This window comes from Pokkaliibacter sp. CJK22405, from assembly GCF_046614695.1.
In the GTDB taxonomy this organism is placed as follows: Bacteria; Pseudomonadota; Gammaproteobacteria; order Pseudomonadales; family Balneatricaceae; genus Pokkaliibacter.
Map to the genome: position 1 here is coordinate 113,291 of NZ_JBKKHQ010000013.1, position 115,343 is coordinate 228,633.

At 57.8% G+C, this 115,343-nt stretch carries 94 protein-coding genes (2 of these 94 running past the window's edge); 38 read left to right on the forward strand and 56 right to left on the reverse strand.

Annotated features, from left to right (window positions below):
• From ACKC9G_RS09430 to ACKC9G_RS09475, 10 genes are all read left to right on the forward strand, one after another.
• A protein-coding gene (locus tag ACKC9G_RS09430) for a hypothetical protein (RefSeq protein ID WP_411404698.1) crosses the window boundary here: on the forward strand, positions 1-1,797 show its 3' portion. The gene continues 1,197 nt to the left of window position 1, outside the view; the window shows 1,797 of its 2,994 coding nt (coding positions 1,198-2,994); its start codon lies beyond the left edge, outside the window; the stop codon is at positions 1,795-1,797.
• A gap of 164 nt (positions 1,798-1,961) precedes the next feature.
• Complete coding sequence (locus ACKC9G_RS09435; RefSeq protein ID WP_411404699.1) at positions 1,962-5,006, forward strand: hypothetical protein; 3,045 nt, start codon at positions 1,962-1,964, stop codon at positions 5,004-5,006.
• 12 nt (positions 5,007-5,018) lie between these two features.
• Positions 5,019-7,997, forward strand: coding sequence for a hypothetical protein (locus ACKC9G_RS09440; RefSeq protein WP_411404700.1), 2,979 nt, complete (start codon positions 5,019-5,021; stop codon positions 7,995-7,997).
• Positions 7,998-8,041: 44 nt separating this feature from the next.
• Positions 8,042-11,146, forward strand: a complete 3,105-nt coding sequence (locus tag ACKC9G_RS09445) for a hypothetical protein (RefSeq protein ID WP_411404701.1) — start codon at positions 8,042-8,044, stop codon at positions 11,144-11,146.
• 87 nt (positions 11,147-11,233) lie between these two features.
• Positions 11,234-14,362 (forward strand): hypothetical protein, encoded by a 3,129-nt coding sequence (locus tag ACKC9G_RS09450; RefSeq protein ID WP_411404702.1) that lies wholly within the window; start codon positions 11,234-11,236, stop codon positions 14,360-14,362.
• 163 nt (positions 14,363-14,525) lie between these two features.
• Positions 14,526-17,534 (forward strand): hypothetical protein, encoded by a 3,009-nt coding sequence (locus ACKC9G_RS09455; protein ID WP_411404703.1) that lies wholly within the window; start codon positions 14,526-14,528, stop codon positions 17,532-17,534.
• Between the two features lie 120 nt (positions 17,535-17,654).
• Positions 17,655-20,621, forward strand: a complete 2,967-nt coding sequence (locus ACKC9G_RS09460; protein WP_411404704.1) for a hypothetical protein — start codon at positions 17,655-17,657, stop codon at positions 20,619-20,621.
• A 31-nt stretch (positions 20,622-20,652) separates the two neighbouring features.
• Complete coding sequence (locus ACKC9G_RS09465) at positions 20,653-23,685, forward strand: hypothetical protein (protein ID WP_411404705.1); 3,033 nt, start codon at positions 20,653-20,655, stop codon at positions 23,683-23,685.
• 230 nt (positions 23,686-23,915) lie between these two features.
• Complete coding sequence (locus ACKC9G_RS09470) at positions 23,916-24,914, forward strand: acyltransferase (RefSeq protein WP_411404706.1); 999 nt, start codon at positions 23,916-23,918, stop codon at positions 24,912-24,914.
• Positions 24,915-25,004: 90 nt separating this feature from the next.
• Positions 25,005-25,148: a hypothetical protein gene (locus ACKC9G_RS09475; RefSeq protein WP_411404707.1), complete on the forward strand. Its 144-nt coding sequence runs from the start codon at positions 25,005-25,007 to the stop codon at positions 25,146-25,148.
• A 68-nt stretch (positions 25,149-25,216) separates the two neighbouring features.
• On the opposite strand, the gene ACKC9G_RS09480 is transcribed toward ACKC9G_RS09475, so the two are convergent.
• The 3 genes from ACKC9G_RS09480 to ACKC9G_RS09490 all read right to left on the reverse strand — a co-directional run bounded on the left by ACKC9G_RS09480 (position 25,217) and on the right by ACKC9G_RS09490 (position 27,111).
• On the reverse strand, positions 25,217-25,549 hold the full coding sequence (locus ACKC9G_RS09480) for a DMT family transporter (protein WP_411404708.1): 333 nt from the start codon (positions 25,547-25,549) through the stop codon (positions 25,217-25,219).
• A gap of 192 nt (positions 25,550-25,741) precedes the next feature.
• Positions 25,742-26,779 (reverse strand): hypothetical protein, encoded by a 1,038-nt coding sequence (locus ACKC9G_RS09485; RefSeq protein ID WP_411404709.1) that lies wholly within the window; start codon positions 26,777-26,779, stop codon positions 25,742-25,744.
• Between the two features lie 173 nt (positions 26,780-26,952).
• A complete protein-coding gene (locus tag ACKC9G_RS09490) occupies positions 26,953-27,111 on the reverse strand; it encodes a hypothetical protein (protein ID WP_411404710.1) in 159 nt (52 codons plus the stop codon).
• Positions 27,112-27,248: 137 nt separating this feature from the next.
• Between ACKC9G_RS09490 and ACKC9G_RS09495 the strand changes: the two genes are divergently transcribed.
• Together ACKC9G_RS09495 and ACKC9G_RS09500 are read left to right on the forward strand one after the other, a co-directional pair.
• Positions 27,249-27,686: a tlde1 domain-containing protein gene (locus ACKC9G_RS09495; protein ID WP_411404711.1), complete on the forward strand. Its 438-nt coding sequence runs from the start codon at positions 27,249-27,251 to the stop codon at positions 27,684-27,686.
• Positions 27,687-27,751: 65 nt separating this feature from the next.
• The gene (locus ACKC9G_RS09500) at positions 27,752-28,024 is read left to right on the forward strand and encodes a hypothetical protein (protein ID WP_411404712.1); all 273 of its coding nucleotides are present in this window, start codon (positions 27,752-27,754) and stop codon (positions 28,022-28,024) included.
• 115 nt (positions 28,025-28,139) lie between these two features.
• On the opposite strand, the gene ACKC9G_RS09505 is transcribed toward ACKC9G_RS09500, so the two are convergent.
• Positions 28,140-29,258, reverse strand: coding sequence for an NADH:flavin oxidoreductase/NADH oxidase (locus tag ACKC9G_RS09505; protein WP_411404713.1), 1,119 nt, complete (start codon positions 29,256-29,258; stop codon positions 28,140-28,142).
• A gap of 90 nt (positions 29,259-29,348) precedes the next feature.
• Positions 29,349-29,849: a lactoylglutathione lyase family protein gene (locus tag ACKC9G_RS09510; RefSeq protein ID WP_411404714.1), complete on the reverse strand. Its 501-nt coding sequence runs from the start codon at positions 29,847-29,849 to the stop codon at positions 29,349-29,351.
• 145 nt (positions 29,850-29,994) lie between these two features.
• On the opposite strand from ACKC9G_RS09510, the gene ACKC9G_RS09515 reads away from it, so the two are divergent.
• Positions 29,995-30,882, forward strand: coding sequence for a LysR family transcriptional regulator (locus tag ACKC9G_RS09515; protein WP_411404715.1), 888 nt, complete (start codon positions 29,995-29,997; stop codon positions 30,880-30,882).
• Here the strand turns inward: ACKC9G_RS09515 and ACKC9G_RS09520 are convergent.
• Entirely contained in the window at positions 30,870-31,562 is a 693-nt protein-coding gene (locus ACKC9G_RS09520) for a type 1 glutamine amidotransferase domain-containing protein (RefSeq protein ID WP_411404716.1), read from the reverse strand. The two genes, ACKC9G_RS09515 and ACKC9G_RS09520, sit on opposite strands and share 13 nt — an antisense overlap.
• 75 nt (positions 31,563-31,637) lie before the next feature.
• Positions 31,638-32,138: an SRPBCC domain-containing protein gene (locus ACKC9G_RS09525; RefSeq protein ID WP_411404717.1), complete on the reverse strand. Its 501-nt coding sequence runs from the start codon at positions 32,136-32,138 to the stop codon at positions 31,638-31,640.
• 220 nt (positions 32,139-32,358) lie between these two features.
• Between ACKC9G_RS09525 and ACKC9G_RS09530 the strand changes: the two genes are divergently transcribed.
• The 4 genes from ACKC9G_RS09530 to ACKC9G_RS09545 all read left to right on the forward strand — a co-directional run bounded on the left by ACKC9G_RS09530 (position 32,359) and on the right by ACKC9G_RS09545 (position 35,446).
• Positions 32,359-33,288: a hypothetical protein gene (locus tag ACKC9G_RS09530; RefSeq protein ID WP_411404718.1), complete on the forward strand. Its 930-nt coding sequence runs from the start codon at positions 32,359-32,361 to the stop codon at positions 33,286-33,288.
• 11 nt (positions 33,289-33,299) lie between these two features.
• Positions 33,300-34,178: a hypothetical protein gene (locus ACKC9G_RS09535; RefSeq protein ID WP_411404719.1), complete on the forward strand. Its 879-nt coding sequence runs from the start codon at positions 33,300-33,302 to the stop codon at positions 34,176-34,178.
• Between the two features lie 46 nt (positions 34,179-34,224).
• Entirely contained in the window at positions 34,225-35,124 is a 900-nt protein-coding gene (locus ACKC9G_RS09540) for a hypothetical protein (RefSeq protein WP_411404720.1), read from the forward strand.
• 130 nt (positions 35,125-35,254) lie between these two features.
• Positions 35,255-35,446, forward strand: coding sequence for a hypothetical protein (locus ACKC9G_RS09545; RefSeq protein ID WP_411404721.1), 192 nt, complete (start codon positions 35,255-35,257; stop codon positions 35,444-35,446).
• 183 nt (positions 35,447-35,629) lie between these two features.
• Here ACKC9G_RS09545 and ACKC9G_RS09550 read toward each other — a convergent pair whose 3' ends face one another.
• The 13 genes from ACKC9G_RS09550 to ACKC9G_RS09610 form a co-directional block, all read right to left on the reverse strand.
• Positions 35,630-37,072 carry an NADH-quinone oxidoreductase subunit N gene (locus ACKC9G_RS09550; RefSeq protein ID WP_411404722.1) on the reverse strand — a complete coding sequence of 481 codons (1,443 nt, stop codon included), beginning with the start codon at positions 37,070-37,072 and terminating at the stop codon, positions 35,630-35,632.
• Positions 37,059-38,543 (reverse strand): complex I subunit 4 family protein, encoded by a 1,485-nt coding sequence (locus tag ACKC9G_RS09555; protein WP_411404723.1) that lies wholly within the window; start codon positions 38,541-38,543, stop codon positions 37,059-37,061. The genes ACKC9G_RS09550 and ACKC9G_RS09555 overlap by 14 nt, the downstream gene beginning before the upstream one ends.
• A 14-nt stretch (positions 38,544-38,557) precedes the next feature.
• Positions 38,558-40,462: an NADH-quinone oxidoreductase subunit L gene (gene nuoL, locus ACKC9G_RS09560; protein ID WP_411404724.1), complete on the reverse strand. Its 1,905-nt coding sequence runs from the start codon at positions 40,460-40,462 to the stop codon at positions 38,558-38,560.
• Complete coding sequence (gene nuoK / locus ACKC9G_RS09565) at positions 40,459-40,785, reverse strand: NADH-quinone oxidoreductase subunit NuoK (RefSeq protein ID WP_411404725.1); 327 nt, start codon at positions 40,783-40,785, stop codon at positions 40,459-40,461. The genes nuoL and nuoK overlap by 4 nt, the downstream gene beginning before the upstream one ends.
• On the reverse strand, positions 40,782-41,348 hold the full coding sequence (locus tag ACKC9G_RS09570; protein ID WP_411404726.1) for an NADH-quinone oxidoreductase subunit J: 567 nt from the start codon (positions 41,346-41,348) through the stop codon (positions 40,782-40,784). The genes nuoK and ACKC9G_RS09570 overlap by 4 nt, the downstream gene beginning before the upstream one ends.
• A gap of 13 nt (positions 41,349-41,361) precedes the next feature.
• Entirely contained in the window at positions 41,362-41,892 is a 531-nt protein-coding gene (gene nuoI, locus ACKC9G_RS09575) for an NADH-quinone oxidoreductase subunit NuoI (RefSeq protein ID WP_411405033.1), read from the reverse strand.
• Positions 41,893-42,002: 110 nt separating this feature from the next.
• A complete protein-coding gene (nuoH, locus tag ACKC9G_RS09580; protein ID WP_411404727.1) occupies positions 42,003-42,980 on the reverse strand; it encodes an NADH-quinone oxidoreductase subunit NuoH in 978 nt (325 codons plus the stop codon).
• Positions 42,977-45,307: a molybdopterin-dependent oxidoreductase gene (locus tag ACKC9G_RS09585; protein ID WP_411404728.1), complete on the reverse strand. Its 2,331-nt coding sequence runs from the start codon at positions 45,305-45,307 to the stop codon at positions 42,977-42,979. The genes nuoH and ACKC9G_RS09585 overlap by 4 nt, the downstream gene beginning before the upstream one ends.
• Positions 45,307-46,638, reverse strand: coding sequence for an NADH-quinone oxidoreductase subunit NuoF (nuoF, locus tag ACKC9G_RS09590; protein ID WP_411404729.1), 1,332 nt, complete (start codon positions 46,636-46,638; stop codon positions 45,307-45,309). The genes ACKC9G_RS09585 and nuoF overlap by 1 nt, the downstream gene beginning before the upstream one ends.
• A gap of 10 nt (positions 46,639-46,648) precedes the next feature.
• On the reverse strand, positions 46,649-47,185 hold the full coding sequence (gene nuoE, locus ACKC9G_RS09595) for an NADH-quinone oxidoreductase subunit NuoE (protein WP_411404730.1): 537 nt from the start codon (positions 47,183-47,185) through the stop codon (positions 46,649-46,651).
• Positions 47,186-47,244: 59 nt separating this feature from the next.
• Positions 47,245-48,945 carry an NADH dehydrogenase (quinone) subunit D gene (gene nuoD, locus ACKC9G_RS09600; RefSeq protein ID WP_411404731.1) on the reverse strand — a complete coding sequence of 567 codons (1,701 nt, stop codon included), beginning with the start codon at positions 48,943-48,945 and terminating at the stop codon, positions 47,245-47,247.
• Positions 48,946-49,437 carry an NADH-quinone oxidoreductase subunit B gene (locus tag ACKC9G_RS09605; RefSeq protein ID WP_411405035.1) on the reverse strand — a complete coding sequence of 164 codons (492 nt, stop codon included), beginning with the start codon at positions 49,435-49,437 and terminating at the stop codon, positions 48,946-48,948.
• A 488-nt stretch (positions 49,438-49,925) separates the two neighbouring features.
• Positions 49,926-50,291, reverse strand: a complete 366-nt coding sequence (locus ACKC9G_RS09610) for an NADH-quinone oxidoreductase subunit A (protein ID WP_411404732.1) — start codon at positions 50,289-50,291, stop codon at positions 49,926-49,928.
• A 492-nt stretch (positions 50,292-50,783) separates the two neighbouring features.
• Here ACKC9G_RS09610 and ACKC9G_RS09615 point away from each other — a divergent pair, with 492 nt between their 5' ends.
• Complete coding sequence (locus tag ACKC9G_RS09615; RefSeq protein WP_411404733.1) at positions 50,784-51,731, forward strand: nucleoside hydrolase; 948 nt, start codon at positions 50,784-50,786, stop codon at positions 51,729-51,731.
• Positions 51,732-51,793: 62 nt separating this feature from the next.
• On the opposite strand, the gene ACKC9G_RS09620 is transcribed toward ACKC9G_RS09615, so the two are convergent.
• The gene (locus ACKC9G_RS09620; RefSeq protein ID WP_411404734.1) at positions 51,794-52,060 is read right to left on the reverse strand and encodes a hypothetical protein; all 267 of its coding nucleotides are present in this window, start codon (positions 52,058-52,060) and stop codon (positions 51,794-51,796) included.
• Positions 52,061-52,140: 80 nt separating this feature from the next.
• The gene (locus ACKC9G_RS09625) at positions 52,141-53,349 is read right to left on the reverse strand and encodes a CynX/NimT family MFS transporter (RefSeq protein WP_411404735.1); all 1,209 of its coding nucleotides are present in this window, start codon (positions 53,347-53,349) and stop codon (positions 52,141-52,143) included.
• A gap of 145 nt (positions 53,350-53,494) precedes the next feature.
• Here ACKC9G_RS09625 and ACKC9G_RS09630 point away from each other — a divergent pair, with 145 nt between their 5' ends.
• The 6 genes from ACKC9G_RS09630 to ACKC9G_RS09655 all read left to right on the forward strand — a co-directional run bounded on the left by ACKC9G_RS09630 (position 53,495) and on the right by ACKC9G_RS09655 (position 59,897).
• Positions 53,495-54,187: a FadR/GntR family transcriptional regulator gene (locus tag ACKC9G_RS09630; protein ID WP_411404736.1), complete on the forward strand. Its 693-nt coding sequence runs from the start codon at positions 53,495-53,497 to the stop codon at positions 54,185-54,187.
• A 129-nt stretch (positions 54,188-54,316) separates the two neighbouring features.
• Positions 54,317-55,393 carry an AbrB family transcriptional regulator gene (locus tag ACKC9G_RS09635; RefSeq protein ID WP_411404737.1) on the forward strand — a complete coding sequence of 359 codons (1,077 nt, stop codon included), beginning with the start codon at positions 54,317-54,319 and terminating at the stop codon, positions 55,391-55,393.
• A 517-nt stretch (positions 55,394-55,910) separates the two neighbouring features.
• Entirely contained in the window at positions 55,911-56,891 is a 981-nt protein-coding gene (locus tag ACKC9G_RS09640; RefSeq protein WP_411404738.1) for an ABC transporter substrate-binding protein, read from the forward strand.
• Positions 56,892-56,969: 78 nt separating this feature from the next.
• Positions 56,970-58,169 (forward strand): ABC transporter permease, encoded by a 1,200-nt coding sequence (locus ACKC9G_RS09645; protein WP_411404739.1) that lies wholly within the window; start codon positions 56,970-56,972, stop codon positions 58,167-58,169.
• Complete coding sequence (locus ACKC9G_RS09650) at positions 58,166-59,134, forward strand: ABC transporter ATP-binding protein (protein ID WP_411404740.1); 969 nt, start codon at positions 58,166-58,168, stop codon at positions 59,132-59,134. The genes ACKC9G_RS09645 and ACKC9G_RS09650 overlap by 4 nt, the downstream gene beginning before the upstream one ends.
• Positions 59,121-59,897 (forward strand): ABC transporter permease, encoded by a 777-nt coding sequence (locus ACKC9G_RS09655; RefSeq protein WP_411404741.1) that lies wholly within the window; start codon positions 59,121-59,123, stop codon positions 59,895-59,897. The genes ACKC9G_RS09650 and ACKC9G_RS09655 overlap by 14 nt, the downstream gene beginning before the upstream one ends.
• A gap of 28 nt (positions 59,898-59,925) precedes the next feature.
• On the opposite strand, the gene ACKC9G_RS09660 is transcribed toward ACKC9G_RS09655, so the two are convergent.
• From ACKC9G_RS09660 to ACKC9G_RS09790, 27 genes are all read right to left on the reverse strand, one after another.
• Positions 59,926-61,641 (reverse strand): pilus assembly protein TadG-related protein, encoded by a 1,716-nt coding sequence (locus ACKC9G_RS09660; RefSeq protein WP_411404742.1) that lies wholly within the window; start codon positions 61,639-61,641, stop codon positions 59,926-59,928.
• A gap of 6 nt (positions 61,642-61,647) precedes the next feature.
• Positions 61,648-62,034, reverse strand: coding sequence for a DUF3613 domain-containing protein (locus ACKC9G_RS09665; RefSeq protein WP_411404743.1), 387 nt, complete (start codon positions 62,032-62,034; stop codon positions 61,648-61,650).
• A gap of 46 nt (positions 62,035-62,080) precedes the next feature.
• On the reverse strand, positions 62,081-62,833 hold the full coding sequence (locus ACKC9G_RS09670; RefSeq protein ID WP_411404744.1) for a tetratricopeptide repeat protein: 753 nt from the start codon (positions 62,831-62,833) through the stop codon (positions 62,081-62,083).
• Between the two features lie 42 nt (positions 62,834-62,875).
• On the reverse strand, positions 62,876-63,781 hold the full coding sequence (locus ACKC9G_RS09675; RefSeq protein WP_411404745.1) for a type II secretion system F family protein: 906 nt from the start codon (positions 63,779-63,781) through the stop codon (positions 62,876-62,878).
• A gap of 34 nt (positions 63,782-63,815) precedes the next feature.
• Complete coding sequence (locus ACKC9G_RS09680; RefSeq protein WP_411404746.1) at positions 63,816-64,661, reverse strand: type II secretion system F family protein; 846 nt, start codon at positions 64,659-64,661, stop codon at positions 63,816-63,818.
• On the reverse strand, positions 64,658-65,965 hold the full coding sequence (locus tag ACKC9G_RS09685) for a CpaF family protein (RefSeq protein WP_411404747.1): 1,308 nt from the start codon (positions 65,963-65,965) through the stop codon (positions 64,658-64,660). The genes ACKC9G_RS09680 and ACKC9G_RS09685 overlap by 4 nt, the downstream gene beginning before the upstream one ends.
• The gene (locus ACKC9G_RS09690; protein WP_411404748.1) at positions 65,938-67,029 is read right to left on the reverse strand and encodes a CpaE family protein; all 1,092 of its coding nucleotides are present in this window, start codon (positions 67,027-67,029) and stop codon (positions 65,938-65,940) included. The genes ACKC9G_RS09685 and ACKC9G_RS09690 overlap by 28 nt, the downstream gene beginning before the upstream one ends.
• The gene (locus ACKC9G_RS09695; RefSeq protein WP_411404749.1) at positions 67,026-68,324 is read right to left on the reverse strand and encodes a type II and III secretion system protein family protein; all 1,299 of its coding nucleotides are present in this window, start codon (positions 68,322-68,324) and stop codon (positions 67,026-67,028) included. Before ACKC9G_RS09695 ends, ACKC9G_RS09690 begins: the two co-directional genes overlap by 4 nt.
• A 55-nt stretch (positions 68,325-68,379) precedes the next feature.
• On the reverse strand, positions 68,380-69,273 hold the full coding sequence (gene cpaB / locus ACKC9G_RS09700; protein WP_411404750.1) for a Flp pilus assembly protein CpaB: 894 nt from the start codon (positions 69,271-69,273) through the stop codon (positions 68,380-68,382).
• 8 nt (positions 69,274-69,281) lie between these two features.
• Positions 69,282-69,749, reverse strand: coding sequence for a TadE/TadG family type IV pilus assembly protein (locus ACKC9G_RS09705; RefSeq protein WP_411404751.1), 468 nt, complete (start codon positions 69,747-69,749; stop codon positions 69,282-69,284).
• A complete protein-coding gene (locus ACKC9G_RS09710) occupies positions 69,746-70,177 on the reverse strand; it encodes a prepilin peptidase (protein WP_411404752.1) in 432 nt (143 codons plus the stop codon). The genes ACKC9G_RS09705 and ACKC9G_RS09710 overlap by 4 nt, the downstream gene beginning before the upstream one ends.
• A gap of 38 nt (positions 70,178-70,215) precedes the next feature.
• Complete coding sequence (locus tag ACKC9G_RS09715; protein WP_411404753.1) at positions 70,216-70,425, reverse strand: Flp family type IVb pilin; 210 nt, start codon at positions 70,423-70,425, stop codon at positions 70,216-70,218.
• A 226-nt stretch (positions 70,426-70,651) separates the two neighbouring features.
• On the reverse strand, positions 70,652-71,755 hold the full coding sequence (locus ACKC9G_RS09720; RefSeq protein ID WP_411404754.1) for a diguanylate cyclase domain-containing protein: 1,104 nt from the start codon (positions 71,753-71,755) through the stop codon (positions 70,652-70,654).
• A gap of 355 nt (positions 71,756-72,110) precedes the next feature.
• Positions 72,111-73,736, reverse strand: coding sequence for a methyl-accepting chemotaxis protein (locus ACKC9G_RS09725; protein WP_411404755.1), 1,626 nt, complete (start codon positions 73,734-73,736; stop codon positions 72,111-72,113).
• Positions 73,737-73,983: 247 nt separating this feature from the next.
• Positions 73,984-76,029 carry a putative bifunctional diguanylate cyclase/phosphodiesterase gene (locus ACKC9G_RS09730; protein ID WP_411404756.1) on the reverse strand — a complete coding sequence of 682 codons (2,046 nt, stop codon included), beginning with the start codon at positions 76,027-76,029 and terminating at the stop codon, positions 73,984-73,986.
• Between the two features lie 165 nt (positions 76,030-76,194).
• Positions 76,195-77,448 carry an organoarsenical effux MFS transporter ArsJ gene (arsJ, locus tag ACKC9G_RS09735; protein ID WP_411404757.1) on the reverse strand — a complete coding sequence of 418 codons (1,254 nt, stop codon included), beginning with the start codon at positions 77,446-77,448 and terminating at the stop codon, positions 76,195-76,197.
• Entirely contained in the window at positions 77,445-78,467 is a 1,023-nt protein-coding gene (locus ACKC9G_RS09740) for an ArsJ-associated glyceraldehyde-3-phosphate dehydrogenase (RefSeq protein WP_411404758.1), read from the reverse strand. Before ACKC9G_RS09740 ends, arsJ begins: the two co-directional genes overlap by 4 nt.
• A gap of 77 nt (positions 78,468-78,544) precedes the next feature.
• Positions 78,545-78,886 carry a metalloregulator ArsR/SmtB family transcription factor gene (locus tag ACKC9G_RS09745; RefSeq protein ID WP_411404759.1) on the reverse strand — a complete coding sequence of 114 codons (342 nt, stop codon included), beginning with the start codon at positions 78,884-78,886 and terminating at the stop codon, positions 78,545-78,547.
• 332 nt (positions 78,887-79,218) lie between these two features.
• Entirely contained in the window at positions 79,219-79,968 is a 750-nt protein-coding gene (locus ACKC9G_RS09750; protein ID WP_411404760.1) for a fructosamine kinase family protein, read from the reverse strand.
• Positions 79,969-80,282: 314 nt separating this feature from the next.
• Positions 80,283-81,449, reverse strand: a complete 1,167-nt coding sequence (locus ACKC9G_RS09755; protein WP_411404761.1) for a glutathionylspermidine synthase family protein — start codon at positions 81,447-81,449, stop codon at positions 80,283-80,285.
• A gap of 5 nt (positions 81,450-81,454) precedes the next feature.
• Complete coding sequence (locus ACKC9G_RS09760) at positions 81,455-82,093, reverse strand: DUF1190 domain-containing protein (RefSeq protein ID WP_411404762.1); 639 nt, start codon at positions 82,091-82,093, stop codon at positions 81,455-81,457.
• A 13-nt stretch (positions 82,094-82,106) separates the two neighbouring features.
• Positions 82,107-82,523, reverse strand: coding sequence for a DUF350 domain-containing protein (locus ACKC9G_RS09765; protein WP_411404763.1), 417 nt, complete (start codon positions 82,521-82,523; stop codon positions 82,107-82,109).
• A 58-nt stretch (positions 82,524-82,581) separates the two neighbouring features.
• Entirely contained in the window at positions 82,582-82,818 is a 237-nt protein-coding gene (locus ACKC9G_RS09770; protein ID WP_411404764.1) for a hypothetical protein, read from the reverse strand.
• 94 nt (positions 82,819-82,912) lie between these two features.
• Positions 82,913-83,563, reverse strand: coding sequence for a YjfK family protein (locus ACKC9G_RS09775; protein ID WP_411404765.1), 651 nt, complete (start codon positions 83,561-83,563; stop codon positions 82,913-82,915).
• Positions 83,556-84,614 carry an ion channel gene (locus tag ACKC9G_RS09780; protein ID WP_411404766.1) on the reverse strand — a complete coding sequence of 353 codons (1,059 nt, stop codon included), beginning with the start codon at positions 84,612-84,614 and terminating at the stop codon, positions 83,556-83,558. The genes ACKC9G_RS09775 and ACKC9G_RS09780 overlap by 8 nt, the downstream gene beginning before the upstream one ends.
• 7 nt (positions 84,615-84,621) lie before the next feature.
• Positions 84,622-85,317 carry a PspA/IM30 family protein gene (locus tag ACKC9G_RS09785; protein ID WP_411404767.1) on the reverse strand — a complete coding sequence of 232 codons (696 nt, stop codon included), beginning with the start codon at positions 85,315-85,317 and terminating at the stop codon, positions 84,622-84,624.
• A gap of 32 nt (positions 85,318-85,349) precedes the next feature.
• The gene (locus ACKC9G_RS09790) at positions 85,350-85,745 is read right to left on the reverse strand and encodes a DUF2170 family protein (RefSeq protein ID WP_411404768.1); all 396 of its coding nucleotides are present in this window, start codon (positions 85,743-85,745) and stop codon (positions 85,350-85,352) included.
• A 434-nt stretch (positions 85,746-86,179) separates the two neighbouring features.
• Between ACKC9G_RS09790 and ACKC9G_RS09795 the strand changes: the two genes are divergently transcribed.
• The 5 genes from ACKC9G_RS09795 (at position 86,180) to ACKC9G_RS09815 (ending at position 95,822) form a co-directional block, all read left to right on the forward strand.
• Entirely contained in the window at positions 86,180-86,890 is a 711-nt protein-coding gene (locus ACKC9G_RS09795; RefSeq protein ID WP_411404769.1) for a DUF1266 domain-containing protein, read from the forward strand.
• Positions 86,887-89,637: a hypothetical protein gene (locus ACKC9G_RS09800; RefSeq protein WP_411404770.1), complete on the forward strand. Its 2,751-nt coding sequence runs from the start codon at positions 86,887-86,889 to the stop codon at positions 89,635-89,637. The genes ACKC9G_RS09795 and ACKC9G_RS09800 overlap by 4 nt, the downstream gene beginning before the upstream one ends.
• Positions 89,634-90,374, forward strand: coding sequence for a DUF1266 domain-containing protein (locus tag ACKC9G_RS09805; protein ID WP_411404771.1), 741 nt, complete (start codon positions 89,634-89,636; stop codon positions 90,372-90,374). Before ACKC9G_RS09800 ends, ACKC9G_RS09805 begins: the two co-directional genes overlap by 4 nt.
• The gene (locus ACKC9G_RS09810; RefSeq protein WP_411404772.1) at positions 90,371-93,079 is read left to right on the forward strand and encodes a DUF805 domain-containing protein; all 2,709 of its coding nucleotides are present in this window, start codon (positions 90,371-90,373) and stop codon (positions 93,077-93,079) included. The genes ACKC9G_RS09805 and ACKC9G_RS09810 overlap by 4 nt, the downstream gene beginning before the upstream one ends.
• A gap of 61 nt (positions 93,080-93,140) precedes the next feature.
• Positions 93,141-95,822, forward strand: coding sequence for a J domain-containing protein (locus ACKC9G_RS09815; RefSeq protein ID WP_411404773.1), 2,682 nt, complete (start codon positions 93,141-93,143; stop codon positions 95,820-95,822).
• Positions 95,823-95,904: 82 nt separating this feature from the next.
• Here ACKC9G_RS09815 and ACKC9G_RS09820 read toward each other — a convergent pair whose 3' ends face one another.
• The 3 genes from ACKC9G_RS09820 to ACKC9G_RS09830 form a co-directional block, all read right to left on the reverse strand.
• Positions 95,905-97,596 (reverse strand): Hsp70 family protein, encoded by a 1,692-nt coding sequence (locus ACKC9G_RS09820; RefSeq protein WP_411404774.1) that lies wholly within the window; start codon positions 97,594-97,596, stop codon positions 95,905-95,907.
• Between the two features lie 161 nt (positions 97,597-97,757).
• Positions 97,758-98,927, reverse strand: a complete 1,170-nt coding sequence (locus ACKC9G_RS09825; RefSeq protein WP_411404775.1) for a nickel/cobalt transporter — start codon at positions 98,925-98,927, stop codon at positions 97,758-97,760.
• The gene (locus tag ACKC9G_RS09830) at positions 98,927-99,529 is read right to left on the reverse strand and encodes a DUF1007 family protein (RefSeq protein WP_411404776.1); all 603 of its coding nucleotides are present in this window, start codon (positions 99,527-99,529) and stop codon (positions 98,927-98,929) included. The genes ACKC9G_RS09825 and ACKC9G_RS09830 overlap by 1 nt, the downstream gene beginning before the upstream one ends.
• Positions 99,530-100,030: 501 nt before the next feature.
• Between ACKC9G_RS09830 and ACKC9G_RS09835 the strand changes: the two genes are divergently transcribed.
• The 4 genes from ACKC9G_RS09835 (at position 100,031) to ACKC9G_RS09850 (ending at position 110,600) form a co-directional block, all read left to right on the forward strand.
• Positions 100,031-103,339: an ankyrin repeat domain-containing protein gene (locus tag ACKC9G_RS09835; protein ID WP_411404778.1), complete on the forward strand. Its 3,309-nt coding sequence runs from the start codon at positions 100,031-100,033 to the stop codon at positions 103,337-103,339.
• Positions 103,340-103,377: 38 nt separating this feature from the next.
• Positions 103,378-106,650 (forward strand): ankyrin repeat domain-containing protein, encoded by a 3,273-nt coding sequence (locus ACKC9G_RS09840; RefSeq protein WP_411404780.1) that lies wholly within the window; start codon positions 103,378-103,380, stop codon positions 106,648-106,650.
• Between the two features lie 99 nt (positions 106,651-106,749).
• Positions 106,750-110,040 carry a hypothetical protein gene (locus ACKC9G_RS09845; protein ID WP_411404782.1) on the forward strand — a complete coding sequence of 1,097 codons (3,291 nt, stop codon included), beginning with the start codon at positions 106,750-106,752 and terminating at the stop codon, positions 110,038-110,040.
• A 170-nt stretch (positions 110,041-110,210) separates the two neighbouring features.
• Positions 110,211-110,600 carry a tautomerase family protein gene (locus tag ACKC9G_RS09850; RefSeq protein ID WP_411404784.1) on the forward strand — a complete coding sequence of 130 codons (390 nt, stop codon included), beginning with the start codon at positions 110,211-110,213 and terminating at the stop codon, positions 110,598-110,600.
• Positions 110,601-110,659: 59 nt separating this feature from the next.
• On the opposite strand, the gene ACKC9G_RS09855 is transcribed toward ACKC9G_RS09850, so the two are convergent.
• The 4 genes from ACKC9G_RS09855 to ACKC9G_RS09870 all read right to left on the reverse strand — a co-directional run bounded on the left by ACKC9G_RS09855 (position 110,660) and on the right by ACKC9G_RS09870 (position 113,066).
• Positions 110,660-111,109: a VOC family protein gene (locus ACKC9G_RS09855; RefSeq protein WP_411404786.1), complete on the reverse strand. Its 450-nt coding sequence runs from the start codon at positions 111,107-111,109 to the stop codon at positions 110,660-110,662.
• A gap of 87 nt (positions 111,110-111,196) precedes the next feature.
• Positions 111,197-111,910, reverse strand: a complete 714-nt coding sequence (locus ACKC9G_RS09860; RefSeq protein ID WP_411404788.1) for a helix-turn-helix transcriptional regulator — start codon at positions 111,908-111,910, stop codon at positions 111,197-111,199.
• A gap of 42 nt (positions 111,911-111,952) precedes the next feature.
• Positions 111,953-112,636, reverse strand: a complete 684-nt coding sequence (locus tag ACKC9G_RS09865) for a 4'-phosphopantetheinyl transferase family protein (protein WP_411404790.1) — start codon at positions 112,634-112,636, stop codon at positions 111,953-111,955.
• On the reverse strand, positions 112,626-113,066 hold the full coding sequence (locus tag ACKC9G_RS09870) for an excinuclease ATPase subunit (RefSeq protein ID WP_411404792.1): 441 nt from the start codon (positions 113,064-113,066) through the stop codon (positions 112,626-112,628). The genes ACKC9G_RS09865 and ACKC9G_RS09870 overlap by 11 nt, the downstream gene beginning before the upstream one ends.
• Before the next feature lie 178 nt (positions 113,067-113,244).
• Between ACKC9G_RS09870 and ACKC9G_RS09875 the strand changes: the two genes are divergently transcribed.
• The 5 genes in view from ACKC9G_RS09875 to ACKC9G_RS09895 are tightly spaced (at most 6 nt apart) and all read left to right on the forward strand, a layout consistent with a single transcriptional unit that may run on beyond the window.
• Complete coding sequence (locus ACKC9G_RS09875) at positions 113,245-114,003, forward strand: beta-ketoacyl synthase chain length factor (RefSeq protein WP_411404794.1); 759 nt, start codon at positions 113,245-113,247, stop codon at positions 114,001-114,003.
• 1 nt (position 114,004) lies between these two features.
• Positions 114,005-114,772 (forward strand): lysophospholipid acyltransferase family protein, encoded by a 768-nt coding sequence (locus ACKC9G_RS09880; protein ID WP_411404796.1) that lies wholly within the window; start codon positions 114,005-114,007, stop codon positions 114,770-114,772.
• Positions 114,765-115,025 carry a phosphopantetheine-binding protein gene (locus ACKC9G_RS09885; RefSeq protein WP_411404798.1) on the forward strand — a complete coding sequence of 87 codons (261 nt, stop codon included), beginning with the start codon at positions 114,765-114,767 and terminating at the stop codon, positions 115,023-115,025. Before ACKC9G_RS09880 ends, ACKC9G_RS09885 begins: the two co-directional genes overlap by 8 nt.
• 6 nt (positions 115,026-115,031) lie before the next feature.
• Complete coding sequence (locus ACKC9G_RS09890) at positions 115,032-115,277, forward strand: acyl carrier protein (protein WP_411404800.1); 246 nt, start codon at positions 115,032-115,034, stop codon at positions 115,275-115,277.
• Positions 115,277-115,343: the start of a hypothetical protein gene (locus ACKC9G_RS09895; protein WP_411404802.1), read on the forward strand. It continues 473 nt past the right edge of the window; 67 of the gene's 540 nt are visible here — the first part of the coding sequence; the start codon lies at positions 115,277-115,279; its stop codon lies off the right edge, out of view. The genes ACKC9G_RS09890 and ACKC9G_RS09895 overlap by 1 nt, the downstream gene beginning before the upstream one ends.

Here is a 115,343-nt window from a genome sequence, read left to right on the forward strand (position 1 = left end):
GAGCTGTTGGATGTACTGACGGCCCAACCGATGATGAAGCCTGCCGTGTGTCCGATTCTTGGCACCACGCCCATGTATTACGAGCTGGAAAACCTGCAGCACGATACCGGCAATAACCCCGAAGACCTCGATGCCGGTGCCATCTTCGCCACCCTCAACCACAGCCTGCCGGGCGGTGCAGGCCTGCATCAGGCGGGCTGGGGCGTGGATGCCGTCATCAGCGCCACAGAAAACCATCTGTCGGAGCACCTGAGTAACCCCAACCAGAGCGATCCAATGGTGCTGATGCTGGATGCCACGGTGGAAAAACCGGGGGATATGGAACGTCTGCTCAGCCACTTCAGCCCGGCCATCGAGCGTGGCGAGCTGCGCATGGTGATCTGCAAGAGTTACCAGAAATACGCCAATCTCGGCGCCGCCAAGGTGATGGCAGGCGGGATTGCGCTGGTCAGCCGCGATGATGAAACCGCCCGCAATGGCCTGGGTCTGCTGGCCGATGCCGAGCAGAAACTGAACTGGGCCCAGAACGATGAAAGCCAGCTGCTGACCCACATGCTGCGCCATCGCTACGGCGAATTTAATCTGCTGGAACATGCCACCAGCAACGCCCGCCATGTCTCGGAGACCTACTTCAACGGCAAGCAGGGCCACGCCCATTTTGACGCCGAGGAGGAGCACACGCCCTTTACCCTCTATGTGGAAGGCAACAAGCACCGCTTTACCTTTGCCCTCGGGGAAATGGACCGGGCCATGAAGTTTCCCCGCTCAGCGCATTTGCCGACAGACATGATCGGCATGCGCGACAGCTTCGGTTTTAACACCACCTCCCTGACGGATATTCCCATCGGCGACAGCAGCGGTATTCGCATCTCCTTCGGCCATGAAAGCCATGCCGAGCTGGCCGAGCGCTTTTTTATGCCCAGCCTGCTGATGCATAAACAAGGCAGCAGCTGGAGCCCGCGCCAGGCCTGCAAACTCTTCAAGAACATGGTGGATCAGAGCCTGCAGCATTACGGCATTCGTGCTCAGGGCATGAGCATGAGCCAGAAGCTCACCGCCATCGCCCAGCGCGAGCAGGCCACCATCAACGCCAGCGACCGGCTGGAATCCAGCCCCGAACAGCTGCGCCAGCTGCTGCAGGAGGATGGCCAGCGCGGCACCACCCTGAACAAACTGGCTTCCATTCTGATTCACCAGTCACAACTGATCCGCAAGATGACCGACCCGGAAGAATGCGAAGGCGGCCCGGACCGGGAAGAGCTGGATGAGCTGCTGGAAGGCATGATTCAGGCCGGTCTGCCGGGTATTTCCAGTGCCGCCAGCCAGTCGATTCTGGCCCTGCACCGGCACTTCTGCCTCGCCGATATGCTCTCGCAGGATGCAGAGCTGGAACAGAGCGGCTTTAACCGCCTGAGCGAAGCCGCCCGTCGCCTGCCCGGACAAAGCGCCAATGCAGAATCCCTGCTGGCCGTGCCCGACGATGTCTTTGCCAGTGCCGAGGAAAAAGAGCAGCAGGTGCTGCTGGATGCCTGTTTCCGTCCGCTGGATGCGCAATCCAAGCTGCTGGTGATCGGCAAGCTGCTGGAAGAGGAAAACCTCGGCAAGGCCGAAGCCTGTATTGATCTTTATGAGTCCCAGCTGGATAACCCGGCGATGCTTTCCCCCAACACCCTTTACAGCAACTCCGGTCGCTCAAACCAGCCCCAGCAGATCAGTGCCCGTCAGCGCGAAAGCCTGCACGCCAGCCTGATGAAACACCGTCTGGCGCTGGATGAAGACCCGATGGAAACGGACTAGCGCCGTGGCGGATGCCTTCGCTGCAACGTGAAGGCGTCAGTTGCTGCAACGAAGACGACGACAACCCGCCACAAACGGCCAACGTTCAGTTGTACGCCTGCGTGGCGGGAACCCTGCCAAAGCCAATGCCCACCCAGCTGTGTCACCACTAAGCGGAAGTTCCCATGAAAGTCCCTGCCTCGCAGTCGATGATCGCCTCACTGCACCTGATGGAATCCAAAGCCGGTCAGGCGCACAACAGCGCCCCTCAGGCCGCCAGTGTCGGCATGAGCGATCAGGAACGTCTGGCCCGCGCCGCACTGCTGTCCAGTCAGCTGGACTCCCTCGCCCATGCTCCGGACACCCAGTGGCAGCACAATCTGCAGCGGGTATTGCAGCAACAGTGGCGGGTCCGACACACGCGCCAGCCCCTGGGTTTTCAGGAACGCCCCTTTGCCGCCGCGCGTGCCAAGGCGTTAGGCCAACTGCCCGGCGGCAAACTGGCCAGCCGCGAGTACGGCATCAGCTTTGCCAACGAGCAGGGCAACAAGGCCGATATTCAGAAGAACCTGCAATTCATGAATCCGCTGGAAGGCGACTATCACCGCGATAATCCGGGCAACCGCTTCCTCGATGCCTGCCGCAAGCTCTACCAGCAGCAAAACCGTGGCCGTGGCAGCACCCGCCCGCTGTTGTTTGTGCACAGTGAACACGCCGCCACCCAACTGCTGGAGCTGGTGCCGGAACACATGCTGATCGGCGGCAGTATTCGCGCCCATCTTGATGAAGGGCTGGATGGTCTGGGCCTTGGGGTCTATGCCCTGGAGCTTAAGGACAGCAATGTCTTCAACATTCTCAAACCGATCAGCGATCACATGGGCACCCTGCCCTCGCTGTATCGGCTCTGTGAAGCGCTGGAGTCTCCCGAGGCGCAGGCAACCCAGCGCCGCCGTCCGGGGATGCAGCGCGGTGGCGCCATTGCCACGACACAGACACCTGCCGCTATCGTCAATAACACCGCCAGACTCGATGAACTGCGCCATAGCGGCGTCAGTGACCGGTTGCGCCAGTTGCCGCCCGGCCATGCCCACGCGGCCCAGTGCCGCATCGCCGCCAATCTGGTGGACGACCTTATTACCCAGCTCGACAAAAAAGGCCTGACCGACGCCCAGAAAAAAGACCCGGTGCTGGCCAATGGCCTTGAAGTACTGCACAAAATCGCCGACAGCCTGCCTTCTCTCACCCACGACACCCCGACCTTTGCCAAGGGCTGCCGTGCGCTGGCAGAAGAACTGCACCTGTGCCTTGCCGCCACCAAACCCTATACCCCGGCGGATTTTCGCAAGCGTGCCGAAGGCCTGCTGGCACCGGAGCATCAGCCCGATAACCTGATTCCCCCCCGCGTGTTTATGGCCAGCTCCGGCATGGGCGCGATCGGGATGGGTATGGCCGCCGTGGGCGAGCTGACCGGCAACTACATGATTGAACCCTTAAGCAGCGACAGCCACGGCACCTCGCCGCTCTATTACGAAGCTGCGCATCTGCAGGAGCTGACCCTCTCGGCACGGCAGGAAGGCACCCCCGTGCGCACGGTGATGGCCAGCCTCAACCACAGCATGCCCGCCGCTCAGGGCGAGGCTTCCTGGAATGTCGACAAGCTGATTGGGGCGCTGGATGAACGCCTGGGTAAAACCGAGGCGGCGGACAAACCGCTGGTGTTGCTGCTGGATGCCACCCTTGAGCATCGTGATGACATGGCCAGACTGACCAGCCACTTTAGCGATGCGCTGCAACAGGGTGAGCTGAAAATGGTGGTGTGCAAGAGCTACCAGAAGTTTGCCAACCTCGGCACCTCCAAGGTCATGGCCGGCGCCATCGGCCTGATCAGCAAGGCCGATGAGCAAACCAGCAGCGCCCTGCAGGTGATTGACGAGGCGGCAGGTTCCTCCCAGTGGGTGAACAACCGCGAAACCCAGCTGATGACCCATTTGCTCGGCCAGCGAGACGGCGAGTTTGCACTGCTGGAGCACGCCGTCTCCAATGCCAACTTTGTGAATGATCTCTTTAAGGACGCCGGCGGCAAGCCGGATCATTTCGAGCCGCATTTGCCCTTTGTCGCCGTGACCGATCAGGAGGACCGCCGGGTGCCGTTGCGCCTTCATCTCGGTGAAAACGAAGAGCTGCTGCGTATCCAGCGCAGTGACCAGATGCCCGATGACATCATGCACACCCGCGACAGCTTTGCCTTTACCGAAAGCACGTCCGCCAGCATCCCCATTGATGCGGTGAACGATATTCACGCCACCCGCTTCTCCTTCGGTCAGGAAAGTAAATCCGAGCTGATGGAGCGCTTTTATCTCGCCAGCCACCTGCTGAGCCAGCCCTCGCCCCAATGGAGCGTGGGTCAGGCCGATCAGCATATTCAGGCACTTATTCAGCAGGCGCTGCCCCGCGGCGAAGGCGGCTCGATGGCGCAGAAACTTCAGGCCATTGCCCGTCACGAGCAGTTCAGCCCGGATGACAACCAGCGTCTCACCAGCAGCGTGCAGTCCCTGCGCCATGCAGGACAAAGCGACGGTGCCCGTGGCATGACCCTGAACAAGATCGCCTCGGTGATGATTCACTTGGCCAACGTGCTGCCGGTTTATGCTGAAATCTCCGGCGACAGCCACGGCCCTGACCGTCAGGTGCTGGATGATCTGCTCAAGGGCATGATCGACTCCGGCATGCCAGGGCTTTCTGATGCCGCACGAAGCTCCATTCTCAGCCTTGATTACCAGCTCACCGGCGCCGACCTGCTGGGGGATGACCCACAACGCCAGCAACAGGCGCTGGCCCGTCAGGTGGAAAGCGCCCGCCGCTATCCGGGCCTTGCCGTGAACGGCGATGCGATGCTCAACAGCGTGACCGATAAAACCTTCAGTGAGGCCAGTGAGCCGCTGAAGCAGGACTGGGTCAGCGCCATGTTCCTGCCGCTGGATCACGGCTCGCGCGTCACGGTCATTCAGGAAATGATCGACACCAACGAATTTGCCAAGGCTGAAGCCTGCCTTGAGGCCTATCAGCAGCACTTTGGCCGACTGCCCGCCAGCGAAACCCTGACGTCAGGTGCCTCGGGTAACAGCGCCACGCCACGCCGCCCCACCGCCGATGAATACCGACAGCTCAGCGCCCAGCTGATTCGTCAGCGTCTGGCCCTGTCGTCGTCCGATGACGGCTCCGATCTGTAAGAGACCTTTGCCATGTTTAGAAATACGCCACTGACGCAACGCTCCCACAGCCTGGCACCCCACGACCGGGTGCCGATGGCAGAGGACTCGAAAAAGAAACATAAGGACGATCTGGCGCTGATCAAAAAACAGGGCCAGCTCACCGCGCGTCTGGAAACCCTGGGCTCCCAGGTACAGCAGCCGGAAAGTCTGAATCTTGAGCAGAGCCTGCATCAGTCACTGGAGCGGCAATGGCGTCATGATCGCGGTGTGCAGCAGGACTGGCTGATGACCTCCTCTTTCGCCAAGAAACGCCGCAACGACTTGCTGAGTATCAGTGGCGGCCACCGCGCAGCAGGCCAGTACGGTCTTTCCATCGCTTCCGCCCAGGCGCTGAAGCGGGAAATTAACCGCAATATGAAGATTTCCAACTCGGCGGACTCCGACTACCAGCGCGATGCGCCTTCGCAGGGGTTTCTGCAGCGCTGCAAGGACATTTACCTCGCCAAAGGCGGCAAGCCAGACACGCCGGTGCTGTTCGTGAACTCAGGCTACGGCGCGGCACGCATTCTGACGCAGATGTCCTCCCGCTATCTCGACAAGGGCAGTCTTGAGAGCCACCTGAGCAAGCATCTGCAGGAGCTGCAACCCGGCCTCTTTGCCCTGACCTTTGATTCCGAGCGCGCCCTGAAAGAGGCGACCAGCCTGTCCTACACCAACGGCTCGACGCCCTCGTCCTACACCGCCATGTCGCGTCTTTACCCGGCGCGCGGCAAGATTATCGACAACCCGAAGGTGGATAATCTCAAGCTGATCAGTGCCATTCGCGGCACCCCCGGTGACAGCGTCATCGAGCGCCTGCGGGACATGCCGCCGGATCATGCCCTCGCCGCCATGAGCAACACCGCCGCGTCCCTGATCGAAAGCCTGCTGGATGTGCTGGCGAAAAAAGGCGTGGATGTGGAAGAGAAGCACAACCCCTTGCTGCGCGAAGGTCTGGAAGGCTTGCATAACATCGCCGATATTTTGCCCAGCCTGACCCATGACAGCACCAAGTTCACCAACGGCTATCAGGCCCTGATGGAAGAGCTACAGATCTGTATTGCCGCCGCTGACCCCTACGATCTGGGGGATTTTCGCAAGGCTGCAAGCAAGATGCTGGCCGCCGACAAGCTGCCGCCCTCGATTCCCCGGCCAAAGATGCACCTGATGACCTCAGGCATGGGTTCGCTGTCCATGGCCCACGATCTGGCCGCCATCATGACCGGCAACCCCAATGTCGAGAAAGCCTATACCCGCCGCCACGGCGAGACGCCGGTGTATTTCGAGGTCAATCACATCCGCGAAGCCAACAATATCCGCTCCAAGGATGCCGATACCCTGTTCGCCACCCTGAACCACTCTCTGCCCGGCGGCACCGGTCAGCATCAGCAGGGCTGGAACGTGGACTCGGTGATTGCCGCCACCGACAAGCGCCTCGACCAGATGGACCGCAGTGATCCGCCGCTGGTGCTGATTCTGGATGCCACCGTCGAGAAGCGTGGCGATATGGAAAAACTCATGAGCCACTTCGCCCGGGATATCGAAAAGGGCGACCTGCGCATGGTCATCTGCAAGAGCTATCAGAAGTACGCCAACCTCTGTTCCGCCAAGGTGATGGCCGGTGGCATTGCCATTGTTTCCAAGGAAGGCAAAACCCTCGACAAGGCCCAGGACCACCTGCGCAACATCGAGAAGCAGATCGGCTGGATCAATAACGATGAGGTGCCGCTGCTGGTACACATGCTCAACAACCGTGAGCAGGAATTCCAGCTGCTGGACCATGCGGTCGCCAATACCAACTTTGTCGCCGATACCTTTTTCAACGGCCAGAACGGCCACGCGACCCTCGACAGTTTCGAGCGCCACGTGCCCTTCAGCCTGCACCGTGAAGGCAAGGAGCGTAACCACCGCTTTGATTTCCATCTCGGTGAGAAAGACGATCACGTGAATTACCAGCGCACGGGCCATCTGCCCAAGGACACCATTCGCGGCCGCGACAGCTTTGCCTTCGCCAATACCACCACCGTCAATATTCCCATGGGCAATCATGAGAAAGGCACGCGCCTGTCTTACGGCCACGAAAGCCAGGCCGAGCTGACCGAACGCTTCTATATGCCAAGCCTGCTGATGCACGAGCAGGGCAGCCGCTGGAGCCCACGCCAGGGCGCGCAGCTGGTACAGCAACTGGTCGATAACGCCCTGCGCGGTGTGAAAGTCCCGCCCACGGCAACACTGGCGCAGAAGCTTCAGGCCATTTACCAGCGTGAAATTCCGCCCATGCCGGATGAGGTGCGTCTGAACGGCAGCGCCGAGCAGCAGCGCCACTGGCGCGAGCGCGATGGCAACTTCAGCAAGACCCTGTGTGAAGTGGCCTCGGTGCTGATTCACCAGTCCGAGCAGATTCGCCGCTCCACCGACTTTAAGGACTGTAGCGGCGGCCCGGACCGGGATGTGCTCGATAACCTGCTGGAGCAGGTGATTCAGTCCGGCATGCCCGGCATTTCCTTCGCCGGCCGCGCCAATATCCTGGCGTTGCAAACCCACTTCTGTCTGGCGGACATGCAAAACCCGGATTCGCCGGAAGCGGCCCGCGCCACGCAGCGACTGGTCTCTGCCGCCCAGCGTTTTCCCAACATGCCGATGAATGCCAGCTACCTGCGGGATATTCCCGACAAGATTTTCGAGAACGCCACCGACCGTGAAAAAGCCCAGATGCTGCGGACCTTCTTCACGCCACTGGACTCCAAATCACGCCTCGGCATGATCGATTACCTGATCGACTACAAGCAGCTGAAAAAGGCCGAGGCCTGTATCGAGTATTACGAGCACAACCTCAGCGATGCGCCACTGGAGGCCGCCAACTATCTGCCCGGCTACGGTAAACCCGGCACCGGCCCACGGCCCATGACCGATGCGCAGGTGGAACGTTTGCGCGGTGACCTGATGCGCCAGCGTCTGGACCTGCGTTAAGCGCAGGCTTAGGGCACGCAAGAGAATACGAAAGAGACAAAGACATGATTGATCACCTGCGCCGCAGCGCTTCCTTTTCCCAGCTCAACCTGCACGCCACCGCAACGCAGGAGAAAGCAACGGACACCCCGCCCCGCCGTCCCCAGGATGACGAGTCACTGGTGCGTGAGCGCCAGCAACTGGAAGCGCGTTTTGCTCAGGTGGCACTGCCCGGACAGGCCCAGCCCCTGACCGCACGACTGCGCCAGCTGATGGAGCAGCACCGCCGTCATGATCGGGCCTGGCAGCAGGACTGGGTGGGCAGCCAGTCCCACTCCAATGCGCGTCGTGAACATCTGCAGAGTCTGCCGGGCGGCCACCGTCTGGCGGCGCAATACGGTTTTACCTTTGCGCTGGCCGATACCAATGACAGCTGGCGCACCCAGCACTCGCTGGAGATCAAGCACCCGACGGATTCCCACTATCTGCGGGATATGCCCTCGCGGGACTTTACCGAGAAGTGCAAGCAGCTCTACAAAAAGCAGGTGCCCTACAGCATCAACTCACCGATGTTTGTGAACAGCCGCGCCACGGCGCTGCAGATTCTGGAACAGATGCCCATGACGCAACTGATGGGCAAGAGCACCGATGAGCACATGGCGAATCACTGTAGAGAGCTGGCACCCGGCGTCTTCGCGCTGGAGTTTGACTATGACTCCATCGCCGCCAAGGCCGAGAAGCAGTCGATCCATATGGGCGGCACCCCCTCGGCCTATCAGGTACTCGCGGCGCTGCAGCCAGAAGGCAAGCCCTGGGCTGCCGACCCCGGTATTGATAACACCTCGACCCTGAATCGCCTGCGGGGTCTGACTGCGACCGCCCCCGGCGCAGCAGCCACCGTAAACAGCACTGCGGCCATCAGCCATAGCCTTAGGCAGATTCCGGCCAATCATGGACTGGCCGCCATGGGCCATACCGCCGCTGCGCTGATGGATACCCTGCTCAGTCAGTTGGCTAACACACCGCTGAGCGAGCACCAGCAACATGACCCGCTGCTGGCCGAAGGCCTGAAAGGGCTGGAAGCCATCGCCGGCACCCTGCCGACCCTGACCCATGACTCCCAGCGCTTCAGCACCGGCTATCGTGCCCTGATGGAAGAGCTGCACCTGTGTCTGGCCGCCAGCAAGCCTTATAGCCTGGAGGATTTTCGTGCAGCCTCCCGCGCCCTGCTGGCCCCTCAGGCCTTACCCGCCAGTGTGCCCCAGCCGCAGATGCATCTGATGACCTCCGGCATGGGTGCCCTCAATGCCGGGCTTGAGCTGGCCTGCCAGCTGACCGGCAGCAGCGAGATCAAGGATCTGGAGAGCGAGGCCACCGGCTTGACCCCGACCTACTATGAAATGAAATACCTGCGGGAAAATGCCGAGATCAGTAACAAGGGCCAGAATGCCTTCTTTGCCTCTCTCAATCACAGCTTGCCGGGTGGCCTTGGCGGCACGCCGCAGGGCTGGAATGTGAACTCCGTCATCAGCGCGCTGGATCATCAGCTCAAGGCGCGAACGGATACCGGCAAGCCTGCCGTGCTGGTTTTGGATGCCACCGTTGAGAAGCGCGATGACATGCAAAAGCTGATGTCTCACTTCGCCCCGAAGATCGCCAGTGGCGAGCTGCGCATGGTGGTGTGCAAGAGCTATCAGAAGTACGCCAACCTCAGCGCTGCCAAAGTGATGGCCGGTGGTATCGGGCTGGTCAGTGTCGAGGATGAGGCCGGTAAGCGCGGCCAGCAGTCCCTGAACGAGCTGGAAGCCGATATCAACTGGATGCAGAACGACGAATCCCAGCTGATGGTGCACATGCTCAGGCACCGCGACCGGGAAATGGCGATGCTGGATCAGGCGGTCGCTAACTCCGAGCGCATCAACCAGCGCTTTTTCCACGGCGAGGAAGGTCACGCCACGCTGGAAGCCAAGGATGCCCACCTGCCCTTTATCGGCTTTGATGCCAGAAGCGGCAGCCGCCACACCTTTACCCATTCCCTTGGCCGCTCGCCGGAAAACTACAGCCGCTCGCGCACCAGCCAGCTGCCGATGGATCAGATTGTCAGCCGCGACAGCTTTGGGTTCTCCAACACCACCTTAGCCTTTATTCCCATGACCGGCGGCGGCAAAAGCTGCCGTATTTCCGTGGGGCACGACACGCCAGCGGAAATGACCGAACGTTTCTGGATGGCCAGCCGCCTGATGCACAGCGACGGCAGCCAGTGGGATATCGGCAAGGCCGATGCCCTGATCCGCGATATGGTGAAGGAAGCCCTGCCGGTGAATGCGCCGCCCAATCAGAGTCTGGCGCAGAAGCTGGCGCTGATTGCCAAGAGCGAACAACCGAAAATCAGTGATGCCGATCGCCTGACGACCGACCCCCTGATCCTGCGCCAGCAGCAGGAGGCCCAACAGCCGACCGACCTGACCATCAGCAAGATCGCCTCGGTAATGCTGCACCTCTCCAACCAGATTCTGGAGCACGCCAGCATGACCCGTCTGCGTGGCGGCGTTGACCGTCCGGTGATGGATGCCCTGCTGGATGCCATGATCGATTCGGGCATGCCGGGGGTCTCCCAGGCAACGCGATCCTCCATCCTGCAGCTCAAGGCACGGCTGTGTGAATCGGACATGTGGGGCAAGCTCGATAACCCCCGCACCTTCGAGGCGCTGCAGGATCTGACCGATGCCGTTAGGCGTATGCCGGGCGTACCCATCAGCAGTGATTATCTGGAACGCATCCCGGATGAACTTTTCGCCAAGGCCAGCCACTCACAGCAGCAGGACATACTTGATGAGCTCTTTAATCCGCTGGACAGCGAGAGCCGCTCGGCGATGATTCATCGCATTCTTGATTCCTATGACCTGCACAAGTCAGCGGCCTGCATCAAGCGTCTGGAGCAGCAACTCGACCGTTTCCCCGGCAAGGACAGCCAACTGCTGGAACCCGCCAATCTGTCGCGCCCCACGGGCGGACCGGATCGCGGCCCGCAGACCTTACAGGCGGCCACCGAACAGGCCCTGAAAGAGCGGCTGCTCAAGCAGCGCACCGAGTGGAAAAAAGAGAAAGGCGACCTCGACAGTCGCAGCCCCTCGAGGGCGGGCGACAGTGATGCCATGTCGATTGACTGATCGGCAGGCAACACCTGCATCGCCCGATGCCGCACTCGCTAGTGACCCAACAGTGAACAGCACCACCCATTAATCACCGGAAGCCCCATGATCAGATCGCTGACCCATTTCCACTCCAGCCCCAATCTGGCGCTGGATGCAGAACGCGCCCGCGAACATCAGGCCGCCACGCCGGCTACCGCCCGTGACGACAGCGCTATCGGCGAGCAGCGTTTGCACCTGCAGGACCGTCTGCATGTGCTGACCCAGCAGGCGCAGCGCCATGGCGGGGCACAACCGCTGCGTCAGCAACTGCATCAGGAACTGGACCGCCTCTGGCGCTTCGAGCGTACCGGCCGTCAGGACTGGGCCTCGGAAACCCCCTATGCCCAGAAACGCCGCTCCGAACTGAGCAGCATCCCCGGTGCCGAGCATATCGCCGCCCAGTATGGTCTGAGCTTTGCCAAACCCCAGCAGCATGAGCCGGAGCTGCAGCGCCATCCGCGCATGGATAACCCCGGCGACTCCTTCTATCAGCGTGATAACACCGCGGAAAGCGTGACGCAGCGCATGGAGTTTCTCTATCGCCAGAAGCACGGCAAAACCCACTACCCGCTGCTGTTTGTGAATTCGCCCTATGTGGCCGAGAAGATTCTTGGCCATCTGGAAGGCTCCCGTCATATTCAGGGCGGCGATGTGGAGCAGCACCTGCAACAGCATCTCAAGCCCCTGCAACCCGGCGTTTATGCCCTGGAAATGCTGTCCGACACCGCCAAAGAACATGCCGAACCGCTGGCCCATATTTACGGCGCGACCCCCAGCTCCTATGCGGTGATGAACGGCATGCAGGGGCCGCTCAAGGCCATCAGCTACGATGCCCGCATTAATAACGGCACGCTCCTCAGCGCCCTGCGCGGCAATAACGATGGCAGCAGTATCGTCGCGCGGCTGCGGGCAATTCCGGAGGATCACGGCGCCAAGGCCATGGCCGATACCGCCGCCAGCCTGATCGAGACTTTCCTGCAGACGGTCGCCAGCACCGGCCTCACCGAGCAGGATCGCCATAACCCGATTCTCGCCAATGGCTTGAAAGCCCTGCACGCGGTGGCCGACAGCCTGCCAAGCCTGAGCCATGACTCAAACCGCTTTAGCAGCGGCTATCAGGCCATGTTTGAAGAACTGCAGGTCTGCCTGAGTGCGCTGCAGCCTTATGATCTCGATGATTTTCGCGCCGCGGCCAGCCAGATGATGGCCCCGGCACAGCTGCCCGCGCATGTGCGCCAGCCCAGTGTGCACCTGATGAGTTCGGGCATGGCCTCGCTGGCGCTGGCCCATGATATTGCCGACACCCTGACCGGCAGCAACCGCGTTGAACTCCTGACCCACCCCAAGCATGGCCAGACCCCGCTTTACTTTGAGGTTAAGGATGTCCGTCATTTCAATCAGGTCGAGGAGTATCAGGCCCCCACCCTGTTCGCCACCCTCAACCACAGTCAGCCCGGCGGGCTGGATTCCCACAAGAAAGGCTGGAATGTCGACTCCATCATTGAAGCCATGCAGGAGCGGCTGGCCCAACATCCGCAAGGCCCTCATGCCGACAAGCCGCTGGTACTGATGCTGGATGCGACCCTGGAGCAGCGCGAGGACATGCCCAGGCTCATGCACGCTCTGGGCGGTGCCATTGGTGAAGGCAAACTGCGGGTACTGGTGGCCAAGAGCTATCAGAAGTACGCCAACCTCGGTTCAGCCAAGGTGATGGCCGGTTCACTGGCGATGGTATCCGTGCCGGATCAGGCCGCCCGCGAAGCCCATGAGGAAATGTCGGAAGCGGCCGGGAGTTACAACGGCCATCAGGGCAATGACTTCCAGCTACTGACCCACATGCTGAAAAACCGCGAGCAGGAATTCGACCTGCTGGAGCAGGCCTGCGCCAACGCCAATTTTGTCGCCGATAACTTCTTCACCGGGCTTGATGGCCATGCCACCATCGACCGCCATGAACCGCAACTGCCGTTTCTGGCCTTTAACGAGAACGAGCACGAGACCTTCAAGTTCAGTATTGGTCTGGGCCTGAGTAACTATTCGGCCCAGCTCAAGCGCAGCGATCACATGCCGCAGGAGCTGATTCGCGGTCGCGACAGCTTTGGTTTTAATGAGTCGACGGTGTCCTATATTCCCCTGTCGCCCGACACCAACGAGCAGTCTGCGCGCATTTCCTTCGGCCAGGAAAGTCAGGCCGAACTGACCGAACGCTTCTTTATGCCCAGCCGCCTGATGCAGGCCAAGGGCAGCCAGTGGAGCGTGGCCATGGCCAGGAATTACTTCAATGAACTGCTGAACAGCCAGCTGCGCTCCACCCCGCTACCACCGCAGGCGACCCTGACCCAGAAGATTGCCGCCGTGGCCGAGCAGAACGATCCCAAGCCACCGATGACCGTCAGCCTCTCTGCGCGCCCGGCACAACAACGCCAGATGCACCAGACCGCCGGCGAGTTCAGGCTTGGCATCAACCAGCTGGCCTCGGTGCTGATTCATCTGGGGTCACTGGTGATGAGTGCGACCGACTCGGAAGACGCTGATACCGGCGCGGATAAAGACACTCTTAATCAGCTGGTCGATGCCATGATTCACTCCGGCATGAAGGGTGTTTCCAGCACCGGCCGGGCGCACATCATGGCGCTGCGCTTCCACCTCTCCAACGGTGAGATGAGCTCGACCCGCATGCCGCTGCAGCAAAAGGGGCTGGAGAGTCTGGTCAGCGCCATGATGCGCCAGCCAGGAACGCCTTCCCATGCCGCGATGCTGCTGGAAATTCCCGACGATGTTTTCACGGCGGCCTCGACCCAGATGCAGGATCAGATCACCGAAGGGCTGTTTTTGGCCCTGGACAACCTGACGCGTCTGGCCCTGATCAAACAGATGATGAGCAACGGCCAGCTGGACAAGGTCGATCATTGCCTGAAAGCCATGGAACGCAGCCTCGACCGCCAGCCACCGCTGTCGGCCCAGACCCTGCAACCCAATCTGCAGCGTAAAGGCGTGCTGGCCACCAGCGGCCCGCTGGAAATGGCCCATCTGCAAAGCCAGCTGGCACGCCACAAGGTCGAACTCAGCGAGTCTTACGACATGATGGCGCAGATGGATGGGCTGGAGCTGGACATCAGCGATGAAGATTTCAGTGATGAGGATTTAAGCGAAGAGATGGAAGTCGACTCTGACGACATGGACCTGACCTGATTCGCCCCGTCACCCCTGACGACCCAAAGCGGTACGCCCGCCATGCGCACCGCTGACAGGAATGAACCCGCCGCTGCCCGCCCCTGAGCCACCCTCTCAGACGCGCGCCGCGGTATGACCGATTACGCTGTTCGGCTGCTTGCAGCCACCAAGGAAAACCGCCATGCCTTCACTGATTTCCGGACTGGATCTTGCCCGTCTTCGCCACCTTGATCATGCCCATGAGGCACAACCTGCCGATCAGGCCGACGGTGCCCGGCGCTCACATCCGGCCCCTGCGGGAACCCTTGAAGCCCTGGAGCAGCGGCTGGAGACATTACGTCAGAGCACCTCGGATGCAGGTTTACTGCAACATGCCCTGAACGGTTATGTGCAGCATCATCAGCGTTTTAACCGCCAGCTGGTGCAGGACTGGACGTCCGCGCCCTACATTCAGCGCCGTCGCAAGGAATACGCCGGCATTCCCGGTGGCCAGACGATCAGCAGCCAGTTTGGCCTGAGCCAGTCGATGAACTTTCAAAGCCGCCAGACCTCTGAGTGGCGCCAGCTGCGGATGGATCATCCGGCCAACACCCTCTACAACCGTGCATCGGTACGCGGCGGTCTGCGTGACCAGTGCCTTGAGCGCTACAAGGAACGCGGCGGCAATCCTGCGGACCCGGTGGTGTTCGTCAACAGCGCCTACATGGCCGATCGGATCGTGCAAAGCGCCCGCGCCGCGACACGCCTGCCCCTGACCGATGCCCGGGCTCAGCAGCTCAATCCGGGGCTGATTGCCCTGCATCTGCCGGACCCACGGGCGATTCAGGCGGCGGAAAAGTTTATCCCGCTGTTTGGCGCGACGCCGTCAGCCTATGCGGTGATGCAACCGACGCAGCCCACCAGTGCCCGGCAGATGCATGGCCGCGCTGATGCCGTGGAGATGCTAAGTCAGCTCAAGGGCATAACGAAGGATAATGTCTTCGAGCTCCCGGAGGATAATGTCTGCCAGCGCCTGCGTAATCTGCCGATGGACCACAGCCATGCGGCCCTGAGCAATACCGCCGCCGAACTGATTGAGCAGCTGATCAGCGATTTTGAAGACAGCGCCAAGGCCGAAGAGCATAAGCATGATCCGCTGCTGCACATGGGCCTGCAGGGACTGCGACTGGCGGCTGAAGCCATGTCCACTGAGCACAACGACAGCCACAGTTTTGCCAACGCCTATCAGCTGCTGACCGAAGAGCTGCAGGTGTGCCTGAGTGCCACCCGCCCCTATTCCATTGAGGACTTCCATGACCGCGCCAATGATGCGATCCGGCATGCGCCCCTGCCTGCCAGTATCCGCGAGCCGCAGAGCTTTCTGACCAGCTCCGGTATGGCCGCCATCACCCAGAGCGTGCGTAGCGCCGGTGAAGCCATTGGCAGTCCGGGCGTTAACTACCTGCGTACCGCCGCCGGTGAACAAACGCCGATCTACTATGAACTCGCGCCGCTGCGCCATAACCCCAATGGCCGCGTGCTGTTTGCCACCCTGAACCAGAGCCTGCCCGGTCGCGAGGGGGTTCACAAACCCGGCTGGAATGTTCGCGATGTCGTCGATGCGGTGCAACACCAGCTGGTCTCAACCGGCGCCAGTCCGGCTCAGCCGCAGGTGTTGATCCTCGATTCCACCATTGAGCATCAGGATGACCTGCCGCAGCTGTTCAAAGCCCTGGCCCCGGCGCTGGAGAATGGCTCCCTGCGTCTGATCCTCAACAAGAGCTATCAGAAATACGCCAACCTCTGCAGCGCCAAGGTCATGGCCGGCGGCATCACCCTGATCAGCCCGGAGGATGAGGTCGGCCAGAAAATGGCGGCCAGTCTTAACCAGCATGAACAGGCGCTGGACTGGATGTCCGGTCCGGATGCGCAACTGATGACCCATTTCCTCGGCTGCCATGAGCAGGAATACGCCCTGCTGGAGCAGGCGGTGGATAACGCCAACTTTGTCCGCGAGGAGTGCTTCCACGGCAAGGATGGCCACGCCAGCTTCCTCGCCCATGATGATCACCTGCCCTTTGCCACCTTTTACTCCGAGAGCATGGGCACCGAGAGCAAGCACTTTATTGATGTCGAGATTGGCTACGGCGAAGGTTATGGCACTGCCGATGACACCACCAAAGAAGGTCGTACGGTGCTCGACCAGCTACCGGATGCCCGCACGTCCCTGCGTGGCAGCTTCGGTTTTGCCAACACCACCTACGGCAACCTCACCGGCGCGGATGAATCCCGTCAGGAAATCCGCCTGAGTTTTGGTCAGGAGACCAAGCCCGAGCTGATGGAAGCCTTCTTTATGCCTAGCCGCCTGATGCATGAAGGCGGCAGCCAGTGGAGCGTCAATGAGGCTGAAAAGCTCATCCACTCGCTGGTCAATGAGGCCCTGAAAGAGCACCCCATGCCCGGCCAGCCGCGCGCCTCACTGGCCGACAAGCTGCGTCATATTGCCCGGACCGAACAGCCCAGCCTCAATACCCGCGCCTCGGCCCAGGCGCCGCTGGAACAGCTAAGCCAGACCCACACCACCGATGGCTCCCGGCAGAAGTACACCATCAACAAGGTGGCCTCGGTGCTCTGCCATCTGTCGGAGTTCATTACCGCCAACGCCGACCTGATCGACCGTCCGGCCGTCGGCCGTGACCGCGAGGCGCTGGAAGGCTTGCTGCGCGGCATGATTGACTCAGGCATGCCGGGCGTTACCGGCCCCGGTCGCCAGAGCATTCTGAACCTGCACAGCGAGCTGCAAATCAGCGACCTGCACCACGGCAGTGGCGAGCAGACCGGCGAGATCTTCCGCAACTGGATGGATGAGCTGGAACGTTTCCCCAACACCCCGGTGAAATATCAGGCCCTGACCCGCCTGCCGCTGTTCCTGATGGATGAACTGGAACCCCGCGATCAGGAGCGTTTCCGTCACTTTGTCCTCAACAATCTGGACCACGACACCCGCCTGCAAATGATCGAAGGACTGATCGGCAATGAGTATTACAGCCTCGCCAGCACCCTGCTGAAAGGAGAGGAGGAATACATTGCCACCGCCAACAGGGACAAGAGCAGTCTGGCGTCCATGCAGCAGCACCAGCTGGAGCGACAGTCCCTGCGCGCGGTGATGCTGCGCCAGCAAATCAATGACAACCAGATGAACGACGAATAACGCCGCACAGATCTGCGCCGCTATCAGGCGTATAATGCGGCGCGCCCGTTATGGGCATGTCATTGAATATTCATGTTTTTTGGGCAACCAGGACGGTTGCCTTGCAGGCGGGAGAATCTGATGCCCTCATCCATTGGCGCACATCCGGGACTGTCACGGGCGACCACCATCAACAGTCTGGATCTGGCGGGCCACGACGCCAACGACACGCCTGCAACAGCTCCGCGCACCGTCGACCCCGGCACCCTGGCAGCGCTGGAGCAGCGGTTGGAACGGCTTCGTCAGCAGCCGGTGAAAGCGAACAGTGTGCAGCATCACCTGATCCGCTATCTGAACCATTACACCCGCCATCGCACCATGATTCACCGCGACTGGATTCACGATACCGCCTTTGGCCTGGCCCGGCGCAGCGAGCTTAAATCCGTGTCCGGCGGCGGCCCGGTGTCGGCCCAGTATGGCATTACCCTCGCCACCACCTATGCCTCCAATAATGCCCACACCCTGCGAATGATGCGGCTCAACCACCCCATTGAGGCCGGTTATCTGCGCGCCTATGGCGAAGAGTATCTGGAGCAGCAATGCCACAAGCTCTATGAAGCCAAGGGCGGCAACGCCGATGACCCGGTGGTGTTTGTCCATCGCCGCGGCGCCGTACCGCGCCTGCTCAAGGCGGTGGTGAGTGACCATGAGGCGCACAAGGTCAAAACTCAGGAAGTCGCAGCGGGAGTGTTTGCCGTGCTGCTGCCCAGCGCAGAGTATGTCGAATCCGCTGAAGACTGGCTGTGCAGCACCGGCAGCCGCCCTTCGCCCTCGCGCATCATGGCTGCCACGGCGGATGAAAATCCGGCGCCGCCTTCCGGCCCCATCGACAATATGGGCCTGTTCCAGCGTTTACTCGGCAAGGACTCCAACGACATCCGCACCCGCCTGCGTGATCTGCCGAAGGATCATGGTCACGCGGCCGTCAGCCGCACGGCGGCGGCGTTGCTTGAGCAGTTTTTGCAGGTGGGCAAAACCCGCCTGCGCCCTGAACATCAGCATGACCGTCTGCTGCACAAGGGCCTGTCGGGCCTGAACATTTTCAGCGAACAGATGACCACGCAGCACAGCGACAGCATGGCCTTCAGCAATGCCTTTCAGGTGTTTTGCGAGGAGCTGCAGGTGGCACTGGTGGCCGCAGGATTTTATGACCTCCGCGATTTTCGTACCGCTGCCTCGGCCATGCTGCAGAGCAAGAAGCTGCCACCCAGTGTGCCCACCCCGGCGATGTTTCTGGCGTCCTCGGGCCTGGGCGCCCTGCATGAAGCGCTGCACACCGCCGAGAAAATGACCGGCTACAATACCGTCAATCTGCTATGCACCCCTGAAGGCGATAAAACCCCGGTGTACTACGAGCTGAGTGATGAGCTGCGTACCAGCCAGTCCAGCCCGGTCATCTACGCCACCCTCAATCAGAGCCAGCCCGGCCGCCGCGGCGTACATAAACCCGGCTGGGGCGTGGATGATGTGATCTCGGCCCTGCAGCATCACATGGACAAGCACAAGGACTCGCCGGTGACCCAGGTGCTGATTCTGGACTGCACCCTGGAAAAATCAGCGGGGGAAGTCTCGCTCCTGATTGATCATTTTGCCGACGATATCGTGCAGGGACGGCTCAAGATGCTGCCCTGCAAGAGCTACCAGAAATTCGCCAATCTCGGCACCGCCAAGGTGGTGGCCGGTGGCGTCGGGCTGGTTTCCTGCCGTGACACCATGGGTCAGGATGCCAACAAAGCCCTCAGCGCCGCTGAAGCCGATCTCGACGGCATGGGCAATCTCGACAGCCAGCTACTGGTACACATGCTGAATTGCCGTGAGCAGGAGTTTGATCTGCTCGAGCGCGCCGCCAGCAACGCCGCCTTTGTCGATGAGGCTTTCTTCCATGGCAACCACCAGCACGCGCAAAGCCTCGGCCATGATGAGGGTCTGCCCTTTGTCTCGGTGGCGACGGAAAGCCACAGGCTTAAGCAGGTGTTTGCCTTGCATCTGGGGGAAACCTCACAGGACAACAGCGCCAGCCCACGCGGAGCGCGGCATCAGTTAAGCGAGCTGTTCGTGCCCCAGCGCTCAAGCTTCGGTTTTACCCACACCAGCTTTGGCTTTATGGGCCAGGTCGATAAGCTGCGCGATGAGGTACGCATCAGCATCGGTCAGGAAACCCAGGCCGAACTCACCGAAATGTTCTATCAGCCCAGTCGGCTAATGGATGCCGAGAAAGGCTCACGCCTGACCTGCCCACAGGCCCTGCAGGACATGAAGCAGCTGGTGCGGGATGCCCTCAGGCGCCACCCCATGCCGCGCGGCGCCAAAAAGCCGGCGCTCAATGAAGTGCTGATACATATCGCCCGCAAGGAGCAGGAAACCCGACAGGCGCCTGCAGACCAGAGCCTGGATCAGCTCCGGCATCAGAGTGGCCGCGACAGTCAGCGTCCCTTTGCCGAGTCCTTCACCCTTAACAAGCTGGCGTCGATCATGATCCACCTGATTGATCAGGCTGAGCGCCAGTTTGACCTGCTGCTGGAGCCTGCCGGCGGCCCGGACCGCGAGCCGTTGGAAGACATGCTCGATGCCCTGATTTACTCCGGCATGCCCGGAGTCTCGGCACCGGCGCGCAACATCATCGCCGACTATCGCAGCCAGCTGCACCTCAATGACCTGCATTTTGGTGACGATGAGGATCTGCAGGATACCTGTCAGGAATGGCTGACGGATCTGGAACGCCTGCCCGGTATGGCCACGGCGCTGACGTCACCGGCACAGATGCCGGAAGGCGTGTTTGAGCGCCTCGATCTGCAGGATCAGGACCGCATTATCAGGCTTATGACCAGCTCGCTGGATAATGACAGCATCCTCTCCATCATCCGCGACGCCCTGCGTGAACAGCAGCAACTGCCGATGATGGAGCGCCTGATTGAGACCCTGGAGCAGCGTATGGACCGGCGCCAATCGACACCGCGTCAGCAGCAACAGCGTGCTGACATGAACCTGTTACGCCAGCGTCTGCAGGGGTTCCTCAACCCGGCAGGCAAAGACGCGACCTCGCAATAACCTGATAACGCGCTCTGGCGCAGGAGCCCTTATGGTCTCTCGACTCAGTGGACTGGATCTGGCCCGCCACACCCAACAACCCGACCCGCTTGCGGCTGAAGCGGCTGCGGCACGTCCCGCCCGCGAAGCAGACCCGGCCACACTGGAAGCCCTGGAGCAGCGGCTGGCACAGTTGCGGCAACAGCCGCCTAGCCCCCTGGCGCGCAGCATCGAGCAGCACTTTCGCCAGCACCAGCGCTTCAATGAGTCGCTGAGTCAGGACTGGATGCATGAAAGCCCCTTCGTCGATAGCCGCCGCCAGCAGCTAAAAGCCATTGCGGGTGCAGAACATATCGCCGCCCAGTACGGCAGCACGCTGGCGAAAGACCAGACCCGTGACAGCGTCAAAAGCTGGCGCGCCCTGCGGGGCGGCCACCAGACCGACAGCTTCTACACCCGCGCCAACGATGAAGGCGGCATGCACCTGCTGTGCTCCAATCTTTATCGTCGTCAGGGTGGGCGCGGTCGTGATTCCGTCTCCTTCGTCAGTAGTGAAGCCATGGGGCGGCGGGTCGCCAGTTATGCCCAGGCCAAACCCGATGAAGTGCATTACCGCACCCTCGCACCCGGCATTGTCGCGGTGATTTTCGATGACATGATGGCCGGCAACCGCGCGGATCATCAGGTCGATATGCTGGGCGCCCGGCCCTCACCCAATATGGTGACCTCCAGCAGTCTGCGCCCGCCCCGCCCGATTGTTCCCGACTCCGGCATCGACAATGCACCGCTGCTGACGCATCTGCGCGGCAACGCTGCAGAACCCTCGCCCAGCGCCCGTCTGCGTGATATGCCCAAAGACCACGGCCATGCCGCCATGGCAGAAACGGCCGCGCAGCTGCTGGATCAGCTCGTGAGCGTGCTGGATAAGCGCAACGAACTGCACGACCGCCGCAACCCGGTACTGAATGAAGGGCTAAAGGGCCTAACGGCGCTGGCCGAGCAGCTGCCGACCCAGCATCAGGACACGCTGCAGTTCACTAACACCTTCCAGCTCCTGTGCGAGGAATTGCAGGTCTGTCTGGCGGCGATTCGCCCCTACAGCAGTGATGACTTTCACACCCACGCCAGCAAGGCCCTGCACCCGGAACTGCTGCCGCCCAACGTAAAACCACCGGTGATGCACCTGACCTCCTCCGGTATGGCCGCACTGACGTCAGCCTTGGATGTGGCCGTGGAAGCCGAACACAGCGACGGCGTTGAACTGGCGCGCACCGCTGATGGCGACAAATCCCCCGTGTATTTTGAGCTGAGCATCGGCTTTGAAGAGCAGAGCCCGAGCCTGTTCGGAACCCTGAATATCAGCCAGCCCGGCGATGCCACCCGACACAAGCCCGGCTGGGGCGTGAACGAGGTGATCAATGCCATCGACCAGCGCCTGAAGGACGACGGCATCACCTCGGAAAAACCCCTGGTCGTGACGCTGGATGCCACCATCGAGCATCAGGGCGATCTGCCCGCGCTGCTGCGCCATTGTCATGACGACATTGGCAGTGGTCGCCTGAAGCTGCTGATCTGCAAGAGCTACCAGAAATTCTCCAACCTCTGCGCGGCCAAAGTGATGGCCGGTGGCGTCGGGCTGATCACCGCCCCGGATGAGATCGGCCAGAAAATGGAAGCCATGCTCAGTCGCGCCGAGGAAGAACTGAACTGGATGCGCAACCCCGAGAGCCAGCTACTGACCCATATGCTGAGCTGCCGGGAGCAGGAATTTGCCCTGCTGGAGCGGGCCGTCAGCAATGCCAACTTTGTCCGTGAGCATTTCTTCACCGGAGAAAACGGCCATCAGCCGTGCCGCAGCCATGATCCGCATCTGCCTTTTCTGACCTTCAACAACGAAAACGATGCCAGCAAGCACAGCTTTACCCTGAACCTCTCCAGCGCCTCCGGCCATCGTCAGCGCGGCGATGCCCAGCCGCTCTATCGCGATACCCTGCAGCACCTCTCGCCCGGCCTTATTGGCGAGCGCGGCAGCTTCGGCTTTGGCCACATGACCTACGGTTTTCTTGGCAGCGATGAGGATCACGAGGAAGTGCGCCTGAGCTTCGGGCAGGAAACGCAGAATGAACTGACCGAACTCTTCTATTTGCCCAGCCGGCTGATGACGCCCGAGGGCAGCGAGTGGAATTGCGATGAAGCCCTGAAAGAAGTGAACCGGCTGGTCGATGGAGCGCTTAACTCTTCGCCTCTGCCTGCACGTTCACCGGCGGATCTGGCAGCGAAGCTTAACCATATTGCGCGCCAGGAAAACCCGGGGCTGTCGGCCACAGAACACCGCCAGGCCACGCCCGAGCAACTGCATCTGCAGCGTGGCCGTGATAATGCCCCCCAAACCATCAATAAAGTCGCGTCCGTGGTGCTGCACCTGACGGATCGAATTCAGGGGCTGTTAAGCCTGCAACATACGCCCTGTCAGGGGCCGGATCGCCAGAAGATCGACACGCTGCTGGGCGGGCTGATTCGCTCCGGTATGCCGGGGGTGTCTCAGGGCACGCGCCAGCGCATTCTGCGCCTGCAGAGCGAGCTGCATTTCAGTGACATGCTGCACAGCGAACCGGCGAGTCAGCCTGAGCACGCCCGCGCCTGGCTGGATGATCTGGACCGCATGCCTTCACTGGGCAGCAGCCTGGCCCTCGCGCCGCTGATTCCCGACAGCCTCTTTACCCGGCTCAGCCCGCAGGATCAGGAGCGCCTGTGCAAACACCTGCTGGCGCCCTTATCCGACAGCCAGCGCATCACCATGCTTGAGCAAAGCCTCGCCCTCAATAACCAGCTGGCGATGACGACACAACTGCTGGCCACCATGGAGCAACAGCTCGGCCAGCCACGGGTCAACCCGCAGGTTATCTCCTCCCGCGAACCGCCGATTGGCCTGCAAGTGCGCATGCTGCAACAAACCCTCAACATGCGCCTGAACCCGACCAGCTGGAGCGACAGCGCCACGGAGAATGAGCTGTCCGAGGAAAGCGATTTGAGTGATGGCCGCCCACACCACGCGCAGGACAGCGACAGTGACGGGTCGTATTAAGTGAGTAAAGAGTTACTAAGCATATTTGAGGCCACAGGAGCTGACCCTGAATCCCCTTAAGTATTGATGAGGGCTTCGCATATTCAGACTAGGGCGCATAAAGATCAGAAATAAAATCAGTCAACTCTCAATTTATTGCTTTAAACTGGCAAATCACTAAACTATTACTTCAGTCGAAAATTTTAAAAAAAATCATCTAACCTTTCTTTGAAAATGGAATTCAAATATAAATGAATTGGTTAAGCAATGCCCGTATTATTTCAATCATGGCAGTAATCATACTTCATGCAGCGGCAAGTAATGTAACTAGCAATACCATAGGCAGTTTTGACTGGTGGGTTGGTAATTTTTACGACTCGTCAGTGCGATGGTGTGTGCCAATCTTCGTAATGATTAGTGGAGCATTATTACTCGATCCTAGTAAAGATGAGACGTTAAGCGTTTTTTACTTAAAAAGAACATCAAGAATACTAATACCTATTATTTTCTGGAGTATTTTTTACTTGTTACTATTGGCATATAGAAGCTCAATAGATAGTGCGGATAAATTTATTCTTTTCTCCTTGAAAAGGATAATACTAGGCACACCTTATTACCATTTGTGGTTTCTTTATATGATTGCGGGGCTATATATATTTGTGCCTTTTTTTCGAAAGATAACAAAAAACTCTAGTAATAAAGAGATTATTTTTCTTACATTAATACTCTTCGCCGTTTCTATTACAACATTTAGTTATAGTTTTTATAAAGATAGCTACACCCCTTTGGCCGTAAGTCTTTTTATATATTACATTCCTTATTTTTTCCTTGGACATGTTTTAAATAAAAATATAGTAAACATGTGCTTTTCTATCACTGTATTTCTACTAACATTAACAATAGTTTTAACTGCTATAGGTTTTTATCTTGTTGCACAGAATTCAGGGATTAAATTTGGACTCTATTTTTATAGTTATCCGAGTATGACTGTTACAGTGATGTCTTTCCTTGTTTTTATTTTACTCAAGAATATAAAATACAATCTATATTTTCCAGCCACATCAAAATTGACATTAGGAATCTATCTATTACACCCACTATTCCTTGAGTTCATTCAAAATAAATTAGTTAGTCATTTTTCTCTTACACCATTATTTTCAATACCAATAGTTTCAATTATAACTTTCTTATCATCACTAATGTGTGCATATATACTATCTAAGACTCCATTCTTAAGGAAAACAATATAATTGTCTTTGAATTATACATATCACACTTAACGATAAGATTAATTACAGGTCATCTCCTCCCGCGAACCGCCGATTGGCCTGCAAGTGCGCATGCTGCAACAAACCCTCAACATGCGCCTGAACCCGACCAGCTGGAGCGACAGCGCCTCGGAGAATGAGCCATCCGAGGAAGGCGACTTGAGTGATGGCCGCCCGCACCACAGGCAGGACAGCGACAGTGACGGGTCGTATTAAGTGATTACAGAGGAGCCATCGGGCTCCTCTTTTTTAGGAGGTTGAGGGCAGTTTGCTCGCGTGATGGGCTAGTGAACCGACGCCCTGGAAAACAGATTCAGTATCAGCACACCGGCAAGAATGCAGGCCATGCCGACAAAGCCCCACAAGTCGATTTTCTGGCCATACACCAGCCAGGAAATCAGCGTAACCAGCACAATGCCGAGGCCCGCCCATACGGAATAGGCAATCCCGATCGCAATCGTATTCAGCGATAAGGACAGAAAGTAAAACGACATGCCATAACCCAGAAACACCACACAGGTCGGCAGCAGCCGCGTGAACCCCTGGGTCGATTTTAATACCGAGGTCGCAATCACCTCACCTGCGATGGCAATCAGCAGGAGCAGCCAGCCTTTCATACCAGAACACCTCCGAAAAGTGTCCGGCAAGGATAGTCGCCCCACCGCCAAAATAGCAGTCTTGTTTCTTCCTCCGGTTTCTGGGCATAAAAAAACCGCCGAAGCGGTTTTTTATCAATATAAGCATTCAAAATATTCGAATCTCACTGCAAATTTTTCCTATATATTCTTTAAGCTTATTAAGCGAATATATTAGTCAATAAGAAGTGCTTTCTGTTCTGATGTAAAATTCAATAAGTCTGGATACTGAGAAAAGAGATCAGACATAACATTATCGTCAAGAATTCTTTCGTTTATCCTAAGCTTATAAAAACTAAGCTTTTTAAGAAGACTACTTTCGACTATCCTATTTGTATACTTCTTATTGCCGGACATAAATTCTATGATAAAAACTGCAAAAATGCTGAGTAAATCATCCTGATCCAGCTCTAAATTTCCGAAAATTAAAAAATCATTCAATTCATCATTTATGCTATCTTCTAATGCAATTTCAGCAACCATTCTTCTTAGATGAATATTTATAGACAAAACATAATTTAAGTAAGTCTCATAACCATTGAGCTCGGAAAAAGCAATAGAATGCATAGCGTTTATATCTACTTTTCTTCTTGAGCGAAAGCCCCTATAGCCGTGTACTATTTTATTAAAAGCATATGGGGATGATTGTCCTTGACTGCCCACGGGCTCTCCGACTTGGTCATAAATATCATCACCAAACTCATCAACTTCAGCTATAAAGCATGTTGAATTAGCTCGTAATTGCTCTTGCTTAACCGAAGCTATTGCAATGAAATTATCCAACCTTGCTTTCTTATTTGTTATCTCAATATTTTTCTGAGCATGATTTGAAGACTTCATTTCAAGTCGAGTTAACTCTAACTCCCTTTTACTAAATTTATTTTGCTTAGCCGAGTAGAACAAAGAAGCTACTAGCAAAAAAATACTAATAAAAGTTAGAAATGGATTAAGCAAACCACCAACAGCATCACCCAAACTCCCAAAAAGCTCGCGATATTGCCTAGTAAAGTCTGAAGCATCTAATGTAGGAATGAAGCCACCGCCATTATTCGTATACTCAATACCGACCCAGACTAACCAAATGGCTCCAATGATTAATATTGCGACAATACAGGCTGAAGCAACAAACAGAAGCCCACCTAGAATGTTGTCCCAGAAGTCCTCTCTACGGTACTTATCTTCTAGTGCAGTACGCTCTTGCTCAAGATCCATCTAACCCCTAGCTCCCCATCACCAGAAAAAAAGACAGCATAGCTTTCACTACAATGGCTTTCTACTCCTGAGGGTCAGCTAATTAACTGCGCGGCAGATACTGCCCTGCAATGCGGGTAAGCCATTGTAGACTGGCTTCCATTACCGTAAGCAGGCTGTGCGCCGGGATCTGTTCATTCACAAAGCGGGTCAGGTTTTGTGGGTCTTAGGTTAACGGATACCGCTTCAGCAGGGAGCGGCGCTCTCATTCTGGCGATGCTCTGGTGATATTCAGCCAGCAGCGCATCCAGCGTCTTGAGCAGATTAAGATCCAGTAAAGCAAGATCTGGCATGGCGAGGTTCTCCCGTGAGACGAACCGCACTTCAGAGTAGAGTTAGCGGCAGGGCTGCTGTAGGTTCTTGGCATTCGGTGAGTATCAGGTGCTGATATATGTGGTGCCGTCGTATTCACCCTCACATAAGGATGTGTATGAAGATTGTATTTATTATCTCAAAGGGGCTTCTAATGGCCTCAACTCCTTGCTTTTCCATGACTTTACGCGCCACCAGTGGGCGTGGAGAGTGCATGAACAAGTCCTCAAATGCATGTTTGATTAAGCCTTTCGAAGGCCCCATCCCAGTTGGGAAATATTACATCTCGCCGACAGAGTTCAGTGATCCCGGTATCACTAGCGATCTGGCTCGTAGAACGCGTGGAGACTGGGGTGACTGGCGAGTCCGGCTGCATCCAGTGCCTACCACAAAGACCTTTGGGCGTGACAATTTCTTTTTGCACGGTGGGGATATGGAAGGGTCAGCCAGCTGTATTGATGTGGGTGGCGGGGTTTTGGGTAATCAAACCACTGACCGCCTAGCTGCCATGATTCAGGCCAGTCAGAAAAAGATAGAAGTTGAGGTAAAGGGGTGAAGGCTTATCTGTTGGTGCTGACCATTCTGGCCCCCTCACTTTGCTTCGCTGAGGTAGCAGACAAAATGCCGTCATATCCCTCTATGTGGGGGTTGGCATTGGCGCTCTGCATGGGATTCTCGCTACTAGCACGATTGTGGAAAGGCTTTCTGCTACCGGCCATTCTGGTGTCGTTGTTTATGGCCTACGGTGTTTATGATACTGGTTCTGATCCGAATTTCCTGAGTGCGGTAGAGTCAGAATTTGGGGGCTATTACCAATTGAATGGCTACCTGTCGGCGTTAATTATTGGCCTTATGCCAATCCTCTTTAGCCTGTGTAAAAGAAAGTCTAACTAATTGTTTTTATGAATTTTCAGTGGAAAAGAGCCCGGAATGGGCTCTTTTTGTCACTACAAACCATCAAAGATCAGCCAGCGGGTCTTAGTTATCCGGATGACAATGGTTTCGGACATTACTCTGCGCTGGTGACACGCGGGCCTGCGTAACGCTCCAGCCAGTAGGTGTACTGCTCCGGCAGAATCGCGGCGGCGTTGTCGACGCCAAGGTCACGCGCCATCTGATAGACCACATGCGGGTTTGCCAGATGGCCCTTGCCGATCAGCACCAGATCCATCTGCGCTTCCGTAATGGCACGCTCACCGTCGGCAGGCACATCCATGCCCCAGGCCGTCGCCACAGGCAATCCGGTTTCTTCACGCACGCGGGCGGCAATCGGCGCCATAAAGGCATTCGACCAGGGAATCTGCGCCTTGGGATTACAAAAGCCCATGCTGACGCTGATGAAATCCAGGCCAATGGCTTTGAATTCCCTGATCAGGGCGATGGACTCGGCCAGGGTTTCCTCATCACGACCATCAAATTCCAGCACGCCAAAACGCAGGGTCAGGGGCAGGTGTTCGGGCCAGACCTCACGCACGGCCGCCAGCGTCTCCCGCAGGAAACGGCCACGGTTTTCGGCGCTGCCGCCGTATTCATCGGTGCGCTGGTTGGTGTTCACGGAGAAAAAGCTCTGGGCCAGATAGCCGTGAGCAAAATGCAGTTCGAGCCATTCGTAGCCAGCCGCCAGTGCACGTTGGGCGGCGCTGACGAAGTCATCACGCACACGGGCGATGTCATCCTTGCTCATGGCCGTCGGCACCTTGGGCAGAATGTCAGTACCGAAGCTCACCGCCGAAGGGGCGATGGTCTGCCAGCCGCGCGGATCATCATTCGGGATGTGGTTATCCCCTTCCCATGGACGGTTGGCGCTGGCCTTGATACCGGCATGACCAATCTGAATACCGGGCACTGAGCCGGCCTGTTTGATGGCACGGGCAATGCGCGCCATGCCGTCGATCTGGCCATCTTCCCAGAGGCCGGTGCAGGCATGGGTGATGCGCCCTTCGGGAGAAACAGCGGTGGCCTCGACAATCACAAGACTCGCGCCCCCACGGGCCATGCCCGCATAGTGCGCTTCATGCCAGTCGGAGATGTAACCATTCTCGGCGCTGTACTGGCACATGGGCGGCACCGCCAGACGGTTGCGCAGGGTGACACTTTTCAGGGTGTAAGGGGTAAACAACGCAGACATCGCGGTGCTCCTTTTTCAGTAAGTCAGTCTTTCGATAACAGATCATCGCTGCTCAGGGTGAGCAGCAATAACGCTCCGGCTCGGGCAGGTTTAGGCGTAGGCACCGGCAGAGTAGGTCAGCTCATAGCTGTGGCTGTAGATCTCCAGAATGTTGCCGAACGGGTCTTCCATGTAGACCATGCGATAGGGCTTCTCACCGGGGAAGTATTCCCGCACCGGCATCCGCTGCTTGCCACCGGCCGCCACGATTTTGGCTGCCAGCCCTTCGACATCGGGGTCCTGCACGCAGAAGTGAAAGACGCCGGATTTCCAGTAATCAAAGTTCTCTTCACGACGCTCGGCATTGGCAAACTGGAAGATTTCCACGCCAATGCGGTCGCCCGTCGACAGATGGGCAATGCGGAAGGAACCCCAACCGGGGCCAAAGACGTCAGAGCACATGACGCCGATGGCGCTGTCATCTTCACTGATGGTGGTTGGCTCCATAATCAGATACCAGCCCATCACCTCGGTGTAGAACTTCACTGCGGCATCCAGATCGGTAACAGACAGGCCAATATGAGAAAAACTGCGGGGGTAGGGACTCAACACAAAAGACTCCATGAATGGTTTAAGCTATGGGCAGTTACCCTAAGGAGGATGCCTGCCCCTTAACAGGCAGCAGCGCTAATAGCGGGAATAAAAATTCCTTATAGCGATACAAAACCCTTATCTGACAACGACTTAAGAGCACGCCATGCTGAATTCACAGTGGGTCCACAGCTTCTCGATTCTGGTGGAAGAAGGCAGTTTCACCCGCGCAGCGGAGGTGCTGGACCTCACTCAGGCCTCGGTCAGCCAGCATATTCGCCATCTGGAAGAACAGCTGGGGCCGCTGCTGATCCGCCAGCCGCGCAAGCTCGAACTGACACCGGCCGGTCAGGCGTTACTCGGTTATGCCCGGGAAATGCAAGCGGCGGCGCGACGCCTGCAGGTGCAGATTGATGATGAGGAAGACGGCCCTTTGTGCGGTGAAGCGCGCATTATCAGCCCTGGCAGCTGTGGCCTGAGCCTTTATCCGCGGCTGCTGGATATGCAGGCCGAACACCCGCAACTGATCATTCATCACCGTTTCGCGCCGGACCCGGAAATTCTCGATGCCGTGCTGGATAACCGCTTTGATCTCGGCATCATCACCTACAAGCCCGATGATGCCCGTCTCACCGCCCTGCCTTTTTGTCAGGAAGAGCTGGAGCTGATTGTGCCGGCCAACGCCAGGGTAAAAGGCTGGGACGATCTGGAAGCGCTGGGCTTTATTGATCACCCTGATGGCCGCGCCATGGCCACGCGCTTACTGGCCCGACAATTCCCCGGCAACCCCGGTTTCCAAAGCCTGCCCATCACCGGCTTTACCAACCAGATCAGCCTGATTCTTGAGCCGGTGGCCCGAGGCTTTGGGTTTACCGTCATGCCGCGTCTGGCCCGGCAGGCCTTCGCCCGCCAGCAGGATATTCAGGTGATCACCGCGGCGCATCCGGTGGTCGACAAGCAATGGCTGATCTACCGCTCCGAATGGCCGCTACCGCGCCGACTGCAACGAGTGATCAGTCAGCTCAGCCACGTGGTGGATGATCAGGACGCCTGATTCAGTAATGCCAGCATCGCCTCAGCCACCGGCGCCGATGACGCTGGATTTTGTCCGGTCACCAGCAAACCATCCACGACGGCCAGGGGAGCGAAGTCGCTGGTGCGTTCATGCAGCGCCCCCTGCTCTTTCAGGGCGGTTTCCAGCAGGAAAGGCACCTGCCCGGTTTTTCCGGCCAACGCTTCCTCGGTGTTGGTAAAGGCGCTGATGCGTCGCCCCGCCACCAATGGCTGATCCAAGGTATCCTTCACGTTCAACAACCCCGCCGGACCGTGACAGACAGCCCCCAGTATTTTGCCCTGCGCCCAAGCCTCAGTGAGTAGCGCTGCCAGCGTGGTCGAGGTCGCACAATCCCACATCGTGCCATGGCCGCCCGGCAGGAAAATCGCGTCGTAATCCTGCGCCTTCAACGCATCAATGCAGAGTGAATTCGATAATGCCTGCATCGCCGCTGTATCCGCCTGAAAACGCAGAACGCTTGGGCTGTCATCCAGAGAATGCGGGTCAATGGGCACTTCACCACCTTGAATTGAGGCCAGCGTCACGTTCACTCCGGCCTCCTGAAACAGGTAATAAGGTGCGGTAAGTTCCTCAAACCAGACGCCGGTCGCGGCCGCGTCATCGGCCTGGGAGAACGCCTTGTGGGACGTCAGAATCATCAAAACATGAGGGGCAGACATCATCGTCTCCTGATCTTTAGCTGAGGTAGCTGAGAGAGCACTGAGATAAGAAAGCTCGCGCTAAAGAGGCGGCTATCAGGCGCGGGCGGCGCTCACCAACCCATCAAGCCACTCCTGATGCCCATTGATCATGGGGTTCGGCACCGTCGCTGCCAGCGCTTTGGCGGGTTCACCCTGTTGGGTTTCCTGAGTGAGAATACGTAACCGGTTGGCCGACAGCTCCTCGACAATCCAGGCATGGTGGACATTCAGACGCTCCGCACCTTCACCAGCCCAACCGTGCCAGGCGACTCGCCCTGCCTGTCCGGCCACCGGTGCGATGTATTCCACCACCTCAGCCTCGACCGGGAAGCCGAAGGTCTCAAAGTAGAAACGATCCCCCAGCGCCAGCATCGGGCCGCGCTCCTCATAAAACCGTGGGTGGGCGGAGTTGGCGTAGTAACCAGACCACTCGGCGGGGGTGACCAGCAGCGCCCAGACCTTGTCGATGGACAGATTCGCCACGATCACTTCGTTGGAGCAAAAATTATCGCTAAAGCCCGGCACATAACCGGCGGGCCATTGAATGGATGTCATAGGGAGTTCTCCGTCAGTGGTGATCCAACACACGACGAAGCCTAAAAGCGGGGAAAAATAACCACCATGGCCTGAACTTGTTGGCGGTTATTGCTGAGACAAATAACAGAAACCTGCGCCAGATCATGGCAGAGGCTGTTCTGACTGACAGCTTGGGCAGGATTAGCCTTTATTACCGTTATGGGCGGAACCGAATTCCACCAGATGACACTGAATGCGTATGACTACGAGCATTCGCAATACCATCAAGCTGTACGATCAATTCGGGCACTCTGAGGCATCGCCGCTGGCGGTCGCCTCCAGTAAACCGGAGCACTTTATCGTCTGTCAGAGCCATGTGCCCGAGCGAACGATGGAGTGGCTGAAGATCGGCAACAGCGTCGCCAAAACCATCGACAAATTGTGCGATAAAGGCAATCAGGTCGACAGCATCTACGCTACTGAGCGTGATTCGATGCTGCGTACCTGGCTGTTGAACAACGCCAATACGCCGCTGGATGGCGATATGGTGCGCAACCACTTCTGGACGGGGAACTGTCAGGATCTGCGCGATCTGGCTGAGCATATTCTGGCGGCCATCAGCGATGACCGTCGTGCCACCGGTACTCACTTTGCGACCCTGCCGGTGACCCGAGTGTCCTGGCCGAGTATGGACCACACCAGCTCTCTGATCGGTGATCCGCGTATGCAGCCTTTGAATGAGGTGGTGCTGGTCGATGGCTGGGTCATGCGCCCTGCGGCGCAAACCTTTGAAGAGAGTGGTTTACAACACACGCCCAGAGACGTCTCGTCCTCCACGGTCAGTGAGAGCCGCTACTATCTGGACAAGAGCAAAGAAACCCTCGACACCAAAACCCTGTTTCAGATGCACAAGAGCAAGCATTTCGTCGAAACCCGGTTGAAGAACCTGGATAAGGACAATCTGAAAGAGCTAAACATCGTGAAGAATCCCAAAGAGACGGCCGGCAAGCCTCTACTCTGGGATGCTCAGTGGATTGATCAGCAGAATCACCGGCGCACCTATTACTCGTCGGATTCTCAGGGCCCTATCAATTTTGACTACATGCCGCGTCAGCAGCTGGAAGAAAAAGAAGCCACCAGCAAGGCCGCCGAAGGCCTCTACCCCAACGCGGTACGAATCCACCTCTAGAGGCCCGGCCGATGACCACCATCCGTGACACCCTGACGACCTATCAGCAGTTCGGTCATTCGGATGCCCCGGCCGACGCGGTCGCCCTGACCAAGCCTGCCAAAAGCTACATTCATGTGAACGCCGTCTCGGACGCGACCCTTGATCGCCTGAATCTGGCCGATAGCGTCGCCAAAACCGTCGACAAGCTCTGCGAAAAAGGCAACCAGCTCGACAGCGTTTACACCAGTAAAACCGGCTCGGCCTATGTGCTTGATCTGATGCGCAGCAAAAGCATTCGTGGCGACATGCTGCGTAATGGCATGTTCCGCGGAAACTGCCATGAGCTGATGGAGTTCAGCGAACATATTGTGGCCGCCCTGAACACCGAGCGGCTGCGTCAGGGCAAGCAGGCCTACCCTGTGACCATTGCCGATTGGCCCGACCATATCGCGCTGCTTATTGGCGACCCTCGGGAAAAGTCCAGTAAGGAAGTGGCGATTGCCGATGGCTGGGTAATGAAACCGGCCGCCCAGACACTGAATCACTCGCTGTTTGGATCTCCCCGGGTACTTTCCTCCACTCAACAGGAAACCAGTGCGTATCTGGATAAACAGATCCTTCGCTTTGAGCTGCGCGATATCGTCAAGCATACCGAAGGCCGGTTCTTTGTTGATCGCAAGATGCGCAAACTGGAAAAGCAGCATGACAGAGAGCTTGAACACGGCAGTCGCTTTCTCTGGGATGTGCAGCACGTTGACAAGAATAATGTGATTCAGGCCTACCATTCGCCTGAGAGCACGACACGTATTTACGACATGCTGCCCAGCGACGAGGTCGCGCAAAAAGACGCTGACCACCGGGCGGCAGAACAGCATTACCCCGGCATTTTCAAAATGCGGGTTAGCTAATACCTAACCGATTATTCACCTGAGCTACCACCACGGAGGCGAAGAGATGGTAGATACCCTGCGCGCCCACCTGAACCACTACAGCACCTTTGGCCATAGTGATTCTCTGGGTGACATCAGCTGTACCAAACCCAACACCCAGTGGACCCATGTGACCCAGGTGGACGACAAGATCATGGAGCGGCTCAATATTGCCGATGCCATCGGCAAGACCATTGATCGCCTCTGCGAAAAGGGTAACCAGCTCGACAGCATTTATGCCTCCGGCGGTTATTCCCATTACCGGGTGGAGCTGTCGCGTAAGCATCATCTCGAAGGCAACATGCTTAAGCATGGCCTGTTTGCCGGAAATGGCAGCGAACTTGAGCACTTTGCCGAGTATATCGCCTCAGCCGTGAACACCGACCGTCAGCAGCAAAACCGCACGGAAGGGACTAATCATCCCAATATTCCTCTGACCCGCATCACCTGGTTTACCCATGAAGCCCTGCTGCTGGGCGACCCGCGCGCTGAAACCGGTCTGGGTTGTGTGATCGCCGATGGCTGGGGCATGCGCCCTGCCGCCCATACCCTGGAGCATGGTCTCTTTATTGATGACATTCCGACGGTACATTCTGTCACCCACCAGACACCCTCTTCCTATCTGGATGAAGTGCTGAACAAGCGCGATATGAAAAGCGTGGTCGAAGAGTACGAAAGCGGCTTCTTCAAGGAACGCAAAATGAACAAGTACCCGCAAAAGCTGAGCGAGGATATTCGCAAGGGCATGGGTATTTACGATGTTCAGTACAACGACCGTGAGCGCAACACCTTGCAGTTCTATCAGGCACCGGGCAAGGCGCCGCGTAACTTTGACCGTTTGCCGACCGAAGAGCTGCGGGAAAAAGAGCGCATCCACAGCGAAGCCCAGCAGCAGTTTCCCCGCCCCCGGCTTTATCAGCCCTAAGGCGCAACGGCTACGGCCACATACAGCAAGGATGATTGTCTCAGCCACATCGCCGCTCTCCCATTCCCCAGGAGTGCGGCCTCTGGCATGATCTGCAGCCTGTTGGATTTAACTCACAAGGAATGTTGTTATGAAAGCCATGATCTGTGCTTTGCTATTGATCGCCCCTGCCCTGTCCTTCGCCGATAAAGCCCGAAGCGACTATATGAAAGCCGCCATGCAGCGCTGCAAAGCCGAATACACCACCAGCAAGGAACGCGGTGCCTGCACCCAGAAAGCCTTCAAGGAATACAACGACACGCACTCCACCACGAAAAAGTAAGCGCTGATGCTGCCTGGTGGAACGATTAGGCTGGCCGTTCGACCTCAGCGAGAGACTCATCATAAGCGGCCTGCGCGATCTCCATCGTGTAACAAGCCATCTGATTCAATCATAAAAAAAGCCCATCCATTGGATGGGCTTTCGCCTTCATTCACAGGCTTAACCGAAACCTTGCGCGCAGCCTTAGATCAGCTGCAGTACCACACCGGCACACAGGCCGATCAGCACCGTCGCACCCGCACCCAGAGCAATCACCAGTGAAGGGCCCGCCAGGGTGGCTTCATCGGATTCCAGCAGAATGTCGGTGGGCAGTGTTTTCGCCGGTGCCGAGAAGAACACCAGCAGCACACGCAGGTAGTAGAACAAGGAGCTTGCCGCTGCCAGGGTGGCAACCACCACCAGACCCAGCTGACCTTCACTCAGCGCCTGAGTAAAGATAAACAGCTTGGCGAAGAAGCCCGCAGTCGGAGGAATGCCCGCCAGTGACAACACCGCCACGGCCAGTGCAACACCGATCAGTGGATAACGACGGCCAACACCACGGTAGCCCTCTAGATCGGCAGTCGGGTTAATTCCCGCCAGCAGGCCGATCACACCAAAGCACACCAGATTCATCACCGCATAGGTCAGACCGTAAAACGCGGCAGACTGGAGCAGATCGGCATTGGCATCCAGGTCACTGCTGATGGCAGATAGCGCCAGCAGGACGTAACCAAAATGCGCGACGGAGGAGTATGCCAGGAGGCGCTTGAAGTTGCGCTGACGCATGGCCGCGAGGTTACCCCAGACCACACTCAGCACCACCATGCCGACAATAATCGGCTGAACAGCAGGCCAGATATCCGCCAGCTGCGAGGCCAGATTCAATGCAAACAGCAGCATCGCGATCTTGCCCACGGCAGCAATAAAGGCGGTGACCGGCGAGGTTGAGCCTTCAAAGACATCGGCCAGCCAGCAATGGAATGGCGCAACGGCCAGTTCAAAACCGATCCCCACCAGCAGCATGCCGAGACCGACGATCACCAGGGTTTCGTTGGCGCGTGGCATGTTGATGGCATCGACAATACCGTCGATATAGAGCGTGCCACTACCGGCATACATCAGAATGATACCGAACAGCATGATGGCGCCCGCAACAGTGGAGGTCACTGCATACTTAAAGCCGGCCTCAATGGCACCGCGACGCTTGGGCTGCCAGGCGATCATCGCCATCACCGACAGCGCGGTGAGTTCCATGCCGAGGAAGGCTGCCAGCAGGTTGCTTGCCGCAGAGAGGATGAAGGTTCCGGTCACCGCAAACAGCACCAGCGAGCAGAACATTTCATCGACTTCACCGCTCAGCTGCTGATCACGCCATGCCAGCAGCAAGGTCGCCACACCACCGGCGGCAAACAGCAGCCAGCCGTGACGGGTCACCGGGTCCAGCGTAATGAAGTTCTCGACCGTGGCAGAGCCATGAGGAATCAGCAGTACCGCAATGGCCGCCAGTAGCAGCGTGATACTGCCGTAAAAGGCGGCAGTAGCTGCATTGCGTGCACCAGGCCAGACGCCGATCAGAAGAACAATCAGGCCACCGATGCCCGCCAGCGCGGGCGCAAGGACGGGGTAAAAATCAATTGGCGGCATACACACCCCCGGTCATCAGGTGCAGGGCGCTGGCAATCATATCCGCGCCCGGCAAGTGGATAGCATCAATCATCAGCTGTGGCAGCAAACCAACCACCAGCACCGCAATAATCAGCAGGCTAAGCGCCGCTTTTTCACGCACGGCCAGATCCGGCAGTGGCTGACTGATGCGCGGGTTATCACCGCCCAACATGACACGACCATAGACTTTCACGCCGTAGATTACCGACAGCAAAATGGTCACGGCAGCCACGCTACCCCAGCCAATATGACGGCTGATGGCACCGGCCAGAATCAGTGCTTCGCCTGCGAAGTTGGCCAGGCCCGGCATACCGACAGTGGCAACGATGAAGAACAGAAAGCACATGGACAGCTTGGGCATCTGACGATAGAGACCGCCGACATTGGCGTACTCACCGTCAAGACCGCGATCCAGCAGCAGCGCCGCAATCGCAAACAGGCCGGTAACGGACAGACCGTGCGCGATCAGCTGCAGCGCCATGCCGTTCAACGCCTGTGTCTGCCAGGCAAACAGCGCCAGAACGGCGATGTTCATGTGGCTGATACTGGACCAGGCAATAACACCACGAAGGTCGGTCTGACGAATCGCCTGCAAGGCACCGTAGATCGTGCCGATAGCACCAATCGCCATGCCACAGGTGGCGAAGGCTTCGGTGACATCCGGCATCAGCGGCATGGTGAAACGCCAAAGACCGTAGATACCCGCGTTAGCCATCGCGCCGGAAAGCATGATGATGGCGCTGGGATCACCCTTGCGATAGGCCAGAGGTGCCCAGAAATGCAGTGGGAACATCGGCACTTTGACACCGAAACCCACCAGCAGCCCACAAAGCACCAGCCACACAATCGACGAAGTACCGCGCAGTGGCGTCTGCACCAGCTGACCATAGTCAAAGGTGTACACACCGGTCTGGGAGCCGTGAACGATAAACAGCAGAATCAACGCCACCAGCATCAGCAAAGAGGCGGTCACCGTCACCAGCATGAAGCGTGTCGCTGCCACCCGTGAATCACGCTCGCCCCAGAAGGACAGCATGAAATACATGGGGATCAGCATCAGTTCCCAGAACACGTAGAACAGGATCAGGTCATAGGCCGCGAACAGGCCAAGCATGCCGCTCAGGGTACCGAGCATCAGCGGGCCAAAAGCTTCCCAGCGCTCGATACGTTTCCAGCCCACCAGAATGGCAATCACCGCCAGCGCACCACTCAGTGCCGCCAGCACCAGACCCAGTCCGTGCAATTGCAGGTGGTAGTGGATGCCATATTGCGGCACCCAGAGTACATCCAGTGACAAAGGCTTGCCGCCAAGGGCCAGACCAAAGAGCACCAGGGTTTCAATGGACGTCACCGCCAGCGTCAGCGAGCGGGCAAGATTCCCCTTGCCGCGGCAGCCAAGCCAGATGGCCAGTGCTGCCAGGAGGGGGAGATAAATCACAACGTTAAGCATTTCCCGCTCCTTCCTTAACCGCTGATGACAGCGTTACTGAACACCAGCAGTGCAATCAGCAGCACCACGCCAATAATCAGTACCTGCACATAACGGCTGATCGTCTGTCCCTGGGCCCGACTGGCAAGCGCACTGCCACAAAGCATGACCCTGCGCACACCGTGCACCAGAATACCGTTCAGCAGCAGCCCATCGACCAGCAGCCCCACTACCGCACAGAGACCGTTGAAGGGTGCGATAATCAGCACTTTGGCAAGATCGTCGATATAGAGGGCACGGGTCAGGAAGCCAAGGCTGCCCAGACCACGACCGGTACGGGCCTCGGACTTGGACAGCGGCCAGGCCACCAGAATACCCACCACTGCGGCCAGCGCACCGAGCAGTTCCAGCAACTCGCCTGCATGACCTTCTGGCAGCGCCACGCTGCTAAGCACAGGCTCAAGCCAAGGCAGCAGCAGATGCGGGCCGAAGTCCCAGCTGTCAGGCAGCTGAATAAAGCCAAGACAGATACTGCCGATGGCCAGCAGGCCCAGTGGCAGCTTCATCGCCCAGGTCATTTTGTAGTCATGGATTTCAGTACGTGGCTTGCCGGTGAACACCAGGAAGTACATACGCATGGAGTAGATACCGGTCAGCAGTGCCCCCACCAGACCCAGGCCAGCAAGGAAGGCACCGTGTGGCGCAGTAAAGGTCGCAGCAATGATGGCATCCTTACTGTAGAAGCTTGCGGTCACCAGCGGCAGCGCCGCCAGTGCCAGACTTCCGGCCAGATAGGCATAGCTCAGGAACTTCTGCTTCTTGTGCAGGCCGCCCATGTTGCGGATGTCATGATCATGATGATAGGCCTCGATGATGACACCGGAGCTCATGAACATCAGCGCCTTAAAGCAGGCATGCACCGCCAGATGGAACAGCGCCAGTGAGTAGGCACCGACACCCAGCGCAGCAAACATGTAGCCGATCTGACTGATGGTGGAGTACGCCAGAATGCGTTTGATGTCGTTCTGGCCGAGCGCGCTCACGGAGGCATACAAGGCGGTGAAGGCACCGACCAGTGCCACCCACCAGCGCACATCCGGCACCAAGTCAAACAGCACATGGGTACGGGCAATCAGGTAGACACCGGCGGTGATCATGGTCGCTGCGTGAATCAGTGCCGAGACCGTTGACGGGCCGGCCATCGCATCAGGCAACCACACATGCAGCGGGAACTGCGCTGACTTGGCAAAAGCCCCCAGCATAAAGAGGATACAGATCGCTGCGATCATGCCGGTGGGCGCCTGAGGCGCGGCATCGAAGATCGTCTGCAGATCCAGGCTCTGAAACTGCATAAAGCACAGGAAGATACCGATGGCCAGCGCCGTATCACCAATACGGGTGGTGACGAAGGCCTTGCGACCGGCATAGACGTTCTGCTCTTTACCGTAGTAATGGGACACCAGTGCGTAGGAGCACAGACCCATGATTTCCCAACCGGCGTACAGCAGGATCAGGTTATCCGCAGTAATGAACAGCAGCATGCCGCCCACGAACAGGTTGAGGTAGGCAAAGTAGCGACGCTCACCAAAGTCATGGCGCATGTACTGGGTCGAGAACAGGTGGATCAGCAAACCGACCCAGGCACTGACCGAAGCCATGACCAGGGTGAAGCGATCAACACGGAAGCCGACATGCAGGTTCCAGTTGCCGATATGCATCCAGGTGTAAGCTTGCTGTACCGGCATATCCCAGTTACCGCTCAGCCACAACAGGGCCACCAGCACCGCAGAGACCAGCACCATCAGCGTGGCGATCACGCCGTAAACACGGGTGGGTAAACCCTCCAGCAGGATAATCAGTAGCGCACCCAGTAATGGCGCGCAGGGAATCATCCACAGCAGCGAGTGCATCATCGGCAGATTCATCAGGGCATCACTCATAGCAGACGCTCCTTCTGTTCGAGGGAGTCCTGCAGTTGATTGAGCTGATCGATGCGGCTGACCTTGAGGTAACGGTAGCTCATCATCGCCAGCAACAGGGTGATCGCCAGCTCACTACCGGCCACCAGCATCATGAACAGGCTCAGTACCTGGCCATCGGCACTGTGCCAGTACTGGCCAGCAGCGACAGCGGCCAGTACGGCGCCGTTGGTCATGACTTCAATCCCCATGAGGATGAACAGCATCTGACGGCGCACCAGCACGATGGCGACACCGAGGCCGAACAGCAGAAAGGAGACAAACAAAATGGCTATCAGATTCACGCCTGGCCTCCTTGGCTGACGGGTTTCTTCAGCGCATTGGCATGGGCGTTTTCCACCTGCGCCTGCTGGTCATGCTGAAGATGACGGGCGAAGTACAGCACTCCCACCAGCGCCGCCAGCAGCAGTGTGGAGACCGCTTCAACGGCCAGTTTGTAGTGACCAAACAGCAGTTCACCGACCTCTTTGGAGTTGACCATGTGTGGATCAACCATATTCACATCGACACCACCAAACAGCACCAGAGCCAGTTCAACCAGCAGCACCGCCAGCAGAATCAGACCGGGCCACAGGCTCTTGTCAGCGCCATCAAAGGGAAAGGTTTCCTGTACGGGGCTGAGCATGATCACGAAAACAAACAACACCATGATGGCGCCGACGTAGAGAATCAGCTGCATCATTGCGATAAAGGGCGCGCCCAGGAGATAGAACACCAGCGCCAGCGCCACCATCGACGAGGTCAGGTAGACCGCGCCATGCATGGGCTTTCTGACAAACAGCAGACTGCCCGCGCAGATGACTGCAACGGCCAGTGCCAGCCAGAAGACGATTTGCCACAGCAACATGGATGTCTCCTCCTCAGGGCAGTAGCGTGTAGACGTCGACCGGGGGCTTTTCGTTCGCACCCTCGCCTACGTCCTTGCCACGAATGGGAACCCCGGCGTTTTTGAAATAATCAAACTCCGGGTACTTGCCGGTGTGGTTCTCCAGCAACCGTGACTTGTCATAGACCAGTTCCGCGCGGGAGCTGGCACCCATTTCAAAGTCATTGGTGGTCTGGATCGCACGGGTCGGACAGGCCTCTTCGCACATCCCGCAGAAAATGCAGCGGGTGAAGTCGATCTCGAACTTCTCGGCGTAGCGGCGCTCGTCATCCTCACGCTCAGCACCCTGAATGGTGATGGCGTTGGACGGACAGACCGACGAACAGAGGTAACAGGCCACGCAGCGCTCTTCACCTTCCGGGGTCACGGTCAGGATCAGACGACCGCGCCAGCGCTCAGGCAGATCGGGTTTTTCGGCGGGATAGCACACCGTGTCACGCTCTTCAAACGCGTGTTTCAGCGTCGTCTTGAACGCACCGGTGATCTCGCCGACCCAGTGTTTCAGGTTTTTCATGATGAACTCCAGCGCCCGTCTTTTCCGGTCAGAACCGGACGGCGACGCTGTGCGCCGCCTGACAGGTCAGTAAAGGGTAATTCCGTCGTGAACCCCATGGTTTACATCCAGATCGCCGCGACCAGCGCGGTGCCAATGATGTTGACCAGGCCCAGTGGCAGCAGGTATTTCCAGCCGAAGTTCATCAGCTGATCCCAGCGCACACGAGGCACACTGGCGCGCATCCAGATAAAGAAGAACAGCAGCGCCAGGGTTTTCAGGGCAAACCAGACCACACCGACAATCGGGTAGGTCTCTGCCCAGGGGCCATGCCAGCCGCCCAGATACAGGGTAGTGGTCAGGCAGGAGATAAAGATGATGCCGAGGTATTCACCGAGGAAGAACATGGCGAATGGCATGCCGCCGTACTCGGTGTTGAAACCGGCCGCCAGCTCGTTTTCAGCTTCGGGCAAGTCAAAGGGCAGACGGTTGGTCTCGGCAATACCGGCAATAAAGAACACGATAAAGCCCAGCGGCTGCAGGAAGATGTAGGCAATGTGCTGCTGCAGCACGATGTCTTCGAGGCTGAAGGAGCCGGCCAGCAGCACCACACCCAGCAGCGCCACGCCCATGGCCAACTCATAGCTGATCAGCTGGGCGATGGTACGGATGGAGCCAAGTACCGTGTACTTGGTGCTGGACGACCAGCCACCCAGGAAGATGCCGTACACGTGCAGCGAGCTTAAGCCGAGGATAAACAGCAAACCGACGTTGAATTCGGCGGCAAAGCTGATGCCCTTGCCGATCGGCACGACCACAAAGCTCAGGAGCACGGTCACAACGACCAGCACGGGCGCCAGCTTGTAGAGTTTCTGGTCAACGAAGCCCGGCAGGAAGTATTCCTTGGTCAGCAGTTTGACCGCATCGGCAATCGCCTGCAGCAAACCGAAAGGCCCGGCCTGGTTGGGGCCGTAGCGGTTCTGCAGAAGGCCAAGAATACGGCGCTCACCGAAGACGGTAAAACCGGCCGCCAGAATCAGGCCCAGAATCACCACCACCATGGCAATCAGGATCAGGGGCCAGTAAATCCATGCGCTCATAGACTCGCTCCTCCATGGCTGCTGGTACCGGGGGTGAACTGCTGTACGGCAGGATCCGTCACGCTATCCGCTTCCGCCAGTTTCATGGCTTGCGTCAGGGTGATACCCAGACCCGGACGGCTGGCCAGCTCACCAAAGGCGCGACGGGAAATACCCACACAGCCTTCGGCCATGAATTTCACCAGACGTACCGGCAGGGTCAGCTGCTTGCCATTGCTGCTCAGGGTCAGACGGCTGTGTTTATCCAGCGTCAGGCCGAGGGACCTGGCATAGTCAGGGTGAATCGCCACTTCGTCATGGGGTAGCAGCGATGCCAGCTCCTTGCTGTAGAGCGCGACCTCATCTTCACCGTGCCAGGCACTGAGTACCAGTGAGGTGCTGTCGCCAGGCACCAGCGGCAGACGGCTGGCGATGGTCAGACCCGGTGCGGGCAGGCGTGCATCCTTGCTCGCAGGCATCAGCGACTGCAGCTGTGACTGCATGGCAGAACGCGCGGTGCTATCCAGCAGATTCACCAGTTCATCCTGCAGCAGTACGGTTTCATTACGGGTATAGGCTTTGGCGAAATTCTGCACACGGCCTTCATAGTTGATGAAAAGACCATTGCGCTCACTGACCGCCGCAGAAGGAATCACCACAGTGGCCGCCTGAACGGTGGCGCTGTGGATATGATCCACCACAATCAGATGCTGAACTTGCTTGAGGGCTGCGCTCCAGCGCGCACCCTGCCAGCCGCTCATGGGGTCATGACCGACCACCAGCAGGGCATTGACCTGTCCCTGCTCAACCGCTTCCAGCAGTGCATCGGCACTTCCGGCAGGGCTGATACGCGCCACACCGGCACTGTTCGCCTCCGGCAGCGCAAAGCCCAGTTTGGTGTTCTCGCCCATGGCCGCTGCCAGTTCGCCCAACGCCTTGATGGCGGTGACCGGCATCAGCTCGGCAACCCCCAACAGCACAGGGTTGGCAGCATTTTTCAGCAGCGCACTCCAGCTATTGGCTTCAGCAGAAGGCAGTTCAGAGATCAGTTTTTGCAGCAGATCAGCCCAACGGGAAGGCGTCTGACGCTGCGCACTCAGGCTTGGCTGGGTGCGGGTCAGCTCTGCCAGCAGCGATGGCGCAGCATGAATCATCAGTACCGGCACACCGCCTTTCAGAGCCTGACGCACGGCCAGCTCCATCATGGGGGCATGCTCGGTCAGCTCACCGACCACAACGATGCAGTCTGCCGCTTCGATATCCCTCAGGCTGGGCGCATTACCACTCAGGTTCACCGCCGTTTTCACGCGACCTTCAACGACGCCATCACCAAAGGCGCTGAACGGCGCTTTCAGGCTATCGGCCAGCTGTGCCAGCGTGAGGTTCGTCACCAGATCTTCACGACCGGAACCCAGCACACCCCAACGCACACCACTGACGTTCATGGCTTCTTTGAGTACATCGAAGGGTTTGCCTTCACGTGGCTGACCACCGACCAGCACCTGCAAAGGACGATCCGTCGCTTCGGAGGCGTGTGGCGCGTAGCGACCACGGTCACAGATAAAGTGCGCATTCACCGCGCCGTTTTCTTCCGGCACGATGCGACGCAATGAACCTGCGCGGGCACCCGGTTCCACATGACAGCCCACGCTGCAATGGCCGCAAATGGAGCTGCTCTTTTTCAGCATCCAGGTACGGGAATATTTGCGGCGGAAAACCTTGTCAGTAAAGGTGCCGGTCGGGCAAACAGTGATGATGTTACCGGCGAAGGGGCTGTCGAAGGCGCCATCGTCGATACGGCGGAACAGCACGTTGTTACGCGAACCCATGGCGCCGAAGTCGTTACCCAGCGCGTAATCCTGATAGAAACGCACACAGCGGTAACAGGTGATGCAGCGGTTCGCGGTATTCCACACCAGCGGGCCAAGCTGCTGGTTGGGGTAGGTTTTCTTCTGGCCATCGAAACGACGGTAGGCATGGCCGACTTCCACGGTCATGTTCTGCAGGTGGCAGTCGCCGCCTTCATCACAGACCGGACAGTCGTTCGGGTGACGGGTCATGTAGAACTCGACCATGGTTTTCGACACGCCGGGCGCCTTGTCGCTCTGGGCGAACTTAAAGCGCATGCCATCCTGTGCTTTCAGGGTACAGGTCATGACGGTACGTGGCTGCTCGCCTTCACGACTCGGCACGGTTTCCATCGCACAGACGCGGCAGGAACCCACCGCACCCAGCGCCGGGTGGTAGCAGAAGTAAGGCACTTCGATGTTGGCACGCTGCGCGGCATCCAACACGTTGTCGCCGGGCTGGAATTCAACCGGCTGATCATCGATATAGAGGGTTCCCATCAGTGGTGTCCTCCGGCGACGCCCGCAGCAGCGACATTCACGGCACCTGCGGCAGAGGTGGGCGCGTAGCTACAGCCTTTGGCGGCGATATGCTTTTTGAATTCATCATCGAACAGGGTCAGTGCCGATTGCACCGGCATCACAGCCCCTGGCGCCAGCGCACAGTGGGTGTTCGGGCCGATCAGGCCGCACAGTTCGAGAATGGTCTTGTGGTCGGCTTCAGTCGCGGTGCCTTGCTCGAACTTATCGAACAGGTGCACCAGATACGGCAGGCCATCACGGCAAGGGGTACAGAAGCCGCAGGACTCACGAGCATAGAACTCGATCAGGTTGCGGGTGTACTTCAGCGGGCAGATGGAGTCATCCATGATGATGATGCCGCCGGTACCGAGGCGCGAGCCGATCTTCGCCACCGCATCAAAGGTCATGGGTGTATCAAGCTGATCCGGCGTCATAAAGGGGGTGGAAGAGCCACCCGGCTGGAAAGCCACCAGCTCACGGCCATCCAGCAGGCCACCGGCGTGATCGTAAATCAGCTCACGGGCGGTCACGCCCATTGGCAGCTCGAACACACCGGGATTTTTCACCGGGCCAGAGACCTGGAACAGGTGAGTACCGGTACCGCCGTTCATGCCCTGATTCTGGAACCACTCCACACCCTTGTGCATCACAAAAGGCACGTGGCAGACGGTTTCCATGTTGTTAACGATGGTGGGCTGGCCCCACAGACCTTTCACCGCCGGGAATGGCGGCTTGGAGCGCGGGTTTGCACGGTAGCCTTCCAGCGCGTTCAGCAGCGCAGTCTCTTCACCGCAGATGTAACGACCCGCACTCAAGTGCACGTCGATATCCAGCGAGAAGCCAGAGCCGAGAATGTCATCACCCAGAAGACCGGCATCGCGGGCTTCCTGCACGGCTTTTTCCAGCTTGGCTGCGCCGACCTTGTATTCACCGCGGATAAAGACGAAGGCTTTGTCGGCACCGATGATGTAAGAAGAGGCAATCACCCCTTCCACGATGGTGTGCGGGTCACGGTACAGCACCTGACGGTCCTTACAGGAACCGGGTTCGGACTCATCGAGATTCACCACCAGATACACCGGGCGAGGTGCATCTTTCGCCAGAAAGCTCCACTTCAAACCGGTGGAGAAACCGGCGCCACCACAGCCACGAAGGCCGGAGGCACGCAGGCTCTGGACCATTTCTTCGCGGTCGCGGCCAAAGATGGAATTCAGGCTGTCATAGCCACCCGCTGCGCGGTAGGCCTCAAGACTCATTACCTCGCCGTGTTCCTCGAGGTAATGGAAGTTACGGGATAATACTTTTTCCATGGCTGCCTCCTCAGTCCGCATTCTTCAGTACGGCAAGAATCTGCTGGGACCCGGCTTCTTTTTCGCTCAGGGTTTCAGCGGCGTACTTGCAGATCAGATCGCGGATTTTCTCCGGGGTCAGCTCGCCCAGATCTTCTTTGTCATCGACAAGGCCCGCAGGGGCACGGTCACAAAGACCCAGACAAATGCTGGGCAGCACGGTCACGGCGCCATCGGCAGAAATATCACCGAATTCAACGCCTGCCGCTTCTTTGGCTGCGGCCAGTACCTGCTCAGCACCACGGGTGTAGCAGGAGATGCTGTCGCAGATACGGATCAGGCGGCGACCGACCGGACGGCGGCGCAGCAAGGTGTAAAAGGTAATCAACTCATCCAGCTGAGTGGGTGAGAGATCGGTCAGCTCGGACACTTCGTCCAGGCTGTCACGGGGGATATAACCGTACTTGTCCTGCACGTAGTACAGGCAGTAAATCGCCCCCGCCCGCTTGTGCGGATAGTGAGCAATATGCTCGCGCAAATGCTCGATGTCGTGTTCTGAAAGACTCATAAAAACTCCTCCGGCGTCAGAACCGGTGGGGCGGCAGCGTTACCACTGCCGTCCGCACCTTAGCGGTCGATATCCGCCAGAACGTAATCAATGGAACCGATAAGACAGATGACGTTACCCAGAACATCGCCGACGCCAATGGCCTTCACGGACTGGAAGTGCGCGAAGGACGGGGTGCGAATACGCACGCGGTAAGGATTGGCGGAACCGTCACTGACCAGGCTGTAGCAGGTCACACCTTTGGAGGTTTCTGTCGGGAAGAAACTCTCGCTGCGCGGGAACGGCAGACCACGGCCCACTTCGATAAAGTGGTGAATCATGGTCTCGATGTCCTGCAGGGCGCGCTCTTTGCGGGCCAGGCTGTAACGGGGCTTGTTGTCAGACAGCACGGGACCGTCGGGCATGTTCGCGACACACTGACGAATGATCCGCAGACTCTGGCGGATCTCTTCGATACGCAGCACGGTACGGGTGAAGGCATCACCGTCTTTACCGACGGGGACGTCAAAGTCGTACTGCTCGTAGCCGCTGTAGGGGCGTTTTTTACGCAGGTCGAAATCAAAGCCGCAGGCACGCAGGTTCGGGCCGGTCAGGGACCAGTCGATCGCCTGTTCAGGTGTATAAACCGCGATGCCTTTGGTACGTGTCTGGAAAATGTAGGACTTGGTGGTCAGGGATTCGAGTTCAGCAATGCGGCTCTCTACTGCATCACAGCTGCGAATCACGTTGCGCTGCCAGCCATCGGGCAGATCCTGCGCGACACCGCCGATACGGTAGAACGCCGGGTGCATACGGCCACCACACACCTCTTCGATGACATCAAAGAGCTTCTCTCGTTCCATAAAGGCGTAGAACGCAGGGCCCATGGCACCGAGGTTATGACCCAGCGAGCTGATCCACACCAAATGGGAAGACAGACGGAAGATTTCCGCCAGCATTACTCGCATGGTCTGTGCTCGGGGCGGCACTTCAATGCCCACCATTTGTTCACATGCCAGCACGTAAGGCAGCTCGCCACCGACACCACCGAGATAGTCGATACGGTTGGTGTAAGGGATGTAGTTATGGAAGGTATGGAATTCAGCAACCTTCTCGGCACCACGGTGGTGATAGCCGATTTCCTGCTCAAGGCTGGTGATGCGCTCGCCGCGAAGCTTCAGTACCAGACGGATAATACCGTCGGTGCCGGGGTGGTTCGGGCCGATGTTGACGACCATTTCACCGTCATCGCCCTGCTCGGGGTTCATATAGCCCTGCAGGATGCGGTTCAGGGTCGCGGGGTCATAATCAAAGGGGTCAGGACGTTCAGTCGCACGACCCGCTTCGCTTTTCAACAGCGGATGACCTTCCCAGAAATCCGGCAGCAGAATACGCCGCAGATCAGGATGGCCCGCAAACCTGAGGCCAAACATGTCGAAGACCTCACGCTCGTACCAGTCAGCCGCAGGCCAGATGTCAGAAACCGTGGGAGCTTCCAGCAGGTTGCTGAACAGGTGACAACGCACAGTGATGAACTCGGCGGTGTCCACGTTCATCAGGTTATAGAACAGGGTAAAACCACCGCCACGACCGGCTTCATCAATCGCCGACAGGTCGATCAGCATCGGATACGCAGGGCTCGCCTCATGGCGAAGATAGCGCAGAGTGCTGTGCAGCTCTGCCATCGGCACCACAATACTGGGGGCGCCAATGTAAGGCACGTCAGTAAACGGCTCGGCCTGGAAGCGCTGAGCCAGAGTTTGCATCAGGGCTTCATTCATTTATTTGATCTCGATGCCGAGGGGTTTACGACGGTTGGCCAGCACAGGCAGCGGGTTTTCACGCACATGCTTTTGCAGCAGGGTCAGACCTTCGAGCAGGGCATCAGGACGGGGTGGGCAGCCGGGCACATAGATATCCACAGGGATAATGCGATCCACACCCTGCACCACGGAGTAAATGTCGTACATACCGCCGGAGTTGGAGCAGGAGCCCATGGAGATCACCCAGCGCGGCTCCAGCATCTGGTCATAGATATGACGCATCAGGGGGGCCATTTTGGTGAAGCAGGTACCGGCGGTGATCAGCACGTCGCTCTGGCGGGGAGAACCACGCAGAACCTCAGCGCCCATACGAGCCATATCAAAGCGGGGAGTTGCCGCTGTCATCATCTCGACGAAGCAGCAGGAAGTACCGAAGTTGTAGGGCCACAGAGAATAGTTGCGGCACCAGGCCACCATGTCATCGAGCTTGCCGACGATGGTGGAGAACATGCCATCCTTGCCACCCTGCCCTGGTCCCTGACCGGGATCGAGCTGCTGAACGGGGATGTTGCTCATAGCATTGACCTCCTGATAGGACGTCAAGCACCTGAAGAAACCGACACGAAGGCCAAGAAGTCACTGAACAACAGAGACTGCAGGCGGGAATGATTCCGGTCGGACTGTCTTACAGCCACGGCATACCCGCAGAAACCCCTGCATCCCAGACGGACAGCAATACTCACATGGAAGATAAAAAGACGGCGTCGACCGACACAGAACAGCACGGTAACAGCAGGCAAGCCAGCAGCATTACAACAACAGGTCTGAAGACTCGACTCTTCAGACCACAGTAACGGCTACGGACAGACCACAGCGTAGTTCACGATTCAGCGCGGAGACTTATGTCCCGTCATTATTATCCGGCATGTTGAGCATGACCGGTCATCGCCTGGCGATGGTCATCAGAGGTTATTCAGGCAGGACCGTCGCAGGTGACATTACGTCCTAAAATTGAATGAACCTTTACGAATCATGTAGACCAGCCCCAGCAGCAGGATGACCATGAAGGTCACAGCGGCTATCACACCAGGGAGTCCGAGGGACCAGTAGCTCACAGCCCAGGCCCAGAGAATGGCGGCTTCCAGTTCGAAGATCAGGAAGGCAGCGGCGATCAGGTAGTAACTGATGGCAAAGTGATGCTGGGTGTCGCCGGAGGGAAGCAGTCCGCTTTCAAACGGCTGTTCGTTGTCATGACGACGGTGAAAGTTGCCCAAAAAGCGGTTGAGCGCCAGCATAGCGATAACGATTACGGTGGTCAGCAGGGCAAAAAGACCAATGATGACACCGGGGGAAAAATCGCTCATAACCACTCCAGATACTGCCGGATCCCCGGAACGGCCTTCAGAGAAGAAGGCGTGGAGACAAAGCAGAGAACACAGATAACTTTATAATATTTGTAGCCGACTCCACGTCTTTGCTGGCTGATCACAACAAAGCGAATGTTGGTACGAGTCAAGGCGCCGAAAGATTAGCATAGCTATTGTTGCAGCAAAGAGTGTAGGCATGTATTTGCTAGGTTGCCCAACAAAAGCCTGCATGCAATCGCATTTACAGCAATTTGCTACCAAAAGTGCACGCTTTTTGAAAAGGAAAGGCAGCCGCGCTCATAAAAATCACTGCTGGCGGCATTGGGTATTTGCCAAATGCCGACTTATGGCACAGATTTAGGCAGGCCCGAGATACGGGCTATAACACCCATGCGCTCGCCCTGCTCAGGATATTCTGAGCCACTGCTGTCTAAAACAGCCAGGAGCGCACACCCCATCTGGCATTCGCCCCCCGACACAGAGGCCCCTATGACGCGCAAGATCATCATTGATACCGACCCCGGCATAGACGATGCGATGGCAATTCTTTTTGCCCTCCATTCTCCGGAGCTGGAGGTCGTAGGGTTAACGACGACTTACGGCAATGTCGCTGTCAGTCAGTCGACACAAAATGCCCTGTCACTGGTGGAATTGGCTGGCAGGAATGTGCCCGTCGCCCAGGGAGTTGCCTTGCCCCGCGTGCGTGAGCCCGGAGATTTCCCGGACTTTATTCATGGTAAGAATGGCTTTGGCGATGTGGAATGGCCTGCACCCAAGGGCAAGCCCGACAGTCGCGATGCAGCCCAGTTCATTATTGACCTGGTCCGGGAAAACCCGGGTGAAGTCAGCCTGATTGCTCTTGGCCCCTTAGGCAATCTGGCCGAAGCACTGGCGCGCGATCCGGAAATTGCGCATCTGGTCGATGAAGTCATTCTGATGGGCGGCACCTGGAAAGAACCCGGCAATGTCTCCCCGGTGGCAGAGGCCAACGTCATTAATGATCCGCATGCGGCCGATGCCGTGTTTACGGCGCCCTGGCAGGTCGTGATGATCGGCCTGGATGTCACGCATCAGGTATTGCTTACCAATGAAAGACTGGCGCGCATTCGTGCGGCCAATCCGAAAGAAGGGAGCTTCCTGTACGATATCGCCCAGCTCTACATTAGCTTTTACAGCAAGACCCACCCGGTCGAAGGCTGCTATTTCCACGATGCCAGCTGCATTGCCTATGCACTGGAGCCCGACATTTTCCAGATTGCCCGTGGCGCTGTCCGTGTGGCGACAGAAGGCCTTGGCATCGGTCAGACGATTATTTGCATGGAAGGCCGCTTCTCGCCCCTGCCCGGCTGGGAAAATATCCCCATGTCGGATATCTGCGTCGATGTCGATGATGAGCGGTTACTGAATCTCTTTGAAGAACGCCTCAGCGCCGCCTGAGTATCTTCTGTGTGAATGACCTCTATCGCCCGGTGCCCACCGGGCGATCAAACAGGCACTCATCAGGTCTGAAAAAGAAACGCCTCATCCAGCGCAAAGCCCACTCCCAGATAAATCGGCCCCAGCAGCAAAGCCACCACATTCCTGAGCGCTGACAGCCATTGGGCTCTGCAGAGTGTCCACAGCAACATCACCCCATTGAGCAGCCATACCAGCATATGTGCTATGCAGCAGACACCCTCTACCCTCAGCAGTGCCAGTGAAGGCTCCGCCAGCAGCCGGCCATTCAGGGTACAGAGCCCAATAAACACCAAACCGGTGGCCAGCAATAAATAATGATGAGTTTTCAGGGCACGATTCTCCTTGTGCTAATAACATCCTTGTAACAGCAATGCTTCCAAGCGCGACGTTAACGCACCTCGACCCACTGTGCCTTCCCGCAGATCACCCCCGCCACCATCTGCACGGCCAGCGCAACAAAAAGCAGAGCAAAGGCCAGCGTCCAGCCGCCTGTCATGTCGTGGAAGATGCCGAATAGCAGCGGCCCAAAGGCAGCCAGTCCATAGCCAAAACTCTGGGACATGCTGGAGAGCAATGCGCTGTGGTGCACTTCCCTGGCCCGCAGAATCATACAGACAAACGCCAGACTGAGACTGGCGCCCTGCCCCATGCCGATCAGCGCTCCCCACAGCCAGACGCCCTGCTGTGGAGAAAGAATCGCCCCGATCATACCGGCACCAATCAGGCTACAGGCCAGAATGGCCATACCGCTTTGCTGACGCAGGCGCGTCGCAATCTGCGGCACGATAAAGCCGACCGGAATAGTGACGGCATTGATGACCGTCAGTACCTGCGCCGCATCATGATCAGTCAGACCACGGCTGATCAGATACTGCGACAGCCATGCCTGAATCGTGTAGAAGCTCAGGGACTGACAGCCCATAAAGAGTGTCAGCGCCCAGGCAATGCGGCTTTTCATGACGCTGCGAAGCGCCAGACGCGCCGCGCTATTCACCTGATGGGGCGCCAGACCACGCAGTGCCAGCAGCCATACCACCAGACTGATCATTCCCATCACTGCCCAGATCAGCATTGGCCCACGCCAGGTCTGGGTAAGATTCATCACCGGGATAGCAGTCAGGGTCGCCAGTGTCGCTCCCAGACCGATGGTGACACTATAAAGGCCCATCACGGCGCCCACTTTGGAGGGCCAGTATTGTTTAATGAAAGTCGGCATGTAGACGTTACCGCAGGCGATGCCCGCCCCGATAAACACGGTGCCCAGTAGCAAACTCAGGGTGTCTCCATTGGCGCGCAGGATCGCACCGGTCATCACCAGCATGAGCGCCAGACTCATGGCCCGCTCAAGGCCAACTCGGGCAGCATGGCCGGGCGCCAGTGGCGAAATCAGCGCAAAGCAGATCACCGGAATGGTGGTGAGAATGCTGATCAGCGTCGGGCGTAACTGCAGTTGCAGCATCAGGCTGTCGACCAGCGGCCCGACCACCAGGATGGGAGCACGCAGGTTAAAGGCGACAAGGATAAAACCCAGCCACCAGAGCAAAGCGACCCGCGCCTGACCCTCATTCGCAGGGGAAAGCATTCCATTGGCAGACATGCACAGATTCCTGGCAGAAAAATTCGTAGGATGAAAACGATTTCTTTTTTAGAATGGGAAGCATTCTAACAAAAACCTCTGAATATTTTTTATCCTTCAGGATAAAAAGCCATAACAGAGGCTGAAATTTAAGAGAGTGAAGACCATGGCGCTATCCAAATACCAGCGTACCCGGAACGCCTTACTGGAAGCCTTACGTCGTGGCGAGTGGAAACCCGGCGATCTGCTCCCCACCGAGCCCCAGCTAATGGCCCGCTTTAATGTCGGCCGCAATACCCTGCGCGAAGCCATCCGCACACTGGTGGCCGAGGGTTTGCTGCGTGTGGTTCAAGGCTCAGGCACCTACGTTCGTGATCTGCCCAATGATAAGGACTGTCCGGATATCGTGCCGCTTCGAACCTTGTCCGAGGTGCTGATTCTGCGCCGGGCCATAGAGGTTGAAGCCGCTGAACAGGCCGCTCTGCACCGCACTGATAAAGACATCAAGCTGATTTATGCCTGCTCAGAGGAGCACAAACAGGCGCTGGCCGAAGCGGATGCCGTCAAGGTGCTGGAGACGGATCTGCAATTTCATAAGGCCATTATTGATGCCGGAAAATCTCCTGCACTTGCTTATCTCTATCAGGTGATTGAAAAAAGAATACGTGATACTATCCGCCCCATGTTGCACCTGGCTTACACCGCTGAAGGCGGTTTTATGCATCAGGCGCTGATGGATGCGGTAGTTTCTCAGCGACCCGATGAAGCCGTGCAAGTGACGCGCGAGCATTTCAACGGTCTCTTTCGCATGCTGAAAGCCGGAGAAATTGAAGAGCAGTATCTGGAAACAGAGCGCTGATTCTCCACGCCAACGACTGAAGCCGATTCAGGGCGCGCGTCGAGGGTGAATGTCAGAGGTGACATTTGCTGGTCTGACCATCGCAGCCGCGATCCAAAGGGTCGTTTCTGCCAGCGCCCGGAGTTGAACGTGTCGCCCCTACCCGCCCCCTGGCTATCTCGTCTCGATAAGCGCCTGCAATGGCCGCTGCTGATTCTCTGCGCCGGCGCTGCTGGCTCCCTGCTGGGTCACCTGGCGATGCCTGCGGCCCACTTTCTTGGCCCTATGCTGATTGCGATCACCTTTGGCGTAGCCGGTGCGACCATTCGTCTGCCGCGAATCGGCTTTCGTCTGGGTCAGGGCTGTGTGGGCGTGATGGTGGCCCATGCCATGACGCTGGCTGTGTTCCAGACACTGATTGCCAACTGGCCGGCGATGCTTGCAGCCACCATGATGACCGTTATTTTCAGCGCGCTGGTGGGCTCGATTCTGGTGCGCTACAGCCGCCTGCCCGGCAGTACTGCAGTGTGGGGCACCAGTCCGGGCGCCGCTGCCGCCATGACGGCGATGGCTGAAGACTACGGCGCCGATCCCCGTATTGTGGCAACCATGCAATATGTTCGCGTGGTCTGTGTGGTGGTCACGGCTTCTTTGGTCAGCCGCTGGCTGAGCGATTATCACGGCGTTGCTGCTACTCCTCAGGACAGCTTCTCCCTGAGTGACATGCACTTCTGGCCCTTTGCCATCAGCCTCGCCATCGTCATTGTCGGCGTGGGGATCAGCGGCAGGATTCCAGCGGGCGCCCTGCTGGTGCCCCTGATGATTGCCACCGCGTTACAGCTGAGCGGCGTGCTTGAGGTCTATTTGCCGGACTGGTTGCTGGTCATCGCCTACGGCATGCTCGGCACCTATGTCGGTCTTCGTTTTGACCGCCAGACCGTGCGTATGGTCGTCGCCAGCGTGCCGGTGATGATCACCAGTGCCATGGTGCTGATTGCCCTTTGTGCGATTTCCGCCTGGTTTCTGGCGAGCTTCCTGCACACCGACTTTATCTCGGCCTTCCTTGCCACCAGCCCCGGCGGTTTGGACTCCCTCGCGATTATCGCGGTGGATATCAAGGCCGATGCCGGTCTGGTACTGGCACTGCAGACATTGCGCCTGTTCTTTGTGATTCTGACCGGTCCCTGGCTCGCGAAGAAAATGCTGCGCCTGGTGCGCACTGCCTAAGGCCAGGAAAGCAGGAACTGCCTGAGCCGCGCACTCTGGCAGTTCGCCATTCTTATCACCTCCCTGATTCCCGGCCACTTCACCCCGCTTTCACCCCCTCAAAACCAGAAACATTTTTGCTTTCATCGCCTTGTTTGCCGCCATGCCTCATCCCATAAACACATCTGATCTCTCGGAAACAGCGCGGATCAAGCAACAACACCCAGCCATGTGAGCCGAAATACGCTAAACAGCGTACAAGGCCATAGCATTCTGATCGCAGCAGATCAGCAGACAGGATGAGCAAAGGGGTTTGTTGCACGGAACAGATGTGTACGGAACATTCAAACGGGATTGTTTTGTGGACGTCACCAATCCTCTGTGTTTCCCTGAAATAACGTTTCTATTCGGACGCAATGAACGCGGCGGTGCCAGGTAGTGGTATCGCGGCAGCACCGGCCAAGACGCTGTCGGTGCAATGTGGCAACCCGAGAGATGCTGTCCCCAAAGAAGTTTCACTGACATTAAAGGATGAGTTATGGCTTCCCAAGGTGCTTTCACTGCCACAGTGGCAAAACTGATTTCCCGCCGTCGTGCCCTGCGCACGCTGGCTGCCGGCGCGCTCTTGGGCTTGGGCGTTGCCGCGCTTCCCTCCTTTGCTTCCGCTGCCGATAAAGAGCCGGTCGTGGTTGCCTCCAAAATTGATGGCGAAGGCGCGCTGCTGGGTAACATCCTGCTGCTGATGTTTGAAAAAGGCGGCATTCCGACCGTGAACAAGGTACAGATGGGTGCCACCAAAGTGGTTCGGGAAGCCCTGCTGGCCGGTGAAATCGGCATTTATCCTGAATACACCGGAAACGGTGCTTTTATGCTGAGCGATGTCGGCAACCCCGCCTGGAAAAACTGGGAGCAGGGTTACGAGCGCGTCAAAAAACTTGATGCCGAGAAAAACCATCTGGTCTGGCTGGAACCCGCCCCAGCCAACAACACCTGGGCCATTGCCGTGCGCAATGACCTGGCCGAGAAGTACAAACTCAGCTCTCTGAAGGATCTGGGTCCGGCACTTAAAGACGGCATGCCTTTCAAAATTGCCGCCGGTGCCGAATTCGTTGAGCGTGAGGATGCGCTGCCCAGTTTCGAAAAAACCTACAGCTTTGACCTGAATCAGGACCAGATCCTGTCCTTCCCCGGCAATAACACTGCCGTGTTCCTGAAAGCCGCCGCCGAGCAAAACTCAGGGGTAAATGCTGCTGTGGTCTACGGCACCGATGGCGCAGTAGCGTCTCTGGGTCTCACGGTACTGAACGACCCGGAAGGAGCGCAGCCGGTGTATGCGCCAGCGCCTGTGGTGCGTGAAGCGGTGCTGAAAGCCTATCCACAGATTCCTGAACTGCTGAATCCGGTATTTAAAACCCTGGATACCAAAACCCTTCAGGAGCTGAACGGCGAAGTGGCCATCAACGGAATGGACCCCAAAGTCGTCGCACGTGATTACCTGAAAGCTCAGGGTTTCCTGTAACGCCTACAGGCGGGCAAGTCGCTCAGTGACTGAATCTGGGCGACTTGCCGAGGTAGCCGCGCGCCGAGGATCACGTCGTTGAAAATCGCTCACCCCGTTCAGCCCACCCTGTGGCTGGCTATTCTGGTGTTGGGAAGCATCATGCCTCTGATGGGCGTGGCTCCTAACCGTATTCTGACGCCCAAGGGCGAATACCTCCTTTCCCTGCTTGACCGGCCACTGGTGCTGCTGCCGCTCTTTAGCATTGTGCTGATGCTGCCGCTCTTTATCGGCCAGAACGCCCTGCGTGCCCGGCAAGTGCTGCTGGTGCTGCTGTGCTGGGTCGCCTTTACCAGTCTGGCGCTGTTTGCCGGTCGCTTTGCCAGTGAATCGCTGGTCGATAACAAATATGCTCGCGTCTCCTTTGGCGGTGGTTTCTGGGCAGTCGCCCTGTTGTTATGGTTACTGGCGATGGATGCGCTGCAACGCCTGTTCAGTCAGAGCTGGCAACGCGCCGTACTGGCACTGCTGTTCCTCTGCCCGCTGATCGGTCTAGTCAGCGCTGACCGCTTCCATGACCTGTCACTGCTGATTGAATATCGCTCCAATCAGGAAGCCTTCGACAATGCCCTGGGCGAGCATCTGACCATTGTCGGCCTGACCCTGGCGCTGACGCTGGTGATGGGTCTGGCACTTGGCATTTTCAGTTACCGCCATCCGCGCTTTGGCCGTCCCTGCCTGAACCTGCTGAGTATTCTGCAAACCATTCCCTCCATTGCCCTGTTTGGCCTGCTGCTCGCGCCCCTGTCTGCACTGGCCAAGCAACTGCCCTGGCTTTCGGCTCTGGGTATCAGTGGTATCGGCATGGCGCCTGCGGTCATTGCCCTGTTGCTCTACTCCCTGCTGCCAATGGTGCGCGCCACGGTGACGGGTCTGGCACAGGTGCCTGCCCCCTTGCTCGAGGCTGCACGCGGTATGGGCATGACAGAACGCCAGAGCCTCTGGCAGGTGCAGCTCAGGCTCGCCTTGCCGGTGATTCTTTCCGGCCTTCGCGTGACCACCGTGCAGGCTATCGGCCTGACCATGGTGGCGGCGCTGATTGGCGCGGGAGGCTTTGGCTCGCTGATGTTCCGGGGCCTTTCGGCCAGCGCGCTGGACCTGATCCTGCTGGGCGTCATCCCCGTCGTCGCACTGGCGGCCCTCGCCGATACGCTCTTTAAAGTGCTGGTGCAGTTCACCCAGCCAGATACCCGTTCCACCTCGACAGACAACCTGCCCGCCGGGGGAGAAACCGCATGATCCGCTTTGAGAACATCACCAAGCGCTACAACGGGCGTGCCGTGATCGAAAACCTGTCGCTGGAGCTGGAGCGCGGCAAGATCACCGTGATTATCGGCTCCTCGGGTTCCGGTAAGTCGACGACCCTGAAAATGATCAACCGGCTCGAAGGCCACGATGCCGGGCGTATCCTCTTTGATGGCGAGGAAATCGCCAGCTTCAAACCGGAGGAGCTGCGCCGCCGCATGGGCTACGCCATCCAGTCCAACGGCCTGTTTCCGCACTGGACGGTCGCTGAGAACATCGCCACGGTGCCTCGCCTGTTGAAGTGGTCATCCTCGCGCATCAAGGAGCGCGTCGATGAGCTGCTGACAGTGCTGGATCTGAACCCGGCGCAGTTTCGGGACCGACTGCCGCACCAGCTCTCCGGCGGTCAGCAGCAGCGCGTCGGTGTTGCCCGCGCCATGGCCGCCGACCCGGAAATTCTGCTGATGGATGAGCCTTTCGGCGCGCTGGACCCTGTCACCCGCGCCAGTATGCAGGAAGAAGTGCGCCGCATTCATGCCCGCTACGGCAAAACCATTCTGGTGATCACCCATGATATTGATGAGGCGCTGTATCTGGCCGATCACCTGATCCTGATGGACAAGGGCGCCATTGTGCAGCAAGGCTCGCCACGGGAGATTCTGCATCGCCCTGCCAATGATTTTGTCCGCGACTTTATTGGCCGCAGCGATATTGGCCTGAAAATGCTGTCGCTGGACCGGGTAAAACCTTATGTCCGAGCCAATGAAGCCGCTGCCAGCGCGCCGGTCATCGCGGCCAATGCCAGCCTCAAGGAAGCGCTGTCCCGTTTTGTGGTTGAACAGGTGGACGTGCTGCGCGTGGAGGATGCTGATCAACAGCCCGTGGGAGCGCTGCACTTTACGGATCTGCTGAAAGTCGCAGCGCTGCAGGAGTCAGGAGCTGCCCATGACGCCCGCTGATACCCGGCCGGGTTCTCTGCTGCCACTGATCATCAGCGTCGTACTGCTGCTGGCCTTCACCTTCGGCATGAATGCGCTGGCGCCACTCTTCAGCGCCGGCTTTCCGCAGCTCGACCGCCCGGTTTATACCCAGGCGAGCTTCGCCAGTTTGCTCTGGTCGCACCTGCTACTGGTCGGCGGCTCGAGCCTGATTGCGATTGCCGTGGGCGTGAGTCTCGGAGTCTTTGTGACGCGCCGTGCCGGCAGTGATTTTCGCCCGACGGTGGAAACCCTGGTGGCGATGGGCCAGACCTTTCCTCCCGTGGCGGTGCTGGCCGTGGCGGCGCCATTGATCGGCATGGGTTCGACACCAGCACTGATCGCTCTGGTGCTGTACGGTTTGCTGCCGATCGTTCAGGGCACCATTGCCGGGCTCACGACCGTTCAGCCTTCAGTGTTGGAAGCCGCCAAAGGGCTGGGGATGACACCGCTACAACGGCTCCGGAAGATTGAGATGCCACTGGCACTGCCGGTGATTCTCTCCGGTGTGCGTACCTCAGTGACCATCAATATTGGTACTGCAGCTATTGCCTCGTCGGTGGGAGCCCAAACCCTGGGCACGCCGATTATCATTGGTCTGTCCGGCTTTAATACCGCCTACGTGATTCAGGGCGCCATCGTGGTGGGGTTATTGGCCATCGCCGTGGATCTGGCTTTCGAGCAACTGCAGCGTCGTTATGCCCGCACCCTGCAGGATGACGATCCCAGTCGCAGCGAGCCTTGAACAGTGAGGCTTTGCCGGTGGGTCAGCCTTACTGAATCAGCCCGCCCTGATCCACATCGACCGAAAGAATGGTCAGATCCGCATAGCTGGTGCTAATGCCCAGAACGCCCAGCAACGGGTCGACAATACCGCTGACCAGCGAGCCGATCAGCGTCCCGACCAGCGGCAGCAGCCCACTGGTCAGGGTCGATACCACGCTGGATATCACCGAACTTAAGAGTCCCGATCCCAGCAAATCCACCGACAACTCCAGGTCCAGCGTGCTCAGGGCGCCGCTGATGGAGTCTCCCAATGGCGCTGTGATCCGCTCGGTGTAAGGCAATGGCTGGTTCATCAGGGTAAGCGTGCCTTCCACAGGATCAGCGGGAGTGACATCGACATCCGCGGAAATATTCACCTCAATCGGCACGCTCACTCCCAAAGCAGAGAGTGCTGTTGCGCTAATGCTGACCGGTTGAGTAGGGTCATCACCGTCACCAATACTGACCGTCGCCAGCGAAGGCTGTACCGAAAAATCCATGTCGATACCCGAGGCCAGGGTACAGCCATCCACATCCAGCAGTTGCGCCGTGGCAGCACCGGCTTCCACATGCACGCCAATGGAGCTGGCATTCAGGCTGACAATACCGAGGTTAAGTCCGCCCGGCAGCAGCGTCGCCTTCACCGTCGTGTTTACCTGCGCGGTTTTTACCGTGGTGGCGAACTCATCTCCCGCGCGGGCCGGATAATAGCCAATCTTGTACTGGGGCGGCTCGATCACATCCATCACCACTTCCACGCCGACCAGACCCAGATCCACACCCAGCCCCGTCAGGCTGATGGCATTGCTCTGATTGGCTGCCAGCAGGGTCGCCAGCAGCAAGTCAAACGCATTGATATCCGTTTCCAGCACCGCCCTTGCCAGCGCGTCGGCAGGCTCACCGGCCTGGGTTGAGAGGGAAATGATATCGCCAAGAGCCAGATCCAGATCTCCCAGCGAGCCGCTGGCCACCACCTGATTAAGAAGGCTCACGGCGACGGCATTTTCATCATTACTGCCGAGCACATTGATCATGGCATCGGCCAGATCGAGCGCAGAGATATTGGTGCTGAGGATGCTATCAATATTGGCCAGGCTCAGATCGACACCGGTGTTATCACCCAACACGCCGAGTAACTGGCCTAGATTAACGCCGGTATCGACCAGTCCATCGTAGGACAGCAGGCTGAGATTGCCGCCAATAAGACCACTGAGCAGCGAGTTGGTCAGGTCGGCATCGAGCACACCGGAGCCCAGGCTGTAGCTGATACCGAGGCGCTTTTGCACCGTCGAATTCGCGGTGAGCTGGATATCATCGCCGATCAGCCCTCCCGCCAGCAGGCTGGCTGGCAGGGTGCGCGTCAGCGAGACACGTGCCGCCGACTGATCCATGGTGCTGGTGGTATCCAGCAGCCAGTGATTGTTATCGATATAAGCACTGCCATAGGCAAAGGTGGCGGTGCCATCAAAGCCATTGGCGGCGAGGTTATTGCGGGCTTTTTGCTCCAGCGCCGCGCGGTTATTGATGCCATCGATATAGCAAATGGAACGCGACATGGACAGGGCCGCGAGATCAGCCTGGGTCTGTAACTGTCGCTTGGCAAAGTAGAGCCGGCCGGTATCAATCGCCAGCGCCGCCAGCAATAACAGGCTGAGCAGCATCAGCACCATGGAGATACCGATGGCCCCGCGCTGCCGGGAAAGGAACGGCCGTTGCCGGTTCATGCTGGCCTAGTCAGACCCGAAGGTCTTTTCGATGTAGGTATCCGGAATCGGCAGCGCAAAGCTGTCCTCCATGCGCTTCTTGGCCTGAGTGGCGGCTTCCGGTGTTAGCTGATCCTGATAGTCACTGGCCATGGAGCCCTGACGCTGGAGTTGCAGCCAGTAGCGGGTTTGGCTGCCCATGGGCTGCACTGTCGACGATGGGGTCTGGCCCATTGCCTGCCCATTATCAAGCTGCGCCGTCATGGGGGTGCGTTCACGGGTACTGTTCATGGCGCTGGCATCATTGCCAGCGGCAACGCTTGCTGTACTGAACAGGCCCAACAGGCTCAGAGCCAGCGCACCGGTTATACCTCTGGCGTATCGCTGCCGCTGGGTCACTTCTGACTGTTTCATGATCGTTGTCCTCCCCACCCGTTGTGGGCATGGCGCCACTGTGGCCTCAACCGCCCTGGGTATTCATGGAAACACGCAGCGGCCGGAAGCGGTGGATCGCCTGCAGCATTGCGCTGCGATCCTCGGCGTTGTAATCAAAACGTTGCGCCAATGCACGAGCACCGGCGTCATCCTGTTGCTTCAGCAGCAAGAACCAGAGATTGCGCGCCGCTTCCCGGTGGTTGTTATCCAGCTCCAGCGCCGTCATCAACTGGCCCCGGGCAGCCGCATCCTGACCGGTCATCAGCAGCAGGAAACCGTAATCGTTGCGAAGATCCGCATCGGTCGGCAGCAGGCCGATGGCCTGATTCATCTGGCTCAGTGCCTGCGACACCTGACCTTTCCAGGCATCGACCAGACCCATGCCGTACAGCGCCTGCCCCTTGAGACAGGTCGAAGCCAGCCCCTCATACAGCGTGCCCGCCTCATCAAACTGGCCAAGCTTGCGCAGCAGGTTCGCCCGCACCAGCTGATAGGTCGGGATCTGCGTTTTCAGGGAATTCAGTCCGGCCAGCGCGGCATAGAGTCGGCCTTCGCGCTGCTGTTGCCGGGCGATGGAAAGCTTAAGCCCCAGAGCCGGGTCAATCGCTTCACCACACAGACCGAGCGACTGCGCCTTGGGTGTCGGGTTCTGCTGCTCGGCAATCTCTGCCCGATCCGGCGGCGTCCAGCCCTGCGCCTGCTCGGGCTGACCATTCCAGCAACCGGCCAGTAACAGCGTCAGTGCCGACAACGTCGCAATCCGATGCCACTGCATCATGGGAGAACCTCCTGATGTTGAGCGATAGCGCATGTCATAAGCCTAGGTGCCCATTTGCCCGAGCGCCCGAACCAGCGCCAGAAAACCCGGACCGGCCAGCACAATCAGCAAGGCCGGCAGCAGGCAGACCATCATCACCGCTGACATGCGCCCCGAGAGTTTACTGACTCGCTCCTGCAGCTCAGTGCGGCGCCGGTCAATCAGCAAATCATACAAATCCAGCAGATGCTGGCTCATACTGCCGCCGGTTTCCGACACCTGCACCAGCAGCATCAGAAAGTCCTGAAAGCCCTCGGCATCAATCAGCCAGAACACATCACCAATAGCCTCATCGCGGCTTTTACCGTTATCAATCTTGGACAGAATGGCCTGCAATTCGAGGCACACTTCCGGCGCCAGCGTCTGCAGCTCACGGGTGAGAATGCGCAGCATACTTTCCAGCGAAATGCCCACATCCCAGAGAATGCGGATCATCTGCAGCACCAGCAGCATCTCTTCCTCGATGCGGAACATGCGGTTTTTCACCCGCTGACGCAGCCAAACCAGCATGAGGTACGGCGTGGCCGCCACCGACAACACCACCAGCAAGGTTTCCTGCCGTGGAGTCAGATGAGTGAGCGTCACCGTCGCCACCGCACCACCGATGGTGCACAGCCAGATCAGCCCCAGCCAGCCCAGATAGATCACCTGTTGGCGGTTACTGATCTTGCCGGTACGGCGAAGCAGCAGGCCTAATTCTGCGAATATCTCCCGGCGACGGCTGGTACGCCGCCACATGGACTTACCATGATCCATCAGGCGGTTACGGATCACCTTCTGCACTGAGCGCTGCAGCCGCTGCTCGACCTGTTTGCGCTGACGCTGACGGTGGGCCAGCAGCAAAAGCCCGCCACAACCGGCCACCAGTACCAGACTGATCAGCATGAGCCATGCCTGATTCACTAACATTGCCCGGCTCCCGCCATCACCCGATCTCCTCTGCCTACACCGAGCGCAACATGCGCCAGAGGATGAACGAGCCAATCACCTGCAAACCGATGGCCGACAACAGCACGACCTGGCCGGTGCTATCGTTCCACAGGGAGAGAATGTATTTGCTGTTGGCCACCAGCATGTAGAGCGCCATCAGCACCGGCACCACGCCAAGAATGATGGCCGTCACGCGGGTTTCCCCGGTCAGTGCCCACAGCTCGCGGTGGGCTCGCTCACGTTGATGCAGCAGTTTGACCAGATGCTCCAGCGCCGAGCTGATACTGCCACCAAACTGGTAATGCACGCGCAGGATCGATGCCAGCAGATAAAACTCGTCCACGCCGGTTATCCGCGCCTTTAGCTCCATACAGTTGGGTAAGTCATCGCCCAGCTGCACACGGTGCAAGGCCTGACGCATCACATCCTGCAGCGGCACCTTGGCCTCCTCGACAGCACGCTCAAAAGCCTTGGTCACCGAGGTGCCAGTGCGTACCCGACGCGCCAGCTGGCTGATAAAGCCCGGCAGTTGTTCCAGAATCTGCCGACGCTGCCGCTCCCGCCGGATCTGGGCGATAACGACAATCACCAGCACCGCAACGACCATCACCCCGATGGCAGGCAGGTAACCCTGGGAGCGCCAGATCATCACGCAGGTAAGGATCAGTCCGAACAGAATCGCGGCGTCCAGCCAGAGGGCACGGGGCAAACCCAGCCCTGCCATCCAGTCCTGCAGGTTGGTAATGGTGGACTGGCGCACCTGTCTTGGGGTGGCAACGACCACGGGTTGATGCCGGCGCGCAGCGACCAGCAGTACGGCCGCACCGAGCATCATCAGCACTGCCGCGAGCAACATCATGTGGCTTTGCTCCCATTGAGTCGGCCAAGTAAACGCGCCGAGGGTTTATCCACTTCCTCGAAGGTTTCACGATCCATGTCGTAGCGGAAAATTTCCTGAATCCGGATCATGCCGTCGGCCACATCCAGCACCTCAACAATCTGCATGACGACGCGGCGACCGTTCGGCAGACGGCCAACGAACACCACCATGTCGAGGGCGGAAGAAATGATCTGCTTCACCAGCTGCTCGGTAGCATTAAAGCCCGAGAGCGCGACCATCAGCTCCAGTCGCATCAGCGCATCACGGGCGGAGTTGGCGTGCACCGTACTCATGGAGCCCTGGTGGCCGGTGTTCATGGCCTGCAGCATGTCGAGCACTTCGGCGCCACGACTCTCGCCGAGGATGATGCGGTCAGGTCGCATACGCAGGGCGTTTTTCACCAGCTCACGGGAAGTGACCTCGCCAATACCTTCGGCATTCGGTGGACGGGTTTCGAGGCGCACCACGTGACCGTGCATCAGCTGCAACTCAGCGGCATCCTCGATGGTGACGATACGCTCGCCGCTGCCGATGTTCTGGCTCAGGATGTTAAGCAAGGTGGTTTTACCGGAGCCGGTCGAACCGGCAATCAGCATGTTCATGCGGGTCTTGGCGCACTTGGCGATAAAGTCCTGCATCCCCATGGTGAGGCTGCCCTGACGCACCAGATACTCAGCAGTGAGGGCATCCTTTTTGAACTTACGCACTGACAGACACGGGCCATCAATGGCCAGCGGCGGAATGATGGCGTTGATACGGCTGCCATCCGGCAACCGGGCATCCACCATCGGGCTGGATTCATCAATACGGCGGCCAAGTGGCGCGATCATGCGGCGAATAACCCGTAAAACGTGCTGATCGTTAATAAAACGCAGGGGCATCCGCTCAAGTTTACCCTTGCGCTCCACATAGACCTGCCGGGCACCGTTAATGAGGATATCGTCCACTTCCGGGTCTTCGAGCAGGGTTTGCAGCGGGCCGTAGCCGACAATCTCATCGAGCAGTTCACCGACCAGCTTGCCGGCATCGGCCATGCCGCTGTCGATCTTGTGCTCCTTGAGGTAGGTCTGGACGTAACTCTGCACGTGGGCGCGCATCTCGTTGCGCTCCATCTCCACCAGCAGTTCGTCTTCCTCCAGCCGGTCGATGATAAAACGGTGCAGGCTGGCCTTGAGACTCAGGCGTGAGTCATCTTCCATCAGCTCCAGATTACGACTGGGCCAGTTTAATGAGCCTTGATCCGATGGCGTATTCATCAGGTTTTCACTCCCAGTTTCTGCCACCAGCGCTCTTGTCGGCGCAGCCCCAGCATCTCCTCCAGTGCATTGAGGTAAGCGGCAAATTCATTGTCCGGCGGCATCAGCCGACCGGCATTCAGGCTGGTGATAAACAACGGCGACCAGGGCAGCGTGCCGCGAAGCGGTAACGAGCTGATCTGCACGATGGTTTCCCGGTTCGGTAACACATCCTTGAAGAAGGGGCTGATCACCAGACTCACGGCGCCGGGCCGAATACCGCCGCTCAGCAGGTGCTCTCCCAGCTCCAGGGCAGCGGTAATACTGACGTTTTTCTGATCAGCCAGAATCCAGTGCTGATCGCACTGACTCGCCAACAGCTTCATCAGCCCTGAGGGCCCCATGCCGTTGACGTTGATAATCAGGTGATCGTAGTGGCTCTTCAGGCTCTCGATGCCCTTGCGCACGCCGTCCGCCGTCATGTGCCCAAGGTTGCCATCTGCTGGCATGGCAATCAGGTCGAGGTTATCCAGAGCACTTTGCCCGCGGCGGTCATGCCTGATCTGCTCAGGATTCAGCCCGCCCATGACCAGTTCGGTAAAGCTGTTCATCAGCGGCAAGTCGAGGTAGGAGGAGACATCGCCCTGAGGCATCGCCAGATCGAGAATCACCACCCGGCATTGCTGACGCTTGAGAATCCACCCGGCGGCGATACTCAAGAGCGCGGCATCCACATCATTGCGGCTGGAAAACAGTCCCAGCACTTTGGGCGGATAAGCCGGACGGATGTTGGTCAGAAAGCTCAGCTTGTCATCCATCTCGGCAATATCGACCAGATGCACCGCCGGGTTCAGGGCACGGTTATGCCAGGAGCCTTCCGGGGTCTGATCCAGCACCACCACCGGCCGCGGGACATAGCTCTCAAGCAAAGACTCAATCCGCGAGTCCGGCCACTGGGTCGCCACGATGACCAGTACGCGAGACTGTGCCCACTCATAGCTGGCCTCTACCTGCTCGATATCCTGCAGCCAGGTGATCTTGTGCTCGCTCGCCAGATGCCTGGTGACTTCCTCATGCCAGACGGGATCTGTGCAATACGCCAGTATCTTCATTGACTGCCCGCCTCTGAAAAGCCCATCCCGGACGGCATGGAGGTGCGATCACCGGGTTCCTCATCGAGAAACACCAGACGGAAAAACGAAGGCTGGAAGGTGCGGTACACCTCGCCCGGCAGCTCAGGCAACGGCGCGCGCCTGGCAAAAGGACGAACCAGATGCGGCGTCACCACCATCATCAGCTCTTTGTCATTGCTTTCGAACTGGGTTGAACGGAAGAAGGCGCCAATGATGGGCAGATCGCCCAGCAGCGGCAGCTTCTGGGCATTTTTCAGGGTATTACGGCTCACCAGACCACTGATGACAAAGCTTTCGCCATCACCGAGTTGCACCGTGGTATCCGTCCGTCGCACTTTGAGGGCGGGCACCGACACCCCGGAAGCCTGCAGGCCATCGAGAAAATCCAGCTCGCTCACTTCCGGCGCCACTTTCAGCAGGATGCGATCATCGTCCATCACTGTCGGCGTCAGGCTCAGGCGCACGCCGAATTCCTTGAAGTCGACGCTGATATCACCGTTGTTGTTACTTTTCGGGAAAGGAAACTCGCCACCCGCCAGGAAGAAAGCCTGCTGGCCGGACAGTGTCACCAGGCTCGGCTCTGCCAGCGTATAGGCATAACCGTTGGTGCTAAGGGCACTGATAGTCGCCAGCAGCCCACGGCTGGCGCTGCCGCCGATAATATTGAAGGCGCTGCTGTCCGAGAGAAAACCGGCGGAACTCTGCAGCGTGAAAGCGCCGCTGTCGCCAACATCCACGCCGGACAGTGCACCCTGACCAATCGCAAAGGTGGTGTTACCGGTATTTTTGCCGAAGAAGAAGCCCGCGGAATGCAGGGCATTTTTGCTCACTTCCACCACGCGGATATCCGTCTGCACCTGCACATTGCTGTGGGCAATGCCGGTCGGATAGACCTTGAGAGGGTACACCTCGGGATTATCCTTGCCGCGCTGCCAGATCTGCAGGGTGGTCTCCCCCGCCGCCTTACCGGTAATCAGCGCCTGCTCGCGGGTCACCAGACGAATACCCGCCAACGCAGGATTCCCCACCGCCAGACGAATAATGCCGCCGGGCAGGTTGAACGCCTGCTGACCACCCACCTTCACTTCCAGCACCGGCGCGCCAGCGGTCATCGCAGATTCAGCATGGCCAGACACCGGGGCAAAAAGACACAGGGGCATCAGCAGGGCCAGCCATGAACGCACCCCCGCCCGGCGACGCTGGACAAAGCGCCACACCGCCAGCAGTTGATGTAGCCAATCTGAGGTGAATCCCGAAGCAAATCCGATAGTCACGATCACCCTGCACTTCCTTTTCGTTACATCCATGACGACTTACCCCGACTTCCGGTCAGGGTTTCATTGTGACGCGCTCTTCTCCCAGCAAGACTTCCAGCCCCGGGCTGGAGGCCTTTTGCACCGGCTTTCTGGCGGCCGGTGTCGTTGTTGTTGTTTTTGTGGTGGATGACTCCGGTGCTGGCGTCTGCGCCGTCACTGGTGCCTTGGTCGCGCTGGCACTGAAGCTGGCCATCGTCACCGGCGGCGCCACGGCTTGGGCACTTGTCAGAGTGACGGGCATTTCCGGCTCCTGTAGCCCCATCACTGACAGGCGCAAATCGCCGGTACTGGCCGCCAGCAGCAATTCCGGCACCAGCGGTTCAGGGACAGCCAGCACAGCAGAGCGTTCTCTCGCCTTGCGATCACCGACATTGATGCTTTTCTCGCCGATGGTTTCATCGCCATAGGCCAGCACTTTCAGGCCACTGAACAGCCGCCGAGCCGAGCTGATATCCCCGCTTTCGCGATTCGCCCGCAGATAAAACAGCACATCGACCCGATCACCGGCCTGTAGATGGCCGCCTACTGCCGTGACTTCATCCACCTTGATGGCAATGGCACGCTGACCCGCAGGCAGCTGATCCAGCAAGGGGCGTTCCGGGGCCAGTTGCGAGCTTTGCAGACGCTGGCCCTCTTTCACGGACGAACCCAGCACCCGACCAAGCACCACGGATGCGTCTTCAACATCACCGATTTCGGTGTTGGTGACTTCGGTTTCCTCCAGCATGTTGTTTTCCAGCACCTTGCCGGGCGGATAGTCATCATCAAAGCGCCAAACCTTGTGCGTGGGCAGCGCCACTTGCGGCACATCCACCGGCTCCTTGCCGATACGCAGACCGTAGAAACCCACCACCAGAGCCAGTGCAAAGAGGACAACGGCGATAATGGTCAAGGTTTTTCCCTGCATAAGGGCTCCTACAGATCCAGGTTGGCCGTGATACTGAGCTGCGCGGGCACCGGCAGCATCAGTGGCGGAACAAAGGGAAAGTCGGTGTAGTTGTAGGTCAGCGACAACACACAGCAATTCCCGCTGGCATCATCCTGAGCCGAAATCGCCAGCGCGCTGTCCAGCGGCTGGCCAAACAATGATCCAAGACTGGTACTGCTGCTGCCGGAGGCAACATTGCCCAGCACCGTTCGGGTCTGATCCAGCACTTCCTGGCGCACATTGGCGCTGGTGCAGCCGGTATCGGAATAGAGGCAGCTTTCATCGACGTAGGAAATACTGCGTCTTAGCCCTTCCTCGGCCGAGTACTGCATGTACTGGGCGGCGGCGAAAATCAGGCCGTAGTTAACAATGGCGTAGAACAACAGAAACAGAATCGGGAACAGCAGGACGAACTCAATCGCCACCGCACCGCGCTGACGGTTCCGTTTCATCATGCCCCTCCCAGCCATAACAGCAGTACGACCACGGACACATAAGGCGCCAGAGGCAATGGCCGGCGTTTAATCCAGAACGCACTGATCACAAGCGCCAGCAGCCCCAGCACACAGACCAGCATCAGCTGACCGAGCCCCATCAGCAGGCAAAAAACCCAGAGCAGCTTTACATCCCCCGCACCCAACTGCTTGAGCGCCATCCCCGGCAACGTCAGCAGCGCCACCAGCACCATGGACCAGAGCAGCTGGCCCCATTGCCCCTCGCGACCAAAGAGCAGTTGTCCAGTGAGCACAAGATGGCCCAGCGCCAATGCCAGTACAGCAATCAGCAGTACATTGGGAATCCGTCGCTCAACCCAATCCGTCCAGGAAATCCTGGCCAGCAGAATCAGCACGGCCAACTGCATTACCAAAGACAACGGCATCATGGGAGGCCACCTGCCAGCACAACAACATCAGTCAGGTATCAGGTTTGCGCTGTACCGCCCAGGGCTTCAAGAATGTCATTCAGCACCGAACGGATCTGCGCATTCACCGGATCAACAAAAACCGCAATGATGACCGCCACCATCGCCGCGATCAGGGCGTACTCGATACCACTAGCGCCTTTTTCCTCTACGTACAGACGCGTGATAAAAAGCCCTGCTTTGTCATATAAACGTCTGATTTTGTTCATTTTCTTTCTCCTCTCATCAGGAAGAAGTGCATCCGATGAGGAATTCCCCTACACCGTGCGCTTAAAGAAAAATTAGGTCAGAGGTGAAAAACTGTCCAAGTCTTTTGAAAAAATGTCGCGATTTGTACATTGAATACAATGGACAGGGTTGACGTGATAGCGCCGATTAATCACGTCAACGCTGGCGTAATAGAAGCGCTATCAGCCCGACGATACGGGTGAGAGGCTATTCAGGGACCGCATCGGCGGCTGGGGAGCCGGATGCTGCGGAGGCAGGCGTCGAATAATGGGCAAAGGCATTTTTACCGCCACGCTTAGCCAGATACATGGCCTCATCCGCCGCCTTGAGCAGGCTTTCCATGTCAGAGGACTGCTGGGGATAACGGGCAATACCGATACTGGCGGACACCTGCGCCCGCACCTCATCAAACTGAAAGGGTTTCGACAGGGTGTCGATCAGCTTGTTGGCGATGGTTTCCAGCACATGAATATCCTGATCCGGCACATCGGCGATCCACACCACAAACTCATCGCCCCCCAGACGGTAGACGCGATCCTGCTGCCGGATAATCTGGCGCATGCGGCCAGCAGCGCCCTTGAGCAACAAGTCACCGATGTCATGACCAAGGGTGTCATTCACTTTTTTGAAGCCATCCAGATCAATAAAGAACAATCCCTGCATCCGCCCCGGCGCGGTCTGTTCCAGACCAAGCCTTAGCTGGGATTTTAGCGCACGGGAGTTTGGCAGCAGGGTCAGCGCATCCTGATAGGCTTCGCGGTAAACCTTCTCGCGGGCCGCATGCTCTTCGGTGATGTCCATTTGAGTGCCGAGCAGACGGTGCTTGCGTCCGGTATAGAGCCAGTAGCAGGCGGCATGGATGTAGCGCAGCGACCCGTCACTTTCGCGGATGATGGCGAAAGTGATCTCATGGCGGTCGGTGGATTCCATGTTGCCGAGCAGGCTTTTGAACTGCTGCCAGTCATCAGGAAGAATCCAGGCGCGCATGCGCTCAATACTCATGGGCTCGCCGGGCTGCACGCCATACAGGCGGAACATCACCGGGTTCCAGAGCAGGGTGTCGGTTTCTTTCTCCCACTCCCAGATGCCCACGCCCGCCACCGAGGTCGCCAGCGACAGACGTCGGTTCGCCATCAGCAGTTCCTGATTGGCATCCTTGATCAGCCCGTGATTGTGGCGCACATACATCGCCATCAGGATCAGCGAGGCCGCCACCAGCACCAGCAGCGTCGCCAGCATCCAGCCGGGCAGGCTGACGGGATGATAAAGATCAGTCAGAAGTGCATTGAGCTGCGCAATAAAGGAGTCCATCGCCCTTACCTGTCAGAAGTGGCCGCTGCAGTCGATGCAAAGCGAAAAGCTTGAGGGTGACAAAGCAAGAATGCCCGGCAAACCCTATTCGCTTCTGGCTTAAGCCCGGCCCTTTTTTGGCTTAGGCCCGGTTCGCGTTTAGCAACGGTATAGGTAAGTGATAGTCAGAGAATCGCCGCCCCGCAAACGCAAGATAGCGCCAATCGCTCAAAGCGAGGTTTTTTAAAGGCGTTGCCAGACCGCATCAGCGCTGAGTAGGCAAAAAAAAAGCAGGTCACAGGACCTGCTGAACACCGAAGCACTCCTGGACTGATCAACACAGGAGCGCTTCCGTGGGGACGCATGACAGTGGCCGTTACGCCAGTTTGAAGGACTCCACCCGCGAGTTAAGCCCGGTGGCCAGCTCCGCTAACGCAGCAATGGCGGCATTGGTTTCATTGGTGCTGCTGGTGGTTTGCTCTGACAGGGAGCGAAGGTTGGTCAGGCTGACATCAACCTCACGGGAAACCTGCGCCTGCTCTTCCGTCGCGCTGGCGATCAGCAGGTTGTGGTCGGTAATTTCGTGCATCACCCGCGCAATGCTGGCCAGACATTCATCAGCACTGCGCGCCACTTCCAGCGCCTTGTTCGCCCCTTGCTGACTGGCAGCCATGGCGGAGACGGCAGACTCGGAACCGGCCTCCATCTCATGGATCATCTGTTCGATTTCCACGGTGGAGGTTTGGGTGCGTTGTGCCAGCGCGCGAACTTCATCGGCCACCACGGCAAAACCACGGCCCTGCTCACCCGCACGCGCGGCTTCAATCGCCGCATTCAGCGCCAGCAGGTTGGTCTGCTCCGAAATTCCGCGAATTTCTTCCAGCACCCGGCTGATATTCTGGGCTCGGGTCACCAGCTGCTGCAGGGTTTCCCCGGCACGGCCAATCGCGCCGGACAAGGCTTCGGTTTCCTTGACGGTCGCGCCCACACGTTCACGGCCGACCTGGGCTTCATCACGGCTTTCATTGGCCAGACTGGAAGTATCCGAGGCATTACGTGCCACCTCTTCCACCGTGGCGCTCATCTGATTCACCGCGGTGGCGGCCTGATTCATTTCATCATGCTGCTGGAATACCACCTGCGAGTTCTCTTCCGAGGCCACCTGCAGCTGCTCAGTCGCCGAGGCCATTTGCAGGCTGGCATCGTGAATATCCTTGATGACCGTGCGCAGCGAAGCCTGCATGGTGGCAATCGAGCCCAGCAGATGGCTGAGTTCATCCTTACCCTCAACGGTCAGGGTTTTGCTGAGATCACCTTCGGCAATGGCTCCGGCGGATGCCATCGCCGCCCGCAGGGGCTTAATGATGCCGCGACTGATGACCGTCGCCAGAATAATGCTCAACACCGCAGCCAACGCCGCGATAGCGACAATGCCCTTCCAGCTGACATCGTATTCATGCTCGGCTTGCTCGACGTTGTGCAGTGCACCTTCTCGCTGAATCTCACGCAGCCTGGCCAATGCCACAGAAACCTTCTCTGCCTCGGCCGCAATGGTGTCAAAGTCTGTAGCACTCAGATGTTCGCCTTTGGCGAGCAGGGCTTCGAGTTCATGCTCATGCTCAAGATAGGTCTGCAGGCTGGAACTCAGCGCCTGATACGCCTGCTTTTCTGTGGGCGTTTCGATCAGGTGCTGAACCGCCTCCATGTGGGATTCGACCTTGGCACTGTAAGTTTTAGTGAGGTCACGGGCCTCACGATAGGCCTCGGTGCCGGGTTCGGTCATGGCCTCACGCAGGAAATAAATCCGCAGGTGCTGCAGGGCATCGTTGGTCTGGGCCAGTTCATAGAGCCCTTCCATCCAGTGCTTTTCCAGCTTTTCTGCGCCGACCCGCAGCGTACGCGCTTCGTTAAGGGCAAAGACGGCCAGTAACACAATCAGCAGCGTGCAGAGGCCAAAGCCCAGCTGCATCCGTGCTCCAACACTGATTGAACGAAGAGACATTTCACCACTCCTTGCCGTGGACACAGGCGAATTTCTGAATACCCACAAAATAAGGAAGGAAAAGGAAGTTGAACAGCGAATGGGCACGGAACGACAGGGCTGCGAGGGTTATTGGCAGAGTCCGCACACTTAAACCAGCGAACAAATGTCATAAATGACAGCTTTTTTAACTAAAGTAGCACAGACAATACAGCGGCTTTTTTGAGCCCGGATTCGGCAATGGCGCTATTGGTTTAAGGTTTAAGGGTTAAGCGCCAAAACAACGCTGCTCAAACGCATCGACCGGCAAAGGCGGGCTAAAGAGATAGCCCTGAAACTCTTCACAGTCCTGCTCTCGCAGCCAGTCGAGCTGGGCCTCAGTTTCAACGCCCTCCGCCACCACTTCCAGCCCAAGCAACCGGCACATGGACATAATGACGTTAACGATCGAGTCCTGGGATTCCAGCTGGGCGATAAAGGAACGGTCGATCTTCAGGCAATGCAGCGGATAGCGCTGCAGATAGGCAAGGTTGGAATAGCCGGTGCCAAAGTCATCAATGGCGATACGAAGGCCCATCGCGGCAAGTGCTTCCATGGTTTTGATGACCTGGGCATCGTTGCCCATCAACAAGGACTCGGTGATTTCCAGCTCCAGATAACTGGCCGGTGCGCCGGTCTGCTCCAGCACCGTCTGGAACTGCTCGACCAGATCACCGTCCGTGAACTGGCGCGGTGACATGTTGATCGAGACTCGCAGCTTATGCCCTTGCCCTTGCCCGTGCCAATAGGCCACCTGACGCGCCGCTTCCTCCATGACCCAGAGACTGAGCTGACGAATCAGCCCGCACTGTTCACAGACCGGAATAAACTCGATGGGCGACACCATACCGCGCTCAGGATGACGCCAGCGAATCAGGGCTTCTGCACCGGTAATCTGCTGAGTCTGCACATTTACCCGAGGCTGGTAGAACAGCTCGAACTCGTTACGCTCCAGCGCCTTGCGAAGATCATGCTCCAGCGCTACCCGGCGCTGGGCTTCCTCCGCCAGACCCGGCGTATAGAACGACAGCACATTGCGGCCATTGTCCTTGCCACGATAAAGCGCCAGATCCGCCTGCTGCATCAGGGCTTCAAAGCTGTCGCCAAAGTTCGGAAACAGGCTCACCCCAAGGGTCGCAGTAATCCGAAAATCCATAAAAGCCAGCTGCACCGGTGTTTCCAGAGCCCTGGTCAAACGCTGGCTGAAATCCCGCGCAGCGCGCGCGGCATCTGAATCGACCAGAAGCAGCAAAAACTCATCGCCGCCCAGACGCACCGCATGATCCCGCGGCCCCAGCAAAGCGCGCAACCGCAACGCCAGCGCTTTGAGCACCGTGTCGCCGGAATCATGACCGAGAGAATCGTTGATGTGTTTGAAGTTATCGAGATCCATGTACAGCAGCGCGGCCTGCTCGCCACTGGTGCGAACACTTTTGAGTAATCGCGCGAAATGGTTATAGACGAACTGGCGGTTCGGCAACCCGGTGAGGTGATCGGTTTCTGCCTGCTGCTGCATTTGCAGCTGTGCCTGCTTCACCTCGGTCACATCCACTTCGCTGACCAGCCAGGCCTGTTCACCGGAATCCGGATCAGAGCAACGGCGCACTGTCATACGATGCCAACGCTTACCGCCCGGGCTGTGCACCTGCACAGTCTCTTCACAGCCAGCGGAACGTTCAAGAATGCGCGACACCTTGGCCAGCTCCATCTCGTTGATGAAGCGCTCGGCAAAGGTCGCTTTGGAAGAACTGACGCCCGCTCGCGCCGCCGGGTTGCGGTACAGCGGCTGGCCATCAATGGAATACAGGGTAATTTGCACGCTGGTGTGCAGCAGCGCATCCATGGCACGGCTGCCATCGGAGCCTGCCTTGGAATAATCCACGGTTTCGCACAGCATCGCCATGCGGCCTTCCGGCAAGCGCACACCGCTGACCTTCATCTGAATACGGGTCGGAATGTTATCCGGGTACAGCGTCCAGGTTTCGGTGAAGGCTTTTTCAGGATCAATTTCAAAATCGGTGATGAACTGATGCAGCCGTTGCGCCACGGCGGGTGACATGTCCTTGCCCATATTGCGGCAGGTCAGCTCATCCAGATCCTTCGCCATCCACAGTTTCAGTGCCGCGGTATTGGCCCAGCGCACCCGCCCTTCCTGAAAGTCGAATACCCACACGGCCTGATGCATGTGCGTCAGCGCCGCCAGCCGCAGAGCCGCGTACTCGCGCTCAAGCCTGGGACTCAAGGACTGATGAAGGGGATGGCTGAACTCTGTCACACGATAAACCCGCTGGCAGCTGAACGATCCATCGGCACGCAAATTCCTGCATGCTGATGTGTGCAAATTATGCACATTTCACTATACCGACTCGCCTTCACATGCCAAATCAGAGGGCTGGAATCACGCGCCAATTCCGCCTCTTTTGGCGTCTGCGACCGTTGATTAATCGCGCTTCGGTGAGTTCCACTCCAATGCCGCCGTACACAACACCGCCAGCGCCACAAACAGCGCCGTACCCAGCAGGCTGCCGCCAAGCCCTGCCTGCTGATACAACCAGCCAGAGAGCAAGGTGCCGACTAACCGCCCCGCGGCATTGGCCATGTAGTAGAAGCCAACATCCAGCGAGGCGCCCTCTTCCCGCGCACTGGCGACAATAAGGTAAGAATGCAGGGAGGAGTTCAGCGCAAAGAGCACACCGAACAGGCCAAGACCGGCCAACAGCCAGACCACCGGCAACCCATCTACCCAACCCATCGCCAGTGGCACCAGCGCCAGCACCGAACCCCAGAACAGCAAGGCGCCTTTGCCCGGCATGGCATTTTTGCCGGGCAATGCCCCTGCGGATTTCTGCCGCAGCAGCAGCGGCGTCAGTGACTGCACCACGCCATAGCCGATCACCCACAGGGCGAGGCTGCCACCCACGGCCTGCATCGACCAGCCTTGCTGTTCCGCAAGGTAAACCGGCAAGGCCACCACGAACCAGATATCCCGCGCACCAAAAAGAAAGAAGCGTGCTGCCGACAGTACGTTGACGGTACGGCTGGGTGAGAGCAGTTCACGCAGGCGGTTCTTGTGTTTGGCTTTACCCAGCGAAGGTTGCAGCGCCAGCAGGCTAAAAAGCCAGACCAGCACCAGCGCGAGCGCCATCGCCGCCATCGCGCCCTGAAAACCGAGACTCGCCAGCAGCACGCCGCCAAGAAAGAAACCCACGCCTTTCAGTGCATTTTTGGAGCCGGTCAGCAGCGCCACGTAGCGGAACAGGCGGCTGTTGGCCTCTTTCGGCACCAGTGCCTTGATGGAGGTTTTGGCGCTCATCTTATTGAGGTCTTTGGCGATCCCTGACAGCGCCTGCGCCACCATCATCCAAACCACCGTCAGCATCGGGTTGGGCACCAGTAACATCGCCAGGGCGATGATCTGCATCCCAAGCCCCAGCTGCATGGTGCGGTTTAGCCCGATGCGGGCGCCGAGAAAGCCGCCGACCAGATTGGTCACCACACCAAAGAACTCGTAGAACAGGAACAGACTGGCAATGGCCAGCGGGCGGTAACCGAGCTGGGCGAAGTGCAGCACCACCAGCATGCGCAGGGCGCCGTCCGTCAGGGTAAAGGCCCAGTAGTTGCCGGTGATCACCCCATACTGCGCAATCGGGCTAGTCAGGCCCAAACGCTCACGCAGGCGCAGAGCAAGGCTCATCGTTCCGCCGCGCCCACTTTGTGAGCCAGCTCCACCGTGCGGTTGGCGTAGCCCCATTCGTTGTCGTACCAGGCGTAGATTTTCAGCTGGGTATCGTTGACCACCAGGGTTGAAAGCGCATCAACAATGGTCGAGCGGGCATCGCCGCGATAATCCGTCGACACCAGCGGGCGCTCTTCATAGCCCAGAATGCCCTGCAGCTCGCCTTCACTGGCCGCCTTGAACAGCGCATTGACGGCCTCCGCCGTGGTCGGGGTGCTCAGCTCAAAGGTACAGTCGGTGATGGAGGCATTCGCCAGCGGCACCCGCACAGCGTGGCCATTAAGCTTCCCGCGCAGCTCCGGGAAGATTTCCGCGATAGCCGTCGCTGAGCCGGTGGTGGTCGGAATCAGGTTCATGCCGGAGGCACGGGCGCGGCGCAGATCCTTATGGGGCTGATCAAGAATGCTCTGGGTGTTGGTCAGATCATGAATAGTGGTGATGCTGCCGTGACGAATGCCCAGCTTCTCGTGAATCACCTTCACCACCGGCGCGATGCAGTTGGTGGTGCAGGAGGCGGCGGTGACGATGCGGTGGCTCGCAGCATTAAAGAGATGATCATTCACGCCCATCACCACGTTCAGCACGCCCGGCTCTTTCACCGGAGCACTGACCACCACGCGCTTCACGCCCTGATCAAGGTACGCCTGCAAAAGCTCGGTCTTGCGCATCTTGCCGCTGGACTCAATCACCACATCGCAGTTCGACCAGTCGGTATCGCCAATGGCCTTGTTGGCGCTGACGCTTACACGCTGCTCGCCAATCAGAATGCTCTCGCCTTCGACGATGGCCTCGTGGTGCCAACGACCGTGGACAGAGTCAAAATTCAGCAGGTGCGCATGGGTTTCAGCGTCTCCTGCCGGATCGTTAATCTGCACAAACTCCAGCGACGGGTTATCAAAACCAGCGCGCAGTGCCAGACGGCCAATGCGGCCAATGCGGCCAAAACCGTTGATACCAATGCGAAGTGGACGATTCATTCTAGTCTCCGAAACGTGTCGGTCAGTGGGCATCGCGATGCCGGTGAAGGTGTAATCGAGTCAAAAAAGCACAGGCGTTAGCAGCAACCGGGGCGATTGGGCATGGTCTCCAGCGCATCACGCTCAGGCGCCCGCCACTGGATATAACTGGCGCTAATGCCCGCCAGCAACGGCCCAAGCCACGCCGGTTTTTTCTCTGCCAGCCGGTAATAGACCCATTGCCCCTGACGGCGGTCCATCAGTAATCCGGCATTTCTGAGTACCGCCAGATGCCGGGAAATTTTCGGCTGACTCAGTGACAGCGCCGTGACCAGCTCGCACACGCACAGCTCCTGCTCTTCCTGAATCAGCAGCAGCATGCGCAGGCGGGTTTCATCTGCCAGCAGTTTAAAAATGGCATCGGGGGTCGGGGCTGTCATCCATGCTCTCCTCAAACATAGCCTGCCGAAGTGTGGGTAGCGCAGCGCCACTTCACATACGTTAAAGCATATATATGACAAAACGGATATACGGACAAACAGATATAAAAATTAAATGCGTGCCCCTGCGGAATAACGCCAAAACACCAGATGGTAAAGGGCATGAACGATGCAGAAGGCGATAACCCGGAACGGAGCTAATAGCGCTGGGCTGGGCTAAATGAACGCAGAGAAGGATGTGCCGGTGAGAACGACAACGCACAGTCACTAAAAAGACCGGCTTTTACCGTCCGCTGCAGCCTTATCGAAATGACTAGCAGCGGACGACAGCCTTAAAGATGCTCCAGTTCGCTGAAGCCCTGCTCGCAACCTTCCTGATAACTGTTACCAAAGAGGTTGTAGTGGTTGAGGTAGTGATAGAGGTTATAGATGGGCCGCTTGCGACCGTAGGCCGGTGAGCGCGGCAACACCGCATCGTAGGCCTGATAGAACTCAGGCGTGAAGCCGCCAAACATTTCTGTCATGGCAAGATCCACCTCGCGATCGCCGTAATACAGCGCCGGGTCAATCAGCCAGATCTTCTCATCCGTAAAGAGCACATTGCCCGACCAGAGATCGCCGTGAACCAGACTTGGGCGCTGGCAGTAGGTATTCAAGAACTCGATCAGACGGGATTCCACCAGCGCCAGCCGCAGCAGTGAGGCCTGACGGTAGGTGTCATCCTCGATCAGGCTGATCTGTGGCCGCAGGCGTTTCTCGACAAAAAAACTGCCCCAGTCCTGACTCCAGCCGTTGGTCTGGGCACCGAGACCAATGTAGTTATCCTGATCAAAACCAAAGCGTTCGGCAGGAATGGCGTGCAGTTTCGCCAACCCGCGACCCAGCACAGCCATCTGCCCCGGCGCCGCAGAGCGTGAGGCAATGGACGCCAGCACCAGCTGGTTGCCGGAAACGCTGATCACTTCGGCGATGGATAGCTCAGTGATATTGGCCTCGGCCAATGCTTCTCGCAGCACCAGCAAGCCATGGGCTTCACACTCCAGCGCCTGTTGGTTGGAGTGGTATTTGGTAAAGGTCGGCATCCAATGTGCCTCCTGATGCATTCTGGTCATCATTTGATCAGTTCTACTCCCGGCCCCGCCAAGCCTCAAGCAGGAATTCGTTAGGAATCGCTACCGCACGGAAACACTCGTTAGGAAAAAGGCGCAGGAGCGCTGTTTGCCGCAACAATCTGCGAGACGGGGTGAGATGGGCGTTCCAAGCGAAGCGTTGAGAAGAGACGAAGCGCTGAGTTAGAGAAGAAGCGTTAAGAAGCGGCTTCAAAGCAGAAGCAAGAAAAGACGGCGCCCGGTGGCCAGATAAGCCACCGGAGCAGTTCCAGAGTCAGACGGTGGCCTTAGCCCAGAATGATATGCGGCAGGAAGCGTGAGAGATCCTGGGTGATGCGCGAGGTATCTTCACGGATGGAGATACCGGCAGGCTCGCCATCGACCAGCCAGGAGCCAATCAGGGTGTAGTTGTCACCAAATTTCGGCATGGCATGGTAGGCCTGATAGATAAAGCCTTCATCACCATAAGGGCCGTCACTGGCCTGCAGTACATTGCCATTCTCCAGAATGGCGATATTGGCGCCTTCGCGTGAGAACAACGGCTTTTTCACCAGCTTGCTGACATTGGCCTGACCCAGCTCATCTTCAAACCAGGACGGCAGCAGATTCGGATGATTGGGAAAGAGCTTCCACAGCATCGGCAGCAACGCCTTGTTGGAAGTCAGACTTTTCCATACCGGCTCCAGCCAGCTCACATCGCTGGTGGCGATCAGCGGGCTGTAGGCCTCGCGGAACATGAACTCCCAGGGATAGAGCTTGAACATCCAGCTGATGACCTGATCATCCAGATCCGTCAGCCAGCCACCCTCGCCCTGACCGATATCCTCGATATAGACCAGTTTGGTGGTGATGCCAGCCTCTTCAGCACAGTCACTGAGATAAGTGATGGTGCCAAGATCTTCCTCCGTGTCCTTGCAACAGGCCAGATGCAGGGTTTCCCCCGGTTGCTGGGCCTTGAGGGAGGAAAAGCGATGGATCAGCTTTTCCTGCAAAGAGGTGAACTGATCCGCCGCGCGAGGCAACGCCCCGCGATCGACCATCTGCTCCAACCACAGCCAGGACCAGAAGCCGGATTCATACAGGCTGGTTGGCGTATCAGAATTGAACTCCAGACACTTGGCCGGGTTAATGCCGTCGTAAACCAGATCCAGCCGGGAATAGAGGCTGGGATCACGCTGCTGCCAGGAACGGGCAATGTGATCCCAATGAGCCTCCGGGATACCAAAGCGACGCATCAGCTCATCGTCGCGCACCACCCGCTCCACCACTTCCAGACTCATCTGATGTAGCTCAGCAGTGGGATCTTCGATGTGCTTTTCGATCTGCCCGAGGGTGAACTGATAGTAAGCCGACTCGTCCCAATATTTCTCACCGTACATGGTGTGAAACTTGAAGCCGTATTCCACGGCAGTACGCTGCCAGTCATGACGTTCCCGCACGGGCACTCGTAGCATCGCGGTCAGCCTCCCCAGCTAAAGCTGCGGCTGGAGCTTGAGGAACTGCTGCTCCAGCTGCTGGAGGAACTGCCCCAGCTCGACTTGGCCGAAGCGGTCGAACCAAAACCACCGCGATCGATGGTGCGGGTCACCGTTGGCTTGGGATCATAGGTCGACTTGGGCACGGAGACCTTGGTCGGCCCCTGACGGACATCACCGTAGCGACGACCATTGGCACCGTAGTAACCGCCATACATGCCACCGTAACCGGTAAATACCGGCGCACTGCGACGATCCGTGATGTGATCCAGCGCGCGGGAAATCATGAAGCCCGCCATCAGCGGCATAAACCAGTTATGACCGTTGTTCTGATAGGTGGTGCACTGACCAAACTGCGCCTCACAGTCGCCCTGAGTTTCAAACTTGGGCGCGGTGCGTACTGCTTCTTCCTTGGCTTTCTCATAGGCGGCCTGACATTCGGCTGCCATACCGGGATTATCCTGGGCGCAGGAGTCCACGTTGTTATAAACAGTGCTGTTCTCGTTGGAGTCCGAGCAGCCTGCCAGCAGGGAGACACCGGCCACCGCCGTCGCCAGCTTTGCCAGCGTGAGGCTCGGCTGTTTGCGCATCCGCGAGAGGTTGATGGATTGTGAACGTTTCATCTTGCCCTCCCGATCAGTAAGTCATGCACGCGGCGTTCAGCACACCAATGGCGATGGAGATAAAGCACACCATCATGCCGGCAGGCACTTCATCATTCTCGATACGCTCAACGATGCGTGGCATGTAGAAGGCGCGAATCAGCTTGAACGCCAGCAGCTGCGCCGCCAGAGCCACAATGGCCCAGATCACGAAGTCCAGAAAGTTGACGGAGTTGGAAGCCGCGCCGCCCAGGGCAATGGCAAAGCCCAGAGTTGCGCCACCAAAAGCCCAGGCCGCCGCGCTGTTACGACGATCCTTGATCAGCTTCCACTCATCGTGCGGAGTGACCTTGGTGTAGAAATGCTTGAACAGAAACAGCGCCACCAGACAGGCAGCAAAGTAGATCACGAAGGAAAACAGCCCACTGAGGGAATGAGTAATGGTTTCCATGAAAGGAGGTCCTTTTCGCAGGTGATAAAAGAAGGCTGACGGACCGTCAGCCGTGAATTCAGGGCTTTGTCAGCCAGTGATTGGTCAGTGGTGCAACCGCCGGGGCCACACTGGCCTTGCTGTTCCAGGCCGATTCGACCGCTTTGGCGTCCGCTGTCGGCAGGCCGGAAAGCGTACCTTCGGGCTGGCCAGACATCAGGGAAGCCCCGGCCAGCGCGGTGGTCATGGTGACCAGACGGCCCATGGGGGCCTGATCCCGCAGTAACGCCAGACTCATGGCAAGAGATCGGTTCATAACTGCCTCCGTGCAGTCAGGTGTTCAGTGCCAACCTTTCCTGTCGGCAGGGACACACGAATATCCATTTCGATGATGACGGTCACCATGATGATCAGCCGATCACTTCAAAATCGGCCATGCCGAGATTGATGCCGGTACTGATCACCAGACAGCGATCATGCTGGTGATTAATGATTTTCTCTTCCGCAGAGACCAGCACAAACTCCGAGAGTTCCGCCGAGGTCGCCAGTTCATAAAGCATGATGAACTGATCCGTGCGCTCGCCGCTGCTGTCCTGAGTGAAGGTCTCTTCGGTCATGGCCATGGGCGGGTTGTCACCCACCGCTCCCCAGACACGCTGAAAGCTTTTCTCTTCCAGCGCCCAGCTGGGCTGGCTGACGTCCCGAAGGGTTTTTTCCCAGTCATTCCGGGAGTTCACGCCCACGGTTGAGTAGAAGTGAAAGAGCTTCACATCACTGACGAACTCATCACCCACGCCACCGGTCATCACCACCTGAAAGAAGGCCTCATCATCGGTGTAAAACCGCAGAATGGTATTGGAGGCATCCAGTTTGACCTGACCTACCGCCTGAATCAGCTGCGTTTTTGCGATGTTATCGGTAATGAGCTGATCATCCAGCAGACGCAGCTTGAGCTCGTTGAGTTCGACCGCACCGCCCAGACGCAACCCCAGTACTTCCGGCGCAGCAGGTTTGGGCTCAGCTTCAGGTGCGGCTATTTTGGATTTGAGCCAGTCAAACATGGGCTTTCTCCCAGCGGAAATCCGTGACGCGCTCATCGGCGATGTAATACAGGCGATCACCGGCATTCAGCGCCACAGACAACCCGGGATTCGGCGTCAGGCGGTCATCATTACGGAACTTCACCGCCAGCAGGATCGCCTCATGGCGCTCTTTGAAGGTCAGGAACAAATCACCCACGGTGAGGCTATGAGACAGCTCAGGCACCACCACCGAATACTGGGTCTGGCCCTGGTCCACGTTCAAAAGCTCATGGTGCAGCGCGCTGGAGCCCGGATCTGCCGCCGCTTTCGCCAGCATCTCGACCGACACCGAAGGAATACACTCCACCGTCGGGCAGTGCGCCTTCAGCAGACGGGCATTCTGCTCATCATCAAAGTACGCCATGATGTGCGCCGTCGGGTTCTGCTGATAGGCAAACAGCGCGGTGGTCAGGGTGACATCATCCAGCGGTGTATCAATCAGAATGGAGCGCGCCTCACTGATGTTGGTGCGTTCCATCTCGATAGCATTGTTAAAGCTTTCCACCCGCACAAAGCCGATTTCATCGGGCATGGGGTTTTCTTCGATCTTGGCCACATTGGCACAGAGCACCAGATTGGCCTGATCTGCATGGCCGCCGGCTTCATTAATCAGCAAACGCAGCAACTGTAGCGTGCGTATGCCGTTATAGCCGATGACCAGCGTATGGTTGTGGTGTTTCACGCGTCGTAAACCTTTGATTCCGCGTTGCAGGAAAAGCATGATCGCCCCGGCGATACGCCCGATCAGGGTGCCCCACATGGCCAGCCCAAAGGGAATGACCCAGAGGCTGACGATCCAGCGGCCCAGTACCGTACTGGCACTGTAATCACCGTAGCCGACAGTCGAAGACGTCACGATCAGCCAGTACCAGAACACCGTCAGGGAGTCCGTCGCAACGGCCTCCCCGGCGAGGTACATGCCGACCCAGCTCAGGATCAGATAACCCACAAAGCCGATCAGCAGGGTTTGCCAGCTCAAGGTCGCCAGATGTCGGGCCAGGCGCTTTGAGAGGCGGGTCACAAGCAGCATGGGCGGATCAGCCTCCGTTCTTGGCCTTCAGACGTGCCAGCACGTCATTGGCTGAGCTGCTGCCTGCGCCACCGATACCGGCCTGCGCCAGCTTGGCTTTCAGATCATCACCGCTTTCATCCGCCGCCATATCACGGGCTGCATCAATTTCTGCTGAACGCTGCTGCTGCTTGGCGCGGATACGCTCCAGCGACTCAGACGCGGTGCGCATTTTGGAGTTGGTGTTGAGGTGGCGTGAAGCCAGGCTTTCCTGCGCTTTCTGCACGGAAGCAGTGGCTTTCACGGTATCGACCTGCTGCTTCATCAGACGCAGGTTGTTCTTGGAGTTTTTCAGATCCTTGCGCAGCTGGGCAACGGAGGCCGTGACCTGCTCCAGGAAGCCCTTCTCGGTGGCCAGCTGCTCTTCCAGCTCGGCGATTTTCTCGGCCACTTCCAGCGCCAGCGCTTCGTTGCCTTTCTCCATGGCTGCCATGGCGTAGCCTTCATGCTCGCTCACCGCCTGCTGCAGAGAATCGACTTTCTGCTGGCTCAGTTTTTCCTTGGCGACGATGGACGTCAGGGCCTGTTCAGACTTGCGAATCTCGGTTTCGGTTTCGCGGATTTCCTGATCAAGAATCACCAGCGCCTGGTTATCTGCGACCGCTTCTGCCGCCGTCGTGGCATGACCGCGCAGGGCGGTAAAAAGTTTACTGAATACAGACATCAGAGCCTCCTTGGGCTGCTACCCGTAAAAAATTAGGCGCGGATAAAGGCCGCGAAGAATTCCAGCATGCCTTCGATATTAAGAAACAGGGTTTCCACCTCGACCAGCACGCTCTCAGGCTTGGAACTGGCGCTCAGGGCACCAAACGCCACATAGAACTCTTCCGTGCCGACGGCAGAAATTCCCAGGGTGGTCAGCGGGAACATGGTTTTGTGCGTGCGCAGAATCTGGTCATTGAAGGCTGCCGTATCAGTGATATCCGCCACCTTGCACAGCAGGGATTCCACCAGCACCTGCTCACCCTGCACCGTCAGAAAGGCATCAACGCCCTCTTCATTGGTGAGCAGCAGCGTGTCGCCTTCCAGCGTTGCCGTCAGTTCTTCTTGCTCAGCGAGCAGTGCATGCAGTTCAGATAAGCTCAAAGCCATGATCATTCCTCAGAAAAAAGACAAAAACGGGGTGCAAAACACACAACAGCAGAAAACACAGAGATATCACGCACAAACGCGCGGCCAGAGACACCCGGAGCGGGAAAGGAAAGTTGGGGTGGAAAACGCCCGGCGGCGACCACGGTGTTCACATCTTGCTCCCTGCCAGAGCGCCCGGCATCACGGGCCTGCGCTCTTACCAAACCTGACCAGAGACTCCGCTGGTCTTCCAGAATTCAAACCCCTGCGGCCGCACTGCATCCGCTAAAACCACAGCGCGCACCGGAGTGGGGCAAATTCTATCGACAGATGTAAGCGCTGACCACCCCAATGTAACTTGTGTTCGCTTTTCGTAACGCTATCATTGTCGATTTTTTAATCATAAGCGTGGTTCGGGCGACCTTGCCCCTCTAGCATGGATGAACAGCAGTATCATGGATGAGTCTAAGCAGCAGTGGCTATTTGCCTTGTCAGCACCGATCGTCGCGATGTGTCGCGACGTCAGCCTGAGTTGCACCTCGCACTCAGTCACTGATACCGACCCGCCCACGTCATTGCATCAGTTTCGCTGCAGTGATCGGGAAGAGTTGCTCGAAGATGTTGAAACGCTGATGCACTTAGCCGGCAACAATGAATTATCCACGCTCTACAGACGCTGGCATCAGCTCACTCCCGGCACACCTCTGGTGGCTAACGATGCGCCTTGCGTTGATCAGTCGCTGGCAGAATTTGTCTCTCAAACCGCCGTTTACACCGGCCCGGCAGGCATCGCGGCGTGGTATCTGGCGCGCGCTGGCTTGATACTACGACTGGGTTTCGGTGATGGTCTTATCACCGAGGATGAAAGCCTTTGGCTGCATTGCCAGCTGAGTCATTCGGCTCGCGGCTGCTACCGCAGCTGGTCAGCTTATGTCTATGGCTTTCTCATGGGCCGGGCATACTGGCAAAGCACATCGAGAAATGCAGACTTTCCCCCGGAACATCTGGTGCACTCTCTTCTGCAACATGGCTCTGCGCCCTGGTTTGAGCATATTGTTCGAGCGCTTCTGCAGCCGCAGGACTCTCCTTTATCAGCTCACCACTGGTCGCTGTCTTGTGATGAACCTCCACGGCCATCCACCTTAGCGGAGGAGATCTGGTCATGATGTCCACTCAGTGCTGGCAGCTTCTGGGACTGTCTCCCACCCAAGACCTTGATGTCATTCGTTCGGCATATCGCCGGTTATTGCCAACTGTTCATCCTGAGGAAGACCCGGAAGGCTTTAAAGCGCTGCGCGCGGCCTACGATGAGGCGCGTCGTTTGGCTAACCGGCAGGAGAACGCTAACGCGCTTCCTCGGATTGCTGAACGCGATATAGAGGCCTCAACGGACAACGAAAACTTTGACGCTGCCGCAGGCGAGACCGTTGCGTCAACAGAAACCTGCCGAGAGCCGGGACTGATTGACCAGTTAAAAATCCTGCTCAGCGATACAGCTCATCGTTTTGACCCAATCGCCTGGGAAGCCTTTCTGTCAAAAGTCGATAAGGTCTCTCTGCAGACCTATCAGGATGTGTACTGGCAGGTACTGTGGGAAATCTATCATTACCATCCACTTTCTCATCAGTGCGTGCAGCTACTGTGCGAGCGTTTCAGCTGGGATGAGCGCCTTGATGAGCTATCCCCCAGTGCTCGCCAGCGCATTGAAGCCTTCCTTCTGGACATTCGCTCAGAGGATCCGTTTGATCTCCATCAACTGAGTTGTTGGCCCGCGACCGTTCAAAAGGCAGTCCTTGGTTTTATTGAAAAGGGACATCACGCCGCCCAAGCGTCCTCCACGGATGAGCTTCATTCTTTACTCTCTCAACACCAGTGCCTGCCATTACCTGACAAGAGCCAGGGTTTTGCCATGCAAATCACACGATGGCTCTGGCAAGCAGACCTCTTTAATGACGCCGCTGAAGCTTTTTGCCTGGAGATGCTTCAGTCCTCAGAAACACCGCGTGAATGGCAAACCTATTTAGCCTGTGAATATCAGAAAACCGGACGAAATGAGCAGGCACTGCAACTCTGGATTGCGCTTTACCGGACACACCAATGCCCTCGTGCCCGACAAGCGATTGTAGCGCTGTGCCAGCATGAGCATACGGAATGGCTTCCCTTGTTGATTCTGGCCATGAACGACAAGCCCGCTGTCGAGGGCTGGCCTGATGCAGAAGACTCAGATGCACAGATTCATGGCAACCCGGTCGCCCTGACACCAGCCACATCGATTGCGCTGAATTTACTGGATAGTGAGCATCTTCCTCTGCTCGCACAGCTTTTCACTGACTGGATGCAAAGTGGACAAGAGCTGGGCCTGATGGCGCTATTGCTTAGTGCTCCGGAGCATGATCTGCAGGCCAGACTCTATCGCTACGGCTGGTGCCTGCATCAGGGTGGCGAGGATCTGCTGCGCGAAATTCTAACCGAGCCAACGCCCGATGAGCCTCTGACGGCACTGATTGTGGAACGCCTGCAGGTACAGGCCAAACAGGCACTGTACTGGTGTGAAAACTGGCCGATCGCGCAGTTGCTCAAAGACGTCATCGCCAATCAACGACACCAGCTACCCTACTCTTTTGGACAGGCTGAAAGCCCGGTGTTTGTGGCAGCACAAAGCTGGTTTCGACGCCTGCGCTACTATCGACCTGAGGAGCTGCGCCGTTTATTTGAGGGGGAAGTTTTTGATCCGCAAACCAGCTCCCTCGGTAGTGCATTGCACCGAATGATGATCGCGAAGCATCAGGGGATGCGCTGGCCAGCCGCCTTTGATCGCTGGGACAGTGCCAAACCCTGGATTTTCATCAAGCAGCTACTGATCTATCCCGAGCAATGGCTGCGCCTACTGGACAGTATTCCCGTCAGTGTTGCTGAGAACCATCCTTTCGCACCTGCGCTTCGCGCTTGTCAGGCCAGTCTGGAAAATCCGGCATCGCTACTTCAAGGCGCTCAGGACGATGCACTGCTTCGACAAATGAGCCGTCATAGCCTCAAGCAGGATATCAATCTTCATATTCTCAACTTGCCAAGACTCGCTCATGTTCAGGAAGTCTTCGATGTCTGCCAACGCTATAAGGATGCCCTGTCCCAAGACAGCATCGAGTGGCTCCTGCTCTGCATCGAACTCAACTACGAGCCAATGCTGCTGAAAACGGCTGAACCCACCTTAAGCCAGTGGCTCACCGAAGCCCTGCAACAGGCATTCCCATCCGCTGATCACACCCGGCTACTCAAGGAAATTCGCGCTCACAAAGGCGGGTATCTGCGCAAACTGATTCATTCAGCGGCGACCAATACCTGGAGTGGCACGCTTAACCAATGCAGTCATTACTGCCTTGATGACCGCAAGGCGAAAGATGGCAAGCCTGGTCTTTCCAACCTCAAGAAAATGCTGGGTTTGAAAATGGACTCCCAACAAGCGCCCGCGCTACGCCTTGCGCTGAATCTTCGCCTGGTGCAAGAACAGACCATCATTCAGAAGCTGCAACAGCAGCCCACAATTAGCCCCTGGAAATTCTGGAAGGAAGCACGCGTGGGCAGAGTGCCTTACGCCATCGCCTATGTACTCATCATGGCGGTCGGTACAGGTGTCTTTATGTGGCTACCGGATGCCATGGTGCCGGCCATGCTAATGATGATATTTCCCGCTATAGGCATTACCTGGCGGCGCTTGCGAGATCTCGGTCTGGGTCTGAAAACCTTTCTCGCCATGGGGACGATCGCTGCCTGGTTCAAACCGATCTGGCTCTGCTTGCTGTTTATGCCGGGCGAAGGGCTACCCAACGCCTATGGGCCGGGGTCACGCTTTAGTGATGAGGAGCTGGAAAATCTGCAGGCCTGCCTTCTTGAGCTGATGAAGGATTGGTCATGATGACTTGCTCACCGGAACAAGAGGTTGGCATGGAAGAACAGCAACAACACTGGCTTTTTACCCTGTCCGCACCGATGGTTAGCATCAATTACGGTTGGGGGGCACGCTATCATCTTCCCACCTTCGGACCTGCGGATGGTGAAAAGTTTGACGTGCAAAGCGGCTGGTCAATCAATGATCGTAGCGGCTTATTAAGGATGATCGCCCGCATGACTGATAACGGCCATGCGGGTTCACTGCAATCTCTCTATGCACAGTGGCACAGGCGTATGCCAGGCGATGCACTGACAACGTCACAGTCGACCACCTATCAGCATCAGTGCGCAGAACTTGTCGAACGCACCGCAAGCTATTGCGGGCCAGGCGGCATTAAGGCTTGGGATATCGGACGATGCAGCTTTCTTGCCCGAGTTGCGCAGCTCAATGGCTGGATAACGCTTGAGGAAAACCTCTGGATGCACTCGCGCTTTGCCTTACGTGCACACCATTACTATCGCAACTGGCCACAGTACATGATCGGCTTTGTCGTGGGTCGTGGATTCTGGATGTACCAGACTGATTCTGATGCAGAGGGAAGCGCTGAAGAACTGCTACAGATGGGTTCCTCACGTTGGCACAAGCAGATGCTGGAACATCTACTGAGTGGCGAATCTCGTCCTTTTGATGGACTGCCCTGGGACATGCCTCTGTCGCCTGTGAGTAAGCCCGATTCACTACAAGAGATGGATTGGGAATGAGTAACGGATGCTGGGCGATACTTGCCCTCCCCCCCACTGACGATCTGCGCGCCATTAAACAAGCCTACCGCGCCCGCCTTCCCTTCCATCATCCTGAGACCGACCCGGAAGGGTTCCGCGCTTTGCGAGAAGCCTTTGAGGAAGCCAACCGACTTGCTTCGATGCCAGCGATGGAAGAGCCCGAGGAGGAGGCCGGTGAGCAGGGCATCACCATGGATCGCCTTGCTGATACGATTCAGGAGGACGCGCGATCACTGCTGGATGCCTTGATTGCCCTGCTACAAAACCCGTCCCAGCGCTTTCAACCCAGTCACTGGCAGGCCTGGATTGAACAACTGGATAATGCCCCGCTGCAGGCCGTCAGTGATCTGCGCTGGCTGGTGCTTAACCAGCTGATGGATCACTCGCTGGTGTCGCGGCATTGTGCCCAACTTCTGGTCGCCCGTTTTGCATGGACGGAGCATCTGGATGAAGTCAGCCTGCCCAGCCGCGAGATGGTGGTGGATTATCTGCGCTTCCTGGGTGGTCCGGATCTGTTCGACTTCGCGCTGTTATCCGAGCTACCGCAGCCCATCCACGGTGAGTTGTTGTGGTTCTTTCATAGCCTGCGCCGTGCCCGTGATGAACTCTTCGCCGAGGAGCTTGAGTCACTGCTGAACCTGCATCTCTGCCTGCCCATTCCCACGGAGGAGGGCCGAAATGATGAGCTATTGGTTCGCTTGCTGGATGCTTGCTGCCAGGCCCGTTTGGGTATCGAGGCCTTGGCACATTTTGCGAAAGAACGCATGGCGGCCGATCCCCAAAATCAGCGCTGGCGAACCTATCTGGCCCGCCAGTATCAGCTGCTCGGCCGCACCCAGGAAGCGCTGCCGCTCTGGCAAGCACTGTCTCAGGAGTTCCAGTGCCCGGAAGCACGTCGAGCCCTGCTGGATTATGCACAACATTACGCACCGCTCTTGGCTCCGCTGCTGCTGGCAGTCTTGAATCACACCCCATCGATAGCCCGTTGGCCAGAGGAGCTCACTTCCAGCCTGCAGGAATACGGTAGTCCCGATGCTCGTTCCCCGGAAACGGCCTACACACTGGCAGAATGGGCGCACAAACCCTTTCCTGCCCTGGCTCGCCGCCTGCTCGAAGGTCTCTCAAGCCAGACCCCACCGACCCTGGATAACTGGTTAGCCACTGACCCGGAACTTCTGGCCGATGCCTCACTTGCACTCCTCTACCGCCGTGCATGGCTGGTGAATCATGGCGGTGAAGCCTTACTCAACGAGGCCTTATTGGCCACACCACCCAGTGCCCCGCTCCAGCGCTTTATCTTTGACGGTCAGCAACAACAGCTTGCTGCGGCCCTGCATTGGTGTGAACACTGGCCGCTAGCAAAAGCCCTGCGCGCTTATCTCGACGGCGACATCAGCGAGCTACCCGCCGTGTTTGGCAAGAATGATCCTGACATCCACCGGCTGGCCAAAAACTATGGCCAGCGATTACGGTTTTATACGACCGAGCAAGCTCGCCGTCTCCCTGGCCTTGGCCATTTCGGCGAATGTCCTCTGGCACCCTTCTGGGCCACCCTGAGTACGCTGCATCAGCAAGGCATGCCCTGGCCATCAGCCTTTACCGACATGGCCGAAGCCAGCCTCTGGCTGCAGGCTGCTGAGCTACACACCTCGCCCCTGAGGCGTCTGGGACACCCCATGCTGGCGCTTGATGTTCCGGTGAGCCATCCCTTTTATCCGCTCATTGAGACATTCCGCCAGTACCACCTCAGCGCCGATGCCGCCGTACTGACTAACCCGCTGGATGACAAGCTACTGGCCCCCGTGATTGAACAGTTACAAGCGCAATTGCCGGAGTCACAACTGCTGGGCGAGCAATACCTGAGCGCCACGCAGATGATGAGCCTCGTACCTGATCACTTGCAGGCAATGAGCGCCGATCCACTATTGATGATTGTGCTCTGTACACTCATTTTGCATAACGACAACATTGCTTACCGCGAAAACGTACGTCGTACTTTGGAAAAACATCTGCGGGACTATTTGCACACTAGCCCACAGGATGCCGTGGCAATGCAACTTGAGCTGGAACAGGGTAATGGCAGCTCTCTGCTGGCTTATTGTGAGGAGCAACATTCCCAGTACAGCTCTCAGCGTAAACTGCTGACGCTACTACTGAGCGACCTGACCTCGCAAAGACGCCATCAGGCCCCGCTCATGGATGACCTCAAAGCCCTACAAACCTATAAAGACACACCGGAAGCTCCGGTCTTCTGGCGCTATGCCGCCAGCTTGCGCCTGCATATGTACCAACAGGTATTACTGGATCTGCAAAGCGCGCCGGTGGAGCCTGCCTATCGGTTCTGGGCAACCCGGCACCGGCTCAGTCGCAGCGACTTTGCCTTGGCGATCACGGCCTTGCTGGTGTTATTCGGCTTGTCCTTGCAAAGCAATATGATTCTGGTGGTGCTCACCGCCTTACTGTCCTTGTTCCCCCTGACCACGCTTCTGGTGAGGCGCTTAAGAGATCGTGATTTGGGCTGGGGAGCCTTTCTGGTGTTTTTTATCGTAGGGCTGGCCATGCCCTTGATCTGGGTAAGTTTGCTGGTTCTGCCATCTAGCGCGTTACCCAATCGCTTCGGCCCTTCTTCCCGGCGCAAACGGGAAGACTTTGAACAGCTGCAACACTGGTTGCGGACACAGTAATTCCCCCCCTATTTTCGACGACCTGCCGGACTCAGTCCGGCCACCCTTCAGGGATGAAGATATGACTATCGCGCTTTCGTGGAGCCTGCTCGATATTGAGCCCACGCCCGACACCAACCTGATCAAGAAGGCCTATCGCGCCCGGCTTAAAGAAGTGCATCCAGAAGTGGATCCTGAAGGGTTTATCGCCCTGCGCACCGCGTACGAAGAGGCGCTGGAGGAGGCACGACTCCTCTCAGATGGAACCGTTGAACAAGGGGAACTCACGCTTACGGAGGCCTCTGTCACTGCGCACACCGCTCCTCCTGGCGATGAGCTATCCAGAGAAATATTTCTGGCGTTCCAGCAGTTGTTACACACCCCAGGCCAGCGCTTTTCTGAAAGCCATTGGCACCTGTGGCTCGACACACTGGAACACTGCTCACTACAAGGCCTGAATGACCTGCGTTGGCCCGTGTTAAAGCAGCTGGAAGAACTACCCTCCAGCCCTCGTTGTATGCGCCTTCTGCTGGCGCGCTTTGAATGGCGTCTTTATCTGGATGAATTGCCCGAACGCTTTCACGCCGAGATCAGAAACTTTCTTGATTATCTTGAACAGGGTCAGGCTTGCTTTGACTATCAGCTCCTGCAGGAGCTGAGTCTGCCTGCACAAAATGAGACATTGCGATTCTGGGAAAGCCTGAATGACAGGCTCAACCGTGCTGACGTGATAGCCCATCCCGAGCATCTTGCCGAACTCCTGGATAGCGCCGGCAGCGTCTACTTCCCTGCCTCTGCGGCACTTCAGAATCTGCTCGCTGAAGCGCTGATGCGACTTGAGCGCCCCCTGCCCGATAGCGCGTGGCATTCCGAAGACACTGCGCTCTTATTGCCTCTGGCTTTGCTGCAGGGTACCGCGCCCTGGCCAGACATTCCTTGGTCCGAGCTCTCTGCTGCAAGCCTCACCGCTACCGAGCAACGCAGCCTGCTGATGTATTGCCGCCAGCATTTGCCCACGCTCCTGCCACTGCTAACACTCGCGTTCAGCCACTTTGATACTCGACACAACCCTGCGGGTATTGCTCATCGTGAAGCCCCGTTAAGCTGGGATGCTCTGCTCAAATTCACGGATGACAGCAGCTTCACCGTGCAGGGCAAAGCGATGCTCGCCTACCGCGACGATCGGAATTCCCTGAGATGGCTGGCCAGCTGCTTTAAGGGCGAGGACAGTATCAGTCGTTTGTACCGACAAGCCTGGATTGTCATGGAGGGAGGCGAGGCGCTGTTGTATGCCTCGTTAAACGATCCGCTCCCGGAGCACCCGATTGAAGCCCTGATTCAGCGCAGCCTTCAAGCACAGGCGCAGGCGATTCTTAGCGCCTTTAAGCAAAGCGCGCTGGTTCTGGCATTCAAGGACTATCTGGGGGAACGCACCTCGAAACCTCCCACGCTGAGTGAAGACCTGACGGATGAGGAACATAAGGAGCGGGCGCTGGCTCGTGCCTGGCTCGCCCGTGTCCGTGCCTACAGTGAAATAAGCGTGCCGCGATTTCCTCGCCTGGAGAATGAACCCCATTACTGGTGGATTCATTTTGTCCGGCTGTACCATCAGCATCATAAAGTGACCCGGACTCCCTGGCCTGAAGCCTTTCAAGACTGGCAGAGTGCCAGGTCCAGGTTAGTCATTGCGGGCTTGCTGGAAAACGAGGCGGAGTGGGCGCAGATCGCCCAACACACTCATTTTTCTGAGACTGGCGATATCTTTCAGGAGACTCTGCAGCGCTGGCAAAGCGGGGAGTTATCACCGGAGTCATTGGACTCGCCCTTACTGATCGAGCTCACCTATGCCCGCCAGCTCAGGCAAGAAGACCCCTTTGCTGACATGCACCTGCTCTATGCCTTGCCACAGCTGATGCAACTCTGTCATGAGCATGAAGGGCGTCTTCAGGAGTGCCTGCCCGCCATGATCGTGTTCGCCTCTACGTTGTACGCCTACCTGAGCGACGATCATCCGTATAAAGCCATTGTGCAGCAGTGGTATCTCAAGGCCGTGGTACAAACGGTGGGTGAACCCTATGCCGAGTCGCTGCATCAGCATCTGATCCGTGGCACTACCTACGAGTTCTTTACTCTCCTCAAATCAAAGTCGATCGATATCAGCCCTCAACTCCGAAAAGCGCTGCAAACCCTCAATGCTCATCACAAATTACGGGACGAATTTGCCATTGGCTCGTCTAGGATGAAGGCGCTATTGAGGATACTGGAAGATGCGACACAACCCATGGCGGTGCGCTGTTTAGCTAACCTGTGGCTGTATCGGTATCAGGTATTCCTGCTTAACCGGCAGCAGTCCGCCTCAAAAACTGGCTTCATGGCGAAATATTTCCCCGCCCGAATAACACGGATTCCTTACAGCATCGGCGTACTGCTTTGTCTGGTCTTTGTCGTGATGATGGGTCATCTTCGTGACTTTGGCGCAGGGATGACAGCCCTGCTCATAATGGCGATGCCCTACTATTACCTGACATCGAGACGTGTGAGAGACATGAGCCCTGGACACACCTTTGCGGGCTTTACCGCCCCCGCCTTTACGGTGTTCTGTATCCTGATCTTTCCTCTGGCTCTGATTCCTCTGGTGTATCCGACGAATCCCTGGCCTAACCCCTGGGGGCCATCGCGTTACTTCAGCCGCAAGCCAGTGATCAACCTGCTGGCAAGTCTGCGTAAGCGACGCAGCTTGCCGTGGTACAAGCGCTGGTTCTGAACCAGCGTTGGGTCACGCATCACGCGAAGTCTCTCGGAAGAGAGGCTTTCCGGCGCCTACCACTTGAGCGCCCGAGAATAGGCTACAACTGGGCCTGGTCCAGCGCATCGTTCAGCTGGTTACGAAGACGCAGAATGTCGTCCTTGTTCTGCTTGCCCAATACCTCTTCAAAGGCTGCCAGCCACGACTGAATCTGGCTGCGCTCATCGCCCAGTGTCTGACTGTAGGCACGCTCAATACGCGCCAGCAATGTGCGATTGGGCAAGGAGTCACGTGGGTGAATTTTCAGGCCCTGAAGCCGGTCATGGCTTTGCTGGCGTGCCTCTTCATCCAGTCCCGCCGGGCTTCGATCCACTATTTTGGAATGCTTTGCGCCAGTTTCCATTTCAACATCAACTTCCAACAGTCCGTTGATGTCATAGCTGAAACGAATATCCAGCCACTGATTACTGTCCTTCAGGGGGCTGACGGGGATTTCCAGCGTATCGATCAGAATGTTGTCCGAGGCACGGGGACGCTCACCCTGATAAATTTTGATTTCCACCTGCTGCTGCTCGGGATGCGTGGTCCAGAAACGTTCAACGCGTGAGGTGGGAATAATGGTATTGCGATCAATGATAGGGCTAAACATATCAGGGTGCTTCTCCCCGTGCTGAGACGCAATACCCAGAGTGTAAGGGCACACGTCCGTCAGGATCAGCTCTTCGATGGAAGCATCGCGCTTGCTACAGGCCGCCTGAGCCGCAGCTCCCAAGGCCACAACCGTGTCCGGGTCCAGATGGCGGTACGGCAGCTTGCCAAACAAGGTGGAGACCAGTTGCTGCACACAATTCAGACGGGTGGCACCGCCGACCATCACTACCGAGTCCAGATCGCGTGGTTGTAGACGCGAGTCACGCATGGCCTGCTCGATCGGTTGACGCAGGCGCTTCAGTAACGGCTGCCAGATTTTTTCGGCGCGGGCATCATCCAGCACCCAGTGCTGTTCCTGATCACGCACAGTCCAATCCAGGGTCTGTGTGCCGCTGCTGAGCTTATGCTTCATTTGCTCCAGTCGGTCCCACAGCCGCGCCTGCTCCTTGGGAGAAAGATCATCGCGCTCAAGCTCCCAGTCCTTGAGGCAGGCCACCATCAGTACCGCAGTGAAGTCTTCACCGCCAAGCATGTTATCGCCGGTGGAAGCATGCACTTCGATCAACGGCAGATCATACTCCAGCACAGTGACATCAAAGGTGCCGCCACCCAAGTCAAAAATCAGGCTGCGCTCCATCGCCTGCTCATGCAGGCCATAGGCCATCGCTGCAGCAGTGGGCTCGTTAATAAGACGAGTGACATTCAGGCCAGCCAGCTCTGCCGCAAAGCGGGTGTGCTTACGTTGTTCGTCGTTGAAGTAAGCCGGTACAGAAATCACGGCATCGGAAATCGGTTCGCCAAGATAACTTTCAGCATCGGCACGCAGGGATTTCAGTACCAGCGCCGAGAGCTCCGGCGCACTGAAAGACTGACTGCCCAAACGGATCACCTTCTCGGTACCCATAAAGCGTTTGAAGGCAGCGGTGGTTTGCGCCGGGTGCGTCGTCAGGCGGGATTTTGCCGCACGACCGACCAGAACCTGGCCATCCTCATCCACGCTCACCACCGAGGGAGTCAACACCTCCCCCAATACGTTGGGAATGAGTTCAGCCTTCTCGTTGCGCCAGACCGCAATCAGGCTATTGGTGGTACCCAGATCAATACCAATAATGGGTCCGGAAGACGCAGGTGAAACCGTCATATCACATCCTTGTGGGCAGCTGACCGGACTGAGCGGTCAATCAGAAGAAAACTGGCAGGAAATTATCCATTTATCCCACGCGGCGGCAACCACTGTTCAATTATTAACCGCCGATAATCTGACAATTGACTGGACGGGACGCGAGTGAAGTCAGTCTGCCATTAACGCAGCAGTCCCGGTGCGGTCAGGGTGCCCCAGAACAGCAGGCCACCACCGAGGAGCATCACCAGTGCGGCGAGCATGCCCAGGCTTCGTTGCAGGGCGGCCAGACCACGAGGGCGGGTGCCGAGCAGGCGGACACTCAAAGCCCGGCCCCAGACAGCCAGCGTCGCCAGCGCGCCGACAGTGATGGCGGTGCCAAGAGACATCAGCAGAACACCCAGAACGCCGTACCAGAACACATGCTGGGACAGGCAGAACACCAGGAGCAGCACCGCGCCACTGCAGGGGCGGATGCCGATCACCGAGGCGACGGTAAGTTGCTCCTTACCCAGTACCGCGCCCAGTTTGCGACGCCAGCCGCTTTGCTCGATAGGAGCTTCGGGCTCGACGCGGCTAAAACGGGTGGAGGCATTCAGTGCCGGCACCACTGGTGTTAACGAGGTTGTGGATAGCTGTGCGCCAGTGATCGCGCTGTGGGCTGTGGATAAAGACGCCGTCGGCGCCAGGCTGTGCTCCTGATGTCGGCAGTCAGGCCTGTGGGAATGATGATCGCAGCTGCTGCTATGGCTATGGCTATGGCTATGGCTATGGCTATGGCTATGGTCGTGATGATGACTGCAGCAGCTGTGGGTGCCACGGATCACGCGGTACGCCATGATGACGCCGAACAGCACAATGGCCAGATAGCTGGCCTGTTCCATCAGTTTCACCGACTGCGTCACCTTCGCCGAGAGTTCCAGCAGCCCGGAGAGAATCCCGACGATGACAATCGCCACCAGCCCCTGAATCAGCGCCGCCACGGCACAGAGCACCATGCCCTGACGCCAGCGCGAGCGATCCGCCAGCAGATAGCTGCTGATCACCGCTTTGCCATGCCCAGGCCCCGCCGCGTGAAAGACGCCATACGCAAAGGCGATTCCCCAGAGCAGGCTGCCATCGCCGCTGTTCACCAGCCCTTTAACAGCAGACACCATTTGCCGATAGAAACTGACCTGGGTGCGCTGAATCCAGTTAATAAATTCCCCCCACCAGGTGGTGTCGGTATCCACCTTGGGGCCAAAGCCTGCGGCCATGGCGCCGGAACAGCACGCCAGCCCGATCAGCAACCAGAGTCCGCGATTAAGGTACCAGGGGCGCGCGTGGGCCGGCGCAGTGACAGGTGCTGACATCAGGATTTTCCACAGTTAAAGGTGAACCATTTGGCGGCGACCAGATCCCGTTTTTCCGCCTCGATCGGATCAATAACGCGGTAAGTACAGGTGGTCTTGCCGGTGAAGGTGACCGGATTAGGGTCAACGGGCTGCATGTCGAAGTAGTTTTCCATATCGACAAAGCCCAGTTCGACATTGCGCGGCATGTTGATGGGCCTGGCGGGCAGGTAATGCAGGTGATAACCGAGGACGCCGTTCTCAAGATGCAGGTTGCTCATCTCCACCTTGGCGAGTTTTTGCAGATCATCGTGCTCAAGCAGAAAGAAGAAGTAATCAAACTCCTTCATGGAATCATCCAGCAGCTGGCGGATCGTCGTCAGCTCCTCGCCCTCGAAGTTGCCATTGCCGTTGGTGTCGTACTGGTTAAGGAGGTTGGTGGTGGTCATCGGGTCCAGCACCATATCGACATCAATGGCTTTCAGCACCGTACCCTCGACGGTGAAATTCAGTGAGTAATCCATGAAAACGTGAGGATGCGCCCAGCAGTTCAGCGCCGCCAACGGGCCAGTGGCAAGAAACAGCAGGCCGCCTATCAGCCTGGGTCGAAAAAAGCTCAGCATCCATGAATCCTGTCGGGGAGTGCGAAATAGCGTAACTTTATAACATCCCAAAATCGGGAAAAAGGCCGTGTTACGGTATCAATATCGCAAGTTGTTTCGGTAAAAAGGCCAGTCTGTGAAAGCATAAAGGTCTGTTCCTGCAGAGGATACCTTCCATATGTTTCTCAGGCAGTGCCCGGAAGAGATTGATGCGCGGCGATCATCGCCAGAGGACGGTGCCATCACAGCACCATGACGAAAACTCGCTCCAACACCCGCCACAGGGAACTATCCGCCCCTGACTTATACACAGAGAGTGACACCTGAATCACTGGAACCTGCGCCGCAGATAACCCGCCACCGGACGCCTTGCCTGCGTCCTGTTGTCTGTCGGCGCCCACCTGCAACACTGCCTGCTTTTCCAAGCCTGCCCCGAGCCTTGTGACGGGGCGGCAGCCGTTGCTCTGGCGTTCCGATCTCAGGTGGCAACGCCGTATCTCTTTTTCGCCATCGGAGGCCGCCATGCTCCAACACCGACTGGGCTCGGTTCATATTCCTGCCACTGCCTATTCATCCCAGGACGAGCAAGGTTCTCCCTCATCGCCGAAATCCCCCTCGGGCGCGGCCTCCATTGAAGGCAAACTCTATTACGACCCCACGGGTAGTCTCGGCCAGAGCGAAGGGGCACAGCAGGCAGGCAATGCAGAGCTGGTCTCCCCGCGTGACTTTGCCAAAAGTGACACCTTCCCGGCGTTCAAGCAGCAATATCACTCGCTTGTCGACCGTCTAGGCGGCTATCTGCTCAAACACCACGACAGCGCCAGCCAGTGGAAACAGGCCGAGCTCGACAAACTCAAAGGCAAGTCGCCCCACTCTTCCGTGCATCTTTCCACTGAACAGCTGCTGGAATCGGCCTCCCTTGCTCACAACAAGCTGACGCTGAAAGGCGAGCAGGTCCCGGACTGGCTGAGCAGCCTGCATACCCTGCATGAGTTCAAGCAGCGCCTGTTCGAGTTTCAGGAAAACGGCCAGAACCCCCATTACCCGACGGATGATGAACTGGCGCTGGCGTACGGCAGCCTCAAGCATGAACTGGAAGGGCTGGAAGGCCTGCTGAGCTCCAAAAGCTATCAGGCGGATCGCAAGGTGCAGAGCACCCTGGAAGTCGGTATTGCGGCGGGCAAATGCGCCGCAGGTCTGGAAGAGGAAACCCAGCAACAGAAGTCCACCCTGCGCGCATCGGTGGCCGGTTTACCCCTCAAGGTTGCCAATACCCGTGACCATATGGCACTGCAGCACCTGCAGGATATCGCGGCAGAAACCACCTATGCCGGCGATGTGCGCCATATGGCCGCAGCCCTGTATAACGCTGTGAAAGAGGAAATGGATCTGGGGGACCTGGTCGGTGAGGCCGGTAACTGGAGCATGGGGCTCGAACGCCTTGGCCTCGATGAGGACGGCATCCGGTACACCTTGCAGCGCGCCAAGGTGCAGCTGAACGAAGCCCTGAGTGCCACCGGCGTGGTCAATCAGGTCGCCACCGAAGGCTTCGCCGCCCTGCGCGATCTGGTCACACAACTCCCCGGCATGAAGGATAAAGCTGATGCTTTTCTGGATGACATGGACATGTACACCGTCACCAAAGAGCTTGGTAACAGCAAGGCCTTCAAACAGCTGTCGGAAAGCTTTGGCGAGCCCGCAGGTTTGCCGGTCAATCTGGTGTTCAGCAAGCAGCCGGATGACACCTATCGCCTGACCAGCAATCCACTCAAGTTTGAACTGCACCTGATGCAACAGATGCACCGGGATCATCTTGGCGTCGACACCGATCCGGAGGCGGTGGTGTCCCGCACCAAGAAAGATGCCGACGGCAACGCCATTAACCTCACCATCGCCCACTGGGATGATCTGGTCTTTGCTTCCGAAACCCTCGCCACTGGCAGAAGCGGCGGCCAGAGCTGGGCTTTTGACAAGGCAGATCACGAACTCCTGAGCGCCCATCATCTGCAACATCTTTCGCCCAATGATCTGGCCAACAAGCACCTGCCGCCGCTGGGTCAGCGCACTTCCCTGTTCGCGAACCCGAGCCTCACTGTCCGCGACCGCGCCCTGTGCATGGCCATTCTTGATCAGGCCGTTCGCAACAGTGATGGCGAGAGCATTTCCCAGCTCGCCACCCTCTGGTTTGAGCATGCTCACAACGACATTCTGGAAGCGACGGTCAGCAAGCTCGCCGAGCTGCCCACCGCCAGACAGCGGCTGGACAGTGCACATCGCGTGCTGGACAAGCTCAATCAGCAGCAAAAGGATCTTGTTGTCGAAAGCCCCGCCTTCGAGCAGCTGCTGGAGGTCAGCCACGCCAGTGATTACCTGGATGCGAGCCAGAGCGATGGCATCCACCCTCTGCTTCATGACGACTATGTCAGCCTGGACAGTGATCTGGTCGGCCGTCTGATGACACAGACCAGTGACTTTCCCAAAGGCGCGCAGGGCCTCAGGCTCTACAACACGCTACTGGAAAAAATGGACGGTTCCCTGCCGGATGAAGCCTCAACGCCAGCCGATGAAGTGGCGCGCCATGCCCTGAGCGGCTATCACCCGAAAGACTTGCTGAACATTGACCAGCAGCTCCTCAACTACGTCACCCTGCCGCTCCTGATGGAGCGCGCTCAGGCCGTGCCGCCGAAGCACCGCGAAGAGTGGATGCTGTCGATGCTGCAGCACCTGCATGAAGGCGAGAGCTTTAATCTCGATACCGTCATGGATGCCCTGTTGCCACAGCTTCCTCGCGAGCGCCACGAGGCCGTGGCGGATCAGGTGCTGTCGACCTATGAAGCCTCGACGGACATTTTCGCCAAAGTCGCCGTGAAACATAACCTGATGGGCATGCTGACCACGCTGCTGAAAAAGGACATCACCCCGACGCTGGATGGCGCCGCGACCGCCGCAGCGGTGCAGAATGCCGCCGTACAGTACCGTTCTCATTATGATCAGGACAGCCTGCTGCACCTTGCCTGCGAGTCCAATAACCTCGGGCTCATCAAGCAGCTGATGAGCACGCCTTTGCTGAATCAGGCCAACGACTATGGCGTGACGCCGCTCAACAGTGCCATTCAGGGTCGCCACACGGACGCCGTCAAACTGCTGTTGAGCCACCCGGACATTAATCTTGCCCACAAGACCGAACGGGAATCCACCTGGGAATACTGGCTGAATGAAGGGGATCGCTTGTATCCACGCCTCAATGATGCCGCCTTCACGCCACTGGGGCAGGCAGTCCTTAAAGGTGACACCGACGAGATTGTCTCTGCACTGGTGGCCCGAGGCGCCGATATTCTTGGCGGCTGGCCTTCAGCCCTTCACATCGCCACGACTCGCGGCAACCCGGAGACCTTCCGCCATCTAATGACCCCCGAGACGCTGGCTGATGCCCTGCCGATGCTGACCAACTATACGGACACCCACAGTCTCAACCGGGAAGCCGTCATCAACGCGCTGGTTGACCTGGGTGCGCCGATGAATAAACGCGATGAGAACAACCAGCCCTTGACCATGACCGCCTTCGGCTCAGGGGATCAGGCCATGCTGAACGTGCTGATGGAGCGCGGCGGCCCTGAGGTCATCAACCAGCAGGATACCTACGGTTTCAACCTGCTCATGCTGGCCGCCACCCATGATGTACAGCCACTGGTTGAGGCGCTGATTCAACACGGCGCGGACACCTCGGCCACCACCGACAACGGTATGCGTGCCATTGATATGGCCCAGAGTGATGCCGTCAAGGACATGCTGCGCGGCTATCCGCTCACCCCGGAGCATGATGAAGGCTAAAGAAAGCCAGGTATGTACTTGCTTACAAGGAAAAACTGATGCTCCAGCACCGCTTAGGCAATTTTCACCTGCCCGCCGCAGCCTATGGGCCATCGACCGATACGGCCGCCAATCAGCCGCAGGCCAGCGGTGCAGCTCGTCATCAGGGTCGCCTGTATTACGACCCCACCGGCAGCCTCGGTAATGCCGACAATGCGCAGGCCGCAGGCGCTTCCCAGGCACTGGTCAGCCCACGGGATTTTGCCAAAAGCCCGCACTTTGAGTCGTTCAAGCAGGAATATCACGGGTTGGTGGATAACCTTGGCAGCTATCTGCTTAAACACCACGGCGTCGCCAGCGCCTGGCATCAGGAGCAGGAAGCCAAGCTCAAGGGGCCGGGGCAGCATTCCGTTGTCAGCCTGTCGACCGAGCAGCTGATGGCACAGGCCTCCGCCAAATTTCACCAGATGAGCCGCAGTGGCGAACGCGTGCCCGACTGGATTAACAGCCTGCATACCCTGCATGAGTTCAAGCAGCGCCTGTTTGATTTCAATGAAAGCGGGCAAAACCCTCATTACCCGACGGATGATGAACTGGCGCTGGCCTATGGCAGCCTCAAGCATGAGCTGGAAGGGCTGGAAACCCTGCTGGGTTCTGATCATTACCCTGCGGAGGCCAAGGTGCAGAGCGCCCTCGAAGTAGGTATTGCTTCGGGAAAATGCGCCGCAGGCCTTGAGGAAGAAGCCCAGCAGCAGAAATCCACCTTGCGCGCCTCCGTCGCCGGTTTGCCCCTGAAAGTCGCCACCACCCGCGACCAGATCGCCCTGCAAACACTGGAGAAAATGGCCGGCGCCAGTGGGGCTTTCAGAGGCGATATCCGCCATGTGGCCGTGGCGCTCTATAACCACCTCAAGCCGGAATTTGGGCTCGGTGATCTGGCCGGCAGCGGCAACTGGAGCACCACGCTGGATCGCATGGGACGTGACGCTGAAGGCACACAGATGGTCCTGCAGCGCAGCCGGGAGGTGCTCGACAGGCAGCTCAGCACCACCGGCGTACTCTCTCACGTCGCGACCGAAGGACTACAAAGCCTGCACGGCATCCTTGGCGGGCTCAGCAGCTTTAAAGGTAAGGACGCTGCGGCGCTGGATGAGATGGACATGTTTGCCCTCAACAAAGAGCTGAACGCCAGCAAGGACTTCAAAGCCCTGTCGGAAAACTATGGTGAAAGCGAGGGTTTGCCACTGCATCTGGCCTTTGTTCGCCAGCCCGATGACTCCTTCCGCCTGACCCAGAACCCGCTCAAATTTGAGCTGCACCTGATGAAACAATTGCATCAGCAAGGCATTGGCGTCGAGACCGAACCCCGGAAGATACTGGCGCGCGGCACGCAGGATCAGGACGGCAACCCGCTCCAGCTGAACTTCGGTCACTGGGATGATCTGGTATTCGTCACTGAGCATGAGCCCAATGCCCGGCCCCTGCCGCTGGAAAAGCAGGATCACGAATTCATCACCACCCATCATCTCAAGCAGATAACACCGCAGGATCTGGCCCAGCAGCCGCAGACACGACTGGGGCAGCCAGCCTTCGCGCCCGCGGCATTGTCACAGGAGCAAAAGGCGCTGTGTCAGCTCATGCTGGGCCAGGGCCTTAAAAACAGCGATGTACAGCAGTGGATGACACTGCCTCACACCTGGCTGGCGGCAGCTCACCCGCCCATGATCCAACTGGCGACCGACAAAATAGCCCAGCTCGATGACCCCGCCCTGCGCATGCGCAGCCTGAAACAGCTGGTGGAAAGCCTGCCTCACGATACGCAGCGTAACGCGGTGATCAACAGCCCGGGCTTTGTCCGGGTCATGCAAAAGTGCCAGGTCGCGGATCTGCTTGATAAGCACAGCCGCACCGGCCTCAGCCCCTTCCTCCAGGTCATGAGTGAAGGTGCCAGCGCCAGTACCTTTGGCCATCTACTGGACACTCCCGAGGCATTTCCTCGGGGTGTTCCCGGCCTCAAACTGCTGTCAGCGCTGATGGCGCTGATGCACAAAGATCCGAAGATGAATCCGGAGCGGGCCAGCGCTGCCCTGACCCATGTGCTGAATGCGATCCGCCCTGAGGATCTTCTCAAACTTCCTGCGGCAAGCCGGGAGCATCTGCCCAAAGGCCCCTTCTTTGCCATAGCCCAGGCGCTCCCGGCCGAGCAGCGCGTACCCTGGCTGCAGCAGCTGGTGGCTCAATACCTGGACAAAAATGATGATATTGAAAATGAAGCCGCGATCAGTGCGGCCATGGATCAGTTACCGGATGCCGCGCAGAAACATGATTTTGCCCGCGACGCCCTGCGCCATTTCGGTATTGGCCAGCTGTTTCTGATGGTTGCCATCAAACATGACATGCTGGATCTGCTCGCCGACGTGATGCCGGTGGATAACCGCTCACCCCAGCAGCAGCTGGCATCGCTGCAACAACTGGCGCAGCAGCCCAAATACCGCAGCGCCATTGACGGAAACTCCCTGCTGCATTTTGCCGTGGACTACAGCCATCAAAAGCTGCTGCAGGCACTGGCAGACACCCCCCTGATCAATAGTCGTAACAAGCACAGGTTTACCCCCATTCACTGGGCACTGATAACCGGCCGCATGGACGCCGCGCGAGCGTTGATCAATCACCCCAATGCCAAGCCGGATCTTGAGCTGGATTCTGTAGAGTGGTGCCTTGATTTGCTGCAGAAAAAAGGCGTCGCCGTGGATGACTACCCGAAAGATGAACTCGGCCTGACGCCTCTGGCGATGTCACTGCTCACCGCCCGCACCGATGAGCTGATTCCGGATTTCCTGCGAAATGGCGCGAATATCTACGCAGGCCTGCCCTCGCCCTTTGAGCTTGCCCTCATCAAGGGTGATCCGGATACGCTGCAAGCACTCCTGACGCCGGACAATATCGGCGATGCCCTGCAGGAACTCACCCGCATTCCCGCTGACAATATCGACAATTTCTATGGTGCTGCCGCGATGCTGCTGGAGAAAGGTGCCCGCATTGATGTCACCGATGACGATGAGACGACCCTGCTGACTCAGGCGATGATTCGCGATTCCCGGCTCTTTGATCTGATGAAACCCTACATTACCCCGGAGATACTCAATAAGCAGAGCCGCCACGGCGAGTGCTGCCTGAGTGTTGCCATTACCAAGAATGATCTGCCGAGGGTGCGAGAGCTGCTACAGATGGGCGCGGATACCGAGCTGACGTTCCCGAACGGTCGGCCGCTCTTCTCGCTGGCACAATCGGATGAAATGCGCGCGCTACTTAACCTTGGCGGGGATGAATAAGCTCCGCTTTATGGCGCGTTATGCGCCGAATCACCGACACGATGGCGGAAACCTGCGACGTTTCCCATCCTATTTAAGGCTGTTCGATCAGGAGGCCGTATGCTCCAGCACCGCTTAGGAAACTTTCACCTGCCCGCCGCAGCCTATGGGCCATCGACCGAAACGCCCGCCAATCAGCCGCAGGCCAGCGGTGCGGCTCGTCATCAGGGTCGCCTGTATTACGACCCCACCGGCAGTCTCGGTAATGCCGACAATTCCCAGGCCGCAGGTGCATCACAGGCGCTGGTCAGCCCACGGGACTTTGCCAAAAGCCCGCACTTTGCGGCGTTCAAGCAGGAATATCACGGACTGGTGGATAACCTTGGCAGCTATTTGCTCAAGCATCATGGCAGCGCCAGCGCCTGGCATCAGGAGCAGGAAGCCAAGCTCAAGGGGCCGGGGCAGCGTTCCATTATCAGCCTGTCGACCGAGCAGCTGATGGCACAGGCCTCTGCCAGATTTCACCAGATGAGCCGCAGTGGCGAACGCGTGCCCGACTGGATTAACAGCCTGCATACCCTGCATGAATTCAAGCAGCGTCTGTTTGATTTCAACGAAAGCGGGCAAAACCCTCATTACCCGACGGATGATGAACTGGCGCTGGCCTATGGCAGCCTCAAGCAGGAGCTGGAAGGGCTGGAAACCCTGCTGGGTTCTGATCATTACCATGCGGATGCCAAGGTGCAGAGTGCCCTGGAAGTCGGTATTGCTTCGGGAAAATGCGCCGCAGGCCTTGAGGAAGAAGCCCAGCAGCAGAAATCCACCCTGCGCGCCTCCGTCGCCGGTTTACCCCTGAAAGTCGCCACCACCCGCGACCAGATGGCATTGCAGCTGCTGGAAAGTGTCGCCGGAGAATTTGGCGCCTACGAAGGCGATATTCGCCATGTGGCCGTGGCGCTCTATAACCACCTCAAGCCGGAGTTTGGTCTGGGAGAACTGGCCGGCAGCGGTAACTGGAGCACCACACTGGACCGTCTGGGTCAGGATGAGCAAGGCCTGCATCAGGTCATCGACTATTCCCGGCAGCTGCTGAATCAGCAGCTCAGCGCCACCGGCGTCCTCTCCCATGTTGCCACCGAAGGGCTGCAAAGCCTGCGCGACATGCTGACCGGACTGCCAGCGCTTAAGGGTAAGGAGCAGGCCAGTCTTGATGAGATGGACATGTTTGCCATCACCAAAGAGCTCAATAACAGCAAAGAATTCAAGGCCTTATCCGAAAGCTACGGCGCGGCTGATGGCCTGCCTGTGCAACTGGCCTTTGCCCGACAGCCCGATGAGACCTTCCGCCTGACCCAGAACCCGGTGAAGTTTGAGCTGTATCTGATGAAACAGATGCACCAGCAAGGTATGGGCGTAGAAACCGAGCCGCACCAGATTCTGTCGCGCACCCACAAGGATCAGGACGGCAATGCCATTCAGACCACCTTCGGCCACTGGGATGATCTGGCGTTCGTGACCGAGAATGATGCCGACGCCCGGCCACTGCCGCTGGAGCAGCAGGATCATGAGCTGCTCAGCGCCCATCATCTGCAGCAGATTTCGCCGGATGATCTGGCCCAGAAGCATCGCCCGCAGTTTGGCCGTAATAACGCCTTTGCCCGTCCGCCCAGCCTCACAGCCAAAGACAAGGAACTGTGTCAGGCGATGATGACTCAGGTGGTACAGAACAGCGACAGCCCCAGTCTGGCGGCCCTGCCGATCAAATGGTTCAACCACCTCACCCCGGAGCATATGGGCCCGATGGGCGCACGCCTGCTGGACGTTCCCGAGGGCAAACCGCGCATGGATGCGGCTAACAACCTGCTGCTGCGCCTCAACCACAATATGAAGAATCTTTTTGTGGAAGGCCCGGCGCTGCTGAATGTGCTGCGTCAGTGTCGCGCTCAGGACCTGCTCGACCCCGCAGCACCTGAGGGTTTGCATCCGCTGATCAAAAGCAGCCTGCTGGAAATCGAGCCGCAAGCAGTCATCCATCTTTTCAGCGCCCCCCAGGACTTTCCCCAAGGACCGCAAGGCCTGCGACTGCTGCGCACCCTGAATAACCTGATGAATCTCGATCAGGGCAAGTTTGATGCACTGGCGCAGGCCGCCACCGAACATGCCGTACAAGGCATGTCGCCCGAGGAGATGCTTAATCAGGACATGAAAGACATGCTGCGGCTCCCCATGGCGCCGCTGTTTGCCAAGGCGACCGAGCTGGCACCGGCGGCGCAGCTACCCTGGCTGACCCAAATGGTGGCGAGCTTTGCCAGTAACAGCTCCGCCAAACTGGAGGATGCGCTGGATGCCGCACTAGCGCAGATTCCTGGTCAGAGTGACAAAATGAACTTTGCCTTTAAGGCACTGGATCAGGCCGGTGCCTCACGCCAGACCATCGCCAAAACGGCAGTGAAGCATCAGCTCAATGGGCTGCTGGCCCAGTCGCTGGGGCTGCCCAGCGGCTTGCGCCCTGATGTGATGAATCAGCAGATCAAACAGGCGGCGTTGCAGTTCAGCACAACGATGAAAAACACCCTGATGCACTTCGCCGCCAGCTACGATAACCGCAGTCTCCTGCAATTACTGGCCGACACGCCGCTACTAAGCAAGCTCAATGATGACAATGAAAGCCCCATCAACTCCGCCATTGAGGCCGGTAACAAAGGGGCCATCCTGTTCCTTGCCAAACGCATGGGCGCCGAGCTGAATAATGAAAACCCCGACGGCTTTACCGTGACGCCCTGGATTGAAGACAGCGCCATTCCCATGCCGGATTTCAGCACCGAGGACAATATCGGGGTCACGCCGCTGGGACAGGCCATGCTGCGCGGCGGCATGGATGATGTGCTGCCGGAGATGATTCGTAGCGGTGCCAATATCTATAACGGTTTACCCTCGGCCTTTGAGATCGCGCTGCACAAAGGCGATCCAGACACTCTCCAGTCCATCATGACACCGCCCAGTCTGGAGGCCTCACTGATGGAAATGCTCTCTATTCGCACCGGCCCAAACACCGACCGCGGCAGGATGGCAGAAGTGCTGTTGCAGCAGGGCGCTCAGCTGAATCTTTATGATGATGAAGTCGGCCTGCCTCTGATTCTCAGAGCCTACAAGGAAGGCGACCAGGCGGTTTTCAATACCATGGTTCGCTTTGCTGACAGCGCCACAGCGAACCATCAGGACCCCGATGGCGAGTCCACGCTGATGGTCGCGGTACGAATGAATGACCTGCCGCTGGCACAGTGGCTGATGCGCATTGGCGGCGATGTGAACCTGCGTAACCATGAAGGTCAGAGCATGCTCGATCTCGCCCAGTCTGATGATATGCGCCAGCTATTAAGCGGTGGAGGCACAGGAGCAGGCGCTCACTGAGCCTGACCAGCCGCACCTTCCTCAAGCACGCCGGCAGCCTGGCTCCGGCGTTTTTTTAGGCTCTGCAGGAATCACAAAGTCTTCATCTTTACTGCCTTGATCTGCGCTGTGCTTCAGCCCAAAGACAAGCATCAACCCTGATGTTTATTGGCTGTTAAAGGAGTCGCCTGATGCCCCTATTGAAGTTTGACCTCATCGAAGGACGCGACAGGAACCAGCTGCGTGAGCTGCTGGATGCCGCTCACGAGGCCATGGTAGAGGCGTTTGCTGTACCACAACGCGATCGCTATCAGGTCGTCACCCAGCATAGCCCCGGCGAGATGATCGTGCAGGATACCGGCCTGGGCCTTGAACGCTCCGATCAGGTGGTGATGCTCACCGTGGTTTCCCGACCGCGCAAGGAATCCCAGAAGCTGGCGTTCTACCGGCTACTGGCCGATGGCCTCAAACATCGCTGCGGTCTCGACCCGCAGGATCTGATGGTGTCCATCGTTGAAAACACCGATGCTGATTGGTCATTTGGCAGGGGACAAGCTCAATTTATCACCGGCGAACTCTGACTCGCGTGCCGTCATTCCGGCATCACCCAAAGGCAGCAACCCGCTGCCGTTTTTTGCTCTCAGGAAGCCTCACCCGCGCGCTGACGCGCTTCCGGCGATAACGGCGTAAAGAGATTCACACAGTGGCCCTCCGGGTCCCGCAACAGCAGCGAGCGGTTGCCCCAGGGCATGGTGGTGGGCGCCTGCAACACAGACTCTTCAAGCCAGTCGCGATGCGCTTCCCATAGGGCATCAACGTTCTCCACCTTAAACTCGATAATCGCCGAGCGGTTCTGCCCGCTTTCGATGCCGTGATGCTCCCCAAAAAACGCCAGCGTGCGGGTACTGCCAATGGCCAGCGTCGCCACGCCAGAGCGCAGCTCGGCAAAATCCTCGGTATACCAGATCGGCTCAATGCCGGTGAGGCTGGCATAAAAACTCACCAGCCGCTGAATATCCGCGCTGATCAGCCGCACGGACAGCAAGGCAGGTAAAACTCTGGGCGATAACCCGGTAGAGATCTGGGACATGGTGCGCTCCTGACAACTGATGCCCGTTCATGAAGGCATCTGTGGATAAAGAAGCACAGCCTATAAAGACGCCGCGACAAGGGGGTGTCAGGGGTGGGAAAAATTCGCCTGCTTCTGCGCCAGAAACTCAGCCAGCGTCAGCTTATGGGGCGTGAAGTGAGCAGGCAGCGCCTTCAGCAGCGTTATCCGATCCAGCCGGAACAGCCGAAACGCCTGCCGTAACCGGCAAAAGCCGATCAGTAACCAGTGACCTTCCAGACTGAAGTAAAGCGCGAACGGCTCCACCTCGCGCTCCGTCAGCGTATCGCCTTGCGCCGCCTGATAGCCAATGAGAAGCAATTGGTAATTCACCAGCGCCTGCTGAATCACCAACAGGCTATCGGCTGACGCGGGCGCAGGCTGCATCGGGCTTGTGGCCAAACGTGATGAGAGCAAGGCCGCGCCTTCGCGCTCCTCCTCCGGCAGGACAGACCGCACCTTACTGATGGCCGAACTCAGCACCTGCGCCAGTGCGGCATCCTGCTGGATCGCCAGTAAATGCTCGGCCGTCACCAACGCATGGGCTTCTTGCGGGGTAAAGCTCACCGGCGCCAGCCGATAGCCCTCCACCAGCGAATAGCCCTTACCTTCCTCGGTATAAATCGGAATGCCCGCCGCCTCCAGCGCGCGAATATCCCGATAAACCGTGCGCACACTCACCCCAAAACACGCCGCCAGCTGCACCGCCGTCACCACGCGACGGGTCTGTAATTGGGTAATCAGCGCGGTCAGGCGCGACAAGCGTTTGAGGTCTTGGGGCATAACAGTGATTTCAGCCGGGATGCAGACAATACGAGCCCTACACTATAACCGCTCAATCTCCAGTTCAGTCGAGTGGAGGGTGGCCGGAAGGCGCTGACGGCGATGAAGGAGCGCAACGCAGTATGAACCGAATATCGACTCGGTAAGCTGCCACGGAGAGTCATTACTGCGCAGGAATGCATAGGAAAGCGCTGACAACGCGGCGGTTTGCTGCTCTTCGGGCTTCAGCGCTTTATAACAGGCTTCCTTGGCGCACCAGAGCTTGTAAAAGAAAGCCGCACTTTTGTGCTGCTCACCAGTGAAGGCTGCCAGCTCGGCCTCGTCCATAAACAATGCAGCGAGTTCTTCCAGGTTGTCTCGGGCTTTCATCAGTTCGACATCAACGCCAACACTGTCCTCATACATCGCAAAACACAGAAAATCCTGGCTATGACTCAGGCTGATAACATGCGGATCCGGGAGGTTCGTCACTCTTGGTGCCGCGTTTTCTGACTCCTGAATCACCCAGCTCTGGGTCGGCTGCGTGAAGAGCTGGCTCAACCCCGAACAGAGCAGGAGGCGGCTGTAGAGGTACTGCCTTTTTCGTCGTTCTGAGGAGAGGGTATGGAAGTGGGCTTGCTGCGCTGCGGGCAGCAGAGAGAGCTTAGTCTCGAGGGAGAGGATGCCGGGCGTCACGGCTCTGGCGTACCAGAACCGGACGACGGAAGCATTCTCGTTACTTGGCAAGCTTGACCACATCACCGGTCAGGGCAACGCCAGCGATCAGGGCACCTGCGTGGCACTCAAACTGGCTATTGTCACTGACCTTGTTCTTTTTGTAGTAGCTCGCAATGTTGATCACCGCGTTACCGCCCTCAGCTTTGACACGATCCTGCAGGGAGAGCAATGCAGACAGGAATACCCAGCGGCAAGCCTCTTCATCGCTCTTGTTAAAGGCGTTGGTTTTCTTGTTGGTATTGAAGTCACCAAAGTTTTTCAGAACTCGTGAATGCTTTTGGCTACCAAAGTAAAAGCGAATGTCCGGGTCCAGCGCGGATTTGAAATCGGCGGATGCCATTGCCTCTTTGATGGGCAGCATGTGCTTGGAATCACGGCTGAACGCCTGCTGTGACACAGCCATCAATAGAACAGAAAGGCAAAAAGCGAAAATTTTCACAAACTTATCCTTGTGTTAGGAGATCCATGGGAGCGCCGATTATAGGTAGAGAAACAAAACGGATCAAACGGTTACTATTTGCTTCTAAGATACCAGCAGGTAGAATTGCCTGCCACTTCAGCGACCGCTGTCAGACGGCAGAAAATAGGATGTTGGCTTGCCCAGGTGTTACTGAGACGTGGCAAGCGGAGAATGGATTTTGCTAAGTTTCAAGCTGCAATCATGGAATGCTATCGCTCCGGGACTGGAGAGTGAGCCACAGTGGAAAGCCTGGGCCGAAAACCCGGTCGCTCTCCCTGCCGAGCTGCATGGCGTTTCCCTGAAACAGATCCCTCCCATGTTACGGCGGCGCTTCACCGAACTGGGCCGTGCGTCGGCAAGTTCAGCACTGCCTTTGCTGGAAGGCATTGACGCCATTCCGGGCGTGTTTGCCTCACGCCATGGTGACACCCCTCTCACTTTTTCGCTGCTGGAAGGCATTGCACGGAATGAGCCCATGTCGCCCACAGGTTTCAGTCTGGCCGTACATAATGCCGTGGCGGGCTTACTTTCCATTGCCCGCAAGGACCTGAGTGAAGTCACCGCAATTGCCGCTACCCGTAACCTGATCGTCAGCGCCCTGCTCGAAGCCGTCACCCAGTTGCAGGAGCGGGATCAGGTCCTCTGCGTCATCTATGACGTTCCCCTGCCTGAACTTTATCGCTCGTACAGCTCATCCGAAACACACCCTTATGCGCTGGCCATGCTACTGAGCCGTACGGAGGGTGAAGACCTGACACTGTCAGCTACCCATGATGGCACGCCTGAGTCAGACACCACCAGCGAGCTGATCCGCATGATGCGTTTCCTGCTCGCGCTGGATGAGCAGGCGCATTTCGCCACGGGTGCAGGCTCGGGCTGGCGTCTTGGCAAGCCTGTCACTGCACAGGAGAGGTGACGTGCTGGCACGACTCAATCATCTCTGGCGCTGGTGTGGTACTGCGTTCAGTTTTCTGGTGTTTGGCGTAGGCGGAATACTTTTGCCCGTCGTACTGATTCCGCTGTTGTATTGCCTGCCGGGTAATAGCAAGCAGCGTGAAGTTCGCGCCCAACGCACAATTCATCATGCCTTTCGTGGCTATATCGGCATGATGAAATACCTTGGCGTACTGCGCTATGACCTCGAACATATTGAGAGGCTGCGCCAGGCAAAACTGGTGCTGGCCAATCACCCCACGTTAATTGATGTGATCTTTTTAATTGCGCTGATTCCAAATGCCAATTGTGTGGTGAAAGGCAAACTGCTGCGTAATCCATTTACCCGTGGTCCGGTGAAAGCCGCGGGCTACATCATTAATGAAGACAATGAAAAAGTGATTGCCGCTGCCGCGGAAGCCTTTGCCAAAGGCCATGCCCTGATCGTTTTCCCGGAAGGCACCCGCACCACGTTTGGCGATCAGCTCCAGTTCAAGCGCGGCGCCGCCAACATTGCCATTCGCACCGCGGCGGATATCACGCCAGTGCTGATCAGCTGCACCCCCTCGACCCTGACCAAGCAGGATCGCTGGTATCAGGTACCTGCGGCCAAAGTTCATATCCGTATCCGTGTTAACGAGGTCATTTCCGTGGCCTCGTACTTACAGGAACCCACACCCTCGGTGGCCGCACGAAGACTGACTGCGGATCTTGCAGAGTATTTTAGTGAGGAGTTAAAAACCTATGGTTAATCTGCAAATGGAAGTAAAGCAGATGATTATTGAAGCCCTTGATCTTGAGGACATTTCTGCAAGTGACATCGAGGATGATGCGCCTCTGTTTGTGGAAGGGCTTGGGCTGGATTCTATCGATGCGCTGGAAATTGGCCTGGCACTGCAAAAGCGCTATGGCATTAAACTAAAAGCCGATTCAGAAGAAACGCGCCAACATTTCGCCAGTGTGAATACTCTGGCCGCCCTCATTCAGTCTCAAGCAAAGCAGTAAATCACTATGACCGATCAGCAGAAAATCTATCAGCAAATCGTGCAGGTTCTTGAAGACCTGTTTGAAATTAACCCGGACGATATTCGCCCCGAATCCCACCTGTATCAGGATCTGGATATCGACAGCATTGATGCCGTCGATCTGGTGGTGGAATTGAAAAAAATGACCGGCAAGAAGATCAAACCTGAAGACTTCAAATCAGTACGCACCGTTCAGGATGTCGTTACGGAAGTTGAAAAGCTGATCGGCTGATGTTGATTCGGGTTCTGGTGATACTGCTCACCCTGGCTTATCCCTTCGCTGTCTATTGGGGATTGC

Bases quoted from the DNA above. Each gene is read 5' to 3' on its own strand.
- ACKC9G_RS09435 (WP_411404699.1), top strand. From the start codon at position 1,962: ATGAAAGTCCCTGCCTCGCAGTCGATGATCGCCTCACTGCACCTGATG.
- ACKC9G_RS09440 (WP_411404700.1), top strand. From the start codon at position 5,019: ATGTTTAGAAATACGCCACTGACGCAACGCTCCCACAGCCTGGCACCC.
- ACKC9G_RS09445 (WP_411404701.1), top strand. From the start codon at position 8,042: ATGATTGATCACCTGCGCCGCAGCGCTTCCTTTTCCCAGCTCAACCTG.
- ACKC9G_RS09450 (WP_411404702.1), top strand. From the start codon at position 11,234: ATGATCAGATCGCTGACCCATTTCCACTCCAGCCCCAATCTGGCGCTG.
- ACKC9G_RS09455 (WP_411404703.1), top strand. From the start codon at position 14,526: ATGCCTTCACTGATTTCCGGACTGGATCTTGCCCGTCTTCGCCACCTT.
- ACKC9G_RS09460 (WP_411404704.1), top strand. From the start codon at position 17,655: ATGCCCTCATCCATTGGCGCACATCCGGGACTGTCACGGGCGACCACC.
- ACKC9G_RS09465 (WP_411404705.1), top strand. From the start codon at position 20,653: ATGGTCTCTCGACTCAGTGGACTGGATCTGGCCCGCCACACCCAACAA.
- ACKC9G_RS09470 (WP_411404706.1), top strand. From the start codon at position 23,916: ATGAATTGGTTAAGCAATGCCCGTATTATTTCAATCATGGCAGTAATC.
- ACKC9G_RS09475 (WP_411404707.1), top strand. From the start codon at position 25,005: ATGCTGCAACAAACCCTCAACATGCGCCTGAACCCGACCAGCTGGAGC.
- ACKC9G_RS09480 (WP_411404708.1), bottom strand. From the start codon at position 25,549: ATGAAAGGCTGGCTGCTCCTGCTGATTGCCATCGCAGGTGAGGTGATT.
- ACKC9G_RS09485 (WP_411404709.1), bottom strand. From the start codon at position 26,779: ATGGATCTTGAGCAAGAGCGTACTGCACTAGAAGATAAGTACCGTAGA.
- ACKC9G_RS09490 (WP_411404710.1), bottom strand. From the start codon at position 27,111: ATGCCAGATCTTGCTTTACTGGATCTTAATCTGCTCAAGACGCTGGAT.
- ACKC9G_RS09495 (WP_411404711.1), top strand. From the start codon at position 27,249: ATGAAGATTGTATTTATTATCTCAAAGGGGCTTCTAATGGCCTCAACT.
- ACKC9G_RS09500 (WP_411404712.1), top strand. From the start codon at position 27,752: ATGCCGTCATATCCCTCTATGTGGGGGTTGGCATTGGCGCTCTGCATG.
- ACKC9G_RS09505 (WP_411404713.1), bottom strand. From the start codon at position 29,258: ATGTCTGCGTTGTTTACCCCTTACACCCTGAAAAGTGTCACCCTGCGC.
- ACKC9G_RS09515 (WP_411404715.1), top strand. From the start codon at position 29,995: ATGCTGAATTCACAGTGGGTCCACAGCTTCTCGATTCTGGTGGAAGAA.
- ACKC9G_RS09520 (WP_411404716.1), bottom strand. From the start codon at position 31,562: ATGTCTGCCCCTCATGTTTTGATGATTCTGACGTCCCACAAGGCGTTC.
- ACKC9G_RS09525 (WP_411404717.1), bottom strand. From the start codon at position 32,138: ATGACATCCATTCAATGGCCCGCCGGTTATGTGCCGGGCTTTAGCGAT.
- ACKC9G_RS09530 (WP_411404718.1), top strand. From the start codon at position 32,359: ATGACTACGAGCATTCGCAATACCATCAAGCTGTACGATCAATTCGGG.
- ACKC9G_RS09535 (WP_411404719.1), top strand. From the start codon at position 33,300: ATGACCACCATCCGTGACACCCTGACGACCTATCAGCAGTTCGGTCAT.
- ACKC9G_RS09540 (WP_411404720.1), top strand. From the start codon at position 34,225: ATGGTAGATACCCTGCGCGCCCACCTGAACCACTACAGCACCTTTGGC.
- ACKC9G_RS09545 (WP_411404721.1), top strand. From the start codon at position 35,255: ATGAAAGCCATGATCTGTGCTTTGCTATTGATCGCCCCTGCCCTGTCC.
- ACKC9G_RS09550 (WP_411404722.1), bottom strand. From the start codon at position 37,072: ATGCCGCCAATTGATTTTTACCCCGTCCTTGCGCCCGCGCTGGCGGGC.
- ACKC9G_RS09555 (WP_411404723.1), bottom strand. From the start codon at position 38,543: ATGCTTAACGTTGTGATTTATCTCCCCCTCCTGGCAGCACTGGCCATC.
- nuoL (WP_411404724.1), bottom strand. From the start codon at position 40,462: ATGAGTGATGCCCTGATGAATCTGCCGATGATGCACTCGCTGCTGTGG.
- ACKC9G_RS09570 (WP_411404726.1), bottom strand. From the start codon at position 41,348: ATGTTGCTGTGGCAAATCGTCTTCTGGCTGGCACTGGCCGTTGCAGTC.
- nuoH (WP_411404727.1), bottom strand. From the start codon at position 42,980: ATGAGCGCATGGATTTACTGGCCCCTGATCCTGATTGCCATGGTGGTG.
- ACKC9G_RS09585 (WP_411404728.1), bottom strand. From the start codon at position 45,307: ATGGGAACCCTCTATATCGATGATCAGCCGGTTGAATTCCAGCCCGGC.
- nuoF (WP_411404729.1), bottom strand. From the start codon at position 46,638: ATGGAAAAAGTATTATCCCGTAACTTCCATTACCTCGAGGAACACGGC.
- nuoE (WP_411404730.1), bottom strand. From the start codon at position 47,185: ATGAGTCTTTCAGAACACGACATCGAGCATTTGCGCGAGCATATTGCT.
- nuoD (WP_411404731.1), bottom strand. From the start codon at position 48,945: ATGAATGAAGCCCTGATGCAAACTCTGGCTCAGCGCTTCCAGGCCGAG.
- ACKC9G_RS09605 (WP_411405035.1), bottom strand. From the start codon at position 49,437: ATGTTCTCCACCATCGTCGGCAAGCTCGATGACATGGTGGCCTGGTGC.
- ACKC9G_RS09610 (WP_411404732.1), bottom strand. From the start codon at position 50,291: ATGAGCGATTTTTCCCCCGGTGTCATCATTGGTCTTTTTGCCCTGCTG.
- ACKC9G_RS09615 (WP_411404733.1), top strand. From the start codon at position 50,784: ATGACGCGCAAGATCATCATTGATACCGACCCCGGCATAGACGATGCG.
- ACKC9G_RS09625 (WP_411404735.1), bottom strand. From the start codon at position 53,349: ATGTCTGCCAATGGAATGCTTTCCCCTGCGAATGAGGGTCAGGCGCGG.
- ACKC9G_RS09630 (WP_411404736.1), top strand. From the start codon at position 53,495: ATGGCGCTATCCAAATACCAGCGTACCCGGAACGCCTTACTGGAAGCC.
- ACKC9G_RS09640 (WP_411404738.1), top strand. From the start codon at position 55,911: ATGGCTTCCCAAGGTGCTTTCACTGCCACAGTGGCAAAACTGATTTCC.
- ACKC9G_RS09650 (WP_411404740.1), top strand. From the start codon at position 58,166: ATGATCCGCTTTGAGAACATCACCAAGCGCTACAACGGGCGTGCCGTG.
- ACKC9G_RS09655 (WP_411404741.1), top strand. From the start codon at position 59,121: ATGACGCCCGCTGATACCCGGCCGGGTTCTCTGCTGCCACTGATCATC.
- ACKC9G_RS09660 (WP_411404742.1), bottom strand. From the start codon at position 61,641: ATGAACCGGCAACGGCCGTTCCTTTCCCGGCAGCGCGGGGCCATCGGT.
- ACKC9G_RS09665 (WP_411404743.1), bottom strand. From the start codon at position 62,034: ATGAAACAGTCAGAAGTGACCCAGCGGCAGCGATACGCCAGAGGTATA.
- ACKC9G_RS09670 (WP_411404744.1), bottom strand. From the start codon at position 62,833: ATGATGCAGTGGCATCGGATTGCGACGTTGTCGGCACTGACGCTGTTA.
- ACKC9G_RS09675 (WP_411404745.1), bottom strand. From the start codon at position 63,781: ATGTTAGTGAATCAGGCATGGCTCATGCTGATCAGTCTGGTACTGGTG.
- ACKC9G_RS09680 (WP_411404746.1), bottom strand. From the start codon at position 64,661: ATGATGTTGCTCGCGGCAGTGCTGATGATGCTCGGTGCGGCCGTACTG.
- ACKC9G_RS09690 (WP_411404748.1), bottom strand. From the start codon at position 67,029: ATGAAGATACTGGCGTATTGCACAGATCCCGTCTGGCATGAGGAAGTC.
- cpaB (WP_411404750.1), bottom strand. From the start codon at position 69,273: ATGCAGGGAAAAACCTTGACCATTATCGCCGTTGTCCTCTTTGCACTG.
- ACKC9G_RS09705 (WP_411404751.1), bottom strand. From the start codon at position 69,749: ATGATGAAACGGAACCGTCAGCGCGGTGCGGTGGCGATTGAGTTCGTC.
- ACKC9G_RS09710 (WP_411404752.1), bottom strand. From the start codon at position 70,177: ATGATGCCGTTGTCTTTGGTAATGCAGTTGGCCGTGCTGATTCTGCTG.
- ACKC9G_RS09715 (WP_411404753.1), bottom strand. From the start codon at position 70,425: ATGAACAAAATCAGACGTTTATATGACAAAGCAGGGCTTTTTATCACG.
- ACKC9G_RS09720 (WP_411404754.1), bottom strand. From the start codon at position 71,755: ATGGACTCCTTTATTGCGCAGCTCAATGCACTTCTGACTGATCTTTAT.
- ACKC9G_RS09725 (WP_411404755.1), bottom strand. From the start codon at position 73,736: ATGTCTCTTCGTTCAATCAGTGTTGGAGCACGGATGCAGCTGGGCTTT.
- arsJ (WP_411404757.1), bottom strand. From the start codon at position 77,448: ATGAGCCTTGCTCTGCGCCTGCGTGAGCGTTTGGGCCTGACTAGCCCG.
- ACKC9G_RS09740 (WP_411404758.1), bottom strand. From the start codon at position 78,467: ATGAATCGTCCACTTCGCATTGGTATCAACGGTTTTGGCCGCATTGGC.
- ACKC9G_RS09745 (WP_411404759.1), bottom strand. From the start codon at position 78,886: ATGACAGCCCCGACCCCCGATGCCATTTTTAAACTGCTGGCAGATGAA.
- ACKC9G_RS09750 (WP_411404760.1), bottom strand. From the start codon at position 79,968: ATGCCGACCTTTACCAAATACCACTCCAACCAACAGGCGCTGGAGTGT.
- ACKC9G_RS09755 (WP_411404761.1), bottom strand. From the start codon at position 81,449: ATGCTACGAGTGCCCGTGCGGGAACGTCATGACTGGCAGCGTACTGCC.
- ACKC9G_RS09760 (WP_411404762.1), bottom strand. From the start codon at position 82,093: ATGAAACGTTCACAATCCATCAACCTCTCGCGGATGCGCAAACAGCCG.
- ACKC9G_RS09765 (WP_411404763.1), bottom strand. From the start codon at position 82,523: ATGGAAACCATTACTCATTCCCTCAGTGGGCTGTTTTCCTTCGTGATC.
- ACKC9G_RS09770 (WP_411404764.1), bottom strand. From the start codon at position 82,818: ATGAACCGATCTCTTGCCATGAGTCTGGCGTTACTGCGGGATCAGGCC.
- ACKC9G_RS09775 (WP_411404765.1), bottom strand. From the start codon at position 83,563: ATGTTTGACTGGCTCAAATCCAAAATAGCCGCACCTGAAGCTGAGCCC.
- ACKC9G_RS09780 (WP_411404766.1), bottom strand. From the start codon at position 84,614: ATGCTGCTTGTGACCCGCCTCTCAAAGCGCCTGGCCCGACATCTGGCG.
- ACKC9G_RS09785 (WP_411404767.1), bottom strand. From the start codon at position 85,317: ATGTCTGTATTCAGTAAACTTTTTACCGCCCTGCGCGGTCATGCCACG.
- ACKC9G_RS09790 (WP_411404768.1), bottom strand. From the start codon at position 85,745: ATGGCTTTGAGCTTATCTGAACTGCATGCACTGCTCGCTGAGCAAGAA.
- ACKC9G_RS09795 (WP_411404769.1), top strand. From the start codon at position 86,180: ATGGATGAGTCTAAGCAGCAGTGGCTATTTGCCTTGTCAGCACCGATC.
- ACKC9G_RS09800 (WP_411404770.1), top strand. From the start codon at position 86,887: ATGATGTCCACTCAGTGCTGGCAGCTTCTGGGACTGTCTCCCACCCAA.
- ACKC9G_RS09805 (WP_411404771.1), top strand. From the start codon at position 89,634: ATGATGACTTGCTCACCGGAACAAGAGGTTGGCATGGAAGAACAGCAA.
- ACKC9G_RS09810 (WP_411404772.1), top strand. From the start codon at position 90,371: ATGAGTAACGGATGCTGGGCGATACTTGCCCTCCCCCCCACTGACGAT.
- ACKC9G_RS09815 (WP_411404773.1), top strand. From the start codon at position 93,141: ATGACTATCGCGCTTTCGTGGAGCCTGCTCGATATTGAGCCCACGCCC.
- ACKC9G_RS09820 (WP_411404774.1), bottom strand. From the start codon at position 97,596: ATGACGGTTTCACCTGCGTCTTCCGGACCCATTATTGGTATTGATCTG.
- ACKC9G_RS09825 (WP_411404775.1), bottom strand. From the start codon at position 98,927: ATGTCAGCACCTGTCACTGCGCCGGCCCACGCGCGCCCCTGGTACCTT.
- ACKC9G_RS09830 (WP_411404776.1), bottom strand. From the start codon at position 99,529: ATGCTGAGCTTTTTTCGACCCAGGCTGATAGGCGGCCTGCTGTTTCTT.
- ACKC9G_RS09835 (WP_411404778.1), top strand. From the start codon at position 100,031: ATGCTCCAACACCGACTGGGCTCGGTTCATATTCCTGCCACTGCCTAT.
- ACKC9G_RS09840 (WP_411404780.1), top strand. From the start codon at position 103,378: ATGCTCCAGCACCGCTTAGGCAATTTTCACCTGCCCGCCGCAGCCTAT.
- ACKC9G_RS09845 (WP_411404782.1), top strand. From the start codon at position 106,750: ATGCTCCAGCACCGCTTAGGAAACTTTCACCTGCCCGCCGCAGCCTAT.
- ACKC9G_RS09850 (WP_411404784.1), top strand. From the start codon at position 110,211: ATGCCCCTATTGAAGTTTGACCTCATCGAAGGACGCGACAGGAACCAG.
- ACKC9G_RS09855 (WP_411404786.1), bottom strand. From the start codon at position 111,109: ATGTCCCAGATCTCTACCGGGTTATCGCCCAGAGTTTTACCTGCCTTG.
- ACKC9G_RS09860 (WP_411404788.1), bottom strand. From the start codon at position 111,910: ATGCCCCAAGACCTCAAACGCTTGTCGCGCCTGACCGCGCTGATTACC.
- ACKC9G_RS09885 (WP_411404798.1), top strand. From the start codon at position 114,765: ATGGTTAATCTGCAAATGGAAGTAAAGCAGATGATTATTGAAGCCCTT.
- ACKC9G_RS09890 (WP_411404800.1), top strand. From the start codon at position 115,032: ATGACCGATCAGCAGAAAATCTATCAGCAAATCGTGCAGGTTCTTGAA.